The sequence below is a fragment of the Pseudomonas xantholysinigenes genome, assembly GCF_014268885.2.
GTDB classification, from domain to species: domain Bacteria; phylum Pseudomonadota; class Gammaproteobacteria; order Pseudomonadales; family Pseudomonadaceae; genus Aquipseudomonas; species Aquipseudomonas xantholysinigenes.
Genome location: NZ_CP077095.1, coordinates 1,208,705 through 1,302,500 on the forward strand (window position 1 = coordinate 1,208,705; position 93,796 = coordinate 1,302,500).

Annotated in this window: 88 protein-coding genes (2 of these 88 cut by a window edge); 38 read left to right on the forward strand and 50 right to left on the reverse strand. The window is 63.8% G+C overall.

The features are described 5' to 3' along the window. Nucleotides 1–665, forward strand: the 3' portion of a protein-coding gene (locus HU772_RS05545) for an amino acid permease (RefSeq protein ID WP_186659112.1). Its footprint begins 751 nt before the window's first position; the window shows 665 of its 1,416 coding nt (coding positions 752–1,416); the start codon falls outside the window, past its left edge; its stop codon occupies nt 663–665. 124 nt (nt 666–789) lie between these two features. Here the strand turns inward: HU772_RS05545 and HU772_RS05550 are convergent, their stop codons facing one another. Beyond that, on the reverse strand, nt 790–2,409 hold the full coding sequence (locus tag HU772_RS05550) for an FMN-binding glutamate synthase family protein (protein ID WP_186659109.1): 1,620 nt from the start codon (nt 2,407–2,409) through the stop codon (nt 790–792). Nucleotides 2,410–2,590: 181 nt separating this feature from the next. Between HU772_RS05550 and HU772_RS05555 the strand changes: the two genes are divergently transcribed. Together HU772_RS05555 and HU772_RS05560 are read left to right on the forward strand one after the other, a co-directional pair. Then, entirely contained in the window at nt 2,591–2,848 is a 258-nt protein-coding gene (locus HU772_RS05555) for a type B 50S ribosomal protein L31 (protein ID WP_186659106.1), read from the forward strand. Nucleotides 2,849–2,973: 125 nt separating this feature from the next. After that, a complete protein-coding gene (locus HU772_RS05560; protein ID WP_186659102.1) occupies nt 2,974–3,387 on the forward strand; it encodes an NUDIX hydrolase in 414 nt (137 codons plus the stop codon). Here the strand turns inward: HU772_RS05560 and metR are convergent. After that, nucleotides 3,371–4,288 carry a transcriptional regulator MetR gene (gene metR, locus HU772_RS05565; protein WP_003258025.1) on the reverse strand — a complete coding sequence of 306 codons (918 nt, stop codon included), beginning with the start codon at nt 4,286–4,288 and terminating at the stop codon, nt 3,371–3,373. The genes HU772_RS05560 and metR overlap by 17 nt on opposite strands. A gap of 197 nt (nt 4,289–4,485) precedes the next feature. Here metR and HU772_RS05570 point away from each other — a divergent pair, with 197 nt between their 5' ends. Continuing rightward, nucleotides 4,486–5,481, forward strand: coding sequence for an alpha/beta fold hydrolase (locus tag HU772_RS05570; RefSeq protein WP_186659100.1), 996 nt, complete (start codon nt 4,486–4,488; stop codon nt 5,479–5,481). Nucleotides 5,482–5,560: 79 nt separating this feature from the next. Here HU772_RS05570 and aauR read toward each other — a convergent pair whose 3' ends face one another. The 6 genes from aauR to HU772_RS05600 all read right to left on the reverse strand — a co-directional run bounded on the left by aauR (nt 5,561) and on the right by HU772_RS05600 (nt 12,062). Further along, a complete protein-coding gene (gene aauR, locus HU772_RS05575; protein WP_437182426.1) occupies nt 5,561–6,838 on the reverse strand; it encodes a two-component response regulator AauR in 1,278 nt (425 codons plus the stop codon). A 47-nt stretch (nt 6,839–6,885) separates the two neighbouring features. Next, nucleotides 6,886–8,790 (reverse strand): two-component sensor histidine kinase AauS, encoded by a 1,905-nt coding sequence (gene aauS / locus HU772_RS05580; RefSeq protein ID WP_186659095.1) that lies wholly within the window; start codon nt 8,788–8,790, stop codon nt 6,886–6,888. A 60-nt stretch (nt 8,791–8,850) separates the two neighbouring features. Further along, nucleotides 8,851–9,585 carry an amino acid ABC transporter ATP-binding protein gene (locus HU772_RS05585; protein WP_038706667.1) on the reverse strand — a complete coding sequence of 245 codons (735 nt, stop codon included), beginning with the start codon at nt 9,583–9,585 and terminating at the stop codon, nt 8,851–8,853. Continuing rightward, nucleotides 9,582–10,253, reverse strand: coding sequence for an amino acid ABC transporter permease (locus HU772_RS05590; protein ID WP_186659093.1), 672 nt, complete (start codon nt 10,251–10,253; stop codon nt 9,582–9,584). The genes HU772_RS05585 and HU772_RS05590 overlap by 4 nt, the downstream gene beginning before the upstream one ends. After that, on the reverse strand, nt 10,254–11,000 hold the full coding sequence (locus HU772_RS05595) for an amino acid ABC transporter permease (RefSeq protein WP_186659090.1): 747 nt from the start codon (nt 10,998–11,000) through the stop codon (nt 10,254–10,256). Nucleotides 11,001–11,144: 144 nt separating this feature from the next. Next, the gene (locus tag HU772_RS05600) at nt 11,145–12,062 is read right to left on the reverse strand and encodes a glutamate/aspartate ABC transporter substrate-binding protein (RefSeq protein WP_186659087.1); all 918 of its coding nucleotides are present in this window, start codon (nt 12,060–12,062) and stop codon (nt 11,145–11,147) included. Nucleotides 12,063–12,552: 490 nt separating this feature from the next. Between HU772_RS05600 and HU772_RS05605 the strand changes: the two genes are divergently transcribed. Beyond that, nucleotides 12,553–16,692, forward strand: coding sequence for an NEL-type E3 ubiquitin ligase domain-containing protein (locus tag HU772_RS05605; protein ID WP_186659085.1), 4,140 nt, complete (start codon nt 12,553–12,555; stop codon nt 16,690–16,692). 44 nt (nt 16,693–16,736) lie between these two features. On the opposite strand, the gene glpD is transcribed toward HU772_RS05605, so the two are convergent. From glpD to HU772_RS05625, 4 genes are all read right to left on the reverse strand, one after another. Next, on the reverse strand, nt 16,737–18,275 hold the full coding sequence (gene glpD, locus HU772_RS05610; RefSeq protein ID WP_186659082.1) for a glycerol-3-phosphate dehydrogenase: 1,539 nt from the start codon (nt 18,273–18,275) through the stop codon (nt 16,737–16,739). A gap of 246 nt (nt 18,276–18,521) precedes the next feature. Further along, nucleotides 18,522–19,277 (reverse strand): DNA-binding transcriptional repressor GlpR, encoded by a 756-nt coding sequence (glpR, locus tag HU772_RS05615; RefSeq protein ID WP_186659079.1) that lies wholly within the window; start codon nt 19,275–19,277, stop codon nt 18,522–18,524. 260 nt (nt 19,278–19,537) lie between these two features. Continuing rightward, nucleotides 19,538–21,037 carry a glycerol kinase GlpK gene (gene glpK, locus HU772_RS05620; protein WP_186659076.1) on the reverse strand — a complete coding sequence of 500 codons (1,500 nt, stop codon included), beginning with the start codon at nt 21,035–21,037 and terminating at the stop codon, nt 19,538–19,540. Between the two features lie 78 nt (nt 21,038–21,115). Further along, nucleotides 21,116–21,967, reverse strand: a complete 852-nt coding sequence (locus HU772_RS05625) for an MIP/aquaporin family protein (RefSeq protein WP_186659072.1) — start codon at nt 21,965–21,967, stop codon at nt 21,116–21,118. Between the two features lie 304 nt (nt 21,968–22,271). On the opposite strand from HU772_RS05625, the gene ybaK reads away from it, so the two are divergent. Together ybaK and HU772_RS05635 are read left to right on the forward strand one after the other, a co-directional pair. Beyond that, on the forward strand, nt 22,272–22,742 hold the full coding sequence (gene ybaK / locus HU772_RS05630) for a Cys-tRNA(Pro) deacylase (protein WP_186659069.1): 471 nt from the start codon (nt 22,272–22,274) through the stop codon (nt 22,740–22,742). Between the two features lie 99 nt (nt 22,743–22,841). After that, a complete protein-coding gene (locus tag HU772_RS05635) occupies nt 22,842–23,621 on the forward strand; it encodes a PhzF family phenazine biosynthesis protein (protein ID WP_186659066.1) in 780 nt (259 codons plus the stop codon). Between the two features lie 101 nt (nt 23,622–23,722). On the opposite strand, the gene HU772_RS05640 is transcribed toward HU772_RS05635, so the two are convergent. Both HU772_RS05640 and argF read right to left on the reverse strand, forming a co-directional pair. Then, complete coding sequence (locus HU772_RS05640) at nt 23,723–24,832, reverse strand: ABC transporter ATP-binding protein (protein WP_186659063.1); 1,110 nt, start codon at nt 24,830–24,832, stop codon at nt 23,723–23,725. Next, nucleotides 24,829–25,749: an ornithine carbamoyltransferase gene (gene argF, locus HU772_RS05645; RefSeq protein WP_186659060.1), complete on the reverse strand. Its 921-nt coding sequence runs from the start codon at nt 25,747–25,749 to the stop codon at nt 24,829–24,831. Before argF ends, HU772_RS05640 begins: the two co-directional genes overlap by 4 nt. 364 nt (nt 25,750–26,113) lie before the next feature. Between argF and HU772_RS05650 the strand changes: the two genes are divergently transcribed. Both HU772_RS05650 and grxD read left to right on the forward strand, forming a co-directional pair. Continuing rightward, complete coding sequence (locus HU772_RS05650) at nt 26,114–28,222, forward strand: molybdopterin oxidoreductase family protein (RefSeq protein ID WP_186659055.1); 2,109 nt, start codon at nt 26,114–26,116, stop codon at nt 28,220–28,222. 91 nt (nt 28,223–28,313) lie between these two features. Continuing rightward, nucleotides 28,314–28,649 carry a Grx4 family monothiol glutaredoxin gene (grxD, locus tag HU772_RS05655; protein ID WP_136913238.1) on the forward strand — a complete coding sequence of 112 codons (336 nt, stop codon included), beginning with the start codon at nt 28,314–28,316 and terminating at the stop codon, nt 28,647–28,649. Between the two features lie 86 nt (nt 28,650–28,735). Here the strand turns inward: grxD and bfr are convergent, their stop codons facing one another. Together bfr and HU772_RS05665 are read right to left on the reverse strand one after the other, a co-directional pair. Continuing rightward, complete coding sequence (bfr, locus tag HU772_RS05660) at nt 28,736–29,209, reverse strand: bacterioferritin (RefSeq protein ID WP_186659051.1); 474 nt, start codon at nt 29,207–29,209, stop codon at nt 28,736–28,738. Nucleotides 29,210–29,411: 202 nt separating this feature from the next. Next, nucleotides 29,412–29,633 (reverse strand): bacterioferritin-associated ferredoxin, encoded by a 222-nt coding sequence (locus HU772_RS05665; protein WP_011532520.1) that lies wholly within the window; start codon nt 29,631–29,633, stop codon nt 29,412–29,414. Between the two features lie 213 nt (nt 29,634–29,846). Between HU772_RS05665 and HU772_RS05670 the strand changes: the two genes are divergently transcribed. Further along, nucleotides 29,847–30,449, forward strand: a complete 603-nt coding sequence (locus HU772_RS05670; protein WP_003254945.1) for a peroxiredoxin — start codon at nt 29,847–29,849, stop codon at nt 30,447–30,449. A 261-nt stretch (nt 30,450–30,710) separates the two neighbouring features. Here the strand turns inward: HU772_RS05670 and rnt are convergent, their stop codons facing one another. Next, the gene (gene rnt / locus HU772_RS05675; RefSeq protein WP_372239547.1) at nt 30,711–31,322 is read right to left on the reverse strand and encodes a ribonuclease T; all 612 of its coding nucleotides are present in this window, start codon (nt 31,320–31,322) and stop codon (nt 30,711–30,713) included. Between the two features lie 59 nt (nt 31,323–31,381). Continuing rightward, complete coding sequence (gene pyrC, locus HU772_RS05680; protein WP_186662584.1) at nt 31,382–32,428, reverse strand: dihydroorotase; 1,047 nt, start codon at nt 32,426–32,428, stop codon at nt 31,382–31,384. A gap of 130 nt (nt 32,429–32,558) precedes the next feature. Here pyrC and HU772_RS05685 point away from each other — a divergent pair, with 130 nt between their 5' ends. Both HU772_RS05685 and HU772_RS05690 read left to right on the forward strand, forming a co-directional pair. Then, nucleotides 32,559–33,530: a flagellar protein MotY gene (locus tag HU772_RS05685; protein WP_186662583.1), complete on the forward strand. Its 972-nt coding sequence runs from the start codon at nt 32,559–32,561 to the stop codon at nt 33,528–33,530. Between the two features lie 128 nt (nt 33,531–33,658). Continuing rightward, complete coding sequence (locus HU772_RS05690; RefSeq protein WP_003254941.1) at nt 33,659–34,876, forward strand: argininosuccinate synthase; 1,218 nt, start codon at nt 33,659–33,661, stop codon at nt 34,874–34,876. A gap of 51 nt (nt 34,877–34,927) precedes the next feature. Here the strand turns inward: HU772_RS05690 and HU772_RS05695 are convergent, their stop codons facing one another. Then, complete coding sequence (locus HU772_RS05695) at nt 34,928–35,455, reverse strand: hypothetical protein (RefSeq protein ID WP_186662582.1); 528 nt, start codon at nt 35,453–35,455, stop codon at nt 34,928–34,930. Between the two features lie 365 nt (nt 35,456–35,820). Between HU772_RS05695 and HU772_RS05700 the strand changes: the two genes are divergently transcribed. Then, nucleotides 35,821–36,447, forward strand: coding sequence for a response regulator transcription factor (locus HU772_RS05700; RefSeq protein WP_186662581.1), 627 nt, complete (start codon nt 35,821–35,823; stop codon nt 36,445–36,447). 46 nt (nt 36,448–36,493) lie between these two features. Here HU772_RS05700 and HU772_RS05705 read toward each other — a convergent pair whose 3' ends face one another. From HU772_RS05705 to metG, 8 genes are all read right to left on the reverse strand, one after another. Next, nucleotides 36,494–36,670: a PA3496 family putative envelope integrity protein gene (locus HU772_RS05705; protein WP_186662580.1), complete on the reverse strand. Its 177-nt coding sequence runs from the start codon at nt 36,668–36,670 to the stop codon at nt 36,494–36,496. A 104-nt stretch (nt 36,671–36,774) separates the two neighbouring features. Next, nucleotides 36,775–37,413 carry an endonuclease III gene (nth, locus tag HU772_RS05710; protein WP_186662579.1) on the reverse strand — a complete coding sequence of 213 codons (639 nt, stop codon included), beginning with the start codon at nt 37,411–37,413 and terminating at the stop codon, nt 36,775–36,777. 4 nt (nt 37,414–37,417) lie between these two features. After that, nucleotides 37,418–37,942, reverse strand: a complete 525-nt coding sequence (locus tag HU772_RS05715; RefSeq protein WP_186662578.1) for an Rnf-Nqr domain containing protein — start codon at nt 37,940–37,942, stop codon at nt 37,418–37,420. After that, on the reverse strand, nt 37,939–38,538 hold the full coding sequence (locus tag HU772_RS05720) for an RnfABCDGE type electron transport complex subunit G (RefSeq protein WP_186662577.1): 600 nt from the start codon (nt 38,536–38,538) through the stop codon (nt 37,939–37,941). Before HU772_RS05720 ends, HU772_RS05715 begins: the two co-directional genes overlap by 4 nt. Continuing rightward, a complete protein-coding gene (locus HU772_RS05725; RefSeq protein WP_186662576.1) occupies nt 38,535–39,506 on the reverse strand; it encodes an RnfABCDGE type electron transport complex subunit D in 972 nt (323 codons plus the stop codon). The genes HU772_RS05720 and HU772_RS05725 overlap by 4 nt, the downstream gene beginning before the upstream one ends. Next, nucleotides 39,493–40,245 (reverse strand): RnfABCDGE type electron transport complex subunit B, encoded by a 753-nt coding sequence (locus tag HU772_RS05730; protein WP_186662575.1) that lies wholly within the window; start codon nt 40,243–40,245, stop codon nt 39,493–39,495. Before HU772_RS05730 ends, HU772_RS05725 begins: the two co-directional genes overlap by 14 nt. Beyond that, nucleotides 40,245–40,772, reverse strand: a complete 528-nt coding sequence (locus tag HU772_RS05735) for an Rnf-Nqr domain containing protein (protein WP_186662574.1) — start codon at nt 40,770–40,772, stop codon at nt 40,245–40,247. The genes HU772_RS05730 and HU772_RS05735 overlap by 1 nt, the downstream gene beginning before the upstream one ends. A gap of 86 nt (nt 40,773–40,858) precedes the next feature. Then, the gene (metG, locus tag HU772_RS05740) at nt 40,859–42,901 is read right to left on the reverse strand and encodes a methionine--tRNA ligase (protein ID WP_186662573.1); all 2,043 of its coding nucleotides are present in this window, start codon (nt 42,899–42,901) and stop codon (nt 40,859–40,861) included. Nucleotides 42,902–43,057: 156 nt separating this feature from the next. On the opposite strand from metG, the gene apbC reads away from it, so the two are divergent. Next, nucleotides 43,058–44,152 (forward strand): iron-sulfur cluster carrier protein ApbC, encoded by a 1,095-nt coding sequence (gene apbC, locus HU772_RS05745; protein ID WP_186662572.1) that lies wholly within the window; start codon nt 43,058–43,060, stop codon nt 44,150–44,152. Nucleotides 44,153–44,359: 207 nt separating this feature from the next. Here apbC and HU772_RS05750 read toward each other — a convergent pair whose 3' ends face one another. Continuing rightward, nucleotides 44,360–44,569, reverse strand: a complete 210-nt coding sequence (locus HU772_RS05750) for a cold-shock protein (RefSeq protein ID WP_003254922.1) — start codon at nt 44,567–44,569, stop codon at nt 44,360–44,362. A 329-nt stretch (nt 44,570–44,898) separates the two neighbouring features. Here HU772_RS05750 and dcd point away from each other — a divergent pair, with 329 nt between their 5' ends. Further along, the gene (gene dcd, locus HU772_RS05755) at nt 44,899–45,465 is read left to right on the forward strand and encodes a dCTP deaminase (protein WP_003258001.1); all 567 of its coding nucleotides are present in this window, start codon (nt 44,899–44,901) and stop codon (nt 45,463–45,465) included. Nucleotides 45,466–45,563: 98 nt separating this feature from the next. Further along, nucleotides 45,564–45,806: a hypothetical protein gene (locus tag HU772_RS05760; protein WP_134693645.1), complete on the forward strand. Its 243-nt coding sequence runs from the start codon at nt 45,564–45,566 to the stop codon at nt 45,804–45,806. Between the two features lie 6 nt (nt 45,807–45,812). On the opposite strand, the gene HU772_RS05765 is transcribed toward HU772_RS05760, so the two are convergent. The 6 genes from HU772_RS05765 to HU772_RS05790 all read right to left on the reverse strand — a co-directional run bounded on the left by HU772_RS05765 (nt 45,813) and on the right by HU772_RS05790 (nt 51,580). After that, nucleotides 45,813–46,928, reverse strand: a complete 1,116-nt coding sequence (locus tag HU772_RS05765; RefSeq protein WP_186662571.1) for a succinylglutamate desuccinylase/aspartoacylase family protein — start codon at nt 46,926–46,928, stop codon at nt 45,813–45,815. 284 nt (nt 46,929–47,212) lie between these two features. Continuing rightward, nucleotides 47,213–49,648, reverse strand: a complete 2,436-nt coding sequence (locus HU772_RS05770; RefSeq protein ID WP_186662570.1) for a penicillin acylase family protein — start codon at nt 49,646–49,648, stop codon at nt 47,213–47,215. Between the two features lie 266 nt (nt 49,649–49,914). Continuing rightward, nucleotides 49,915–50,118 carry an SEC-C metal-binding domain-containing protein gene (locus HU772_RS05775; RefSeq protein WP_186662569.1) on the reverse strand — a complete coding sequence of 68 codons (204 nt, stop codon included), beginning with the start codon at nt 50,116–50,118 and terminating at the stop codon, nt 49,915–49,917. Nucleotides 50,119–50,125: 7 nt separating this feature from the next. Continuing rightward, nucleotides 50,126–50,602 carry an LEA/WHy family protein gene (locus tag HU772_RS05780; protein WP_186662568.1) on the reverse strand — a complete coding sequence of 159 codons (477 nt, stop codon included), beginning with the start codon at nt 50,600–50,602 and terminating at the stop codon, nt 50,126–50,128. Between the two features lie 2 nt (nt 50,603–50,604). Then, nucleotides 50,605–51,081 carry a YchJ family protein gene (locus HU772_RS05785; protein WP_186662567.1) on the reverse strand — a complete coding sequence of 159 codons (477 nt, stop codon included), beginning with the start codon at nt 51,079–51,081 and terminating at the stop codon, nt 50,605–50,607. A gap of 4 nt (nt 51,082–51,085) precedes the next feature. Beyond that, nucleotides 51,086–51,580: a DUF6231 family protein gene (locus HU772_RS05790; protein WP_186662566.1), complete on the reverse strand. Its 495-nt coding sequence runs from the start codon at nt 51,578–51,580 to the stop codon at nt 51,086–51,088. Nucleotides 51,581–51,740: 160 nt separating this feature from the next. Between HU772_RS05790 and HU772_RS05795 the strand changes: the two genes are divergently transcribed. The 4 genes from HU772_RS05795 to HU772_RS05810 all read left to right on the forward strand — a co-directional run bounded on the left by HU772_RS05795 (nt 51,741) and on the right by HU772_RS05810 (nt 54,368). Next, a complete protein-coding gene (locus HU772_RS05795) occupies nt 51,741–52,433 on the forward strand; it encodes a PA1041 family peptidoglycan-binding anchor lipoprotein (RefSeq protein WP_186662565.1) in 693 nt (230 codons plus the stop codon). Nucleotides 52,434–52,522: 89 nt separating this feature from the next. Next, nucleotides 52,523–53,242, forward strand: coding sequence for a PA1041 family peptidoglycan-binding anchor lipoprotein (locus HU772_RS05800; protein ID WP_186662564.1), 720 nt, complete (start codon nt 52,523–52,525; stop codon nt 53,240–53,242). Nucleotides 53,243–53,341: 99 nt separating this feature from the next. Further along, a complete protein-coding gene (locus HU772_RS05805; protein ID WP_186662563.1) occupies nt 53,342–53,617 on the forward strand; it encodes a DUF1145 domain-containing protein in 276 nt (91 codons plus the stop codon). Further along, nucleotides 53,610–54,368 carry a collagen-like protein gene (locus HU772_RS05810; RefSeq protein WP_217858759.1) on the forward strand — a complete coding sequence of 253 codons (759 nt, stop codon included), beginning with the start codon at nt 53,610–53,612 and terminating at the stop codon, nt 54,366–54,368. Before HU772_RS05805 ends, HU772_RS05810 begins: the two co-directional genes overlap by 8 nt. Before the next feature lie 882 nt (nt 54,369–55,250). Here the strand turns inward: HU772_RS05810 and HU772_RS05815 are convergent. Next, the gene (locus HU772_RS05815; RefSeq protein ID WP_186662267.1) at nt 55,251–55,715 is read right to left on the reverse strand and encodes a CopD family protein; all 465 of its coding nucleotides are present in this window, start codon (nt 55,713–55,715) and stop codon (nt 55,251–55,253) included. A 98-nt stretch (nt 55,716–55,813) separates the two neighbouring features. Here HU772_RS05815 and dinG point away from each other — a divergent pair, with 98 nt between their 5' ends. From dinG to pdxH, 5 genes are all read left to right on the forward strand, one after another. Continuing rightward, the gene (gene dinG, locus HU772_RS05820) at nt 55,814–57,958 is read left to right on the forward strand and encodes an ATP-dependent DNA helicase DinG (protein ID WP_186662266.1); all 2,145 of its coding nucleotides are present in this window, start codon (nt 55,814–55,816) and stop codon (nt 57,956–57,958) included. Between the two features lie 81 nt (nt 57,959–58,039). Beyond that, nucleotides 58,040–60,256 carry a beta-galactosidase gene (locus tag HU772_RS05825; RefSeq protein ID WP_186662265.1) on the forward strand — a complete coding sequence of 739 codons (2,217 nt, stop codon included), beginning with the start codon at nt 58,040–58,042 and terminating at the stop codon, nt 60,254–60,256. A gap of 112 nt (nt 60,257–60,368) precedes the next feature. Further along, on the forward strand, nt 60,369–61,514 hold the full coding sequence (locus tag HU772_RS05830; protein ID WP_186662264.1) for a serine hydrolase domain-containing protein: 1,146 nt from the start codon (nt 60,369–60,371) through the stop codon (nt 61,512–61,514). A 99-nt stretch (nt 61,515–61,613) separates the two neighbouring features. Further along, on the forward strand, nt 61,614–62,591 hold the full coding sequence (locus HU772_RS05835) for an OmpA family protein (protein ID WP_186662263.1): 978 nt from the start codon (nt 61,614–61,616) through the stop codon (nt 62,589–62,591). Nucleotides 62,592–62,610: 19 nt separating this feature from the next. Beyond that, entirely contained in the window at nt 62,611–63,258 is a 648-nt protein-coding gene (gene pdxH / locus HU772_RS05840) for a pyridoxamine 5'-phosphate oxidase (RefSeq protein ID WP_186662262.1), read from the forward strand. Between the two features lie 98 nt (nt 63,259–63,356). On the opposite strand, the gene HU772_RS05845 is transcribed toward pdxH, so the two are convergent. Beyond that, the gene (locus HU772_RS05845) at nt 63,357–63,587 is read right to left on the reverse strand and encodes a hypothetical protein (protein WP_186662261.1); all 231 of its coding nucleotides are present in this window, start codon (nt 63,585–63,587) and stop codon (nt 63,357–63,359) included. Between the two features lie 147 nt (nt 63,588–63,734). Between HU772_RS05845 and HU772_RS05850 the strand changes: the two genes are divergently transcribed. After that, nucleotides 63,735–64,199, forward strand: a complete 465-nt coding sequence (locus HU772_RS05850) for an outer membrane lipoprotein (RefSeq protein WP_023632818.1) — start codon at nt 63,735–63,737, stop codon at nt 64,197–64,199. A 125-nt stretch (nt 64,200–64,324) separates the two neighbouring features. Here the strand turns inward: HU772_RS05850 and HU772_RS05855 are convergent, their stop codons facing one another. The 7 genes from HU772_RS05855 to HU772_RS05885 form a co-directional block, all read right to left on the reverse strand. After that, nucleotides 64,325–65,932, reverse strand: a complete 1,608-nt coding sequence (locus HU772_RS05855; RefSeq protein ID WP_186662260.1) for an NAD(P)/FAD-dependent oxidoreductase — start codon at nt 65,930–65,932, stop codon at nt 64,325–64,327. Nucleotides 65,933–66,035: 103 nt separating this feature from the next. Next, nucleotides 66,036–66,713, reverse strand: coding sequence for a COG3650 family protein (locus HU772_RS05860; RefSeq protein WP_186662259.1), 678 nt, complete (start codon nt 66,711–66,713; stop codon nt 66,036–66,038). A gap of 225 nt (nt 66,714–66,938) precedes the next feature. Next, nucleotides 66,939–67,640: an ABC transporter ATP-binding protein gene (locus tag HU772_RS05865; RefSeq protein WP_028692122.1), complete on the reverse strand. Its 702-nt coding sequence runs from the start codon at nt 67,638–67,640 to the stop codon at nt 66,939–66,941. After that, on the reverse strand, nt 67,641–68,408 hold the full coding sequence (livG, locus tag HU772_RS05870) for a high-affinity branched-chain amino acid ABC transporter ATP-binding protein LivG (RefSeq protein WP_186662258.1): 768 nt from the start codon (nt 68,406–68,408) through the stop codon (nt 67,641–67,643). Beyond that, nucleotides 68,405–69,661: a high-affinity branched-chain amino acid ABC transporter permease LivM gene (locus HU772_RS05875; RefSeq protein ID WP_186662257.1), complete on the reverse strand. Its 1,257-nt coding sequence runs from the start codon at nt 69,659–69,661 to the stop codon at nt 68,405–68,407. The genes livG and HU772_RS05875 overlap by 4 nt, the downstream gene beginning before the upstream one ends. Next, nucleotides 69,658–70,581, reverse strand: a complete 924-nt coding sequence (gene livH / locus HU772_RS05880) for a high-affinity branched-chain amino acid ABC transporter permease LivH (RefSeq protein ID WP_138221160.1) — start codon at nt 70,579–70,581, stop codon at nt 69,658–69,660. The genes HU772_RS05875 and livH overlap by 4 nt, the downstream gene beginning before the upstream one ends. 235 nt (nt 70,582–70,816) lie before the next feature. Beyond that, nucleotides 70,817–71,932 carry a branched-chain amino acid ABC transporter substrate-binding protein gene (locus tag HU772_RS05885; protein WP_186662256.1) on the reverse strand — a complete coding sequence of 372 codons (1,116 nt, stop codon included), beginning with the start codon at nt 71,930–71,932 and terminating at the stop codon, nt 70,817–70,819. A gap of 358 nt (nt 71,933–72,290) precedes the next feature. On the opposite strand from HU772_RS05885, the gene HU772_RS05890 reads away from it, so the two are divergent. Further along, nucleotides 72,291–72,596 carry a DUF2288 domain-containing protein gene (locus HU772_RS05890; RefSeq protein WP_062363838.1) on the forward strand — a complete coding sequence of 102 codons (306 nt, stop codon included), beginning with the start codon at nt 72,291–72,293 and terminating at the stop codon, nt 72,594–72,596. A gap of 283 nt (nt 72,597–72,879) precedes the next feature. On the opposite strand, the gene HU772_RS05895 is transcribed toward HU772_RS05890, so the two are convergent. Next, on the reverse strand, nt 72,880–75,063 hold the full coding sequence (locus tag HU772_RS05895) for a hypothetical protein (RefSeq protein ID WP_186662255.1): 2,184 nt from the start codon (nt 75,061–75,063) through the stop codon (nt 72,880–72,882). Nucleotides 75,064–75,255: 192 nt separating this feature from the next. On the opposite strand from HU772_RS05895, the gene HU772_RS05900 reads away from it, so the two are divergent. Further along, on the forward strand, nt 75,256–76,143 hold the full coding sequence (locus tag HU772_RS05900; RefSeq protein ID WP_186662254.1) for an NAD(P)-dependent oxidoreductase: 888 nt from the start codon (nt 75,256–75,258) through the stop codon (nt 76,141–76,143). On the opposite strand, the gene HU772_RS05905 is transcribed toward HU772_RS05900, so the two are convergent. Then, the gene (locus HU772_RS05905; protein WP_186662253.1) at nt 76,043–78,307 is read right to left on the reverse strand and encodes a putative bifunctional diguanylate cyclase/phosphodiesterase; all 2,265 of its coding nucleotides are present in this window, start codon (nt 78,305–78,307) and stop codon (nt 76,043–76,045) included. The two genes, HU772_RS05900 and HU772_RS05905, sit on opposite strands and share 101 nt — an antisense overlap. Before the next feature lie 255 nt (nt 78,308–78,562). After that, the gene (rapA, locus tag HU772_RS05910) at nt 78,563–81,409 is read right to left on the reverse strand and encodes an RNA polymerase-associated protein RapA (protein WP_186662252.1); all 2,847 of its coding nucleotides are present in this window, start codon (nt 81,407–81,409) and stop codon (nt 78,563–78,565) included. 136 nt (nt 81,410–81,545) lie between these two features. Between rapA and HU772_RS05915 the strand changes: the two genes are divergently transcribed. From HU772_RS05915 to HU772_RS05940, 7 genes are all read left to right on the forward strand, one after another. Continuing rightward, nucleotides 81,546–82,241 (forward strand): M949_RS01915 family surface polysaccharide biosynthesis protein, encoded by a 696-nt coding sequence (locus tag HU772_RS05915; RefSeq protein ID WP_186662251.1) that lies wholly within the window; start codon nt 81,546–81,548, stop codon nt 82,239–82,241. A 102-nt stretch (nt 82,242–82,343) separates the two neighbouring features. Then, nucleotides 82,344–82,670 (forward strand): aspartate-semialdehyde dehydrogenase, encoded by a 327-nt coding sequence (locus HU772_RS05920; RefSeq protein WP_186662250.1) that lies wholly within the window; start codon nt 82,344–82,346, stop codon nt 82,668–82,670. Nucleotides 82,671–82,730: 60 nt separating this feature from the next. Beyond that, on the forward strand, nt 82,731–82,892 hold the full coding sequence (locus HU772_RS05925) for a hypothetical protein (RefSeq protein ID WP_186662249.1): 162 nt from the start codon (nt 82,731–82,733) through the stop codon (nt 82,890–82,892). A 135-nt stretch (nt 82,893–83,027) separates the two neighbouring features. Continuing rightward, a complete protein-coding gene (ccoM, locus tag HU772_RS25100) occupies nt 83,028–83,144 on the forward strand; it encodes a cytochrome c oxidase subunit CcoM (protein ID WP_023629476.1) in 117 nt (38 codons plus the stop codon). A 207-nt stretch (nt 83,145–83,351) separates the two neighbouring features. Beyond that, nucleotides 83,352–85,340 carry an FUSC family protein gene (locus HU772_RS05930; protein ID WP_186662248.1) on the forward strand — a complete coding sequence of 663 codons (1,989 nt, stop codon included), beginning with the start codon at nt 83,352–83,354 and terminating at the stop codon, nt 85,338–85,340. Next, complete coding sequence (locus HU772_RS05935) at nt 85,327–85,533, forward strand: DUF1656 domain-containing protein (RefSeq protein WP_186662247.1); 207 nt, start codon at nt 85,327–85,329, stop codon at nt 85,531–85,533. Before HU772_RS05930 ends, HU772_RS05935 begins: the two co-directional genes overlap by 14 nt. 11 nt (nt 85,534–85,544) lie before the next feature. Beyond that, nucleotides 85,545–86,405, forward strand: a complete 861-nt coding sequence (locus HU772_RS05940; RefSeq protein ID WP_186662246.1) for an efflux RND transporter periplasmic adaptor subunit — start codon at nt 85,545–85,547, stop codon at nt 86,403–86,405. 76 nt (nt 86,406–86,481) lie between these two features. On the opposite strand, the gene HU772_RS05945 is transcribed toward HU772_RS05940, so the two are convergent. Further along, nucleotides 86,482–87,210 carry an SDR family oxidoreductase gene (locus HU772_RS05945; RefSeq protein ID WP_186662245.1) on the reverse strand — a complete coding sequence of 243 codons (729 nt, stop codon included), beginning with the start codon at nt 87,208–87,210 and terminating at the stop codon, nt 86,482–86,484. Nucleotides 87,211–87,311: 101 nt separating this feature from the next. Between HU772_RS05945 and HU772_RS05950 the strand changes: the two genes are divergently transcribed. Next, nucleotides 87,312–88,091 (forward strand): LysR family transcriptional regulator, encoded by a 780-nt coding sequence (locus HU772_RS05950; protein ID WP_186662244.1) that lies wholly within the window; start codon nt 87,312–87,314, stop codon nt 88,089–88,091. Between the two features lie 49 nt (nt 88,092–88,140). Here HU772_RS05950 and HU772_RS05955 read toward each other — a convergent pair whose 3' ends face one another. Then, nucleotides 88,141–88,899 carry an SDR family NAD(P)-dependent oxidoreductase gene (locus tag HU772_RS05955; protein ID WP_186662243.1) on the reverse strand — a complete coding sequence of 253 codons (759 nt, stop codon included), beginning with the start codon at nt 88,897–88,899 and terminating at the stop codon, nt 88,141–88,143. Nucleotides 88,900–89,015: 116 nt separating this feature from the next. Here HU772_RS05955 and HU772_RS05960 point away from each other — a divergent pair, with 116 nt between their 5' ends. Further along, complete coding sequence (locus HU772_RS05960; RefSeq protein ID WP_186662242.1) at nt 89,016–89,933, forward strand: LysR family transcriptional regulator; 918 nt, start codon at nt 89,016–89,018, stop codon at nt 89,931–89,933. Nucleotides 89,934–90,111: 178 nt separating this feature from the next. Then, entirely contained in the window at nt 90,112–90,444 is a 333-nt protein-coding gene (locus HU772_RS05965; protein WP_186662241.1) for a DUF2025 family protein, read from the forward strand. Here the strand turns inward: HU772_RS05965 and HU772_RS05970 are convergent. Together HU772_RS05970 and HU772_RS05975 are read right to left on the reverse strand one after the other, a co-directional pair. Further along, nucleotides 90,429–93,011: a bifunctional diguanylate cyclase/phosphodiesterase gene (locus HU772_RS05970; RefSeq protein ID WP_186662240.1), complete on the reverse strand. Its 2,583-nt coding sequence runs from the start codon at nt 93,009–93,011 to the stop codon at nt 90,429–90,431. The genes HU772_RS05965 and HU772_RS05970 overlap by 16 nt on opposite strands. Before the next feature lie 52 nt (nt 93,012–93,063). Then, nucleotides 93,064–93,796 carry the 3' portion of a diguanylate cyclase gene (locus HU772_RS05975; protein ID WP_186662239.1) on the reverse strand. The gene runs 344 nt beyond the window's last position, so 733 of the gene's 1,077 nt are visible here — the last part of the coding sequence; the start codon falls outside the window, past its right edge; its stop codon occupies nt 93,064–93,066.

A 93,796-nucleotide genomic window follows, 5' to 3' on the forward strand; every position in this document is an offset into this window, starting at 1 on the left:
TCTGGCGCATCCTGCTGTTCTATGTGGGCGCGCTGTTCGTGATCCTGTCGATCTACCCGTGGAACGAGATCGGTAGCCAGGGCAGCCCGTTCGTCATGACCTTCGAGCGCCTTGGAATCAAGACTGCCGCCGGCATCATCAACTTCGTGGTGATCACCGCCGCGCTGTCGTCGTGCAACGGCGGCATCTTCAGCACCGGGCGCATGCTCTACAGCCTGGCGCAGAACGGCCAGGCCCCGGCCACCTTCGCCCGCACCTCGAAGAGCGGCGTGCCGCGCAATGCGCTGCTGCTGTCGATCGGCGCGCTGCTGCTGGGCGTGCTGGCCAACTACCTGGTGCCGGAGAAGGTGTTCGTCTGGGTGACCTCGATCGCCACCTTCGGTGCGATCTGGACCTGGGTGATGATCCTGCTGGCGCAGCTGAAGTTCCGCGCCGGGCTGAGCACTGCCGAGCGCAATGCGCTGAAGTACCGCATGTGGCTGTGGCCGCTGAGTTCGTACCTGGCGCTGGCGTTCCTGGTGCTGGTGGTGGGCCTGATGGCGTACTTCCCGGATACCCGCGTGGCGCTGTATATCGGCCCGGCGTTCCTGGTGCTGCTGACGGTGCTGTACTACGCGTTCCGCCTGGCACCTAAAGAGGCGCAAGCGCTGACAAGCAGTGTCTGATGTGAAATAGAGGGGCTGCTGCGCAGCCCTTTCGCGGCACAAGGCCGCTCCTACAGGGAGTACGTAGCGCCTGCAGGAGCGGCCTTGTGCCGCGAAAGGGCCGCAAAGCAGCCCCCGCGATCGATCAGGCCGCCACCTCGCTGTGCGGCTCGAAACTGTCGGCACGAGCCAGTTGCCACATCCGCGAATAGAACTGCCCATTGACCTCGCCGGTAAGCAACTCGCCCGGCTTGAGGAACACATGCATCTGCGAGAACAGCTTGATCTCGGTGGCCGAGATTCGTCGTACCAGGTGCTTGGCCTCCAGTTGGGCTGGGTGTTCCAGCCCCGCCGCGGCGAGCATCTCGGCCAGCGCACGCAAAGTGTTGTGGTGGAAATTGAGCACCCGTTGGGCCTTGTCCGGCACCACCAGCGCCCGCTGGCGCAGGGCGTCCTGGGTGGCCACGCCGGTCGGGCACTTGTTGGTATGGCAGCTCTGCGACTGGATGCAGCCAATGGCGAACATGAAGCCACGCGCCGAGTTGGCCCAGTCGGCGCCGATGGCCAGCACGCTGGCGATGTCGAAGGCGCTGACGATCTTGCCGCTGGCGCCAAGCTTGACCTTGTCGCGCAGGTTCAGCCCCACCAGGGTGTTGTGCACGAACAGCAGCCCTTCGCGCAGCGGCACGCCGATATGGTCGGTGAACTCCACGGGGGCCGCGCCGGTGCCGCCTTCCTTGCCGTCGACGACGATGAAGTCGGGGAGGATGCCGGTTTCCAGCATGGCCTTGGCGATGCCCATGAATTCCCAAGGATGGCCCAGGCAGAACTTGAAGCCCACCGGCTTGCCGCCGGACAGTTCACGCAGCTGGGCGATGAACTGCATCATTTCGATGGGGGTGGAGAAGGCACTGTGGCGTGACGGCGAAATGCAGTCCTCGCCCATCATCACGCCGCGGGTCTCGGCGATTTCCTCGGTCACCTTGTGCTTGGGCAGGATACCGCCATGGCCGGGTTTGGCGCCTTGGCTCATCTTGATCTCGATCATCCGCACCTGTGGGTTCTGCGCTTGGCTGGCGAAACGTTCGGGGTCGAAGCGGCCGTCCGGGGTGCGGCAACCGAAGTAGCCGCTGCCCAGTTCCCACACCAGGTCGCCGCCATGCTCGCGGTGGTACGGGCTGATGCTGCCCTCGCCGGTGTCGTGGTGGAAGTTGCCCAGCTTGGCGCCCTGGTTGAGGGCGCGGATGGCGTTGGCGCTGAGCGAGCCGAAGCTCATGGCCGAGATGTTGAAGATCGACGCCGAATACGGCTGGCTGCACTGCGGGCCGCCGACCACCACGCGGAAGCTGGCCGGATCGGCCAGCGGCGCCGGGCGCATGGAGTGGCCGATGAATTCGAAGCCCGACTCGTAGACGTCGATCAGGGTGCCGAAGGGCTTGTCCGAGGCCTCGTTCTTGGCCCGGGCGTAGACCAGCGAACGCTGGGCGCGGGAGAAGGGCAGGGCATCGCTATCGGACTCCAGCAGGTACTGGCGGATTTCCGGGCGGATGCCTTCGACCAGGTAGCGGATGTTACCGAGGATCGGGTAGTTGCGGCGCACCGCGTGGCGTTGCTGCAGCAGGTCGAACACGCCGATCAGGCTGAGCACCCCGGTGGTCAGGGTGAAGGGCCACAGCCAGTCATGCGCGAGGAACGGTAGGCTGGCGAGGGTAAACAGCACGCAGGCGGCGAAAAAGGCGTAACGACTGAGAAGTGACAGGCTCATACGGGGTCCTTGCGAATGGCGCGGTCAGGCTCAGGGGCCTGGGGCAAAGCCCGACCATAGCCCGGTTGGACGACGCTTTGCCAGCGTGGGGGCGGATGAAAAAATGAAAATTCGAGTATCGAAAATCATTCGCAATATATTATGTTATAAAGTATCACTTTTATCTTGAGGAGTTTGCGTCATGAAAGCAGGTATTCACCCCGACTACCGTCCCGTGCTGTTCCACGACACCGCTGCCGATGTGTACTTCCTGATCGGTTCAACGGTGGACACCGAGCGTACCCATCTGCACAGCGACGGCCAGACCTACCCTTATGTGGCGCTGGATGTATCCAGCGCCTCGCACCCGGTGTACACCGGGCAGCAGCGCAAGACCACGGTGGAAGGGCGGGTGGCCGGGTTCAACAAGCGGTTTGCCGGGTTCCAGGCCAAGCGCTGAGCCTGCCTCGGCTCAAGGGGGAGCATCCTTCGCGTCGCCGGGTTCGTCAGCAAGGCTGGCTCCTGCAGTGTGTGAAGGGACGCGGCGAGGTATCCTGCGTCCCCCCAACCCACCACGAGCCAGCCATGCCCAAGATCATCCACATCGCCGCCGCCCTGCTCATCGATGCCCAGGGCCGCACCCTGCTGGTGCGCAAGCGCGGCACCCAGGCGTTCATGCAGCCCGGCGGCAAGATCGATGCCGGCGAGTCGCCGGCCCAGGCGCTGGTGCGCGAGCTGCATGAGGAACTGGGCCTGCGCGTCGATCCGGTCCAGGCTGTGCACCTGGGGCAGTTCAGCGCCCCGGCGGCCAATGAACCGGGCTTTGAGGTTCACGCCGAGCTGTTCCGCGTTCATTGCAGCGAGACGGTATGCCCGGCGGCGGAAATCGAAGAGGTGACCTGGCTGAGCGTCGACCAGGCGACAAGCTTGAACCTGGCTCCTCTGACCCGCGATCTGATCCTGCCGCTGTGGCGCGAAGGCCTCAACGCACCGCGCTGACCCCATCGAGGGTGGCGAACGAGGTGTCCTTGGCGGTCAGCAGGAAGTCGCGCATGTACGGCGCATCGAGCATGTCGGTGCGCACTGCCGCGTACAGCGTGGCGAACAGGCCTTTTTCGCCCAGGCGCTTGCCCTTCACATAGCCCCGCGAGCTGTATTCGTGCAGCGCCCAGTGCGGCATGCCGCACACGCCGCGGCCGCTGGCCACCAGTTGCATCATCATCACCGTCAGCTCCGAGGTGCGCACCGCGGCCGGTTCGATATCGGCCGGCTCCAGGAAGCGGGTGAAGATGTCCAGGCGATCGCGTTCCACCGGGTAGGTGATCAGGGTCTGGTCGAGCAGGTCCTGGGGCACGATGTACGGTTTGCTGGCCAATGGGTGCTGGTTGGCCACGGCGAGCATGGCCTCGTAGGTGAACAGCGGCACGTAGGTGATGCCGGCCAGGTCCAGCGGGTCGGAGGTCACCACCAGGTCGAGGTCGCCGCGGGCCAGCGCCGGCAGCGGGGCGAAGGCGAAGCCCGAGGCCAGGTCCAGCTCCACCTCCGGCCAGGCGTCGCGGAACTGGTCGATGGTCGGCATCAGCCATTGGAAGCAGCTGTGGCACTCGATGGCCATATGTAGGCGCCCGGCGGTGCCGCCGGCCAGGCGCGCGATATCGCGCTCGGCGCCGCGCAACAGTGGCAGGGTGGCGTCGGCCAGTTGCAGCAGGCGCAGACCGGCGCTGGTGAAGCGGATCGGCTTGGTCTTGCGCACGAACAGCGGCAGGCCCAGGCGCTCCTCGAGCTCCTTGAACTGGTGCGACAGCGCCGATTGCGTCAGATGCAGGCGCTCGGCGGCCTCCACCAGGCTGTCGGCTTCGCGCAAGGCATGAAGGGTTTTCAGGTGGCGGATCTCAAGCACGCGGGCTCCGGTAGCAATCTTTGCGGGAAATCACAGGGTTGTTGAGTTTCCCTCATGTTTGGCGCTGTTGTCGACTGCCTGGCGCGCGCGACCGCTCGGCAAGGTTCACGAAACTGTCACGGTTTTGTGGCAGCGCGACCGAACGGATTTCATCAGACTCGCGCTCTACTGGGGATCTGCATTCTGGTGTTTCTTTCATGCGGGCGTTTCTACTTTTCTTCTTTCTACTGGCCAGCGTGCCGGCAAGCTTCGCCGATGACCGCTGTGACGTTCACGTACCGTCGCAACGGGCCGAGTTGGGCAAGCTGAGCCTGGTCTACCAGAGCGTCGGCGCGCCACGCGATCCGGCCTTGCTGTTGGTGATGGGCCTGGGCGGGCAACTGATCCACTGGCCCGACGACGTGGTCGAGGCGCTGTGCCGTCAGGGCTTTCGGGTGATTCGCTATGACAATCGCGATGTTGGCTTGTCACGCTGGAACCAACTGCCGGCCTCGGCCAACCTGACCGTCGAGTTGCTGCGCTACAAGCTGGGGCTGCCGGTGTCGGCCCCCTACACCTTGATCGACATGGCCGATGACGGCGTGCGCCTGATGGACGCGTTGCAGATTCGCCAGTTTCACGTGCTGGGGGTGAGCATGGGCGGCATGATTGCCCAGCACATGGCCGCCATGGCGCCGCAACGGGTGCGCAGCCTGACCCTGGTGATGTCCAGTTCGGGGGCCGCCGGCCTGCCGGCGCCGAATCCGGCGTTGGTACGGCTGCTGGCGCGGCGCAGCGCGCCGAGCCGCGAAGTGGCGATCGAGCAACAGGCCGATCTGCTGGCGGCCCTCGGCAGCCCGCAGGTCAGCGACGATCGCGCGGTGTTGCGCCAGCAGGCGGCGGTGGCCTATGACCGGGCGTTCAATCCAGACGGGGTGAAGCGCCAGATCATGGCGATCCTGGCCGAACCGAGTCGGGTCGAGTTGCTCAACCAGCTAAGGGTGCCGACCCTGGTGGTGCATGGCACGGCCGATCCGCTGTTGCCGGTGATGCATGGGGTGCATCTGGCGGCGCATATCCAGGGTAGCCAGCTACGGTTGATTCCAGGGTTGGCGCATCGCTTCCAGGAGCCGTTCAAGGCCCCGTTGCTGGGGGCGGTACTGCCGTATCTGCAAGCGCACCGGCAGGATGTCACCCATCTCGCCGGGCTGTGAATCGGTGTGTGCTTGTTCGCGGGGATAAGGCAATGCCCGAGGCCTGCACGGTACCTGTGGAAGCGGGCGACTCCAAACCTTAGCCGAGCCCGTATTTCTTTACCTTGTCGAACAGCGTGGTCTTGGCCATGCCCAACTCCTGGCTGGCCTGGCTAAGGTTGCCGCCGGTACGTTGCAGGGCGTCGCTGAGCAGATTGCGTTCGAACGCCTCCACTGCTTCGGCGAAGCCCAACCCTTGGCTGGCGCCGCCGCTGGTACTTTTCTTGAACGCGGGCAGGCCCAGGGCATGGCGTTCGGCAACGTTGCGCAGCTCGCGGACGTTGCCCGGCCAGTCATGGGCCATCAGTTGCGACAGGGTCTGGCTGTCGAGGGTCGGTGCTTCGCGGTCGAAGCGCAAGGCCGACTGCTGCAGGAAGTGCTCGAACAGCTGCAGGATGTCTTCGCGGCGCTCGCGCAGCGGCGGTAGTTCGAGGGTGACGACGTTGAGGCGGTAGTACAGGTCGCTGCGGAACTGGCCGCTTTGGCCCAGGGCGCCGAGGTCGGCCTTGGTCGCGGCGATCACCCGGCAGTCCACCGGGATGCTCTGGTTCGAACCCAAGCGTTCCAGGGTGCGTTCCTGCAGCACGCGCAACAGCTTGATCTGCAGGTTGACCGGCATGCTTTCCACTTCGTCGAGGAACAGCGTGCCGCCGTTGGCGTGTTCGATCTTGCCGATACGGCGCTTGCCGGCGCCGGTGAAGGCGTTGGCTTCATGGCCGAAGATCTCGCTTTCGAACAGGTTCTCCGGCAGGCCGCCGCAGTTGAGTGCCACGAACGGTTGGCCCTGGCGTCGGCTGAAGTCGTGCAGGCAGCGGGCGACCAGCTCCTTGCCGGTGCCGGTCTCGCCTTCGATCAGTACGTTGGCCGAGGTGTCGGCGACGTTGCTGATCAGTTCGCGCAACTGTTCCATGGCCGGCGAGCGACCGATGATGCGGCCTTCCAGGCTGCTTTGCTCGGCCAGCTGGCGACGCAGGGCGAACACCTCGCGGGATAGCCCGCGCTGTTCCAGGGCGCGGCGCACCACCTCGACCAGGCGCTCCGGCGAGAACGGTTTTTCCATGAAGTCGTAGGCACCGTTGCGCATGGCGCCGACTGCCATGTCGATGTCGCCGTGGCCGGTGATCAGCACCACCGGCAGGCTGCGGTCACGGGCCTTGAGGCGGTTGAGTAGCTCCAGGCCATCGATGCCCGGCAGGCGAATGTCGCTGACGACGATACCGGCGAAGTCGTCGCCGATACGCTCGAGGGCCTGCTCGGCGCTGCCGACGCCTTCGCAGGCGATGTCTTCCAGGGCCAGTGCCTGCTGGCAACCGAGCAGCACATGCGGGTCGTCTTCGACGATCAGAACGGTAAGGGGCGCTTGGTTCATAGGGGCTCAGCCAGTTCGCTAGGGGGCGTGGCCAGGGGCAGGGCCAGGACGAACGCGGTACCGCCGCTGGCGGGGTGCTCGACGTTCAGGGTGCCCTTGGCGGCGGCGGCGAGGCTCGCCGACAGGGTCAGGCCCAGGCCCAGGCCGTGCTCGCCCGGTTTGGTGGTGAAGAAGGGTTCGAACAGGTGCTTGCGGGTCTCGGCATCGATGCCGTGGCCATTGTCGCGTACCCGCAGGCGGTATTTGTCGCCCTGCGGCTCGCCTTCCAGCCACAGCTGCGGCAGGGGCTGGGTGGCCATGGCGTCGAGGGCGTTGCCGATCAGGTTGACCAGGATTTGTTCCAGGCGGGTCTGGTCGATGGCCAGCAGCTGGTCGTCGAATTGCTGGTGCAGTTGCAGGTGGCAGGCACTGATACGGTTGCCCAGCACCTGCAGGGACGCTTGCACCGCCTTGTCCAGCGAGGCCTGGCCGCTGTCGTCGCCACGTCGGGCGAACGAACGCAAGCTGGCGGTGATGCGGCCCATGCGGTCGATCAGGTCGTTCATGGTGCGCAAATTGGCGCTCGCGGTTTCCAGGGCGCCCCGTTCGAGGAAGCGCACGGTGTTGCCGGACAAGGTGCGCAGCGCCGCCAGTGGCTGGTTGAGCTCGTGGGCGATGCTGGTGGACATCTGCCCGATGGCCGCCAGCTTGCCGGCCTGGACCAGCTCGTCCTGGGCATGGCGCAGGGTCTGTTCGGCATGGCGGCGCTCGCGGATCTGGCCCTTGAGGCGTTCGTTGCTGGCGCGCAGGTCGGCGGTGCGCTCGGTGATCTTGCGTTCCAGCTGGCTGTTGGCCTCTTCCAACGCTTCGCGGGCCGCCAGACGGGTGGCGATCACCTTGCGCCGCTCGTTCCAGGCGATGGCCAGGATCGCCAGCAGGGCGAAGGCCACGCCGACCAGGATGCCCTGCACCATCGATTCGCGGCGCAGGTCCTGCAGCGGGGTGAGCAGGGTGAAGTGCCAGGGCGTGTCGGCCAGCCGTCGGGTCTGGGCCAGGTAGGCCACCTCGCGCTGCTTGCCGTGCTCGGTCTCGCTGTTGGCCGGGAAGGTGAGTTTTTCCACGCCATCGGCCAGGGTTTCCCGGGCCAGTGGTTGCAGTTCGTTGAGCGGCCACCAGTAGTACTGCAGGCTGCGGGCCAGGCGCTCCTTGATCTGCGGGTTCAGCGGACGTACCGACTTCAGGCGCCGGGATGGGTCGCTGGAGAGGATGATGATGCCGTTCTCGTCGCTGACGAAGGCCTCCAGGCGTGCGCGCTGCCAGCGCTCTTCGAGGGTGTCCAGGCGTACCTTGATCACCGCCACGCCAATGATCTTGCCGTGTTCTTCCAGGCCGTGGGCCAGGTAGTAGCCGGCTTCGCCGGTGGTGCTGCCGATGCCGTAGAAGCGCCCGGGTTCGCCGCGCACGGCGACCTGGAAGTAGGCGCGGAAGGCCAGGTCTTCGCCGAGGAAGGAGTCGGCATCGCGCCAGTTGCTGGTGGCCTGGACCCGCCCGGAGGTATCGAGGACGAAGATCGCCCGGCTGCGGCTGCGCCGGTTCAGGCCTTCGAGGTATTCGTTGACGGCCTGGCGATCACCGGCGTCGGGGTCGGTGAGCAGGCGCGAGACGCTGTCTTCCAGCTCCAGCAAGCTGGGCAGGTAGGTGTACTTGCTGATTTCGCTTTCGACGGTACGCGCGTGCAGCTCCAGCTGGCGCTCGCCGTTTTCGCTGAGGGTACGGATGCCGTTGCTTTCGCTGATCAGGAAGCCGGCGAAGCCCAGCCCGACCATCAGCAGGATGACCAGGGGCGGGACGAGCAATTGGCGGATCAGGCGGGATTTCACGGCAGGTTGGGCAGGGCGCAGGAGCGAAGGGTCGCATTTCATCACAGTGGCCTTGTCACCACCAGCATCGGCTGCCCGGCAGGGCCGGGCAGCGTCGCCTGCTTAGTGTTGCAGGATCTTGCTGAGGAAGTGCTGGGTGCGTTCGTGGCGGCCCTCGGGGTTGCCGAAGAAGTCTTCCTTCTGGCAGTCCTCGATGATGTTGCCCTTGTCCATGAAGATCACCCGGTTGGCGACCTTGCGGGCAAAGCCCATCTCGTGGGTCACGCACATCATGGTCATGCCTTCGTGGGCCAGCTCGACCATCACGTCCAGTACTTCGTTGACCATTTCCGGATCCAGCGCCGAGGTCGGTTCGTCGAACAGCATGACGATCGGGTCCATCGACAGCGCGCGGGCGATCGCCACGCGCTGCTGCTGGCCGCCGGAGAGCTGGCCGGGGTGCTTCTTGGCATGGGCGCCGAGGCCGACACGATCGAGCAGGGCCAGGCCCTTCTTGGTGGCTTCCGCCTCGCTGCGGCCGAGCACCTTGCGCTGGGCGATGGTCAGGTTCTCGGTGATGCTCAGGTGCGGGAACAGCTCGAAGTGCTGGAACACCATGCCGACCCGCGAACGCAGCTTGGGCAGGTTGGTCTTCGGGTCGGCGATGGAGGTGCCGTCGACCACGATGTCGCCTTTCTGGAACGGCTCCAGGGCGTTGACGCACTTGATCAGGGTCGACTTGCCCGAGCCGGACGGGCCACAGACCACCACCACTTCACCCTTCTTGACCTCGGTGCTGCAGTCGGTCAGTACCTGGAAGTCGCCGTACCACTTGTTGACGTTCTTGATGGAAATCATACGGTGATCCTTTTTTGCAGGCGCTTGACCAGCCACGAAGCGGAGAAGCTGATGATGAAGTAGACGACACCGGCGAAGATCAGGAACTCGTGGGAGCGTCCGATGATGTCGCCGTTGGCGCGAGCCGAGTTGAGGAAGTCGACCAGGCCCACGGTGTAGACCAGCGAGGTGTCCTGGAACAGGATGATGCTCTGCTGCAGCAGCAGCGGGGTCATCTTGCGGAACGCCTGGGGCAGGATGATCAGGCGCATGGTCTGGCCGTAGGTCATGCCCAGCGCCTGCGCCGCGCCCATCTGGCCTTTGGAGATCGACTGCACGCCGGCGCGGACGATTTCGCAGAAGTACGCGGCCTCGAACATCATGAAGGCCACCACGCAGGAGGTGAACGCACCGACCGGGGTGTCTTCGCCAGTGATCCAGCGCAGCACGAAGGGCACCGCCAGGTAGAACCAGGTGATCACCAACAGCAGCGGGATGGAGCGGAAGTAGTTGACGTAGGCCCCGGCCACGTTGGCCAGCAGCTTGCTCGAGGACAAGCGCATCAGTGCCAGGATGGTACCCAGGGCGATACCGCCGACCACGCCCATGACCATCAGTTGCAGGGTCAGCAGCATGCCGTCCCAGAGGGCAGGCAGGGCAGGGATGATTTCGCTGAAATCCATGTCCATTTACTTGCCCCCCACGGAAATCAGGCCGGGCACGGCGACTTTCTTCTCGACCATGCGCATCAGCAGCATCAGGCCCATGTTCAGGGTGAAGTAGATGAGCGTGGCCAGGGTGAACGCCTCGAACAGGTTGGCGGAGAACTCGGCGGTCTGCTTGGTCTGCGCCAGAAGTTCCATCAGGCCGATCAGCGAGGCCACCGAGGAGTTCTTGAACACGTTCAAGAATTCCGAGGTGAGTGGCGGAATGATGATCCGGTAGGCCTGGGGCAGCAGCACGTTCATGTAGATCTGCGGCAGGCTGAAACCCATGGCGCGGGCGGCGGCTTCCTGGCCGCGGGGCAGCGCCTGGATGCCGGTGCGCACCTGCTCGCAGACGCGCGCGGCGGTGAACAGGCCCAGGCAGATGACCACGCTGATCAGCGCCGAGGTGGTCGGATTGAGGTCTTGCTTGAACCATTCCTGCAGGCCTTCGGGCAGCAGGTCCGGTACCAGGAAGTACCAGATGAACAGCTGCACCAGCAGCGGCACGTTGCGGAACAGCTCGACGTAGGCGGTGGCAATCCCTGACACCAGACGGTTGGGCACGGTACGCATCACGCCGAGGACAGACCCCAGCAGCAAGGCGATGATCCAGGCGGTGATGGCGATGGCGATGGTCCAGCCCAGACCGGTGATGTACCAGTCCAGGTAGGTTTCGCTGCCCACGCCGGTGGACTTGAAGAACACGCCCCAGTCCCAGTTGTAATTCATCGGGATTTCCCCTCAGACGGTTGTTTCACGGGCACCTAGAGACATCCGGGGGCCTGCGAGGCCCTCGGATGTAAAGGTTAGACACTAACTAGGTGGCCTGTTGGATGGATTCGCACGGATGTGCGCCAGGCCACTGGCTGAGGGTCAGGACTTCTTCTCGTCCGCCGCCTTGTCGGTCGGCTCGGCGATCAGCTTCTTCAGCTCGTCGCTCATCGGGAAGTTCAGGTTCAGGCCTTTTGGCGGGATTGGCTGCTGGAACCACTTGTCGTAGCTCTTGTTGACATCACCCGACTTGAAGTAGGCAACGATGGCCTCGTCGACTGCCTTCTTGAACGCCGCATCATCCTTGCGCACCATGCAGCCGTAGATCTCGTACGACTGCGGGGTACCGGTGATGACCCAGTCGGCTGGCTTGCGTGCCTTGGCCATTTCCCCGGCCAGCAGGGCGTCGTCCATCATGAAGGCCACGGCGCGGCCGCTTTCGAGCATGTTGAAGGCTTCGCCGTGGTCTTTGGCCGAGATCACGTTCATCTTCATCTGCTTGTCAGCGTTCATCGCCTTGAGGATGCGCTCGGAAGTGGTGCCAGCGGTGGTCACCACGTTCTTGCCAGCCAGGTCCGGGAAGTCCTTGTAGGAAGGCTGGCCATCCTTGACCTTGGTCAGCAGGCGGGTACCCACTTCGAAAATGCCCACCGAGAAGCCGACCTGCTGCTGGCGCTCGACGTTGTTGGTGGTGGAGCCGCACTCCAGGTCGACGGTGCCGTTCTGCACCAGCGGGATGCGGGTCTGCGAGGTGACCAGGTTGTACTTGACCTTGATGTCGGTGCCCAGTTGCTTCTTCAGGGCTTCGACGACGGCCAACTGGATGTCGTGGGAATAGCCTACCGGCGCGGTGCTGCCGGCCAGGTAGGAGAACGGAATGGAGGAGTCGCGGTGGCCCAGGGTGATGGTGCCCGAATCCTTGATCTTCTTCAGAGTACCGGTCAGCTCTTCGGCCATGACCGGCGATGCGATGACAGCGGCCGCGATGGCGGCGCCCAGCAATTGACGAACGATGCGCATCAAATTTTCCTCGACGTGTTTGTTTTTTTTATGGAGCCGTTGGCGGACTCTTTCGTTCAACGAATACAGCATGAAGCGTGGTGCATTCGGCTACCAAGTGTAGAGCATGACTCGTGCCAAGCCCTGATACCGATCATAACGCCGTGAAAATCCTGGGCATTAAGCTATTTTGAAATTTATTGCCATTCGTTCGTGGACGGTTTTCCGAATGAGTGACGCCTTCGCGTTCGTAAATCCGAACGCGTGTTCGGGGGCGAGGCAGGCGCTACATAGGTAACGCAGGCTCTCCACGATCCACTGGTGAACTGATGCGCTTTCTCCAGGAGAGCGCCTCATGCCAACCCCCCCTCAGTTACCCTCCGACTCGATCGATGCCCTGATCGCCCAGCGTCTGCCCGATTGGCTGGTCGCCACGCACCCTGATCGCGTACGTGCGCTGCACAAGGCGCTGGAGCAGCAGGAACGAGTCAGTCGGCGCCTGCAGCCAATATTGGCGGCGATCCCGGCGCTGGATGCCTTTGCGCAACCGTTGCTGCAGGCCGAACTGCGTGGCGCCGGTGTGCAGGTCGACGACCTGCGCCGTAGCACGGTGACCGTCAAATACAAGGGCGACAGCCACCCGGCCGCGCCCCAGAGCCTGCTGGCTGCGGCGTTGCACAACTATCACCTGGGTGAGACCAGGCCCGCGTCGGATCGGCAAGCCTGGCTGCAGGACCCGCAAGGCAATCGCCTGCCTCTGGGGTTCGAGGCCTTCGCCGGTCGTTGCCGGGCGTTGGATATTGGCCAGCGCTACCAGGCGGAGCTTGAGCGCCATCTGGGCGTCGGCGATGCATCGGGCAAGGCCAGTGCCGAGGTTCGCACGCTGTTCGAGGAGCGTGCGCGGGTGCAACTGGAATGCGCGGTGCGCATGGCGCTGGCCAAGGCAGAGCTGGATGAGCCTAGCTATTTGCACCTGCTCCCGGTCATGAGTGCGGCGCCCGTCGTGCCTGCTCTGCCCGACACAGTGACTGCACGACAGCTTTATGTGTTGGGCAAGTGTGTGCAGGGTGCCATGACCTTCGAAGTCTGCTCACCCGAAAGCGCTGCGGTGCAGGGAGTGATCGCATTTTTCCCTGGGCTTGCCGTGCGACCGGTGCAGCGCCATGACTCCTGGCAGGCACTCTACGACTGGCTGTCTGGTTATTTGAGCGAGCGTGAGCATCGGGATTTCTTTGCCCGGTTCATCCTGGAGCGGGATCGGCCGGTGTTCTACACCACGCTGCACGAGCGCTTACAGAGGTTGGCGAGCGGTGAACTGGTTGATCTGGACGGCCGCAACCTAGCAATCAGTGGTGACGTGTTTGCACACGTGCGCGGGCTGCAGGTCGCCAAGCTGTTCGACGATGCCCGAGTCTTGGCCAAACCGACCGGCGATAAGGACCAGGAAGACCGCCTTGCGCGTATACGGGCCTATGAATCGCTTGCCCTGAATGTGCTTGGCCTGGCCGGCATGTTCGTGCCGGTGCTGGGTGAAGTGATGATGACGGTGTTCGCGGTGCAGATGGCCGATGAGGTCTACGAAGGCTATGAAGACTGGCGGGTCGGTGATCGCCAGCGCGCGCTGGGCCATCTGTTCGGCGTTGCGGAGAATGTCGCTGCGGGCCTGCTCATCGGTAAGGGGGGCTCGGTTGGCATGCGCATGCTTGACCGCTTGTGGTTCGTCGACAACCTGGTGCCGGTGGTCATGGAGGGCGGGAAGATCAAATTGTGCGCATCGGAGTTGCCGGGTTACGGCATGACCGAGGCACAGGTGCAGGCCTATGAGGGTGATGTGCCCGACGATCAGTGGTTGGTGCATGTCAACGATAAGCTCTATCGTATTCGCCAGGATCCGGCCAGCGGTAGTGCCAGCGTGCGCCATCCGCTGCGAGCCCAGGCTGGCGCGCCTCTGGTCGAGCGCAATGCCAGCGGCGGCTGGCGTCATGCCCTGGAAAGTCCACAGGACTGGCAGGGCATCGGCTACCTGATGCGACGCTTGAGCAGCCGGTTCGCCGGGCTGACGGATGACGGCGCGGTACAGTTGGCCCAGGCTACTGGTTTCGATGAGCCGCGTTTGCGCGCCCTGCACCTGGAAAACGCCCCCGCGCCGGCGCGGCTGCTCGATGCCTACGATCGCCAGCAACTGCACGAGCAGCTCGTCGATCAGGATGGCGCGCAACTGGCCACACGGTTTGTTGAGCGCCAGCCTCCTGCGACGGCGGGCGAGCAGGTGCTGTTGCGGGACTTTCCAGGCCTGTCGGTGCGCGCTGCCCGGGAAATCGTCAGCCAGGCCAGTGGCACAGAGATCGAAGCGCTGGTCGAGCAGCGACGCGTGCCCTTGGCGCTGGCGGAGCGAGCTCGTTGGCAGATACGTGGAGGCCGCCTCGATCGGGCCTGCGCCAGCTTGCGCCTGCCGTCGTGGGCAGACGAGGACAGCGAGCGTTTGGCGTTGGGGCTGGTTAGTGAACTGGCGCCTTGGCCGGACACGGTGCGCCTGGAAGTGCGCGATGGCACCGAGGACGGCACTTTGCTGGCGAGCCAGGGCAACCAGGATGCCGGGCAGACGTGGGTGATGATTCGCTTGGCTGAGGGCTACCGCCTGAAGGGCAGCGCTACCATCACGCAGGACGTACTAGAGCCATTGGCGCAATGCCTGGACGAGCATCAGAAAACCTCACTGCAGCCTGGCGCTGGGTTCTCCGCGCAAGCCTTGCGTGAGCGCCTTGCCGAGGCTGCCGGCAGCGATCGGCCGCGTGTGGCGCGCCTGCTGGGATTGGCCTCGACCGATGTCGGCCTGCGGCCTCCCCGAAGGTTCGGTGATGGACGAGTGGGATACCTGCTCAACGGGCGGGGTGAAGGCAGCCGGCAGGCGATCAAGCGCGGTATCCATCAGATTTTCCCGACGCTTACTGACGCGCAAATGCAGGACTACCTGCTTGGCGTAATGACGCGTGGCGACGGTCTGTGGACGCATTTCTCCAGCCTGCAGGATCAACTCGTGGCCCTGCGACGCAGCCTGGAGGCCTGGCGCGGCGAAACCGACAACCTGCTTGAAGGGTTGCGCCGCCGGCGTGTGGCAACGCAGTTTCGCCGCAGTTGGCGGCGCAAGGTCACCAACTCCGCCGAGGAGTATGTGCTCGAAATCGATGGTGAGCGTGTCACTCACCTGCCGACGTTGCCTGAGGGCGTGGATTTTTCCCATGTGCGACGTTTGACCCTGCGCAACATGGCACTGGAGCAAGTCGAAGAAAACCTGCTGACGCGCTTCCCCAACCTGGTCGAACTGGACCTGCGGGGTAATCGGCTCACCCAGGTGCCCAGGGGCCTTGAGCGCATGCCTCAGCTAGGCAGATTGTACTTGTCGCGCAACAGGCTGGTGATGGATAGCGAAAGCGAGCGCCGTCTGGCGGCCTTGAGTCATTTGCAACTGCTCGACCTGAACTTCAACCCGCTGGGACGGGCGCCCGACCTTACGGCCTTGCGCGACTTGCGCGAGCTGCGCTTGCGCGGCACGGACATCGCAACCTTGCCGGATCGTGTTAGCTGGCGTGCTCAGGTGGACTTTCGCGAGAACCAGATTCGCAGTATTCGCCAGGATCTGGTTCACCTGCGTCAACGTGTGGAGCGACTGTTCCTGCATGACAACCCGCTGGACCAACAAAGCAGTGCCCTGGTGGACCTGGCAGCCGGCATGAGCGACGCCGGGGCAAGGGGCAGCGTGTCCCATGAGCACGGCAGGCTGAATGACGCAGTACGCGAGCAGTGGGTGGGTGGGGCATCGGCAGAGCAGCGCACCCGTCGCAATCAGACGCTGAATGCGTTGAGTCAGGACCCCGACGCTGCGGGCTTGCTGCGCTTTCTCACCGACTTTGTACGCTCCCCTGACTTCATCGAGCGCCCTGGTGCCTTCAGGGCGCGAATTTGGGACATCCTTGACGCGTGCGAACAGCATGAACAGGTACGCCAGGGCGTGTTTCAGGAGGCTTCGCAGCCGCGCACCTGCGAGGATCGTGAATTGTTGATCCTGGAACAACTGGAGTTGAGTGTCCTGGTGACGCGTGCCACTGCCGATGTTCCGGCCGCCCAGGTGGAAAGCAGGTTGTTACGCTTGGCGCGCTCGCTGTTTCGTCTGGATGAGGTCGACGGCATCGCTACCCGGCACGCTGCACGGATGCGCGAAAAGGGCACGTCGCTGGTCGATGATGTCGAGGTGCGCTTGTACTATCGCTTGAAGCTCAGGCAAAGCCTCGAGCTTCCCCTCAGGGCCGACGAGATGCATTACGCGCATTACGCGAATGTCAACACCAGCGATTTGATCAGAGCACGCAGCGATGTACTTGCCGCGCATGATCGTGAGCGCGAAATCGCCGCGCTGGCGCAACGCCCGTTCTGGGAAGCCCACGTACGCACGCGCTATGCCGACAGGCTGCAGGAACAGACGCGGGCAATTGCCCAACGTCAGGAGCAGAACGAGGCAGACCTGGAGAAGAACCTCATCGATGAATGGACCTATGTCAATCGCAGCAAAGGTTTCATGTATGAGTTCGAGGCCGCCGAGCGCCAACTGATCAGGCGTATTGCCAGGGAGGTATACGAGCGCCTGACCCCCTGACAACCGAAGGCCCCGGCATGCGTATGGCATGCCAGGGTCATTACTCAGGCCGCGTGAATCTGCCCGCGCGGCAGTTCGCATTGCGCCAGGTAGTCACGCAGCCCTTGTTGCTCGGCCGCGCTAGTGAACAGGCCCAGCTTGGTACGGCGCCAGAGAATGTCGTCCGCGCCGGTGGCCCACTCTTCACGGCAGAGGTAGTCCACTTCGCGGGTGAACAGGCCTGCGCCGAGCGCCTGGCCCAGGTCCTGTGGGCCCTGCACGCCTTCCAGCAAACGCCAGGCCCGGCTGCCATAAGTCACAGCCCAGCGCTTGGCGATATCCACTGCCAGCCAGTCATGCTTGGCCAGCAGCGCCTCGACCAGGGCTTGCACGGTGGTCATGCTTTCGCCGCCGGGCAGGGGCGCGCCGGCTGTCCAGCTGCCGCGCATCTGGCTGAAGAACGGATTGAGTTCGCCCATCGCCGACTCGGCCAACTTGCGGTAGGTGGTCAGCTTGCCGCCGAACACCGACAACAGCGGCGCCTGGCCTTCACTGGCAGACAGTGCCAAGGTGTAGTCGCGGGTCACCGCCGAGGGATTGTCCGATTCGTCATTGCACAGAGGGCGTACGCCCGAGTAAGTGTGCAGGATGTCGTCGCGGCTCAGCTGGTGGTTGAAGTGGCCGTTCACCACCTTGAGCAGGTAGTCGGTTTCCTGGTCGGTAATTGCCACCTTGGCCGGGTCGCCGCTGTATTCGCGGTCGGTGGTGCCGATCAGGGTGAAGCGGTCCAGGTAGGGAATGCAGAAGACGATACGTTGGTCTTCGTTCTGCAGGATGTAGGCGTGTTCACCTTCATACAGGCGCGGCACGATCAGGTGGCTGCCCTGGATCAGGCGGATGCCGTAGGGGGCCTCGAGCTTGAGGTCATCCTTGATGAAGCTGGCGACCCATGGGCCAGCGGCATTGACCAGTGCCTTGGCGCGGATGCTGTGCACGCTGCCATCGGCCTGTTGCAGTTCCACTTGCCAGACGCCGTCGATGCGTTCGGCGCGCAGGCAGCGGGTGCGGGTGTGAATGTGCGCGCCTTTTTCCCGGGCGGCCATGGCGTTGAGCACCACCAGGCGCGCGTCGTCCACGGCGCAGTCGGCGTATTCGAAACCACGAGTGATGGCCGGTTTGAGTGGGTAGCCCGGGCCGAAGCGCAGGCTGCGCGAGGCGCCCAGGCGCTTGCGCTTGCCCAGGTGGTCGTAGAGGAACAGGCCGGCGCGGATCATCCAGGCCGGGCGCAGGTGAGGGCGGTGCGGCAGGACGAAGCGCATCGGCTTGACGATATGCGGCGCCTTGGCCAGTAGCACTTCGCGCTCGGCCAGGGCTTCACGCACCAGGCGGAACTCGTAGTGCTCCAGGTAGCGCAGGCCGCCGTGGATCAGCTTGCTGCTGGCCGAGGAGGTGTGCTGGGCCAGGTCGTCCTTTTCGCAAAGGAACACCTTCAGGCCGCGCCCGGCGGCATCGGCAGCGATACCCACGCCATTGATGCCACCGCCGATCACGGCGAGGTCGTAGCAGTCGTGGAGGGGGGGCTGGGACGAAACAGGCTGGGACACGGGCAAGGCCTCCTGGGGCGTTCGCATCGAATGCGAACATGTATGTTCGTTTTCGAAAATACTAGCGCAATGAACAGGCGGCTGCCAGTCAGTCTTTATAGAAAAAACTGATCGGATGACAGGGAAATGAACATTTGTGAAAAAGGCTTGAGCGTCAGCAGCAGGTTACTGCCTGCGTCGGCGTGTAAGGCGAGCGTATCTCAGCGGCACCCTAGGGTGCCGCTATGGTCGGTAGAAGCGCTGTACTCAAACCACGTCGAGGCGGATCTTGTGCTGGTTGAGCAGCTGGGTGAGGGCGGCCGAAGGGGCCTGGTCGGTCACCAGGCAGTCGACCAGGTTGATCGAGCCCAGGCGCACCATGGCGTTGCGGCCGAACTTGCTGGAATCCGCGGCGAGGATGACCTGGCGGGCATTGGCGATGATCGCCTGGGATACGCGCACTTCCTGGTAGTCGAAGTCCAGCAGGCTGCCGTCTTCGTCGATGCCACTGATGCCGACCACGGCGAAGTCGACCTTGAACTGGTTGATGAAGTCGACGCTGGCCTGGCCGACCACGCCGCCATCGCGACGGACCGTGCCACCCGCCACCAGCACCTCGAAATCATCCTTGGCGGCGAGGATCGCGGCCACGTGCAGGTTGTTGGTGATGACCTTGAGGTGGTTGTGGTTGAGCAGGGCGCGGGCGATGGATTCGGTGGTGGTGCCGATGTTGATGAACAGTGAGGCGTGATCGGGGATTTGCTGGGCCACGGCTTCGGCGATGCGCTGTTTCTCATCGCGCATCTGGTCGGCGCGCATGGCGTAGGCGGTATTCTCGATGCTCGAGTCGTAGGCCGCGCCACCATGGTAGCGGCGTAGCAGGTTGACTTCGGCGAGCTGGTTGATATCGCGGCGGATGGTCTGCGGGGTGACGACGAACAGCTGCGCCATCTCCTCGATGCTGACATAGCCGCGTTCGCGGACCAGCTCGAGGATTTGTTGTTGGCGAGGAGGCAGATTCATGGGCGGTCCTTAGGGGCAGCCGGATAAATTCTGCAATGATGCCGTAGGAAGGGGATGACGACCAGTAGGCCTTTGGTCAATGGGGGTTGCTTGGCGGTCCGTCGCCGGTAGCCAGCTCACACTTCAGACACCGCGTCGCCTGGTTCGCCAGCAAGGCTGGCTGCCACAGGTGACGCGCATGGCTTGAGGTCTGTGGGAGCGGGTTTATCGGACCGGCGCACCGCCGCGAACACCGGCGTAGCCGGTGCGAGGCACGGGGATCAGGCGTCGTGGTCTTCCCAGTCGCGGGTGCGGTCCACGGCCTTGCGCCAGCCCTTGTACAGCTTCTCCTTGGCGGCTTCGTCCAACTGTGGGCTGAACTCGCGCTCGATGATCGCCTTGTCGCGCAGCTCGTCCAGGCCACTCCAGAAACCACAGGCCAGGCCCGCCAGGTAGGCCGCGCCCAGGGCCGTGGTCTCGCGCATTTTCGGACGTTCGACACAGGTGCCGAGGATGTCGGCCTGGAACTGCATGAGGAAGTTGTTGGCCACCGCGCCGCCGTCCACGCGCAGTTCCGACAGGCGCTGGCCGCAATCCTGCTGCATGGCGTCGAGCACGTCGCGGGTCTGGTAGGCGATCGACTCCAGCGCCGCGCGGATGATGTGGTCGACCTTCACGCCACGGGTCAGGCCGAACAGCGCGCCACGGGCGTACGGGTCCCAGTACGGGGCGCCCAGGCCGGTGAAGGCTGGCACCAGGTACACGCCGTTGCTGTCCTTGACCTTGCTGGCGAAGTACTCGGTGTCGTAGGCGTCGTTGACGATCTTCAGTTCATCGCGCAGCCACTGTACGGTGGAGCCGCCGTTGAACACCGCGCCTTCCAGGGCATAGGCCACTTCGCCGCGTGGGCCGCAGGCGATGGTGGTGAGCAGGCCGTGGGACGATTTGACCGCCTTGTCACCGGTGTTCATCAGCAGGAAGCAGCCGGTGCCGTAGGTGTTCTTGGCCTGGCCAGGCTCGACGCACATCTGGCCAAACAGTGCCGACTGCTGGTCGCCGGCAATGCCCGCGATGTCGATGCCGCTCTTGGTCTTGCCATAGATTTCCGACGATGGGCGCACTTCAGGCAGCATCTGCCGTGGGATGCCGAGGATATCGAGCAGCTTTTCGTCCCACTGCAGCGTATTGATGTTGAACATCAGGGTGCGCGAGGCGTTGGTGTAGTCGGTAACGTGCACCTTGCCACCGGAGAACTTCCAGATCAGCCAGGTATCGATGGTGCCGAACAGCAGCTCGCCGCGTTCGGCACGCTCGCGGGCGCCTTCGACGTTGTCGAGGATCCACTTGAGCTTGGTGCCGGAGAAGTACGGGTCGGTGACCAGGCCGGTGGCCTCGCGGATGTACTGCTCATGGCCATCGCGCTTGAGCTGGGCGCAGATCTCGGTGCTGCGCCGGCACTGCCAGACGATGGCGTTGTACACCGGGCGGCCGGTTTCCTTGTCCCAGACCACCGTGGTTTCACGCTGGTTGGTGATCCCGATGGCGGCGACCTGGGCGTGGCTGATGCCGGCCTGGGCCAGGGCCTCGACCATGGTCGCGCTCTGGGTGGCGAAGATTTCCATCGGGTCATGCTCGACCCAGCCGGCCTGCGGGTAGTGCTGGGCGAATTCGCGCTGGGAGGTACCGACCACGTTGGCGTCGCGGTCGAAGATGATCGCGCGGGAACTGGTGGTGCCCTGGTCCAGGGCGATGATGTAGTTCTTGTCCAGGGTGTCTGTCATGTCGATGGCCTTGCAAGAAATTGGAATAGGTCAGGGCGTGGCGGGCCAGGGCTGTTCAGCCCCGGGCTCGGCGCGGCATCAGGAAACCTGGGTATCACCCTGAGGATTATCGTCTGTCTGTGGCGTCTCGGCGTGCGCGACCGGCAGGTTGCGGGCGATCAGGCCGCGGTACAGGGCCGCGCCCAGGCTGGCGCCGAGGATAGGCGCGAAGATCGGCACGAGGAAATAGGGAATGTCACGGCCACCGGTGAAGGCGATTTCGCCCCAGCCTGCGAGGAAGGTCATCAGCTTGGGGCCGAAATCACGCGCCGGGTTCATCGCGAAGCCGGTCAGCGGGCCCATGGCGCTACCGATCACGGCGATCAGCAGGCCGATCAGCAAGGGCGCGGTGGCGCCCCGTGGCAGGCCGTTGTTGTCGTCGGTCAGGGCCATGATCACCGCCATCAGGATGGCGGTGATGATCACTTCGACCAGGAATGCCTGGCCGGTGGACAACGCCGGATGCGGGTAGGTGGAGAACGTCGAGGCCAGTTCGAGGCTGGCCTGGCTACCGCGGACCATGGCGTGGCTTTGTTCGAAATCGAAGAACAGGTTGCTGTACAGGAAGTACACCAGCGCGGCGCCACAGAATGCGCCACAGACCTGGGCCAGCATGTAGAAGGGCAGTTTGCGCTTGTCGAAGCCGGCGAACAGCGCAAGCGCGATGCTCACCGCCGGATTAAGGTGCGCGCCGGAAACACCGGCAGTGAGGTAGATCGCCATGCTCACGCCCACCCCCCAGATGATGCTGATCTCCCACAGGCCGAAGCTGGCGCCGGTGACCTTGAGCGCGGCGACACAGCCGGTACCGAAGAAGATGAGCAGGGCCGTGCCGAGGAACTCGGCCAGGCATTGGGCGGATAACGTCGGTTGTCGCAGTGCAGTCGTCATGTATGACCTCGGTTCTTGTTGTTGTGAGGCGCTGGGCGCTCGACAGCAAAAAGCCCGGCATCGATCCCCATTGATGCCGGGCGGGTACAGGAAGTGCACCTTATAGGTGCACCATTTATTCATAAACGAAAAAATATAGACAAGAAACGCTGATGTCAAAGGTCGAAAATGAACCTATGGCCACAATCTGACCGGCAGGGCGGCAGATGAACTCATGGCCGCTGCTCTAGCCTGGGGCTTGCACTGGCCGGTGGGGGGGATTTGTCCTAAAGTAGCCGCCGACCTGTGTGCCACTGGAGCCACCATGACCCCCGCCCTGGACCTGCTGAAGAAAGCCCGCGCCGAGCATCGCGTGCACAGCTACGAACACGATCCGAAAACTGCGTCCTACGGCTTGGAAGCGGCGGAAAAGCTCGGCCTTGACCCACTACGGGTGTTCAAGACGCTGTTGGCCAGCAGCGAGAAGGGAGAATTGCTGGTCGCGGTGGTGCCGGTGGTCGGTACCCTCGACTTGAAGGCCCTGGCCCACGCCGCAGGGGTGAAGAAATGCGAGATGGCCGATCCGCAGGCCGCCCAGCGTGCCACCGGCTACCTGGTGGGGGGGATCAGCCCGCTGGGGCAGAAGAAGCGCTTGCGCACCTTTATCGATGAATCGGCGCAACATCATGAAACCATTCATGTCAGTGCCGGCCGACGTGGTCTGGAAGTGGAACTGACGGCTGCGGTGCTGGCCGCCCATACCCAGGCGCAGTTTGCCGAGATTGGCCGTGGCTGATCATCTGTACTGATACAAATTCCACGACTCTGTCACTGTTCGGCCCCCGGGCATTCCCTCATGCTCGATGCCTTTCCCGCCGAACACTGGAGTCGTGGCATGCAACTGCATTTTCATCAGGTCGACGCATTCAGTGACCGACCCTTCGCCGGCAATCCGGCCATGGTCTACCACCTGGAGCAGTGGCTCGACGACGGCTTGATGCAGCAGATTGCCGCCGAGCACAACCTTGCCGAAACCGCGTTCGTGGTGGCCGAAGGAGAGGGCTACCGGATTCGCTGGTTCACCCCCAGCACCGAAGTGCCCCTGTGTGGCCATGCCACGCTGGCCACGGCTCATGTGCTGTTTGAGGTCTACGGCGAAAAGGTCCCGCGTCTGGATTTTCAGAGCCGCTCAGGCTTGTTGAGCGTGACCCGTGAAGATGGCTATCTATGGCTGGATTTTCCGCGTATCGATCCGCAGCCGCTGGCCGCACCGGTGGCGGTCGCCGAGGCGCTGGGTTGCGCGGTGGGTGAGGTCTACCAGACCAAGGAGCTGCTGGTGGTGCTGGCATCGGAGCAGGCAGTGCGTGACTGCGCGCCGGACATGGCCGCATTGGCCCGGTTGCCAGGGCTAGGGGTGATCGTCACCGCCCCAGGGGAACAGCATGATTTTGTGTCGCGCTATTTCGCGCCAGGTATCGGTATCCCCGAGGATCCGGTAACGGGGTCCACCCACTGCTCGCTGATCCCGTATTGGGCGACGCGCCTGGGCAAGACCGAGCTGACGGCCTTCCAGCGCTCGGCCAGGGGCGGGGAGCTGTTCTGTCGCCTGGAGGGGGAGCGGGTGAAGATCGGTGGCATGGCCAGGCGGGTGGCCAGTGGCACGCTGATGCTGTGATAGGTTCGCCAGTCAATCTGGCTTCTACCAGGCAGGTTGCAAGCCTCGCAGGAGCCAGCCTTGCTGGCGAACACCGGCGCAGCCGGTGCCAATCGCAAGAGTCAGTGCGCTGAGCTGACCCGGCGCACCCCATTCTCATGACGCGGCAATTGCGCGGCAACACTGCCAGGCACCGGGAACAGCACCAGGTGATCGGCCGCCACGGCAATGCCGACATCCTGGCCAAGCGGGTGGTCGTTATGGCTGGGGAAGATCGCTTCCAGCTGACTGCCGGTGGGCAGTTGCAAGCGATACAGGGTCGATGCACCGAGGAAACTCTTGCCGATGACCTGCGCGCGCAAGGTGCTGTCGGGCGCATGGATGATGTCATCGGGGCGCAGCAACACGTCCACCGAGCTGCCGGGGGCCATGGTATAGGCGCGGTTGCCACGCAGTTCGCCCAGCTCGGTGGTGACCGCCTCGTGGCTGCTCATCTGGCCACGGATGAAGTAACCCTGGCCGATGAAGCTGGCGACGAATGGTGTCTGCGGTTCGTGATAGAGGTTGTAGGGCGTGTCCCACTGCTCCAGGCGGCCTTCCTTGAACACGCCGACATGGTCGCTGACGGCGAAGGCTTCTTCCTGGTCGTGGGTGACCAGGATAGCGCTGGTGCCACGGCTCTTGAGGATGTCGCGCACCTCATGGCTCAGGCGCCGGCGCAGCTCCACGTCGAGGTTGGAGAACGGCTCGTCGAGCAACAGCAGTTGCGGCTCGGGCGCCAGTGCCCGGGCCAGGGCAACGCGCTGTTGCTGGCCGCCGGACAGCTCATGCGGGTAACGCCCGCCCAGTCCGCCGAGCTTGACCAGCTCGAGCATCTCCTCGACCACTGCGGCCTGCCTGGGGTGCTTGCCGATGCCGAAGGCGATGTTCTGCGCCACGGTGAGGTGGGGGAACAGTGCGTAGTCCTGGAACACCATGCCGATCCGGCGCTTTTCCGGGGCCAAGGTGAAGCCGGCACGGGAGATGACCTCGCCGGCCAGCTGGATCTCGCCCGCGTGCACCGGCTCGAAACCGGCGATGGCGCGCAGGGTGGTGGTCTTGCCGCACCCGGAGGAACCCAGCAGGCAACCGATGTCGCCTGCGTTCAGGTGCAGGTTGAGGTTCTGGACGATGCGCTGGTCGCCATAGCCGCAGGCGAGGTCGCGCAGGTTGAGCAGCAGGGATTGACTCATGCGTGGTGGTAAGCCGGTTCTACAAGGAATTCCAGAAGGGCCTTCTGTGCATGCAGGCGGTTCTCAGCTTCGTCCCAGGCGACCGAACGAGGGTCGTCGAGCAGGTCCTGGCTGATTTCCTCGCCACGGTGGGCGGGCAGGCAATGCATGAACAGGGCGTCGGGTGCCGCCAGGTCGAGCAGTTCGCGGGTGACCTGGTAAGGCGCGAAATGCGCCAGGCGTCGTGCAGTTTCCTCTTCCTGGCCCATGGAAGTCCAGACATCCGTGGTTACCAGGTGGGCGCCACGCACGGCTTCCCGTGGATCGCGGATGATCTGCACGCGGTCACCGCCCAGCGCCAGGAAGCGTTGATCGGGCTCGTAGCCTTCGGGGCAGGTGATGCGCAGTTGGAAGTCGAACTGCACGGCCGCTTCGATGTAGGAGTTGCACATGTTGAAGCCATCGCCGACCCAGGTGACTGTCTTGCCCTGGATCGAGCCACGGTGCTCGAAGAAGGTCTGCATGTCGGCCAGCAACTGGCAGGGGTGCGACTCGTCGGACAGGCCGTTGATGACCGGCACCTTCGAGTGGGCGGCGAACTCGGTGAGCGTGCTGTGGGCGTGGGTGCGGATCATCACCGCGTCGACCATGCTCGACAGCACGATGGCACTGTCGGCGATCGGTTCGCCACGGCCCAGCTGGGTGTCGCGCGGCGAGAGGAAGATCGCCTGGCCTCCGAGCTGGATCATGCCGGCTTCGAACGACACTCGGGTACGGGTCGAGGATTTCTCGAAGATCATCCCCAGCACGCGGTTTTTCAACGGCTCGAACAGCACGCCGCGCTTGCGCAGGTCCTTCAGCTCGATGCCTCGGCGGATCACACCGAGCAATTCGTCGGTGGTGAAATCCAGCAGGGAGAGAAAGTGCCTAGCGCTCATGATTGACTACCTTATCTGCAACGTTCTGCAGGTCGACCGTATGGTTTTTGTTGACAACGGGGGTGACCTGCGGCGTAAGCCGCACGGGGCGGACGGAATAGGGAAAGGCGCAATACTATAATTAAATGTCGCCTGAAACCAAGAGGGGAAACACCGCCTCTGTGTCAAAGGGTGTCGTAACCCGTTGGCAGGCAGCCGTTTTTTATTTGCTACAGCGGTTGTACACGGCGCGGCGCGGCTTTGGCAAACCCGTTGTCGCGAATCGCCGGCCTGATGTCGCCCGATTCACGCGGCGAAGCGCGCTGGCACGCTGCGGTGGCGCAGCGCATAGTCGAGCGTCCAGAACAACAAGGCAGAGGCGGCCATGACCAAGACCCTGCATCACCGAGCCTGTCACCTGTGCGAGGCTATCTGTGGCCTGAACATCGAAATTACCCATGAGGCTGACGGCCGCTCGCGCATCAGCTCGATCAAGGGCGACCCGCAGGATTCATTCAGTCGTGGGCATATTTGCCCCAAGGCCGTGGCGTTGCAGGATATCCAGGAGGATCCCGACCGCCTGCGCCAGCCGCATCGCCGCATCGGCGCGCACTGGCAGCCGATCGGCTGGGACGAGGCTTTCGAACTGGCCGCCGAGCGGCTTTGGGCAGTGCAGCAAGCCCATGGACGCAATGCGGTCGCGGTGTACCAGGGCAATCCAAGCGTGCACAACTATGGGCTGATGACCCACAGCAACTATTTTCTCGGTCTGCTCAAAACGCGCAATCGCTTCTCGGCCACCTCCGTTGACCAACTGCCGCAGCACCTGACCAGCCACCTGATGTACGGACACGGCTTGCTGCTACCGATCCCAGACATCGACCACACCAGCTTCATGTTGATCCTGGGTGGCAACCCGTTGGCTTCGAACGGCAGCATCATGACCGTGCCAGACGTGGAAAAGCGGCTCAAAGCGCTGAAGGCCAGGGGCGGTCGCCTGGTGGTGGTGGATCCGCGACGCAGCGAAACGGCCGCCATCGCCGACCAGCATCTGTTCATCCGCCCCGGCGGTGATGCGGCACTGTTGTGTGGTTTGCTGCATACCCTGTTCGCCGAGGGCTTGGCCAAAGGCTCGCACCTGCCGGTCAATGGCTTGGAGCAAGTGCGTGAGGCCATCATGCCATTCAACGCTCAAGCCATGAGCGAGCTCTGTGGCATCGCGGCGCAGGACATCAGGCAGTTGGCCCGCGACTTTGCCGCGGCCGACAAGGCCGTGTGCTACGGCCGCATGGGGGTGTCGACCCAGTCATTCGGCTCGTTGTGTCACTGGCTTGTCCAGCTGATCAACCTGCTGACCGGCAACCTCGACCGCGAAGGTGGCACCCTGTGCACGGAGCCTGCGGTGGACCTGGTCGCCTCGACCTCCGGTGGGCATTTCAACCAGTGGCGGAGCCGGGTGTCGGGGTTGCCGGAATATGGCGGCGAGTTGCCGGTCTCGGCCCTGGCCGAGGAAATCCTGGAACCGGGCGAGGGGCAGGTGCGGGCGCTGGTCACGGTTGCCGGCAACCCGGTGCTGTCCACGCCCAATGGGCGCCGCCTGGACGAGGCGCTGGCTGGGCTCGACTTCATGCTCAGCATCGATCTGTACATCAACGAGACCACCCGGCATGCCGACCTGATCCTGCCTTCGACATCGGCATTGGAGAACGATCACTACGATTCGACCTTCAATCTGCTGGCGGTGCGTAATGTCACGCGCTTCAATCGGGCGATCCTGCCCAAGCCCGAGGGGGCGCTGCACGACTGGGAGATTTTCGTCGGATTGGCGCAGGCGTTCGCCAGGCGTGCGCAGGTCGAACTCAAGGTCACCCTGGCGCCGGCGCAGATGATCGACTTTGCCTTGCGCAAAGGGCGCTATGGCGACGAATCGGCATTCAAGCTGTCGTTGCAGACCCTGGCCCTGCATCCTCACGGCCTGGACCTTGGGCCGCTGCGTGAAAACCTGGCCGCACGCTTGCGCACCGAGAGCCGCAAGGTCGAGGCTGCACCGACGGTCTTGCTCGACGACTTGCAGCGCTTGGCCGCACAGGTGCCGCCAGCCCCAGGCCAACTGCTGCTAATCGGTCGTCGCCATGTGCGCAGCAACAACTCATGGATGCATAACTTTCATCGCCTGGTAAAGGGTAAGCCACGCCACCAGTTGCTGATGCACCCGGACGATTTGCACCAGCGGCAGCTCCAGGATGGCCAGACTGTGCGTGTTCATTCGCGTACCGGGGTGCTGGAGGTACAGGTGCAGGCCAGCGACGAGATGATGCCGGGTGTGGTCAGCCTGCCCCATGGCTACGGACATGGGCGTCAGGGGGCGCAGTTGCAGGTGGCCAGTGCGCAACCGGGAGTGAGTGCCAACGACCTGACCGATGAACACCTGCGCGACGCCGTGTCGGGTAACGCGGCACTCAATGGGGTGCCGGTGCAGGTAGAGGCGGCCTGACCTGCGGCAAGGCCGAGCATGCTGCTCGGCTTTCCGTTACAATGCGCCACCGTGCCGACGATCACGTCGGAAAGTTCAGCCGAGGTGCTTCATGGATATCATCGAAACAATCAAAGAGCAGATCGCCAACAACACCATTCTGCTTTACATGAAAGGCTCGCCGAATGCCCCGCAGTGCGGCTTCTCGGCCCGTGCTTCGCAGGCGGTGATGGGCTGTGGCGAGAAGTTCGCCTACGTCGACATCCTGCAGAACCCGGAAATCCGTGCCAACCTGCCCAAGTACGCCAACTGGCCGACCTTCCCGCAACTGTGGGTAGGTGGTGAGCTGGTCGGCGGCAGCGACATCATGCTGGAGATGTTCGAAAAGGGTGAGCTGCAGACCCTGATCAAGGAAGCAGCCGCCAAGGCCAAGGCTTCCGAAGCCTGATCCGGTCCTTGCATGACAAAAAGCCCCGCAATCGCGGGGCTTTTTGTTTTCTGATTTGCTGCGTGCCGCTGTAGGAGCGGCAGGGCTTATTCTTCGCCCATCTGCGATTGCAGGTAGTTCTCGATGGTGATTTTGTCGATCAGGCCCAGTTGGGTTTCCAGCCAGTCGATGTGTTCTTCCTCAGACTCGAGGATATCTTCGAGCAAGTCACGGGAGCCGAAGTCGCCGGCGGTTTCGCAGTGGGCGATGGCGGCTTTCAGGTCGGTGTGGGCTTTTTTCTCAAGCTTCAGGTCGCACTCGAGCATTTCCTTGGTGTGCTCGCCGATCAGCAGCTTGCCCAGGTCCTGGACGTTGGGAATGCCTTCGAGGAAGAGAATACGCTTGATCAGCTTGTCAGCGTCCTTCATCGCGGTGATGGACTCTTTGTACTCGAGCTTGCCCAGCTTGTTCAGGCCCCAATCTTCGTACATGCGTGCATGCAGGAAGTACTGGTTGATCGCGACCAGCTCGTTTCCGAGGATCTTGTTGAGATGCTGGATGACGCTTACGTCGCCTTTCATGATGGGGTCCTGCCCTGTAGAAGTTGAGCCAATGGATTCGAGTTTGAGCCCGACCTCTAACTATGTCAAACCTAAGTTATTGAATAATAAGTGAAAATTAATAGGAATAAGAATGTTTGTGAACCGCGTTCGAGCGCTAAGTTATTGAATTGAAGGCATAAAAAAACCGGACGCAAGGTCCGGTTCTTTGAATTCGCTGAAATCAGGCGGCGTTGAATTCCACGGGGTAGGGCAGCACGGCCTGTTGGCTCAATTGCAATTCGGTGAGCGTTTCACGCACCACCTGCTTGGCCAGGCAGGCACATTTGCCACACTGGCTGGCGACGTTGGTCGCGGCTCGAACTTCCTTGTAGCTGCAGCATCCTTCGTAGATCGCATCGCGGATCTGTCCGTCGGTGACACCGACACAAAGACACACATACATAAAGGCTGACCATCGCGGGGTTGAGTCGTTGGGGGGAGATTAATGGTAATGAGAATGCTTGTCAAAGCACTTTCTGGAAGGGCCGTGCTTGAGCGACCGATGGCAGGGATTCGGCCTGTCACGCAAAGCTGTGTATGATGGTCGACCTTTGCTGGATCCGGGGGAGCAGGTTCCACCCGGCAAGCTTCTTCACCCCTCATCAGGAGATATCGAATGAGCGTACTCGTTGGCAAGAAAGCCCCTGACTTCACCGTACCGGCCGTGCTGGGCAACGGCGAAATCGTCGACAGCTTCAACCTGGCCTCGGCCATCAAAGGCAAGTACGGCCTGGTGTTCTTCTACCCGCTGGACTTCACCTTCGTCTGCCCGTCCGAGCTGATCGCCCTGGACAACCGCATCCCTGATTTCCAGGCCCGCAACGTGGAAGTGATCGGCGTGTCGATCGACTCGCACTTCACCCACAACGCCTGGCGTAACACCCCGGTCAACAATGGCGGCATCGGCCAGGTCAAGTACACCCTGGCTGCCGACATGACCCACGAAATCTGCAAGGCCTACGACGTCGAGTCCGAAGGCGGCGTGGCTTTCCGTGGTGCCTTCCTGATCGACACCAACGGTGTCGTGCGTTCGCAGATCGTCAACGACCTGCCGCTGGGCCGTAACATGGACGAGCTGCTGCGTCTGGTTGACGCCCTGCAATTCCACGAAGAGCACGGTGAAGTCTGCCCGGCCAACTGGAAGAAAGGCGACAAGGGCATGAACGCTTCGCCGGAAGGTGTTGCTGCCTACCTGAGCGAGAACGCTGGCAAGCTGTAATTTGCCAAGCGCAAAAAACCGGCCCCGGTGGCCGGTTTTTTTTTGCTTCAAGCTACAAGCTACAAGCTACAAGCTACAAGCTACAAGCTACAAGCTACAAGCTACAAGCTACAAGCTACAAGCTACAAGCTACAAGCTACAAGCTACAAGCTACAAGCTACAAGCTACAAGCTACAAGCTACAAGCTTCAAGCGAAAAGCACGGGGCGCATGCAGGCAGCTCTTACTTGTAGCTTGTAGCTTGCAGCTTGCAGCTTGCAGCTTAGTCGTTGAAATCGCGCCAGCCGCCCATCTCTTTCCAGCGGTTGACGATGCCGCAGAACAACTCGGCGGTCTTCTCGGTGTCGTAGCGCGCCGAATGCGCTTCCTTGCCGTCGAAGTCGATGTCCGCGCTCTGGCAAGCCCGGGCCAGCACGGTCTGGCCATAGGCGAGGCCGGCGAGGGTGGCAGTGTCGAAGCTGGAGAATGGGTGGAAAGGATTGCGCTTGATATCGTTGCGCGCCACCGCGGCATTGAGGAAGCCCAGGTCGAAGCTGCTGTTGTGGCCGACCAGGATCGCCCGCTTGCAGCCATTGGCCTTCAGTGCCTTGCGCACGCCACGGAAGATGTCGGTCAGCGCGCTGTCCTCGCTTACGGCCATGCGCAGCGGATGGTCCAGCTTGATGCCGGTGAACTCCAGGGCGGCCTGCTCGATGTTCGCACCTTCGAAGGGTTCGACCCGATAGAAGTAGGTGTGTTCGGGGAACAGGAAACCCTTCTCATCCATGCCGATGGTCACCGCGGCAATTTCCAGCAGGGCGTCGGTGGCGCTGTTGAATCCACCGGTCTCGACGTCCACCACCACCGGCAGGTAGCCGCGGAAACGCTCGGCCATCGGGTGGCGCGAGCCGCTGCTGACCGAGTTGTCCTGATCGTCTTCGTAGAGGTCTTCGCTCACGCGTTGTCCTCCAGCAGGCGCCAGCGCAAGGTTTCACCAGCGCGCAGGGGAACCACGGTGGTGTCGCCGAACGGCAGGCTTTCAGGCGCCTTCCACTCCTCGCGCACCAGGGTGATGGTGTCGGTGTTGCGTGGCAGGCCGTAGAAGTCCGGGCCGTGCTTGCTGGCGAACCCTTCGAGCTTGTCCAGGGCATTGCGTTGCTCGAACGCCTCGGCGTACAGCTCGATCGCGGCGTAGGCGGTGTAGCAGCCGGCGCAACCACAGGCGGCTTCTTTTGCGTGCTTGGCGTGTGGCGCCGAGTCGGTGCCGAGGAAGAACTTCGGATTGCCACTGGTGGCCGCATCCAGCAGCGCCACCTGGTGGGTGTTGCGCTTGAGGATCGGCAGGCAATAGAAGTGCGGACGAATGCCGCCGACCAGCATGTGGTTGCGGTTGTACAGCAAGTGCTGGGCGGTGATGGTCGCGCCGACGTTGGCCGGGGCCTCGCTGACGAACTGCGCGGCGTCGCCTGTGGTGATGTGTTCGAACACCACCTTGAGCGTCGGGAAGCGTTCGACCAGGCGGCGCATGTGCTCGTCGATGAAGCGCTTCTCGCGGTCGAACACGTCGATCTCGCTACGGGTGACTTCACCGTGCACCAGCAATGGCATGCCGGTCTCGGCCAGGGCCTCGATCGCCGGGAAGATGTTGTCGATGCTGGTCACGCCCGAGTCGGAGTTGGTGGTGGCGCCGGCCGGGTAGAGCTTGGCGGCGTACACGATCCCGCTGGCCTTGGCGGCACGGACATCGTCGGCGCTGGTGCGGTCGGTGAGGTACAGCACCATCAGCGGCTCGAAGCGGCTGCCGGCGGGGCGTGCGGCAAGGATGCGCTCGCGGTAGGCAGCGGCCTCGACGGCATTGCGCACCGGCGGCACGAGGTTGGGCATGATGATGGCACGGGCAAAGGTGCGCGCCACGTCACCGACGGTATGTGGCAGGACGGCACCATCGCGCAGATGGATGTGCCAGTCGTCGGGGCGCAGGAGGGTCAGGCGATCGGACATTGGGAATTCCAGGCGGGTCGAACTCAGACCTCAATGCTACCGGAAAACCCCTTGTCGAGCACGGCTATCAAGTTTTCCCGCAGGCGTCCGATAGCCTTGAGGTAAGCCGTCAGAATCTGTGGAGCCGCCCGTGCGCCAGCGTTACCTAGCCCTGTTCACCCTTGTCGCCAGCCTGCCGGCCGGCGCGTTGACCTTCCAGACCCGCGTGGAGAACGTTGCCTGGAAAGTCGAGGGGGACCAGTTCGAATGTCGCCTGATCCAGCCGATCGACGGTTTCGGCAGTGGCGAGTTCGTGCGCCGCGCCGGTGAGCAGCCGACCTTCCAGCTGCGCTCGGACAGCAATGTGCTGGGGGCCGGTTCCGCCACCTTGCTGGCCGCGGCGGCGCCTTGGCAGCCGGGGCGCGGCGACATAAACCTCGGCGCGGTGCAGATGGCCCGCACGGGCGTGCTGTTCACTTCCAGCCAAGGCCAGGCCAGCCGTCTGATCAATGGCCTGCTCGATGGCCGCAGCACCGTGGTGCGCAACTATCGGGGCGAAGGTGGTAGGCCGATGGAAGTGCATGTGATGCCGGTCAGCTTCGCCAAGGCCTACGGCGACTACCAGCTGTGCGCTGCCAAGCTACTGCCAATGAACTATGACCAGATCCGCCAGACCCAGGTCGGTTTCCCTGGGGGGGGGATCGAGCTGGACGGCTCGGCGCGTGCGCGCCTGGATGTGCTGCTCGACTACCTGAAGGCCGATCCGACGGTCAACCACATCGAACTCAATGGTCACTCCGACAACAGCGGCAATCGCCTGACCAACCGCGATACCTCGCGTCGGCGGGCGCTGGCGGTGGCCGAGTACCTCAAGGCCCACGGCGTGCCGGAAGAGCAGATCACCGTGCGTTTCCACGGTGAGCGCTATCCGCTGGCCAAGAACAACAGCGCCGCCAACCGCGCGCGCAATCGCCGGGTGAACATCCAGCTCGAGCGCGTGACGCCCGTCGAGAAACCGGTGGAGAAACCGGCAGCACCAGCACCGGCCTCTATTCCGGCACCTGCAGCTTCCCCGTCAGCACCTGCTGCCACCGCCGCGCAGCCCGCCCCGGCGAAATCCTGAGTGCGACCACGGGTCGCGCTCTCGACAATTCCTGTCGCTTTGTCGTCACAAGCTGTCGCCCCATTGTAAATATTTCGGCAAGGCCGGTAGAATCATCGGCTTTCCGTACAACCCCGTGGAGTGATGGCATGGCGGACGTAAAAAAGGTCGTATTGGCGTATTCCGGCGGCCTTGATACTTCGGTGATTCTCAAGTGGCTGCAGGACACCTACAACTGTGAAGTGGTGACCTTCACCGCCGACCTCGGCCAGGGCGAAGAGGTCGAACCGGCCCGCGCCAAGGCCCAGGCGATGGGCGTGAAAGAAATCTACATCGACGACTTGCGCGAAGAATTCGTGCGTGACTTCGTCTTCCCGATGTTCCGCGCCAACACCGTCTATGAAGGCGAGTACCTGCTGGGTACCTCCATCGCCCGTCCGCTGATCGCCAAGCGCCTGATCGAGATCGCCAACGAAACCGGCGCCGATGCTATTTCCCATGGTGCTACCGGCAAGGGCAACGACCAGGTGCGTTTCGAGCTGGGTGCCTATGCGCTCAAGCCCGGCGTCAAGGTCATCGCCCCATGGCGTGAGTGGGACCTGTTGTCCCGCGAGAAGCTGATGGACTACGCCGAGAAGCACGGGATTCCGATCGAGCGCCACGGCAAGAAGAAGTCGCCGTACTCGATGGACGCCAACCTGCTGCATATCTCCTACGAAGGTGGTGTCCTGGAAGATACCTGGACCGAGCACGAGGAAGACATGTGGCGCTGGAGCGTCTCCCCGGAGAACGCGCCAGACCAGGCTACCTACATCGAGCTGACCTACCGCAACGGTGACATCGTCGCCATCGACGGCGTCGAGAAGAGCCCAGCCACCGTGCTGGCCGACCTCAATCGCATCGGCGGCGCCAACGGCATCGGCCGTCTGGACATCGTCGAGAACCGCTACGTCGGCATGAAGTCGCGCGGCTGCTACGAGACCCCGGGCGGCACCATCATGCTCAAGGCGCACCGTGCCATCGAGTCGATCACCCTGGATCGCGAAGTCGCTCACCTGAAGGATGAGCTGATGCCGAAGTACGCCAGCCTGATCTACACCGGTTACTGGTGGAGCCCGGAGCGTCTGATGCTGCAGCAGATGATCGACGCCTCTCAGGTCAATGTGAACGGCGTTGTGCGCCTGAAGCTGTACAAGGGCAATGTGACCGTTGTCGGTCGCAAGTCGGACGACTCGCTGTTCGATGCCAACATCGCGACTTTCGAGGAAGATGGCGGCGCCTACAACCAGGCTGACGCGGCGGGCTTTATCAAGCTCAATGCCCTGCGCATGCGCATCGCGGCCAACAAGGGGCGCTCGCTGCTCTAAGCGCGCTCTGACAAAAAACCGGCCATTGGCCGGTTTTTTTTTGCCCGCGTTTCAGCCGCTCCGTTTGCCATCCAGCGCTGGCGCTGCATGTTCGGGCATGGGTTTCACCGAGAGCTGTATGCACACGCGTGCATCCAGGTTGTAGAGGATCCAGCGGCGGGTGGTGGGTGATGGGTGCTCGATCATGCGCAGGACATGCTTCTCGATCATCTTGCGGCTTTCCTGGCCAGAGATGGCGATGACCATTGGGCTTTGCTTGCGCCGCGCCGACTTCATTGCAGCTTTGGGGGGGGGGCGGTGTTTTTGCGGCGGCTTCGCTTCGTGTAGTGGCATCGGGCTGGAAGGAGGCGTGCAGCCGGCGCCTGGCTCGTGCTTGTCGGGGGCGAACAATGAGTCGTTGTTGAAGTTGAGCGTGAGAAAGAACAGCACCGTAAGGAAGAACGGAAAACCCACGAGGAACCAAGTATAGATACTCTGGCTTTCTTCACTCAAGAATGGCAGTGAAGCCAAAGCCGAGGCTTCGATGACGCCGGCAAAGACGGCGATAAGGGTCAGGGGGCTGATGGATTCTTTATTCATGATGGGTATCCGTTCGGGCGTCACTCATCTGTACGTCGTTTCATTTCAAGTGAGCAGTGTGAGGAAGTTCCCGTGTTGGAAATGAATCTCCTTCAACCTTTATCCCCTGGCCATAAATGAAATTTCCTGCAAGTTGTGTAATGCACTTGCACTTGGATCCCATTGATAGGGCTGTTAATTTTTGTGACGGTTAATTCCGGCGTGGATCTATTACATTTTGTGAAATTGATATCTGTAGGATTAATCCGTAATTGGTGTAGTCCCATTCTTTTGATGTATCTGCCACGGGAACTTCAGAACCCAATGGCCGCAAGGTCGGTTATTGTGGTCTGGCGAAATGAAAATAACGAATCAATGGATATCGCATGAATAAAGTGCTGATCGTGGATGATCACCCGGTCATTCGCCTGGCCGTACGCATGCTGATGGAGCGGCATGGCTACGAGGTGGTTGCGGAGAGTGACAACGGTGTGGATGCCCTGCAACTTTCGCGGGAGTATCTTCCAGACATCGTCGTTCTGGATATCGGAATTCCCAAGCTGGATGGGCTCGAAGTGATAGCCCGGTTGACCTTGCTAAGCCCCGCCAGCAAAGTGCTGGTGCTGACATCGCAGGCACCCGGACATTTTTCCATGCGTTGCATGCAGGCAGGCGCCGCAGGTTATGTGTGCAAGCAGCAGGAGTTGACAGAGTTGCTCAGCGCGATCAAGGCCGTGCTATCCGGTTACAGCTATTTCCCCAATCAGGCGCTGCACAAGGGGCGTTCAGGGGTCGGGGGCGGTACGGAGAGCGAGATGGTCGAGCGTCTCTCTGGGCGGGAGATGATGGTGTTGCAGCAGTTGGCGCGCGGTAAAAGCAACAAGGAAATCGCCGATAGCATGTTTCTGAGCAACAAGACGGTCAGTACCTACAAGACTCGCTTGCTGCTCAAGCTCAATGCCCGCTCTTTGGTCGATCTCATCGAGTTGGCCCAACGCAACGGGTTGGCCTGAGGGTAATGGCACAAGCCTTCGTGGCGAAGGCTTGTGCCTGGCTGGGCTACAGGTCGTAGTCGAAGTCAGCCAGTTGTTTCTGCAGCCGCCGTTCTTCGAGCATGTTGTCGATGGTGCGGCGTTTGCTCAGGTTGGTCTTGGCCGGTTCGGCCTGAGGCTCTTCGTCCTCGTCTGTGTTCGAGAACTCTTCGTCGATAGCCAGATCTTCTTTATCGGTGCTCATTCGTCACTCCAAGCCAAAGGGCCATTGGCCGTCCTTATAACGGGATTCGCAGAGCGGGTAAAAAAGATTTTTTCAATCGGCTATCACCATAACCCGCTATTACCTCAATCGTCCGACGTCTTGTGCTTGTAGTCGCACAGGTCCTCGATTCGGCAACTGCCGCAGCGAGGCTTGCGCGCCTGGCAAACATAGCGGCCGTGCAGGATCAGCCAGTGATGGGCATCGAGCAGGTAATCCTTGGGAACGAACTTCAACAGCTGCTTTTCCACCTCGAGCACGGTCTTGCCAGGGGCGATGCCGGTGCGGTTGCTCACGCGGAAGATATGCGTGTCGACCGCCATGGCCAACTGGCGGAATGCTGTGTTCAGTACCACATTCGCGGTCTTGCGGCCGACTCCGGGTAGGGCTTCGAGCGCTTCACGGGTCTGCGGCACCTCGCCGTCATGTTGTTCGACGAGCAGACGGCAGGTTTCGATGACGTTCTTGGCCTTGCTGTTATACAAGCCAATGGTCTTGATGTATTCACTCAGCCCTTCCACCCCCAGGGCGTGGATCGCCTGTGGTGTGTTGGCGACCGGGTACAGGCGGGCGGTGGCCTTGTTGACCCCGACATCGGTGGCCTGGGCCGAGAGAATCACGGCAATCAGCAGTTCGAAGGGCGTGGTATAGGCCAGTTCTGTCTTCGGCTCGGGATTGTCTTCATGCAGCCTGCGAAAGATCTCCAGGCGTTTGGCGGCATTCATGGGGTCAACGGGTTCCTTGACGGCGTGAGGAAGGGGGCCGTGGGCGCAGGTGATTGTACAGGCCCAGCAACAGGCCGAGGATAATCAGGGCGCCTGGGGCGAACTCGGCGAGATGCATGCCGAGGGGATTGCTCAGCAGTTGGCGACAGAGGCCCAGGCTGACGCTGCCCACCAGCAGGCCGGCGAGACCGAGGCCGAGCGCCCGCCAGCGTTTGCGCTGCGGCAGCAGGGGGTCGATGGCGAGGCAGGTCAGGGCGAGCAGTGCAGGGTAGTGTCCCAGTTGCTCGGCCAGCGGCAAGGCCCAGGCGCGCAAGGCCAGCAGCAGGCAGGTGGTGAGGGCGGCAATCAGCACGATGTTTGCCCAAGGTATCGTGTTGGCATCGAGGTGGCGGCGTAGAGGCGTCATGAGCACTTGATGCAGGCCGGCGAGCAACAGTGCGCAGAGGCCAATGGCGATGCCGTTTGTCAGGCTGGTGCTGGCACCCAGGACAGGTGCAAGGCCTGCCAGTAATAACCGCAGAGCGCTCATGGTGCCACCTCGCCAAGCAGTGCCGGGCGGTGTTCGTCGAAATAGCGCAACGCATCCTGAAGTGCGTCGATCACCGCGCGAGAGGTGACCGTGGCTCCCGCCAACTGATCGAAGGCGCCATGGTCGCGCTTGAGTGCCCAGTCTTGCGTTCGTGTCTGGCCGATGAACTGCTCCAGCCAATGCACTGCCGGATTCACCAGTTGATCACCCAGCCCCGGGCTTTCCTGTTGCGCGAGTACCTGTACGCCGATCAGGCGTCCTTGTCGGTCGATGGCGATCGCCAAGTCGATCGGGCCGCCATAACCTTGGCAGCGACTGTGCAACAGGATGGCCACCGGGTTGCCCGCCAGGCTGGCGCGATAGCCGGCGAGCAGGCGGCTGTGCGCCAGTGTCGGATGCTCCAAGGACAGGGCAGCGGCCAGCGGGCGGTTGTCGTAGCTGCCCGGTGGCAGCACGGCCAGCCATTGCCGCTCTTGCCATTGTTGCCTAGCCTCGGCGATCGGGGCGGCAGTCCAGCGCTGCCAGGCCAGGGTGGCGAGCACGGCCAGGGTGGTGACCAGCAACAGCAGCAGGTGGTTGCGCCAGCGCGTACTCATGGTTGCACCTGCTCACGCCTTTGCGCCCATCTGTCCAGAGCCGGAGCGGCGAGGTTCATCAGCAGGATGGCGAATGCGGTGCCATCGGCAAAGCTGCCCCAGGTGCGGATGAGATAGATCAGCAAGCCGGCACCGAAACCGAACAGCAAGCGAGCAAGCGGGCGTTTGCAACCGGATACCGGTTCGGTCGCGATGAAGAAGGCAGCTAGCATGGTCGAGCCAGACAGCAGGTGCAGCAGCGGTGAACCGTTGGAGTCGGAGCCGGAACCGTTCCAGGCCAACAGGCTGAACAGGAACAACCCGCCCAGCAGGCCTACTGGCGCGTGCCAGCTGAAGACCTTGCGTTGCAACAGCACCAGGCCGCCCAGCAGGAAGGCAAGATTGACCCATTCACTGCCCCAGCCGCCCCAATGGCCGAAGGCCGGATGATTGCCGAACAACTCGTCGATGGTCAGGCTGCGGTTGTGGCGCAGGACATCCAGCAGCGTCGGGCTGGCCCAGGCGTCGATCTGATCGCTGCTGGCAACGCTCAGGGACAGGCTGTGCGAAAAGCCCGCTGTCTGGCCAGGCCAATGGCTCATCTGCAATGGAAAACTGAGCAAAACCACGGCGTAGCCAACCATGGCCGGGTTGAATGGGTTGCGTCCGACGCCACCATAGGCCTGCTTGCCCAGGCCGATGGCGGCACTCGCGGCAATCACGGGCAACCACCAGGGGGCGTTGGCCGGCAGTGCGGCGCTCAGCAGGATGGCTGTGACCCAGGCGCTGCCATCGGCCAGTGCCACGGCCACGGGTCGCTGGCGCCACCTGAGTAACAGGGCTTCGCTTGCTAGTGCGCTCGCGCCGCACAACAGCAGGTTGATCAGCACACCCCAGCCATGCAGCCAGAACAACACCAGTAAACCTGGAGCGCAGGCGAGTAGCACCAGGTGCATGGTGGCGCGCAGGCGGGGGTCAGGTGCCGGCATGGGGCTGCAGCGCCTCCAGGTGTAGACGGGCTTGCTCGGCGGCTGTCTCCAGTGCCGTGAGCTGCGCGAGTTGCTGCGCATCGGGCGTGCTGCCCAGGGCGCCGCGGGCCTTGCTCAATTGGGCACGGCTCATGGCGGCGGCGATCTTGGCTTGCTTGAGTGCGGCCTCGTTGTCGAGCGGCTGTTGCCGCGCCTGGCGTTGGCTTTGGCGCTGGGCCTCCTCACGACGCAGGCGCGCTTCGCGCTGTAGATGGCGATGACGGGCCTTGTCGCGGCGCCGGGTACGGGCCAGGTGCTGCTCGGCGGTATGGGCCAGGCCACCAACGATGGGGATCACATTGGTGGGCAGCGGCAGCAGATCGATGCAGTCGACTGGGCAGGGTGCCACGCATAGATCGCATCCGGTGCACTCGTGAGCTATCACGGTATGCATCAGTTTGGCTGCACCGACGATGGCATCCACCGGGCAGGCCTGGATGCACTTGGTGCAGCCAATGCATTCAGCCTCCCGGATGAACGCCACCTGCGAAGGGCCTGGGGGACGCTGCGGGTCGAGCGCGATCACTGGCACCTGCAGCAGTGTTGCCAGGGCGGCGATGGTCTCGTTGCCGCCAGGCGGGCATTTGTTGATCGCCTCGCCCATGGCCAAGCCTTCGGCGTAAGGCCGGCAGCCGTCATGGCCACATTTGCCGCACTGGGTCTGCGGCAGCAGGGCGTCGATGCGTTGTATCAGACTCATTATGTGAATAATCCGTTGAGCCCGGAAAACGCCATGGCCATCACTCCGGCACCGATCAGTTCGATCGGCAGCCCGTGTAACGCTCTTGGCAGGTCCGGATGACGACTGCGTGCGCGCAGGTCGGCGAACAGTGCCAGGGCAAGCCAGAAACCGAGCCCCGCGACCAGGCCGTAGAGCAACGTCTGGCCAATGTCACTGGGCTCACTGGCTTGCTGCAACAGCAAGCCTAGCACCACGGCATTGCCCATCAGCAACGGTTGCAGGCCTTGCAGGGGCCAGGTGGGTAGCCAGCGGCCGAGCAGCTTGGGCAGTGCCCAGGCCAGGGCGGCCAGCAGTGGCAGGAACAGCAGCAGTTGCAGATCGCTATTGGCCGCCGGCAGCAGCAGGCCTATGGGCAGCGCCAGCAGTATCAGCAGCGCGCCGCACAACCCTGATGCGTGCACACGGGCGCGGTCGACGGGGTCGGTCTGCAGGGCCAGGTGGTTGACCAGCGCGGCGCTGACCAGGACCAGGATGTAGTCGCTCATGGAAATGCCGAAAGCTGCGCAAAGCTTGATTATCTGGCAGCCGGAGGCAGATGGAAATGCCCCGGCCAATGGCCGGGGCAAGGGGCTTACTTGATGCGCTGGCCAGGCTTGGCACCGCTGTCGGGGCTGAGCAGGTAGATTTCTTCACCGCCAGGGCCCGCGGCCATGACCATGCCCTCGGAGATGCCAAAACGCATCTTCCGTGGCTTGAGGTTGGCCACCATCATGGTCAGGCGGCCTTCCAGCTGGGACGGGTCCGGGTAGGCCGACTTGATGCCCGAGAACACGTTGCGGCGCTCATCGCCGATATCCAGGGTCAGCTGCAGCAGCTTGTCGGCACCCGGCACGGCCTCGGCCTTGACGATCAGGGCCACGCGCAGGTCGACGGCGGCGAAGGTGTCGAACTCGATCTCGTCCGCCAGCGGGTCCTTGGCCAGTTCGCCATTGCCGGCCGGGGCGACCTTGGCTTCGGCGGCCAGCAGGTCTTCCTTGCTGGCGGCGACCATGGCTTCGACCTTGGCCGGTTCGATACGGCTCATCAGGGCCTTGAACGGGTTGAGGGTGTGGTGTTCCAGGCGCGAGGCGTGGTCGTTCCAGGTCAGCGGCGCGACATTGAGGAACGCCTCGGCGTCGGCGGCGAGCACCGGCAGCACCGGCTTGAGGAAGATCACCAGTTGGCGGAACAGGTTGATGCCCTGGGCGCAGATGGCCTGGACTTCATCCTGCTTGCCTTCCTGCTTGGCCAGCGACCACGGCGCCTTGTCGGCGATCCAGGCGTTGGCGCGGTCGGCCAGGGCCATGATTTCGCGCATTGCGCGACCGAAGTCGCGGCCTTCATAGGCCTCGGCAATCGACGGGGCGGCGGCGCGGAAGGCTTCGCTGAGTTCCGGCGCGGCGTCGCCGGCGACCATCACCCCAGCATTGCCTTTGTGGATGAAACCGGCGCAACGGCTGGCGATGTTGACCACCTTGCCGACCAGGTCGGAGTTGACCTTCTGCACGAAGTCCTCGAGGTTCAGGTCGAGGTCGTCGACGCCACGGCCGAGCTTGGCGGCGTAGTAGTAGCGCAGGTATTCCGGCTGCAGGTGGTCGAGGTAGGTGCGCGCCTTGATGAAGGTGCCGCGCGACTTGGACATCTTCGCGCCATTGACGGTCAGGTAGCCGTGCACGTTGACCGCGGTCGGCTTGCGCAGGCCCGCGCCTTCAAGCATGGCCGGCCAGAACAGGGCGTGGAAGTTGACGATGTCCTTGCCGATGAAGTGGTACAGCTCGGCCTGCGAGCCTTGGTTCCAGAAGGCGTCGAAGTCCAGCTCCGGACGGCGTGCGCAGAGGTTCTTGAAGCTGGCCATGTAGCCGATCGGCGCGTCCAGCCAGACATAGAAATACTTGCCCGGCTCGCCTGGAATTTCGAAGCCGAAGTACGGCGCGTCACGGGAGATGTCCCATTCCTGCAGGCCCGAGTCCAGCCATTCGGCGAGCTTGTTGGCCACGGCGTCCTGCAGGGTGCCACTGCGGGTCCACTGCTGCAGCATGGCCTGGAAGTCCGGCAGCTTGAAGAAGAAGTGCTGGGAGTCGCGCAGCACCGGCGTGGCGCCGGAGATCGCCGACTTGGGGTTCTTCAGCTCGGTCGGGGCGTAGGTGGCGCCGCACTTTTCGCAGTTGTCGCCGTATTGGTCCTCGGCCGCGCACTTGGGGCAGGTGCCCTTGATGAAGCGGTCTGCGAGGAACATGCCCTTCTCAGGGTCGAAGTACTGGGTCACGGAGCGGGTGGCAATGTGCCCGGCGTCGCGCAGGCGGCCGTAGATCATTGCCGAGAGTTCGCGGTTCTCTTCGCTGTGGGTGGAATGGAAATTGTCGAAATCCACCAGGAAGTCGGCGAAGTCGCTGCTGTGCTCGGCCTGGACCTGGGCGATCAGTTGCTCCGGGGTGATGCCTTCCTTTTCGGCGCGCAGCATGATGGCCGAGCCGTGGGCGTCGTCGGCGCAGACATAGATGCACTGGTTGCCACGCATTTTCTGGAAGCGTACCCACATGTCCGTCTGGATGTACTCGAGCATATGGCCAAGGTGGATGGATCCATTGGCATAGGGCAGGGCGCTGGTGACGAGAATCTGACGTGGCTCGGACATGGTGGCTCGGCTACTTATCTGGCTCAGGTAAAAAATGAGGGTGATCGACCACTATAAAGGGCTGGCGAATTTATTTCACCCCGCGTGCGCATCTGCTGACGATTGACGGGTTAGCATAGGCGCCTGTTCGTATTCCGTTTGCCAATGGGAGCCTCCATGAGTGCCGTCACCCGTGCCGCCGTCGAAGGCGTGCTTCGCCAGTACACCGATCCCTACCTGAACCAGGACCCGGTCAGCGCCGGTTGCGTGCGCGCCATCGATATCCAGGGCGGGCAGGTCAAGGTGCAGTTGCAACTGGGTTATGCCGCCGGGTTGTTCAAGGGCGGCTGGGCTCAGGTGCTGCAGACCGCCCTGGAGAACCTGGAGGGCGTGACCTCGGCCCAGGTGAGCATCGACTGCGTGATCGCCACCCACAAGGCCCAGGCCCAGGTGCCTGCCCTGGCCAATGTGAAGAATGTCATCGCCGTGGCCTCGGGCAAGGGCGGGGTCGGCAAGTCGACCACCGCGGCCAACCTGGCCCTGGCCCTGGCCCGCGAAGGCGCCCGGGTCGGCATCCTCGACGCCGATATCTATGGCCCGAGCCAGGGCGTGATGTTCGGCATCGCCGAAGGCACCCGCCCGCAGATCCGTGAGCAGAAGTGGTTCGTGCCGATCAAGGCCCATGGTGTCGAGGTGATGTCCATGGCCTTTCTCACCGACGACAACACGCCGATGGTCTGGCGCGGCCCGATGGTCTCCGGCGCGCTGCTGCAACTGGTGACCCAGACTGCCTGGGACGACCTCGACTACCTGGTGATCGACATGCCGCCGGGCACTGGCGATATCCAGCTGACCCTGGCGCAGAAGGTGCCGGTGGCCGGTTCGGTGATCGTCACCACGCCGCAGGACCTGGCGCTGCTGGATGCGAAAAAAGGCGTGGAGATGTTCCGCAAGGTCAATATCCCGGTGCTGGGCGTGGTGGAGAACATGGCCGTGCATATCTGCTCGAACTGTGGCCATGCCGAGCACCTGTTCGGTGAGGGCGGCGGCGAGAAGCTGGCGGCACAGTACGGCGTCGAGCTGCTGGCGTCGTTGCCGCTGTCGATGTTGATCCGTGAGCAGGCCGACAGCGGCAAGCCGACCGCCATCGCCGAGCCGGAAAGCCAGATCGCGATGGTCTACCAGGAGCTGGCGCGGCAGGTGGGCGCTCGCATCGTATTGCAGGAGGCCGCGGCCCCGGCAATGCCAAGCATTACCATCAGCGAGGACTGACGCGTTACCTGTAGGAGCGGCCTTGTGCCGCGAAAGGGGTGCGAAGCGCCCCAGAATCTGTGTATCAAGCAGGTATTGCCGGGGCCGCTCTGCGGCCCTTTCGCGACACAAGGCCGCTCCTACAGGGGCCGGCGGATAGCTTTCGAGCAGGCACAAAAAAACCCGCCAATGGCGGGTTTTTTTTGAAAGCGAGGAAGCGAGATCGACTTAGGCGATCTGAACTTCTTCAGCCTGCATGCCTTTCTGGCCGCGGGTAGCGACGAAAGTAACAGCCTGGCCTTCTTTCAGGGTTTTGAAGCCGTCAGCTTGGATGGCTTTGAAGTGCACGAACAGGTCGTCGCCCGACTGAGGGGTGATGAAGCCGTAGCCCTTCTCATCGTTGAACCACTTAACAACACCGGATTGACGGTTGGACATTTTTCTGTCTCCTTGGACAAAGTTGATAACGGTCAGGAAACACCCTGACCGGGACTGAGCGCAAAGAGAGCAGAAAATTCAGCGATGGGCCGATCAGGATCGTGCATCAAACTAGAGATTCTCGGTGTCACGTGCAGCACAGTGGCGCCACCTTAACCCACTTTCCACAACCTGCCAATGGCCAAGAAGCGCTTTGATGAAATTCGGATCGGCGGCCTGTGCAGCCCCCGTCCGGCGCGGGATCAGGTCAGGAAACTTTAACCCGGGCGTCGGGACCGGTAAGATGCGCATCTTGTTTTTCACCCCGCACTCTTTCAGGACACCCCGCCATGAGCATCAAATCGGACAAGTGGATTCGCCGCATGGCGCAGGAACACGGCATGATCGAACCGTTCGTCGAGCGCCAGGTGCGTGGCGAGCAGGACAGCCGGGTCATTTCCTTCGGCGTTTCCAGCTACGGCTACGACGTGCGCTGCGCCGATGAATTCAAGGTGTTCACCAACATCAACTCGGCCACCGTCGATCCGAAGAATTTCGACGCCGGCAGCTTCGTCGACATCAAGAGCGATGTCTGCATCATCCCGCCGAACTCCTTCGCCCTGGCCCGCACCGTCGAGTACTTCCGCATTCCGCGCGATGTGCTGACCATCTGCCTGGGTAAGAGCACCTACGCCCGTTGTGGCATCATCGTCAACGTCACCCCGCTGGAACCCGAGTGGGAAGGCCACGTGACCCTGGAGTTCTCCAACACCACCACGTTGCCGGCGAAGATCTACGCCAACGAAGGCGTGGCGCAGATGCTGTTCCTGCAATCCGACGAAGAATGCGAAGTCTCGTACAAGGATCGTGGCGGCAAGTACCAAGGCCAGCGCGGCGTCACCCTGCCACGCACCTGAGCCGACCAAACGCGGGGAATTGTTTCTCCGCCTGGCACTCCAACAGGTGAATAGCCCTGGTGCGCACGACGCGCGCCGGGCCTCGCCAGGAGCCGCCGATGAAACTCGACCCCGCCATCAGTGCCAAGCTGGCCGTCCTGCAGCCGAACCAGATCGGCTTGCCGGTATGGTCGCTGTTGGCCCACCCGCCGATCGCCACGCCGATTCCCATGCAGGCCGGTGGTGTACCGCACCAGCCTGATCCCGACACGCCTCAACCGCCGGAACCCGGTGAGCATCCGCCCATGGAGCCTGGCGAGCCGACCCTGCCTGATGAGCCGCCACCGGCCCCGGTGGCCTGAGCGGCCTCAGTTGCCCAGTAGGTAACCGCTGCGGCAGATCTGCTCACCGGCTACATGGGCGACGACCATGCCCGCCGTGGCCATGCGCCGCACACTGCGCGCATACATCAGCCCGGCCTGGCTGTTGCGCAGCGGGGTAACCCGGTCGCTGAGCGGGTCGATGACTTCAGCGACCAGTTGACCTGCCTCCAGGTACTGCCCTGGCTTGGCATGAAACACCAGCAGGCCGCCGAGTGGCGCGGTCACCGGCTCCACCGCCGCCAGGGGCGTGGCGGGTTGGCGCAGGGCGGGCAGCGGGGCAGGTTGGCCCTCGATGACGCCGCTGTGGGTGAGGAAATCGAGGATCGCCTGGCAGTCCTGGGTCGCCAGGGCATGGCTGACGTCGGCCTGGCCGCGTAGCTCAATGGTCACCGAGAAGCTGCCCTGAGGAATCGGGAAGCGCTTGCCGAAGCGCTGCTGCAGTTGCCACCAGACCAGGCTGAAACATTCGTCGAACGATTGCCCGCCGGAATCGGTGGCCAGCAGGCTGGCTTGCACGCCGAGGTAACGGGCCAGCGGCTCGACCTGCGGCCAGGCCTCGGGCGTGGTGTACAGGTGTTCGACCGCTTCGAAGTCGCAGTGCAGGTCGAGCACCATGTCGGCGTCGCAGGCCAGGCGTTGCAGGGTCAGGCGCTGCGACTGCAGTGGTGTGCGCGGCGCGTGTGCATCCAGGCCGCGGCGCAGGTATTCGCGGATCAAGGCCAGGTTGTGCGCGGGGTCCTGGGTGAGGTGGGCCTCGACCTGGTCGCCAATGCTGTCCGACAGGTCGACGAAATGGCGGTTGAAGTTCTCTCCGCTCTGTAGCTCGAAGCGGCCCAGCGGCGCATCCAGCAGTACCTGTTCCAGGCCAACGGGGTTGGCGACCGGCACCAGGATTACTTCGCGTTGCAGGCGCCCTTGTTGTTCCAGTTCGCCCAGGCGTTGCTTGAGATGCCAGGCCACCAGCATGCCCGGCAGTTCGTCGGCGTGCAGCGAGGCCTGGATGTACACCTTGGCGCCACCGCGTGGGCCGAAGTGAAAACTGTGCAGCTGGCGGGCGATGCCCGGGACGGGGGACAGCAGGTCATGGGTCGAATGGTGCATGGTGGTCCTGGTCGGAGCGTCTGCGGTAGGGGCTGGGATCAAGGATAGAAGCACAACTTGCGCTGGGGTGCATCATTTGCCGTGTGCGCCAAGGCGAAGCCAAGCATCGCGTCGCCTGGTTCGCCAGCAAGGCTGGCTCCTACAGGTGACGCGCATGGCTTGAGGCCCGTGGGAGCGGGTTCACCCGCGAACACCGGCGCAGCCGGTGCCAGCCACTGCGGGCGCTTGCTTCACGGGGGCGCCCTGCCAGCGAAAGGCCGGCCGCTATGTCCTGTCCGTTTTACCTACCTACCCGGCACCAGCGTCAGGCGCTGGCTGCCATATGCCCGGGCGAAGTTCTGCGGTTGCAGCGGCAAGCTCATGAAGCGCCCCTTGAACCAGGCATCCAGCCCGTCGCTGTAGTGGCGGCTGGCCGGGTTGCCGGATTGACCACTGCTGGTCAGCAGCTGCAGGGGTTCGGCCTGGCCGAAGTCCACGACCATGCGCGCCGAGGCTGGTAGTTGGCTGTCGAAGCGGCTGCCCCAGGCGTACGGGGTCAGGGCCAGGGTACTGAAGTCGCCACCGGCGGCCAGCGGCGCACGGCCCAGGTTGTCGCCCAGGCCTTGGTAGTTCGGCGTCGGCCAACGATATTGGTGCAACTTGCCCCATTGCCAGGCGCGGCGATCGGCCCCCAGTTGCGCGGTGCCGGTGTCGATCGCGGCGGCCAGGCTGCGGGCGAGGATCGTCGGTTTGTCTTCTTTCTGCGCGGTGCCACGGTCGTCCCAGAAGGGGCTGTCCTCGCGCCCTAGCAGGTGGTCGGCTTGGGCCGAGTAGGACAGTTGCGCGTTGCCGACAAACGCCTGCCAGGCCGGGCTGGACTCCGGGCCCAGTTCGTCGAGGAAGGTCTGCCGGGTGACTTCCTGAAGGAACAACTCATACAGTGCGGCATCCGCCGAGACCGGGCTCAAGCGGCCATCGAAGGCCTTGAGCCGGGCCAGCGCGTCGCGGGCCTTGTCGCGCTGGCCGGCGGGCAGGGCGTCGATGGCCTGCTTGAGCGGCTGGGCCATGCCGGGAGCGTCGAACATCTGCTTGAGCTTGTCGGCCAGCAGCGTCACCTGGTCGTTCTGCAGTGCCATCAGGCTGCGGCTGTCGTGGCGTCCATTGCTGGCCAGCTGGGCCAGGCGCTCGGCGCGCTCGGGGTAGTACCAACTGCTCGACAGCTGCATGCCGTAGCCCTTGGGCAGGCTGCGCTGGTTGGCGTGGCCGATGAAACCGTTCGAAGGGTCCTGGTCGTAGGGATGCAGCATGGCGTCGGCGAAGCCATCCCAGTCGTAGCGCCCGTCCCAGCCCGGCGAGGGCAACAGGCCCTGGCCTTCGCGGCGATTGGGGTAGCGGCCACTGACCTGCCAGCCAATATGCTGCGGCTCGGCGAAGACGAAATTGAGGGCCGCGGCGCCGACCTCGCGGGTGCTGTCAAAGGCCTTCTCGATGTTGGTCGCACGGGTCAGGTCGAACAGTGCGTCGAGGCTGCGGTCATCCTTGAGTTGCGGCAGGTGCAGGGCCAGCGCCAGGCTGCCATGACCCGGCAGCAGGGTGCCGTGGCGGGTGTCGTACATCACCTCGCGCTGAGGGCGCTGCCCCCGGACGAAGAAGGTTTCGTTGCGGGCGCGGGCCGTTTGCCACTTGCCATCGGCCAGGTAGCTCAGCTGACTGCCCTGGCGGCGTACTTGTTCGAGGAACAGGTCCTGGTTGTCGGCCATCACTGCGCTGGCGCTCCAGGCCAGCTTGCCGTTGTAGCCGGCCAGCACGATTGGCAGGCCAGGCAGCGCCAGGCCGGCGACCTGGTACTTGCTGGTGTGGATCTGTACCGGGCTCAGTGCCCAGGTGGCGCGGCTGTCGCTGGCCAGCAGGCTCTTGCCGCTGCGCGAGCGTTGCGGGCCCAGGGCCAGGTTGGACGAGCCAGGGGCGCCAAGCAGGCCGAGGTCGGCCAGGCGCTGGCCGGCTGCCGTCAGCGAGGCCAGGCCCGGTAGTTGGCTGGCCAGGTTCAGGCCTTTGAACTTGTCCACCTCGGCTTCGGCCAGCGGTTCGTCGGGGGCGCCGGGCAGCAGCCAGGCCAGTTTGTCGCTGCCAACCTTCTGCGCCAGGGTCAGGGCCGACAGTTCCTCCTGCAGGTTCACCGACTGGCTGAAGGCATACAGGCTGAAGATCAGCGCCGAATCCTCGGGCTTCCAGTACTCCGGGCGATAGCCGCTGCTGGCCAGCTCAGCCGGCAGCTTGTCGCGGTAGCGGAACAGGTAGGCATTGACCCCGCGGGCATACACCTCGAAGAAACGTTTCAAACGCGGCGAGGCATCGGCATAGAGCTGGCCGGCGCTCTGCTTGAGATTGGCCGCGCGCATCAGGCGGTCGATATCCAGTGCCTCGCTGCCGGCCAGTTCCGCCAGGCGGCCCTGGGCCAGCAGACGCATGGCGACCATCTGCCCGATCCGGTCGCCGGCATGTACATAGCCCAGGCTGAACAGCGCGTCATGGAAGTTGCTGCTTTCGATCAACGGCGCGCCCATGGCGTTGCGCCGTACCGAGACGTTCTGCGCCAGGCCCTTGAGCGGTTGCACACCAGTGGTTGGTGGCACGCTGTCCTGGTAGCCACCCAGTTGGCAGCCGGCGAGCGCGAGCATGCCGAGCAACACGGCGGCGCTGCCCAAGCGTGGGCGGAAGGGTGGTAGGACGGGGGCGGCCATGACTAGGCTCCTGCAGGGCGTGGCGGGGTTGTGAAAGGCGCTAAGGTAGTGAGCGCGCAGTCGCCGTGCAAGGTGCCGGGGAGCTTTATTTACAAATGGTCAGCAGCGGCAAGCCGCAAGCTTCAAGCCACGAGAGAAAAGCGCGTACTGCGCCAAACTGTTCTTGCTTGCAGCTTGCAGCTTGCAGCTTGCAGCTTGCAGCTTGCAGCTTACTTGCAGCTTGCAGCTTGCAGCTTACTTGCAGCTTGCAGCTTACTTGCTGCTTTTCAAGCGCCGTGGCACTTCTTGAATTTCTTCTGGCTGCCGCATGGGCAAGGGTCGTTGCGGCCGACGTCCTTCAGGGCGTTGCGCACCGGCTCCTGGTGGCCGTGGTTGCAGTGCGGGCCGTGCACATGGCCGTGGTCATGCTCATGGTGGTGGTCGTGATCGTGGTTGCAGTCGGGGCCATGGACATGGGGTTGCTGGGTCATTGCGCTGTTACTCCGGTTGAAGATCGCCGGGGATTATCTCACCACTGCGTGTCAAGTGCAGGTCCCGATGGACGATCAGCCCGGTGGCCAGCTCGCCGCGCAGCTGATATTGCAGTGGTTGCCCGCCCTTGAGCAGCTTCGCCAAGGGCTTGAGGTGCTGCCAGAGGTTGGTCCGTGCGGTGATCTTGAAGGTTCGCCGGGCATGGCCGCCGACGCTGCGCCAGAGGCTCGCCTCGTCCTCGGCCAGCAGCAGGTCGCCCAGCCTGAGCGAATAGGCCAGGGTTCGAATGAACAGGCGACCGTCGTTGGGGTTGTCGACCTGCAGATGCAGCACGAACTCTTGTTGATGCAGGCGCAGCTTGACTGGCTCGACTTTCACCAGGCGCACCTGCGGTTCGTGCCAGTCGCTGCCGCCCCAGCTGGCGCAGCCGGTCAGCCAGCCCAGCAGCAGGCTCAGGATGAACAGGCGGGCCAGAGGGCGCATGCTCAGCTACCGAGGTAACTGGCGCAGCATTTCTTGAATTTCTGCCCGCTGGCGCAGGGGCAGGGGTCGTTGCGCCCGGCCTTGAGCGGCGCGGTCGGGTCGATGAAGTACCAGCGCCCGGCGTGCTGGACGAACGCCGAGCGTTCGCGGTGCTGGTGGTCGCCCTGCTGGTCATGCCAGCGCGCGGTGAAGGTGACGAAGGCATGCTCGGGCTGGCCGCCCAGCACCTCGGCGCTTTCCACCTCCAACCCCAGCCAGGTGCTCTGCGCGCTCCAGGCGGCGATGCCGGCGCGGTCGAGGTCGGCCTGTTGGGCCGGCAGGGTGGTGGCCACCAGGTAGTCCACCAGGCCCAGGACATAGGCGCTGTAGCGCGAACGCATCAGGGCCTGGGCGTCCGGCGCCGGGGTGCCGGCGTGATAGTGCCCGCAGCAGGCGTCGAGCAGGTTGCCACTGCCGCAAGGGCAGACCGAGACACTCATTGAATCACCACCAGTACTTGCCAAAATTTTCAGGGTTGGCCCAGAACCTGGCGTTGAGCCAGTCAGGGACCTGTTTGTAGTCATGCAGATCATAGGTGAACAGGCTCAGCACTTGCTCGTCGCGCTGGAATTTCTCGCTGGCCGAGAGCGCCAGCGAATAGAAATCGGTGTCCTGCCAGCCGCAGGCGCTCAGGTCCGCCAGTACCGCGACGCGGCTTGCATTGAGGTTGCGGATGCCGCCCAGCAGCTCGAGGCCGGTACGCTTGGGCAGGTGCTCCAGGCAGTCGACCAGTACCGCCAGGTCGAAGCGTTGGGCCGCGTGTTCGCTGGGCAGCGGGCCGGGCGCGGCAACCTCGATCTGGCTGTCGGGGTGAGCAGCGGCGAAGGCCTCGAGGGCCGGGAAGCGGCTGCCCACCAGCAGCAGATGGCGCGGGGTGAAGCGTTCGAGCAGGGCGGCCAGGGCCTGCTGGGGCGTGCGTTGTGAGAAAACGTCGGTCATTGCCATTCCTCGTTCAGATCGCTCAAGACTAGCGGTCCCCGGCGATCGGGCAAAGTGCCGCGTCGCCGCGTCGTGGCTTATTGCTGGCAGAGCGGGGATCGCCGGTCTTTACTCCCAGAGCATCGGTATTGCACCGATTCCCCCTAGGAGAAGCAACAAGATGAGCATAGTACGCACAGCGATACCCCTGGTTCTGCTCACCAGTGTGTTGACTGGTTGTGCAGGTTTGCAGAAAACCGACTGGCCGAAGTGTGCTGCCGTCGGGGGCGTGGGTGGCGCGGCCCTGGGCGCGATCGAGAGTTCCAGCTGGGCCGGCTGGGGCGCCTTGCTCGGTGGCGGCCTGGCGGCCGGCTACTGCTGGGCCCATGGCGATGGCGACGAAGACGGCGATGGCGTGCCGGACAGCCGCGACAAGTGCCCGGGCACCCCGCGCGGGGTGCAAGTCGACGCCAATGGCTGCCCGCCGGAGCCGGCGCCGGTGGTGGAGGAAGTCGTGGTGCAGAAGGAAGAGGTCATCGTCATTCGCGATGTGCATTTCGAGTTCGACTCGGCGCGCCTGACCGCCACCGACAAAGAGCGCCTCAATACCGTCGCGACGCGCCTTAAGCAGGAAGCCCCAAGTGCTCGGCTGAGCGTTTCCGGTCACACCGACAGTGTCGGTTCCGACCGCTACAACCAGAAGCTTTCCGAGCGCCGTGCCCAGTCGGTGACCAGCTACCTGATCGAAAGCGGTGTGCCGCGTGCTAGCTTCGTTTCGGTGGTGGGTGCCGGCGAGACCCAGCCGGTGGCTGATAACGCCACGGCCGATGGCCGCGCGATGAACCGCCGTACCGAGATCAAGATCCAGCGTTGATGGCGTAGCGCCTGTACCTTGAGAAGTGGCGCGGGCGCGTCTTTACTCCTGTGTGACCGGTAGCGGCCGGTGACACAGGAGCATTCACCATGCGTGTTTTGTCGAAGGCGGCACTGCCGCTGGTGGTGGCCACGAGCCTGCTGGCAGGTTGCGCCACCCACAGCGACGGCAGTGCGCCCCTCAATCAAAGGACCTGGCCCATCTGCAGCCTGCTTGGCGGGCTGGTCGGCGGTGGCCTGGGGGCCATCGAGAGTTCCAGTTGGGCGGCTGGCGCCGGTGCTGCCGGGGTGATCGCCGGTGGCTTGATCTGCTATGCCCAGGACGGCGACGAGGATGGCGATGGCGTCTTCGACCGTCGCGACCGATGCCCGGACACCCCGGCGGGGACGTCGGTCGATCACATGGGCTGCCCGTTGCCGCAGTATCCCGCGTCGGCTCCGGCGCCTGCGCCTGTAGCGACCCCTGAAGTCATCACCCTGGACGATCAGGGCCAGGTGCTGTTCGCCTTTGACTCCGCCGAACTCACCGCCGGTGCCCAGCAGCGTCTGCACAGCCTGCTGCCCAAGCTCAACGACCCCAGCGTGACCAGCGTCAAGGTGGTTGGCCACACCGACAGCGTAGGCTCGGACAGTTACAACCAGAAACTATCCGAGCGCCGTGCCAGCAGTGTGGCCGAGTACCTGATCAGCCAGGGACTGGCACCGACCAAGGTGACCAGCCAAGGGCGTGGCGAGGCGGAGCCGGTGGCCGACAACGACACTGACGAAGGCCGCGCGCACAATCGACGGGTGGAATTGCACTTGAACTGACCCCTCTGGCGCGCGCCCCGGCCCTAGGGTTACTGTTGTCGGCACGGTCCGTTTGCACGGACCGCGCCGACATAACAACAAATCATTGGGGGCGGCTGTATGACGTTCATCCTGGGCCTGGGCAAGGCCCTGACGGTGGTGTTCTGGTGGGTGGTGCTGGTCAATCTGTTCATGCCGCAGCCCTTGCCTTTCAACCTGTTGATCAATGCCGCGGGGATCTTCCTGCTCTCTTTGCATGTGCTCGAGGTGCTGTTTTTCAATGGCAGCTTGCGCGGGCGCAGCCATCGCTGGTTCGACCGGTTGCAGATCCTGCTGACCGGCATTTTCCATGTCATGTCCATCCCACGGTCGCAGGAGGCGCCGAGCCATGCGTAAATTGATGTTGCTGGCCGCATTGATCACCCCCATGGCCCAGGCCGAGAGCCTTGAAGTCGCCGCCCATTCGATGCTGCGCCTGCCCAACAAGTCGGCCAGCGTGCACCTGGAGCAGCTACGGGTGGCCGACTCGGCAACCTTGCTGTTGCCGGCCAGCCTGACCGAACTGAAGATCGACCGGCTCGAGTTAGGGCGTGATGCGCGCATTGCCATTGCTCCGGCGGAGCATGAGCTGAATATCGTGGCGGGCCATGCCGTGTTGGCCGAAGGCAGCGAGTTCAGTGCGCCGGGTGCGCCCGGTACCTACGAGCGTGCGGCGAGGCCGGGGCGCAACCTGGATCTGCGGCTGGAGGCGCTGGAGGCCGAGCGGTTGGCCATCGATGCCCGGGGTGGGGCGGGGGCGCCTGGGTACTTCGGGCTCGATGGTGCCAATGGCACGCCGGGTGGTTGCACCTGGGGCCAGGCCAGTCGTGGGGCCAATGGCGATGATGGGGGTAATGGCCATGATGGCGCGGCGGGTGGGCGGATTCGCCTGAGTGTGCCTGAGGGGTTCGCCCAGGAGCGGATCGTGGTTCGGCTTGATGGCGGGGCGCCGGGGAAGCCGGGGGCTGCGGGCAAGGCGGGGCGGGGTGGGGTCAGTAAGGGGTGTTTGGTCTATAGCACCGATGCTGGGGCCAATGGGCGGCCTGGGCAGGCCGGGCAGCCTGGGTTGGCTGGGGCTTCTGGGGAGTTGATTCTGCAGCGGCTTTGAGTGGGTCGAAATATTGTTGTTTGGTTGTTTGGTTGTTTGGTTGTTTTGAGTTTTTTATGCGCATTCATTTGCTATGTCGACGCTTATTCACCTTTCCGCCCTTACGGCGGGTTACTTTGGTCGTAACTCGCCGTCCGCGGCCAAAGTAACCAAAGCCGTTGCGCTCCATTCATCCGTCCCGCTCGTGGCGGGATTCCCTCACTCCGGCCTTGCTCCCGGGAGGACCGCGCTGTAGGGCCCATCCTGGGTCCCAGCGCTTGACGGGCATCCATGCCCGTCACCTCCCTCCGCAAGGCCTGCGTTCGGCCTCCTGAAGTCGCGAAGTTAGGGGCGGCGCCTGGACTGGCGCAGCTGTCGCTAGTTGCATATCTGTGATCTTCAAGGCCCTTTCGCGGGCCAGCCCGCTCCCACAGGAGAGTAGTGGAAGTTGAAAATATGCATAACCCTGTGGGAGCGGGTTTACCCGCGAAAGGGCCGGAGCAGTCAATATTTAAATAACTGCCAGAAATCAATTTAAAACTTCCGCTCTTGCTCTTGCTTCTAAGCGCGCGATAGTTCAGGCGCCGCCAATTGCGACTTCAGGAGGCCGAGCGGAGTTCTTGCGGAGGGAGGTGACGGGCATGGATGCCCGTCAAGCGCTGCGCCCCAGGATGGGGCGTTCAGCGCGGTCCTCCCGGGAGCAAGAACGTAGCGAGGGGACCCCGGAGCGCAGCGTAGGGGCCGGATGAACGGAGCGGAACGGTTTTGCCTACTTTTGCCAAGACAAAAGTAGGCCGCCGCAAGGGCGGAAAGGTGACTAAAAGTCGCTATCGTCTACGAATGTGTTTGCAAAAATCAAAACAATCATCTTTGAAGCCGAAGCCGAAGCCGAATCCAACACCCTCAAACCAAAACCCGCGAACTCGCCACCCCCACCACCAAAACCCCAATCAACAAATTAACCCCCACCAACCGCCGGATCCTCCCCAACACCCCAGCACCGGCAGCCCAATCCTCGGCCTGCACCGCCGCCCGCAGCTCGGGCAACAACAACCCCTGAACCCGCATGAACAACGCAAACATGACAATCCCCCCGCCAATCATCACCTGGACATAGCGAGGCGCGGTCTCGAACCCGGCAAACCGCAGGTGGATCATGCCGACTCCACTGACCGCCAACACCGCCACCGCCAGCCAGACCCATCTGAAGAACCGCTGGAAAACTTCCACCCACAACCGCAGCCGCGCCGGCCCTTCGAGGGCGGCGACCGTGGCCGGGCGCAGTACCAGCCAGGCGAAGAACATCCCGCCGACCCAGACAAGGGCGGCCAGGACATGCAAGGTGTAGGGCAGGGCAAAGGCGAGCATCCGGATCTCCATGCGGCACAAAGGGCAATAGCGGGGTATGATAGCCGGCCCATGCGAAACACTGAAAATATATCCAGCCCTCCGGGCGCCCGCAGACCATGATCAGCAACGAACTCAAAGCCACCATCCAGGGCGCTTATTCGCGTTTCCTCGAAGCCAAAAGCCTCAAGCCACGCTATGGCCAGCGCCTGATGATCGCCGAAGTGGCCAAGGTGCTCGGCGACATCGCCTGCGACGACGAAGGCCGCCGTGCCGGCGAGCCCGCCGTGGTGGCGGTGGAGGCCGGTACCGGTACCGGCAAGACCGTCGCCTACAGCCTGGCCGCGATTCCCGCCGCCAAGGCCGCAGGCAAGCGCCTGGTGATCGCCACCGCGACCGTGGCGCTGCAGGAGCAGATCGTCTTCAAGGACCTGCCCGACCTGATGCGCAACAGCGGGCTGAACTTCAGCTTCGCCCTGGCCAAGGGCCGTGGCCGCTACCTGTGCCTGTCCAAGCTCGACATCCTGTTGCAGGAAGGCCACGCCCAGTCGGCCACCGCCCAGTTGTTCGAGGAAGAAGGCTTCCATATCGAGGTCGACGAGCGCAGCCAGAAACTGTTCAACAGCATGATCGAGAAGCTCGCCGGCAACCGCTGGGACGGTGACCGCGACAGCTGGTCGGAGGCCATCGAGGACCAGGACTGGGCACGCCTGACCACCGACCACAGCCAGTGCACCGGTCGCCATTGCCCGAACTTCCAGCAGTGCGTGTTCTACAAGGCCCGCGAAGGCATGGGCAAGGTCGACGTGATCGTCACCAACCACGACATGGTCCTGGCCGACCTGGCGCTTGGCGGCGGCGCCGTGCTGCCCGACCCGCGCGAAACCATGTACGTGTTCGACGAAGGTCATCACCTGCCTGACAAAGCCATCGGCCACTTCGCCCATTACTCGCGCCTGCGCTCTACCGCCGACTGGCTGGAACAGACCGCCAAGAACCTGACCAAGCTGCTGGCCCAGCACCCGCTGCCGGGCGACCTGGGCAAGTACATCGAACAGGTGCCGGAACTGGCCCGCGAAGTGCGAACCCAGCAGCAGTTCATGTTCACCCTGTGCGAGCAGGTTGCCGACTTCCGCGCCGGCGAGGACATGGAAGGTCGCGACCGCCCGCGCTACCGTTTCGAAGGCGGCGTGGTACCCGAGCAGATCCGCGAAGTCGGTATCGAGCTCAAGAAAGGCTTCGCCCGCCTCAACGACCTGTTCACCCGCCTGGCCGACCTGCTCAAGGAAGGCATGGACGGCGAGAACAACATCGGCATCGCCAGCCACCAGGCCGAAGAGTGGTATCCGCTGTTCGGCAGCCTGGTGACCCGCGCCCAGGGTAACTGGGAGCTGTGGACCGCCTTTACTGCCGAAGACCCCGAGGACAGCCCGCCCATGGCGCGCTGGCTGACCCTGGCCGAGAGCGGCGCGCTGTTCGACATCGAAGTCAACGCCAGCCCGATCCTGGCTGCCGAGATGTTGCGCAAGAGCCTTTGGAACGTCGCCCATGGCGCCTTGGTGACCTCGGCGACACTCACCGCGCTGGGCAAGTTCGACCGCTTCCGCATGCGTTCGGGCCTGCCCCGCGATGCCGTGCAGTGCGTGGTGCCCAGCCCGTTCGTGCACGGTGACGCCGGGCTGTTGCGAGTGCCCGACCTGGGCGCCGACCCACGCGATGCCACCGCCCATACCGCAGCGATCATCCGCGAACTGCCGGCCATCGTCGAGGATGCCCGTGGCGCGCTGGTGTTGTTCTCCTCACGCAAGCAGATGCAGGACGTGTTCGATGGCCTGGACCGCGACTGGCGCAAGCTGGTGCTGATCCAGGGCAACCTGTCCAAACAGGAGACCCTCAACAAGCACAAGGCGCGGGTCGACGATGGCCAGCACAGCGTGCTGTTCGGCCTGGCCAGCTTTGCCGAGGGCGTCGACCTGCCGGGTGCCTACTGCGAGCACGTGGTGATCGCCAAGATCCCCTTCGCCGTGCCGGATGACCCGGTCGAAGCAGCGCTGGCCGAATGGATCGAAGCCCGGGGCGGCAACCCGTTCATGGAAATCGCCGTGCCCGACGCCTCGCTGCGCCTGATCCAGGCCTGTGGTCGGCTGCTGCGCACCGAGCAGGACCGTGGCGTCATCACCTTGCTCGATCGACGTCTGGTCACCCAACGCTACGGCAAGGCTATTCTCAACGCACTGCCACCCTTCCGACGGGAAATCGGCTGACCGCCGGAGCAACACGCGCCCCTCGTTGTCCATTACTCGATCTGGAGCCCGTGACGGGCTCTGAAGGAGAGCCACCGCCCTATGATCCGCCGTACCCTGCCTGTGATGTTCTCCCTGTTGTTCAGCGCGCCCTTGCTGGCCGGGCAACAGACGTTGTTCAGTTTCGTGCGCCCGGCCTCGGTGGTGCAGGTGATCACCCAGGACGCCACGTTGCCGCAGTACAACGCGGAGCAGACAGCCGAAGGCGAGGTGTTGCGGCGGGTGGTGTTCAATCCGGTGGCACAACCGACCTTGCGCCTGGCCCCTCAGGCCGGGGCCTGGGACTGGTCGGCGGGGCAAGCGTTGACCTTGCGCCTGCAAAGCGGCATGGATTGGGCGTTGACCGTCGATGTGACGATCCAGAGCAGCGACGGGCGCACCCTCACCAGCCGGATCGACCTGCCGGCCGGTCCGGCGCAGACGGTGATGATCCCGCTCAAGGCCCATTCGCCGCTGAGCCAGGGCATGCGTGCCGGGCCGCCGATGCCATGGACCTTCGAAGGGCAGCGCCTGCTGCTGGCCAGCAGCACGGGCGCGGCGGACCTGGCGCAGATCACTTCGGTCAGCCTGAGCATCCCGGGGCCCAATGTGGCCCAGAGCCTGCTGATCGAGAGGGTGGGGCTGCAGGATGACGACAAAGCCTTCAAGGCCGCCTATGCCGGCCTGATCGATGGCTATGGGCAGTCCACCCGTGGCCGTTGGCCGGAAAAGATCGCCAGCGACGATCAGCTCAAGGCTGCCGACAACCGCGAGCAGGCCCAGCTCAAGGCTTGGCTGGCCGAACGCGCCAAGCAGAAACTGGACCTCTACGGCGGCTTGCTGACGGGGCCGGTATTCGAGGCCAAAGGCTTCTTCCGCACCGAGAAGCGTGACGGTCGCTGGTATCTGGTCACGCCGGACGGGCATCCGTTCTACTCGCTGGGGGTCAACGCCGTGGCCGCCGATGGCGGGCGCACCTATGTCGCTGGGCGCGAGGAAATGTTCGCGACATTGCCGGCTGAAGGCGATGCGCTGCAGGCGTTCTATGGTGAGGGCAACAACGACGACGGCAACGCCTCATCCCAGGGCCGCGGCTTTAAACAGGGCCGCTGGTTCGACTTCTATGCCGCCAACCTCCAGCGTACCTATGGTGCACCGTGCCCGCAGGGTGACCAGGCAGCGGCCTGCCCGCCGCTGGCAGTGGAGGCTTCGCGCTGGCAGGCGCATACCCTTGACCGCTTGCAGGCCTGGGGTTTCAACACCCTGGGCAACTGGAGCGATCCGGCGCTGGGCCAGGCCAAGCGCATGCCCTATACCTTGCCGCTGTCGATCGTCGGCGATTACGCCAGCATCAGCACCGGCATGGACTGGTGGGGGCGCATGCCCGACCCGTTCGACCCGCGTTTCGCCATGGCCACCGAACGGGCCGTGGCCATTGCCGCGCGCGATCACCGTGACGACCCTTGGCTGATCGGCTATTTCGCCGACAACGAATTGGCCTGGGCCGCGCCGGGCGATGCTCCCAAGGCTCGCTATGGCCTGGCCTACGGCACCTTGCGCCTGACCACCGATGTGCCGGCCAAGCGTGCCTTCCTCAAGCAACTGCGCGACAAGTATCGCAACCAGGAGGGCCTGTCGAAGGCCTGGGGTATCGAGCTGACGGCGTGGGAGCTGATGGAGGACCCAGGCTTCGAGGCGCCCCTGCCCAACCCGGAGCATCCGGAAATCGAACGTGATTACCAGTATTTCCAGCAAGTCTTTGCCGAAACCTACTTCAAGACCATCTCCGATGCGCTGAAGTGGCATGCGCCCAATCACCTGCTGCTGGGGGGGCGCTACGCGGTGAGCACGCCCGAGGCGGTCAAGGCCTGCGCGGCGTTCTGCGATGTGCTGAGCTTCAACTTCTATACCCTCAAGCCCGAGGACGGCTACGATTTCGCCCGCCTGGCCGAGCTGGACAAGCCGGTGCTGGTGTCCGAGTTCCAGTTCGGCTCCCGTGATCGCGGCCCGTTCTGGCCTGGGCCACTGGAAGTGGCCCGCGAGGAAGACCGTGGCCCGGCGTATGCCAATTTCCTCAAGGCCGCGCTGGCCCAGCCGATGATCGTCGGCGCGCACTGGTTCCAGTACCTGGACCAACCTGCCAGCGGGCGCCTGCTCGATGGCGAGAATGGGCACCTGGGGCTGGTGGCGATCACCGACGTGCCCTATGCGGGCTTCATCGAAGCGGTACGCCGCAGCAATCGCCAAGCGATTTCTACGTTGACCAAACCGGCACCCTAACGACGGCTGGGCCTGTTCGGCCACAACCACCCAGCCATCTTCAGTAGGCAAATTGCCCAACTACTGAAACAATGCACGCTTTTGCAAGCAGGCTGTGCAGAGAGGTAGTCGGGTGCAGATCCAGGGTCACTATGAGCTGAAGTTCGAGGCGGTGCGCGAGGCCTTCGCCGCGTTGTTCGAGGATCCCCAGGAGCGGGGTGCCGCGCTGTGCATCCAGGTCGGCGGGGAGACCGTGGTCGACCTGTGGGCTGGCAGCGCCGACAAGGACGGCCGCCAGGCCTGGCACAGCGACACCATCGCCAACCTGTTCTCCTGCACCAAGACCTTCACCGCCGTCACTGCCCTGCAACTGGTGGGCGAGGGCAAGTTGGCCCTTGATGCCCCGGTGGCGCGCTACTGGCCGGAGTTCGCCCAGGCCGGCAAGGAGCAGGTCACCCTGCGCCAACTGCTCAGCCACCGCGCCGGCCTGCCGGCCATCCGCGAGCTACTGCCGGCCGAGGCCCTGTACGACTGGCAGACGATGGTCGACACCCTGGCTGCCGAAGCCCCCTGGTGGACCCCGGGCACCGAGCATGGCTACGCCGCCATTACCTACGGCTGGTTGCTTGGCGAGCTGATTCGTCGCGCCGATGGGCGTAGCCCAGGCGATTCCATTGTTGCCCGTACCGCCAGGCCATTGGGCCTGGACTTCCATGTTGGCCTGGCAGATGAAGAGTTTGACCGCGTGGCGCACATCGCCCGCGGCAAGGGCAACCCTGGCGACGCCGCAGCCCAGCGCCTGCTGCAGGTGACCATGCGCGATCCCGAGGCCTTGTCGACCCGGGCTTTCACCAATCCGCCGGCGATCCTCACCAGCACCAACAAGCCCGAGTGGCGACGCATGCAGCAACCGGCGGCCAACGGCCACGGCAACGCCCGCAGCCTGGCAGGCTTCTACGCCGGCCTGCTCGATGGCAGCCTGCTCGAATCCGAACTGCTTGACGAGCTGACCCGCGAGCACAGCCTCGGCCAGGACCGCACCCTGCTGACCCAGACTCGTTTCGGCCTGGGCTGCATGCTCGATCAGCCGGATGTGGCCAACGCCACCTTCGGCCTCGGCGCCCGAGCCTTCGGCCACCCGGGCGCGGGTGGCTCGGTTGGCTTCGCCGACCCTGAATACGACGTCGCCTTCGGCTTCGTCACCAATACCCTGGGCCCCTATGTGCTGATGGATCCGCGCGCGCAGCAACTGGTGCGGATCCTTGGCAGTTGCCTTTGATCGGGTAACGCGGGTATTGCCCGAACCCTTTGACTATCCTCAATGCCAACGCCTGACGCGTATGGGCAAAATTTCTTTCTATTTCATGGTGTATCGCTGATGTCTTCACATAAAACCTTAGCACTCGCCCTGTGCCTGGCCATGACCGGCTGCGCCAGCCACTCGCAGGACTCGTCCAAGGACAGCGCCCTCAACTGGTGGCCTTTCGGCTCGGACAAGGTCGCTGACCAGGAGGTGAAAGAGGCCGTGGTCGAGAAGGTCGCCAAGGCCGATGCCAAGTCCGAGAGCAGCAGCCGCTGGTGGTGGCCGTTCGGTGGCGACGACAAGCCAGGCAAGGTCGCGGCCGTGCCGAAGATCGACCAGAAAGCCACCCAGGCCTGGCTCGACCAGTACGAACCCAAGGTCCGCGAGGCTATCAAAGGCAGCAAGTTCGAGCTGGAGCGCCGCGAGGATGTGCTGGCCGTGACCATTCCGGTGGACAGCTCGTACAACCCGGACCGCCCGAACATGCTGCTGCCAGTCACCCTCGGGCCGATCACCCAGGTGGCCAAGGCCATCGAGACCGACAGCAAGACCGCCGTGCTGGTCCTTGGCCATGCCGACAGCAGCGGCGCCACCGCCGCCAACCAGAAGCTCAGCCTCGAGCGCGCCGCCTCGGTATCGGCGATCTTCCGCCTCAGTGGCCTGCAGCGTGACCGCCTGATGCTCAAGGGCATGGGCTCGGTCATGCCGCGCGCCGCCAACGACAGCGCCGAAGGCCGCGCCTTGAACCGCCGCGTCGAACTGCTGCTGACCCCACAGAACACCATGGTCGCGTTGCTGGCCAAGTACCAGCAGGCCGCTCCGGCACCGGCTCCGGCGGCGATGGTCGCCACCCAGGATGCCAAGGCCCCTGCGGCCAAGCCAGCTGCCAAGGCTGCAGCCAAGCCGGCGGCGAAGAAGCCCGTCGCCAAGGCCAAGGCGCCGGCCAAGGCCAGCACCGCCGCGAAGAAGAAAGCCGCTCCGGCCAAACCGGCTGCGAAGAAGGCCACCACCGACAAGAAAGTCGCCGCCAACAGCCCTGCGAAGACCAACTGATCGTCAAGGAAACGCAGTCATGACCCAATCCCTGGCCGATATGCGCCGCGACTATACCCGTGATGGCCTGGCCGAAGCCCAGGCTCCGGGGGAGCCGTTCGCGCTGTTCCATCAATGGTTCGCTGACGCGGTGAAGACCGAGCAGTTGCCGGTGGAAGCCAACGCCATGACCCTGGCGACCGTCGATGCCGACGGTCGTCCGCATTGCCGGGTGCTGTTGCTCAAGGCCCTCGATGCGCGCGGGTTCACCTTCTTCACCAACTACCAAAGCGCCAAGGGTCAGCACATCGCGGCCAATCCCTTCGCGGCGATGACTTTCTTCTGGCCGGCGCTGGAGCGTCAGGTGCGGATCGAAGGGCGGGTGGAGAAGGTCACGGCCAAGGAATCGGACGATTACTATCAGGTACGCCCATTGGGCAGCCGCCTGGGCGCTTGGGCGTCGCCGCAGAGCCGGGTGATTGCCGATCGCGAGGAGCTTGAAGGGCTGGTCAAGGCCACCGAGGCACGCTTCTCCGATACCCAGCCGCATTGCCCGGAGCACTGGGGCGGTTATCGCCTGCTACCTGAGCGCATCGAGTTCTGGCAGGGGCGGGCCAGCCGCTTGCATGATCGCCTGAACTACCGGTCGGTCGATGGCCAGTGGCTGCGCGAGCGCCTGGCGCCCTGATAAGCGCGGCCCATCGCGGCACAAGGCCTCCTACAGGAACCGTGTAACCCCTGTAGGAGCGGCCTTGTGCCGCGATGAGCTGCAAAGCAGCCCCAACATTACCGATCCCCCGCCGCCTCCCGCTCCAGCCATGCCGCCAACTCCTTGCGCCGCACCTTCTCCACCCGCGCCCGCGCCAGCAGCTTGAGCATCAAATCGCGCTTCGCCGGATCCTCTCCCGCCAGTGACAACGCCAGGTCGCGGTCCATCCAGCGACGCATGCGCACATACAGCCAGCCGTGGAAATACAGGCCGGCGATAGTCACCACGACGACGATGAAGTAATCCATGGCTATCCTTGGTCTCACGTAAGTGCCCGCTTCACGGTCGGCGCAGGCTGTACCTGGGCTGAATGAAAACAATTTTATAACGTTTGCGCCGTGACACTTGTCAAGGCGCGGAGTCTAATGGACACCTGTCTTATGGAGATTGACCCCATGCGTAAATCCGCTTTGCTGCTGGCCAGCTTCACCACCGTCTCGCTGCTGCTGGGCGGCTGCCAGTCGTCGCTGACCGGCGACAGCTATTCCCGTGATGAGGCCCGCCGCGTGCAGACCGTGCGCATGGGCACCATCGAGTCCCTGCGTCCGGTGAAGATCGAAGGCACCAAGACCCCGATCGGCGGTGGCGCTGGCGCCATCGTCGGTGGTGTCGCCGGCAGTGCGGTAGGGGGTGGCCGTGGCAGCATCGTCGCCGCTGTGATCGGTGCCGTGGCCGGTGGCCTGGCCGGTTCCGCCGCTGAAGAGGGCCTGACCCGCACTCAGGGCGTCGAGATCACCGTGCGTGAAGACGACGGCAGCATGCGTGCCTATGTGCAGCAAGTGCAGCAGAACGAAATCTTCCGTGTTGGCGAGCGCGTGCGCATCATGACGGTCGATGGCACCAGCCGCGTCACCCACTGATCGCCGTACAAAAGAAACCCCGAACGGGCCTGGCCTGTTCGGGGTTTTCTTTTGCCTGTACCGCCATCTTCGCGGGCAAGCCCGCTCCCACAGGTTCAGTGAAAACCTGTGGGCCCGCGATGGGACTACAGGCCGAGCATATCCCGTGCGACGGCTTCGGCAATGCGAATGCCATCGACACCGGCCGATAGTATACCGCCGGCATAGCCCGCGCCTTCGCCCGCCGGGAACAGGCCCTTGAGGTTCAGGCTTTGGTAGCTGGCATCACGGGTGATGCGCAGCGGCGATGAAGTACGGGTCTCGATCCCGGTCAGCACTGCGTCGTGCAGGTTGTAGCCCTTGATCTGGCGGTCGAACGCCGGCAGTGCTTCACGGATCGCTTCGATGGCGAAGTCCGGCAGGCTCGGCGCCAGGTCGCCCAGGGTCACGCCCGGTTTGTACGAAGGCTCGACGCTGCCCAGCGCCGTGGACGCACGCCCGGCGACGAAGTCGCCGACCAGCTGCGCCGGGGCCTGGTAGTTGCTGCCGCCCATCACATAGGCGTGGGCTTCCAGGCGCTCCTGCAGTTCGATACCGGCCAGCGGGCCGCCTGGGTAGTCGCGCTCGGGGTCGATGCCGACGACGATGCCCGAGTTGGCGTTGCGCTCGTTGCGCGAGTACTGGCTCATGCCGTTGGTCACTACGCGGCCCGGCTCGCTGGTGGCGGCGACCACGGTGCCGCCCGGGCACATGCAGAAGCTGTAGACCGAACGACCGTTCTTGGCGTGGTGCACCAGTTTATAGTCGGCGGCGCCAAGCTTCGGGTGGCCGGCGTACTTGCCCAGGCGCGCCTTGTCGATCAGCGATTGTGGGTGCTCGATACGGAAGCCGACCGAGAACGGCTTGGCCTCCATGAACACACCCTTGGCATGCAGCATGCGGAAGGTATCGCGGGCGCTGTGGCCCAGGGCCAGGACCACATGGCGCGAATGCAGTTGCTCACCACTTTGCAGCACCACGCCGGTGAGCTGTTCGCCGTCCACCAGCAAGTCGGTGACCTTCTGCTCGAAGCGCACCTCACCACCCAGGGTGATGATTTCCTCACGCATTTTCTCGACCATGCTGGTCAGGCGGAAGGTACCAATGTGTGGCTTGTTGATGTAGAGGATTTCGTCCGGCGCGCCGGCCTTGACGAACTCTTCCAGCACCTTGCGGCCATGGTGGTTCGGGTCCTTGATCTGGCTGTACAGCTTGCCGTCGGAGAAGGTCCCGGCGCCGCCTTCGCCGAACTGCACGTTGGACTCGGGATTGAGCACGCTCTTGCGCCACAGGCCCCAGGTGTCCTTGGTGCGTTGGCGCACTTCCTTGCCGCGCTCGAGCACGATCGGCTTGAAGCCCATCTGCGCCAGCAACAGGCCGGCGAAGATGCCACAAGGGCCGAAACCGACCACGATCGGGCGCTCCTGAAGCTCGCTCGGGGCCTGGCCGACGAACTTGTAGCTGACATCCGGGGCGACGCCGATCTTGCTGTCGTCCTCGAAGCGGCGCAGCAGTTCGGCTTCGTTGCTGGTCTCAAGATCGATGGTGTAGATGAACAGCATTTCGCTGTTCTTCTTGCGTGCGTCGTAGCTGCGCTTGAACAGGGTGAAACCGAGCAGTTGCGCGTCGTCGATGCCCAGGCGCTGAACGATGGCCGCGCGCAGCTCATCGTCGGAATGGTCCAGGGGCAGCTTCAGTTCGGTGATTCGTAGCATGGCAGGGTCCAGTATCCCGGCCATGGGCGGCCGGCGGCTTTACACAAACCGCCAAGTATAAGCTGTTCGCCGCCCTGACTGGCAGGATTAAAGTACCCGGCGATCAGAGGTCGCGGGCACCGCCGTAGTAGGCACAGCCTTGCAGGGTCTTGCCGTCCATGCGCAGCTCGGCCTTGAGGTGACGGATCGCGCCAGTGGCACCGTCGACGCAGCGTTGCGGCGCGACCCACAGCTCGACGCGCTGGCCGTTGGCCTCGCTGGACAGGCTCAAGCCACCGCCGGGCAGCGCTTCTTCGAGGTACGGCAGCGGCAGCGGTGCCTCGCCTATACGGTTGAGGACCATACCCTTGCCGCTGGCCTTGATGTCCCAGTCCGGTTCGTGGCCGCCAGCATGCAGGGTCAGCTGCTTGAAGTTGGGGTCTTCGCAGCCACGGTATTCGGAGGATTCGAGACGGTACAGGCGTGTCACCTCGAGCTTGCCGTCGCTGCCTGCCTGCTGGGTGCCGGTCATGCGCCCGCGTACATCGGCGAACAGCTTGTCACCGGCATCTTCGGCCAGGTTGGCAGCTTCCTGGAGGATGCCGGTGCCGGCTGTGTCGTTGATGATGAAACGGCGGCTCTCGCTGCATGGCTTGAACAGGAGCTGGCCGCCGGCCGCGCTCAGTTCGCCCTGCAGGCGGGTGGTGCCGAGGTTCGGGTCGACTGGCTTTTCGGCCAGCATCTGGCAGCCGGCGAACAGCGGCAGCAGGGCGGTGAGCAGCAGGGAAGGGGTGAGGCGCATGGGGCGGGCTCCGGGAAACTTTGCGAAATAACGGGCCACGGTACCGAGGCTGGGCGGTGATCACAAGTGAACCCTGTGTCGGCCCTTTTGCGGGCAAACCCACTTCCATAGGTACATCGGGTAGTGGCGAACCTGTGGGAGCGGGGTTTACCCGCGAAGAGGCCAGGGCAGGCGAGGCATTTCCACCAGGCAGAAAAAAGGGCCTTGCGAAGGCCCTTTGTTCTTTTATCCCCCGAGATACGCGTCGCGCACTTTCGGGTCGGTCAGCAACGCTTCACCGGTGCCCTGCATCACCACCTTGCCGTTCTCCAGCACATACGCCCGGTCGGCGATCTTCAGTGCCTGGTTGGCGTTCTGCTCCACCAGGAACACGGTCACGCCATCGCGGCGCAGCTGTTCGATGATGTCGAAGATCTGCTGGATGATGATCGGCGCCAGGCCCAGAGACGGTTCGTCGAGTAGCAGCAGCTTGGGCTTGCTCATCAGCGCCCGGCCGATGGCGAGCATCTGCTGCTCGCCGCCGGACATGGTGCCGCCGCGCTGGATATAGCGCTCCTTCAGGCGCGGGAACAGCTGCAGGACCTTGTCCAATTGCTCCTGGTAGTCGCCCTTGTCGGTGAAGAACCCGCCCATGGCCAGGTTCTCCTCGACCGTCAGGCGCGAGAACACACGGCGGCCTTCCGGCACCACCGCGATGCTCTTGCGCATGATGTGCGAGGATGGCTGGCCGACCAGTTCCTCGCCCAGGTACTTGATGCTGCCGCTGCTCGCCTGGGGCGAACCGCACAGGGTCATCAGCAAGGTCGACTTGCCGGCGCCGTTGGCGCCGATCAGGGTGACGATCTCGCCCTGGTTGATCTCGACGTTGACGCTGTGCAGCGCCTGGATCTTGCCGTAGAAGGTGGAAACGTTCTCGAACTTCAGCATTTACGCCTCCCCCAGGTAGGCCTTGATCACATCAGGGTTGCCGCGGATCTCTTCCGGCGTGCCGTCGGCCAGGGGCGTGCCCTGGTTGATCACCACGATGTGGTCGGAAATGCTCATCACCAGTTTCATGTCGTGCTCGATCAGCAGCACGGTCACGTTGTGGGATTCGCGCAGGTAGGCGATGAGGGCCTTGAGGTCCTCGGTCTCCTTGGGGTTCAGGCCGGCGGCCGGTTCGTCGAGCATGATGATCCGCGGTTGGGTCATCATGCAGCGGGCGATTTCCAGGCGTCGTTGCTGGCCGTAGGCGAGGGTGCCGGCGGTGCGGTTGGCGAATTCGGTCAGGTTGACCTTGTTCAGCCAGTACTGCGCGCGCTCCATGGCTTCCTTTTCGCTGCGGCGGAAGCTCGGCGTCTTGAACAGGCCGGCGAAGAAGTTGGTGTTCAGGTGGCGGTGCTGGGCGATCAGCAGGTTTTCCAGCGCGGTCATTTCCTTGAACAGGCGCACGTTCTGGAAGGTCCGTACCACGCCCTTGCGAGCGATCTGATGGCCGGCCAGGCCCTGGATCGGCTGGCCGTCGAGCAGGATGGTACCGCCGCTGGGCTTGTAGAAGCCGGTGAGGCAGTTGAACACGGTGGTCTTGCCGGCGCCGTTCGGGCCGATCAATGCCACCACCTGTTTTTCCTTGACGGTCAGGCCTACGCCGTTGACCGCCAACAAGCCGCCGAAGCGCATGCTCAGGCCGCTGACTTGCAGAATTTCGCGGCTCATCGAGGCAGCTCCATGTGCGGACGTTGCATAGGCAGCAGGCCCTGCGGACGCCAGATCATCATCAACACCATCAGCGCACCGAACATCAACATCCGGTATTCGCTGAACTCACGCATCATCTCCGGCAGCAGGATCATCACGATGGCCGCGAGAATCACGCCCAGCTGCGAACCCATGCCACCCAGCACGACGATGGCGAGGATGATCGCCGACTCGATGAAAGTGAACGACTCCGGTGTCACCAGCCCTTGGCGGGCGGCGAAGAAGCTGCCGGCGAAACCGGCGAAGCAGGCACCCAGGGTGAACGCCGAGAGCTTGATCACGGTGGGGTTCAGGCCCAGCGCTCGACAAGCGATCTCGTCTTCACGCAGGGCTTCCCAGGCACGACCGATTGGCATGCGCAGCAGGCGGTTGATGACGAACAGCGCCAGCAGCGCCAGCAGCAGGGCGACCAGGTACAGGAAGATGACCTTGTTGATCGAGTTGTATTGCAGCCCGAAGAACTCGTGGAAGGTCTGCATCCCTTCGGCGGCCTTGCGTTCGAAGGTCAGGCCGAAGAACTCCGGCTTGGGGATGTTGCTGATGCCGTTGGGGCCGCCGGTCCAGTCTGTGAGGTTACGCAGGAACAGACGGATGATCTCGCCGAAGCCCAGGGTCACGATCGCCAGGTAGTCGCCGCGCAGGCGCAGCACCGGGAATCCGAGCAGAAAGCCGAAGGTGGCGGCCATCAGGCCGGCAATCGGCAGGCACACCCAGAAGCTCCAGCCCAGATAATGGGAGAGCATCGCGTAGCTGTAGGCGCCGACCGCGTAGAAACCGACGTAGCCCAGGTCGAGCAGGCCCGCCAGGCCGACCACGATGTTCAGGCCCAGGCCCAGCAGCACGTAGATCAGGATCAGCGTGGCGATGTCGACCGCGCCGCGGGAGCCGAAGAACGGCCAGATCAGCGCGGCCACGATCAGCCCCATGATCACCCAGCGCTGGGTTTTCGGCAGGGTCAGGAAGTTGCTGACCGATGGCGGTACCAGTTTGCGCTCCGAGCGGCGACCCATCACCGCGCTCCACTGCTTGTCGAACAGCACGCGCAGGAACATCAGTACCGAGCACGCGGCGATGATGCCGATGGTGAACGAACCCTGGCTGTGCACCACCAGGCTGATGCCGTCGATGCTGAGTTTCAGGCCCAGTACCGGGAAGGCCACGGCCCAGACCAGCAAGGCGCTGAAGAACGCCTGTTTGAGATGTCTGTTCATACTTTTTCAACCTCCGGACGGCCCAGGATGCCGGTCGGCCGGAACAGCAGGACAAGAACCAAAAGACCGAATGCCACCACGTCCTTGTACTGGTCGCCGAAGATATCGGCGCCGAACGCTTCGGCCACGCCCAGCACCAGCCCACCGAGCATGGCGCCCGGAATGCTGCCGATGCCGCCCAGTACCGCCGCGGTGAAGGCCTTCAGGCCCACCAGGAAACCGGCGTTGGGGTTGATCACCCCGTACTGCATGCTCAGCAGCACGGCCGCCACCGCCGCCAGGGCGGCGCCGATGACGAAGGTCAGGGCGATGATGTTGTTGGTGTTGATGCCCAGCAGGTTGGCCATCTTGATGTCCTCGGCGCAGGCACGACAGGCGCGGCCCAGGCGAGAACGGGAGATGAACAGGGTCAGGCAGGTCATGGCGATGAGGGTCACCACGAACACCAGGATCTGCATGTAGGAAACCAGCACTTCCTCGGCGCCGCCCGGGCCAAACGAGAAGCTGCCGGGGATCAGGTTGGGGATGGACTTGTCCTTCGAGTCCTGCGACAGCAGGACGGTGTTCTGCAGGAAAATCGACATGCCGATGGCAGAGATCAGCGGGATCAGCCGGTTGCTGTTGCGCAGCGGCCGGTAGGCGACCCGTTCGATGCTGTAGCCGTAGGCGCTGGTGACGCAGATCGTGGCGACGAAGGCCACGGTCATCAGGATCGGCAAGGAGTGGATGCCCATCATGGCCAGCCCGGCAAGGGCGATGAAGGCCACGTAGGAGCCGATCATGTACACCTCGCCGTGGGCGAAGTTGATCATGCCGATGATGCCGTACACCATCGTGTAACCGATGGCGATCAGCGCGTAGGTACTGCCGATGGTCAATCCGTTAACCAGTTGTTGTAGGAAATGGTAGATCTCAGGCATTACAGCGCTCCTAAAAACCTGATTTGCATTTCGCTGGCGGGGGTGACCCGGGCCCTTGTTCTCGCGGTCTTCGCCACGTGATCTTGTGCGGGCACTGCCAGGAAACCGCGGGTGACGGTTTTAAGATTTTCAGGTGAGCCGGCCCCCGGATCGCGGGGATCGGGCCCATAGAACCTCGTAAAACAAAGCCCACTGCTCGCACAGTGGGCTTCTCGGTCAGCTATTAGTCACGCAGTTACTGAGGGGAAACTTCGGTCTTCGGCTTGCCGAAGTGCCATTCGTAGACCACGAACTTGAAGTCCTTCAGGTCGCCTTTCGCGTCGTAGGACAGGTCGCCGGTCGGGGTCTTGAAGGTGCCGGCGTGGATGGCTTCTGCCACCTTGTCGGCGTCTTCGGATTTGGCGGCCTTGATGCCTTCGGCGATAAGCTGGACAGCCGAGTAGGCCGGGAACACGAATGGACCGCTCGGGTCCTTACCGTCGGCCTTGATGGCGTCGACGATGGCCTTGTTCGCAGGGTCGGCGTCGAACGACTTCGGCAGGGTGACCAGCAAGCCTTCGGAGGCGCCCTGGGCGATCTGCGAGATGGAGTCGTTACCCACGCCTTCCGGGCCCATGAACTTGGCTTTCAGGCCCTTCTCTTGCGCTTGGCGCAGGATCAGGCCCAGCTCTGGGTGGTAGCCGCCGTAGTAGACGAAGTCGACGTTGTTCTGCTTGAGCTTCTGGATGATCGAGGAGAAGTCCTTGTCACCGGCGTTCAGGCCTTCGAAGACGGCGACCTTGGTGCCTTTCTTCTCAAGGGTGGTCTTGACCGCGGTGGCGATGCCTTCGCCGTACTGCTGCTTGTCGTGCAGGACCGCAACGACCTTCGGCTTGACGTGATCGGCGATGTAGTTGCCAGCGGCCGGGCCCTGGGCGCTGTCCAGGCCGATGGTGCGGAAGATCAGCTTGTAGCCACGGGCGGTGATGTCCGGGGAGGTGGCGGCGGGGGTGATCATGATCACGCCTTCGTCTTCGTAGATGTCGGACGCAGGCTGGGTGGAACTGGAGCACAGGTGGCCGATCACGTACTTGACGCCATCGTTGACCACTTTGTTGGCGACGGCCACGGCCTGTTTAGGGTCGCACGCGTCGTCGTATTCCTTGGCTTCGAGCATCTTGCCATCGACGCCGCCCTTGGCGTTGATGTCCTTGATGGCCTGTTTGGCGCCGATGAACTGCATGTCGCCGTATTGCGTGACCGGGCCGGTCTTGGGACCGGCGATGCCGATCTTGATGGTGTCGGCGGCAAACGAATGGCTGGCAACCCCGGCCAGAACCATTGCGGCGAACAGCTTGGAAATCTTGATCATAGTGCTCCACTCATTCTGTTGTAATTCTTATAGTCCTGAGGCCAGGGCTACAGACCGGGCGGGATTCGCGGACTGGCTACGCCATGCCGTAACCCCACCTTCCCCCGGAACATGTCCCGGAACTGTACCGGTACAGTGTAGAGCGCTGTCCGAGCGCTTGAAAAGCGGGCGAAAAGCGTCTGTCTCGAGGGGTGTCGCCTGATCGACATAAAGATACAGAAAAGCGCCATCAATTTGCCTGCATCTTCGGCCCGTCCCCACAAACTCGGGCCGGATCGACCAAATTACGTATTTGAAACCGGGTTTTTCTGCAAAAATGCCGGCCTTTTTTGTTGGACGATCTTTGTGCAGGTAACCCATGACTGATCAAGTAAGCACCCTCTATGCCAAATTGCTCGGCGAGACGGCCGTCATCGAGTGGAAAGCCCTGGAGCGTTTCTGGGCCAAGGGTGACCTGATTTGGGTCGACCCCAGCCTTGACCTGATCACCGTTGCCGAGGCGATGGCCGAGAATCGCAGCGAGATCTTCGCCAAGTGGCGTAATGATGGCACTGTCGGAGCAGTCTCTGCCGAGCAGGCACTCGACCTGCAAACCCGCGATCCAGAGATCTGGGCGGTAGTGGTTTCGCCGTTCATCGTGATTCAAGCGAAGAAAGCGGAATAAGTACGCGCTTTTTTAGTGCGTGAAAACGCGCAGGCGCCTCGAGAGAGTGCGCATTGACGCTCACGTAAGGTGGAAGTTGGTAACAGTGGCGGGGTAATTCGGCGGGGCGGTAACAGTTTACGGAATGCGTAACTGGGGAGCTGTGTAGCTCACTCGCATTCGCCGTTTCGCGCCAAGCTCGCCCCTGTGGGAGCGGGCTTGCCCGCGAAGCTGGCGCCGCGGTGTATGGCACCGGCTTTGCCGGTGTTCGCGGGCAAGCCCGCTCCCACAGGGTTCGGCTGTATCAGTAATCCACGCGCCCGGTATGGCTGTTCAGCGAAATCACCCGGGTCTTGCCGATGCGATGACGGAAGATCTCGCGCAGGTACTTCACCGCCTTCTTCACGCACTCACGCGACAGGCGGATGTCGTTGATCGAGACGAAACGGCTCTTGTCGTTGATCAGCTCGCGGTATTTCTTCTCGTACATCGGCTTGATCGCGTACCAGTTGGTGTCGAGGATCTTCGCCGGGTTCTCGAACTCGTTGAGCAGGTCGTCGATACGCTCCTCTTCGAAGTGCTCGCTGGTGATGAACTCGAGGATCGCATTGTCCATGGTGTCGTCGAAGCGGTACGGATTACGCGCGAAGCAACGCTTGATGAACGCCACGATCAGGGTCAGGAAGTCGTCCGACAGGCATGGGCTCTTGGCGATCAGGGTGGTCAGCGACAGGTTGGCCGAGGCGCCGATCACCAGGGCGTAACGCTTGAGCGTGGTGTTGGGGAACAGGCTGTTGAGGTGGGTCTTGAGCCGGTTCAGGTCCATGTACGACAGCTTGTAGTCCTTGGGCAGGGAAACGATCGACACCACCGACGAGCAGTTCTTGAAGAAGTGCAGGTCGTGCAGGGCCGCGGCGTCGTAGCCCGAGGCCTGGTACTGCTCCAGCGCGGCGCGGTAGCGACGCGACTCGATCGGCAGCAGGCTGATGCCTTCGATGGCCTGGGTCTGCTTGTTGAAGTGCGGCAAGTCGATGGAGCGGAAGAACAGGTCGTCGATGTCCAGCCGTGGCTGCTCGCGCTCGAACACCTTGAACTTGTCCGACCCCGCCGGCGGCACTTCCGGTACCACCGACTCGGCGTAGGCGATGGCCACCGGGCCGGCCAGGCTCATGAACAGGTCGTTGGCATCCAGGCGGATGGTCTCGCCGATGTCGATGCCGGCGCGGCGGAAGTAGTTCTGGTCGTAGTCGGTGGTCACCGCCTGGGCGGTGAGGATGTTGAAGATCTGCTGGGAGATGTACTGGTTGGCGTGCTTCTCCATGGCGTTGACGTCGATGTTCTGGATCGTGCCGTCATCGCTCTCCTCGGCATAGCGCATGATGTCGTTGGAGATCAGCATCATCGCGTTCCACGGGCGGATGCGGCCCATGACGCTGGCTTCGCTGCTGTCTTCATTGTCGAAGTTGTACGAGAAGTCCCATTCCTCCGACAGGTACTTGCACAGCAGGCGCCCGGCGTTGATGTGCAGTGCCTCGGACATTTCGCTGCGGTGGTCGGAGGCATTGGGCAGCACGCAGATGCCGCTGGTGAAAATCGGCTCGAAGACGAACGAATGCCCGCTCTTGCCGTCGTTCTCGTCGGCCGGCTTGGTGTCGAAGGTCTTGTTCATGTACGAGTACTGCTGGGCCAGGCCGAACTCCGAGGCCATGCCCGAGCCGGTACCGCCGCCGGCGCTGAAGATGTAGAAGTACAGGCGCGACTGGTTGGCCTTGATGCCGCAGGAGTCGATCAGGTAGGAGTGGATCAGCTTCCAGTCGGCGCTGGAGAAACGCTGGGTGTCCTTGTTGAGGATGATCTTGGCCAGGTACTGGCCGAGGATCGGCGCGTTGCCGGCGCCACCGGCATGCACCTCGGACAGGTCCATGATCTTCATCTTGCTGTAGTCGCGCAAAAAGCCGCCGCGCTCGCCCTTGCGCGAAAAGCGGATACGCCCGGCGATGTCCTTGTCGAGGTCGCCAAGCATCACCAGAGGCTCGACCAGGAACACTGGCTTGGCCGCCTTGCTCTGCACCAGGCGCAGGTTCTGGCGGATCCAGCGCGCCGGGCTGTAGCCCGCTTCACCTTTGAAGCGGTCCTCGTTGTTGAACTCGTTGAGGAAAAAGGTACGGGCGTTGTACACCAGCTCCGCCACGTCCAGGGCGATGTTCGAGCCACAACGGCCTAGGCCGATCAGGCACACCGACGGGAACTGCTGCTCCAGGCGCAACTGGTCCTCGTCCTCGACGTGCAGGTTCTGCGGGAACACCAGCTCGCGCAGGCCGTCGAGGTTGTCGAGGATGCGCTGGATGTCCTGCTCGGTGAAGTACAGGTACTGCTGCGCGGGCAGGCTACGGGCGACGGGCAGGTCGCGGGCGCTGCCGGCAGCCGGTGAGGTGGGGCTGAGCGACGACTCGGGGAGCGCATTGGCAGAAGTGTTCGTAGAGGTCATAGTGCGCCATTTGCCTGAAGTGATTGGCTTCCCGGTGATGCATGTCATCTGGCCATCACGGAGAAATTTCGCGACTTTATCAGTGCGTCTTTTTTTTATGCGATAGGGGTTTTCCTTAGCGCTTCTAAGGTTTTTGCCTCGCACCCGCATTGCATCGTCCGTTTGTCACGCTTCTTTAATCTGGAGTTGCTCATGAGTACTGCCTTGCCTTCGTTGGGGTTCGCCGGGATCGGCTTGATGGGGCTGCCGATGTGCCGTCGCCTGCTGTCTGCCGGCTACCCGCTGACCGTGTGGAATCGCAGCCCGGAGAAGTGCGCCGAGCTGGTCGCCGCTGGGGCGCGCCTGGCGGCGAGCCCACAGGACCTGTGCGAGGGGACCGACATGGTGCTGCTGTGCCTGGCCGACACGGCAGTGGTGCGCGAGGTGGTGTTCGGTGAGTGTGGTGTTGCCCAGGGCGGACGCGAGGGCCAGTTGCTGGTGGATTTCTCCAGCCTGGAACCGACCGCCACCCGGGAGATGGCTGCCGAACTGGCGGCGCTGTGTGGCATGGCCTGGCTCGATGCGCCGGTGTCCGGTGGCACGCCGGGCGCCGAGGCGGGTACCTTGGCGATCATGGTCGGTGGCGAGGCGGATGACCTGGCGCGGGCGCGTCCGGTGCTGCTTGCCCTTGGCCAGCGGGTGACGCACATGGGCGGTGTCGGCACGGGGCAGGTGACCAAGGCGTGCAACCAGATGATCGTCGCCTGCAATGCGCTGGTGATTGCCGAGGTGGTGGCCCTGGCCGAACAGTCAGGGGTGGACGCGAGCTTGATCGCCGAGGCATTGGCCGGTGGTTTCGCCGACTCCAAGCCTTTGCAGATACTGGCCCCGCAAATGGCCGAGAGCCGTTTCGAGCCGGTCAAGTGGCATGTGCGCACCTTGCTCAAGGACCTCGACACCGCGGTGAAATTCTCTCGCGAGCAAGGTTCGGCGACGCCGCTCAGTGGCCTCGCCGCGCAGTTGATGCGCCTGCATGGTAGCCAGGGGTATCTGCAAAAAGATCCGGCGACCCTGGTAACGCTGTATCGCAACAAGGGCTGAGGTCGCTGTCCCGGCTGTCGAGGCGTTCGAGGGTTGGCCTTAGTTCGGCCAGCGGCAGCGGGCGGCTGAGCAGGTAGCCTTGCAGGTAGTCGCAGCCATGGCTGGCGAGGAACTCATGCTGCTCGACGGTCTCGACGCCTTCGGTGACCACTTTCAGGTGCAGGGTGTGAGCCATGACGATGATCGCCTGGACGATCTCGCGGTCCTTCTGATTGCCCGGCACATCGTGGATGAACGAGCGGTCGATCTTCAGCACGTCCAGCGGCAGGCGCTTGAGGTAGGCCAGCGAGGAGTAGCCGGTGCCGAAGTCGTCGATTGACAATGCCACGCCCATGGCGCGGATGCGCTTGAGCAGGCTGACGGTGTGCTGGATATCACCCATCAGGGCGTTCTCGGTGACTTCCAGCTCTAATTGGCGTGCGCCCAGCCCAGCCTGGAACAGCGCCATTTCCACTTCGGTGGCCAGTTCCTCGCGGCCCAGGGTCAGCGCTGAACAGTTCACCGTCACCTTGAGTTCGCCATAGCCATGCCGATTGAGCTGGGCCAGGTCATGGCAGGCGCGGCGCAGCACCCACAGGTCGAGCTCGGCGATCAGACCGTTGGCCTCGGCGATGCCGATGAAGCGTTCCGGGCTGAGCAGGCCATGCTGTGGATGCTGCCAGCGTACCAGGGCCTCGAGTTTGGCTACTTGGCTGTTGCGCAGGTCGAAGATCGGCTGGTAGTGCAGGCATAGGCCTCGTTCCTCGAGCAGTGCCATGCGCAGTTCTTCCTCGAGCTGCAGCTCTAGGGTGGCGCGGGTCTTGAGCCCGTCGTTGAAGAAATTCAGGTTGTTGCGCCCACAGCCCTTGGATTGGTAAAGCGCCAGGTCGGCGTTCTTCAGCAGTTCCTCGGTGCTCAGGCCATCGTCGGGGTAGATGCTGATGCCGATGCTGGTGGTCATCACCATGCGCCGCCCGGCCAGGTCGATCGGTTCCTTCATCCGCTGCATGATGCGCTGGGCCAGGTGCCGGGCCTCTTCGCGGCTGTTGAGGTTGGTGACGATGCAGAATTCGTCGCCACCGAAACGGGCCACCAGGTCCTGGCTGCGGGTGGCGGCCTTGATATGCCCGGCGATCACCTTGAGCAGTTCATCGCCGGCGGCGTGGCCGAGGCTGTCGTTGATGCGCTTGAAATGGTCGATGTCGAGGAACATCACCGCCAGCATGCTGCCATGGCTGGCCTGCTCGGCCAGGCGCTCGGCGAACACCTGGTTGAAGCCGCGGCGGTTGACCAGGTTGGTCAGGGCGTCGTAGTGGGCCGCTTGCTGCAACGACATACGCGCCTGGTCGAGTTGGCTGAGCAGCACATTGACCCGGCGCAGGTCGTGTTCCTTGCTTTGCAGCTTCTTGTCGGCCAGGGCCGCGCTGATGCTGCTGCCGCTGATCAGCAGGGTGATGAAGGCGATGGTCAGCGCCAGTTGCAGGCTGTTGTCCACCGTGGGCAGGCGCAGGGCGGTTTCGCTGGGAATTACCAGGGTCATCGCGGCCATGCCGGTGAAGTGGGTCAGCATGATGCCCCCGGCCATCAGCAGGCTGGCGCCGTACTTGAGCAGCAGGTGCACGGTGCCGCTGCCCTCGTGGAAGTAACGGGCTATCAGCAGTGCCAGCAGGCTGGTGGCGATGGCGATGCCGATCGAGGCCAGCAGCAGGCTGGTCTGGTAGTACTGGTGGGCGCTGGTCTGCAGCGCGGCCATGCCGATGTAGTGCATGGCGCTGATGCCCAGGCCAATGAACAGCGCCGTTTGCAGGTAATGGCGCAGGCGCATCTGGCTGCGGTTGAGGCTGTTCATCGCCAGCCAGGCGGCGAGCAGGGCGATCAGCAGTGACAGGCCGGTGAGCGGGGCGTCGTAATGGATTTCCAGTGGCGCCTGGAAGGCCAGCATGCTGATGAAGTGCATGGCCCAGATGCCGCCGGCCAGGCAGCAGGCACCCAGCACTCGCCATTGACGGCGGGCGAAGCGGTCCTCGCAGTGACTTTGCCGTTCGGCCATGTCGAGGGTGGCGAAGCAGGCGGCGCAAGCCACGGCGTAGGCGAGCAGCACCAGGAAGGGGTTGTGTCGGCAGTCGAGGATGATTTGTCCGGTCGCCGGCAGCTCGGCGAACAATCGCAGTCCCAGCCACTCCATTGCAGGCCTCTTCGTCGAGTCTTCACTCGTCCCCAAAAAGCACGGATGGAGACTGTTCCTGCTGGAGTATAGGAATGGAGGCTTAAGCCTTCCTGATTAATGGCACTTTGGTTTCTACCATTTGGATATGAGGGTAATAGCTGGAAGGTCTAAATGAATGTTGACAGGCTGAAGCGAGCGCGGGGCAAGCCCGCTCCCACGAATCCCTAACGGGCTCGTGGGAGCGGGCTTGCCCCGCGATGACCTCTATAGAGATCAACCCGCGACAAGCACCCGGATCGCCTCAAGGCGCAGGGCGGCTTTTTCCAGGGCCGCCAGGCTGGCTTCACGCTGCTGGCGCAGGGCGTCGATCTCGCTGTCCCGCACGCTCGGGTTGACGGCCTTGAGTGCGGTCAGGCGTGCCAGTTCTTCGTCGGTTTCGGCGGTAAGGCGCTGCTGGGCCTGGGCCACGCGTTCTTCGTGGGTGGGCAGGACCTTGGCCTCGCCGGCGGCGATGCGCTTGGCCAGCACATCGCGCTGGGCTTGGACGAACTTGTTGGCGCTGGCCTTGGGCACGCTTTCGAGCTGGTCGTTGAGGGTTTCGAAGGCCACCCGCGGACCCAGGTCGTTGCCGTTGGCATCGAGCAGGCAGCGCAGCGCCGCTGGCGGCAGGTAGCGGCCCAGCTGCAGGCTGCGCGGAGCCACCACTTCGCTGACGTAGAGCAGTTCGAGCAGCACGGTGCCGGGCTTGAGCGCCTTGTTCTTGATCAGCGCCACGGCGGTATTGCCCATCGAGCCGGACAGCACCAAGTCCATGCCGCCCTGGACCATCGGGTGCTCCCAGGTGAGGAACTGCATGTCCTCGCGCGACAGCGCCTGGCCGCGGTCGTAGGTGATGGTCACGCCTTCGTCGTCGCCCAGCGGGAAGCTGGCGTCGAGCATCTTCTCGCTCGGCTTGAGCACCAGGGCGTTTTCCGAGTGGTCCTCGCTGTCGATGCCGAAGGCGTCGAACAGGGTTTCCATGTAGATCGGCAGGGCGAACTGATCGTCCTGCTCGAGGATTGCCTCGACCAGTGCCTGACCTTCGCCGGCACCGCCGGAGTTGAGTTCCAGCAAGCGGTCGCGACCGGTGTGCAGCTCGGCCTCCAGGCGTTCGCGCTCGGCGCGGGCCTCGGCCACCAGTTTGTCCCAGCCTTTGTCGTCGCCACCAGGCAATTGCGCCAGCAGGCGCGGGCCGAACTGGTGCTGCAGGGCGTTGCCGGTCGGGCAGGTATTGAGGAAGGCGTTGAGGCCTTCGTGGTACCACTGGAACAGGCGCTGCTGCGGGCTGTCCTGCAGGTACGGGATGTGCAGCTCGATAGTGTGCTTCTGGCCGATCCGGTCGAGGCGGCCGATGCGCTGCTCGAGCAGGTCCGGGTGGGCCGGCAGGTCGAACATCACCAGGTGATGGGCGAACTGGAAGTTGCGGCCCTCGCTGCCGATCTCGGAGCAGATCAGCACCTGGGCGCCAAACTCTTCATCGGCGAAATAGGCGGCGGCGCGGTCACGCTCGAGGATGCTCATGCCCTCGTGGAACACCGTGGCCGGGATGCCGGAGCGCACGCGCAGGGCGTCTTCCAGGTCCATGGCGGTTTCGGCGTGGGCGCAGATCACCAGGACCTTGGTGCGCTTGAGCATCTTCAAGGTGTCGATCAGCCAGTCGACCCGTGGATCGAAGCGCCACCAGCGCTCGTCGTCGGCCACCTCGCCCTGGGCCTGGAAGGCCACTTCCGGGTATAGCTCGGCGCGCTCGCCTGACGGCAGCTCGGCGTATTGCACGGGGTTGGCCAGCGGGTAGGGGTGCAGTTGGCGCTCGGGGAAGCCCTGGATCGCCGCGCGGGTGTTGCGGAACAGCACGCGACCGGTGCCATGGCGGTCGAGCAGTTCGCGGATCAGGCGCGCACTGGCCTGGCTGTCGCCATCGGTGACCGCGGCCAGCAAGGCTTCGCCTTCGGCGCCAAGGAAGCCCTGGATGGTGGCGTGGGCCTTGGGCGACAGGCGGCCCTCGTCGAGCAGTTCCTGTACCGCTTCGGCCACCGGGCGATAGTTGTCGCTCTCGGCGCGGAACGCGGCCAGGTCATGGAAACGGTTGGGGTCGAGCAGGCGCAGGCGGGCGAAGTGGCTGTCCTGGCCAAGTTGCTCGGGGGTGGCGGTGAGCAGCAGCACGCCAGGGATGACCTGGGCCAGTTGCTCGACCAGGGCGTACTCGGGGCTGGCCTGTTCCTCGTGCCAGACCAGGTGGTGGGCTTCGTCGACCACCATCAGGTCCCAGCCGGCGGCGAACAGCGCGTCCTGGGCCTTTTCGTCGTCCACCAGCCACTCCAGGGCGACCAGCGCCAACTGGGCATCCTCGAACGGGTTGCTGGCGTCGCTTTCGATGAAGCGCTCGGCGTCGAACAGCGCCACTTGCAGGTTGAAGCGTCGACGCATTTCCACCAGCCATTGGTGCTGCAGGTTCTCCGGCACCAGGATCAGCACGCGGCTGGCGCGACCGGACAACAGCTGGCGGTGGATCACCAGGCCGGCCTCGATGGTCTTGCCCAGGCCCACTTCGTCGGCCAGCAATACGCGCGGGGCGATACGGTCGGCCACTTCACGGGCGATGTGCAACTGGTGGGCGATCGGTTGCGCACGCACGCCGCCCAGGCCCCACAGGTTGGAGAGCATCTGCTTGCTGGTGTGCTGCAGGGTGTTGTAACGCAGCGAGAACCACGACAACGGGTCGATCTGCCCGGCGAACAGGCGGTCGCTGGCCAGGCGGAACTGGATGAAGTTGGACAGCTGGGTCTCTGGCAGCGTGCGTGGCTGGTTCTGCGGGTCGATGCCGTGATAGACCAGCAGGCCATCGACGTCGTCGACTTCGCGCACGGTCAGCTTCCAGCCCTCGAAGTGGGTGATCTGGTCGCCCGGCGAGAAGCGCACGCGGGTCAGCGGCGCATTGCGTAGCGAGTACTGGCGGGTGTCGCCCGTGGCCGGGTAGAGCACGGTCAACAGGCGGCCATCCTGCGCCAGGATGGTCCCAAGACCGAGCTCGGCTTCGCTGTCGCTGATCCAGCGTTGCCCCGGTTGATACTGCTGCGCCATACTGCCAAAACTCCCGCGATGAAAAAGCCGGTCATGTTACCGGATCGGCTGCGTCAGACCAAAGATTACTCAAGCGAGTAAAGAGTCTAGCGTGTTCATCGACGCACACCGTCCCGTCACGAGGGCCACGCGCCACATGTTTGCCACGCACCGTTGGTTGAACCTCTCCTTGGGCCTGGGCAGCCTGGCGCTGCTGGCCGCCTGCGAACAGAAAAGCTTCGAGATCCTGCCGCCGATCCCGGTGGAGCAGCTGGAAGTGCTCGGCGTGCAGACGCCGATCAAGAGCGTGCACTTCCATGATCGCGAGGGCGAGGGCCTGTTGGTGCTAAGCCGGGCCGACGGCCAGGCCACCGACCCGGACACCGAAGAGGAGGTCGACAAGGTGGTGCTCAAGGCCACCTTGTATGGCCGCGCCGCCAGTGGCGATGCGTTCAAGTCGCGCTGGCAGATCGAACAGGAAACCACCTGCGCCGGCCTCGACCTGGATGTGGACTTCTATGCCGACGTCAGTGATGTCAGCGACCTGAACAAGGATGGCGTTGCCGAAGTGACCGTTGCCAGTCACTCCTTTTGTGGCGGTGGGATCGACCCGCACGACATCGCCATCGAAATGCGCGAAGGCCAGGCGGTGTACAGCATCACCGGGCAGTCGTTGATCACCCCACCCGGCGAGGACCCGTTCGGCGGCGAGCGCGAGGACAGTGCCTCGTTGAAGACCGCGCCACAAGTACTGCGCGAACATATGGACGCGGTATGGCAGCAGGTCTACAAGCGGCCTTGGAGCGACGCGGTCACACCGTCCGATGACGGCCCCGACGACGATGGCGAATAGCCCCAGTCTATACTGGCGGTTGTGACGCACCGCACACCGTTGCCCGCGGCTATTCAAGGCGGCGTTGCGGCGGCCGACACAGTGGCCACAGGAGACCATTGCATGCTGCCGCCGATCATCCCGCTCAGTGCCGCCCCCGTGACCTCGCAACAGGATCCGGTCAAGCCGCCGCCGACCATTCCCCCGGTGGTGCCAGCGCAGGCTGCCTCCAGTGACGCCAGCGTCGATCTCAAGCGCCATCGCGATCCCGAGGAGCAGGTACTGTTGCTGCGCGACGAGCAGCGCCGCCAGCAACAGCGGCGCGAGCAGGCCGAAGGGGAACGCTACGAGGCCATGCCGGGCGATGAAGTCAACGCCGACAACACCGTGCCGGTGGCGCCGTTGGGCGAGCGTACGCGCCAGGGCTTGCTGGTGGATATCGAAGTCTGACTAGTCAGCTTCCACGCTTGCCTGCATCATGAAGGCCTCTGCTGTCCGTCGAGCCCGCCCATGAGCCAAGACAACCTGATCGACTTCGGTGCCGAGCGCGCCAAACGTATCCACGACCTCAACGACAAGCGCCTGAACGACATGCGTCAGGCCTTCGAGCAGGCCATGCCACTGGGCCAGGCCAAGAAGAAAAAGCCCAAGGGCAAGCCCAAGAAGCGTTAAAAACTGATTCAGGTCAAACCTGCACCCGCCTTGCGTGCCCGGCCCCGGGCACCTTTGACTCCGGTCAATTTTCCCCCTCCCACCATTGGTTACCTTGCACCCATCGGATGACGGCACACCAAGGGAGGGGCCGACATGTTCTTCGACAACGTGGTTATCGCAGGTGTGGTAACGGTCGGATTGATGTTGGCGTTCTTCGCCGGTCTGGGCATTTTCATCTGGAAGGATTCGAAAAAGCGCAATCAGCGCTGAATCGTTCCGGGTTCACGAGCACGCAAGGCATTTAGGGCGACTTCGGTCGCCCATTTTTTTTGCCTGGATTTTCTCATGGCGGTACCGCTCGGTTGGGATTCTGCAAAAAACAAGATGAGTAGCTAGCTAATTATATGGCTGCGCTTTATCCTGCCTGCCATTGTCTATCTTTCTTCCTACCAGCCCAGCGTCCCCAAGGTCCGTTTCGTGCCCATCACCTTCCAGGTCCTGTTCGCACCCAGTCGCCTTGCCGTCACGTTTGCCATCAAGACTTTGCTTGGTGGCGGCCTGGCGTTGTGGTTGGCCATGCGCTGGGGTCTGGAGCAGCCTTCCTGGGCATTGATGACCGCCTTCATCGTCGCCCAGCCATTGTCGGGCATGGTGGTGCAGAAGGGCCTGGCGCGGCTGGCCGGCACACTGGTCGGTACCTGCATGTCGGTGCTGTTCATCGGCCTGTTCGCCCAGACGCCCTGGCTGTTCCTGCTGACCCTGGCCCTGTGGCTGGCGCTGTGTACCGCCGCCTCGACCCAACTGCGCAGCGCCTGGGCCTATGCCTTCGTGCTGGCCGGTTACACGGTGGCAATCATTGCCTTGCCGGCGATCGACCATCCCTTGCAGGTGTTCGACCAGGCGGTGGCGCGTTGTACCGAGATCTGCCTGGGCATCTGTTGCGCCACGGCCAGTAGCGCGCTGATCTGGCCGATGCGGGTCGAGCAGCAGCTCGCCGTGCAGGCGCGCCAGGCCTGGCAGAATGGCCTGCAGGCGGCCAGCGCCATGCTCGGTGGCGAAGACCAGGCCCGCCAGGGTTTGCTCGACAGTCTCGGGCGTATCGTCGCCATCGACGCCCAGCGCGAGCATGCCTGGTTCGAGGGTAATCGCGGTCGCCAACGGGCCCGGGCGATTCGTGGCCTGAGCCAAGCACTGATGGTGTTGTTGCGGATTTCCCGATCAGTGCGCCGACAGTGGCGGCAATTGGACGACGCCGAGGCCGTGCACCTGGCACCCTGGCTGGACGAGGCCCGTGCCGGGTTGGCCAGCGCTGATCAAGCCAGCCTGCTGCTGCTGCGCCAGCGAGTGTGGGATGCGGCCCATGATGAACGGATCAGCGCTGCCGAGCATTATGGGCTGGCGCGTCTGACCCTGCTGCTGGACTACGCCATGGCCGCCACCCAGGCGCTTGAGGATGTGGAGCAGGGCAGGGCGCCCAAGAACGTGTCGCAACGCTTGGCTGCCCATCGCGACTTGCCCCTGGCCTTGTTGTTCGGAGCGCGCAGCGCCTTGGCATTCCTGGCCATGAGCAGCTTCTGGCTGGCCACCGCCTGGCCCTCGGCGCCGGGCGGGCTGGTGTTGACCTGCGTGGTCTGCAGCTTGTTCGCCAGTCGCGAGAACGGCGCGCAGATCGGCCTCAGTTTCTTGCGCGGGATTGTCCTGGCGATCCCGCTGGCGTTCCTGGTGGGGCAGATCCTGCTGCCACAGTGGAGCAGCTTCGCCATGCTCTGTCTGGGCATGGGCGTGCCGCTGTTCTTCGGTGCACTGGGCATGGCCCATCCCCGTACCGGAGCCACTGCCACATCCTATTGCCTGCATTTCGTCGTGTTGGTGGCACCGCTCAACGCCATGCATTTCGATGTGGCCAGCATGCTCAACAGCGCCCAGGCCATGTTGCTGGGCGTGGGGGCGGCGGTCCTGGCGTTTCGCCTGTTGGTGCTGCGCCACCCGGCCTGGCTTGGCCGGCGCCTGCGCGCCGCCACGCAGAGCGACCTGGTGCGCCTCACGCGGCGCGACCTGCGGGGCGCCGACAGTTGGTTCGGCGGGCGCATGGCTGACCGTTTGATGCAACTGGCACGGCATGCCAGCGAGCTGCCCGAGGCCGAGCGCCGGCGTTGGGACGACGGCCTGCATGGCCTCGACATCGGCGATGAACTGGTGCACCTGCGTATGTGCCTGGCCATGGCCCAGGCGCCTCTGGGCCATGCCGAGCGCCAGTACCTGCAACAGCTCGAGGCGGTGCTCGCCAATGGCCCGGCGCCGGGCCGTGGTCAGCGCCTGGACGCTGCCAGCGAGCAGTTCATCGAGGCTTTGCGCCAGCAGCCGCCCAGCGACCCGCTGCGCCTGGCGATCGGCGCGGTGCTGCAATTGCGCAAGAGCTGGGGCAAGTGGTGCCGCTGGCAGGAGGATGTCCATGGGCATGCGTGAGTGGGCGCTGGGCGGGGTGCTGCTCAGCCCGTTCCTGATCTATGTCGTGATGGCCCTGGTGCTGACCGGGCTGTTGCGCTTCGTCGTGCAGGCCACGCCCCTGGGGCGCTGGATCTGGCATGAAGCGCTGTTCGACACAGCATTGTTCGTGTGTGTGCTGTACCTGGTGGTGCGGCTGTTTGGCCCTTTGTGAGGAGTAAGTCGATGCGTGCAGCCGTACGTACCCTGGTCACCCTGTGCTTGGTGGCGGTCGCTGTATTTGCCGGTTATCAGCTCTGGCAGTACTACATGCTCACGCCCTGGACCCGGGATGCCCGGGTGCGGGCCGACGTGGTGGTGATTGCTCCGGATGTGTCGGGTTGGGTCAGCGCGCTCAAGGTGCATGACAACCAGCAGGTCAAGGCCGGCGACTTGCTGATGAGCATCGACCGTGAGCGTTTCCAGGCGGCGTTCGACCAGGCCAGCGCGGTGGTCGAGACCCGTACCCAGCAATTGCGCCTGCGTGATCGCGAAGCCGCCCGGCGCACTGCGCTGGGGCCGGAGGCGATCAGCGCCGAGCTGCGTGAGAACGCCCAGATCAACGCCGCCGTCGCCCGTGGCGAACTGCATGAGGCCGAGGCGCAGTTGCAGGTGGCGAAGATCAACCTGGCCCGCAGCGAAGTGCGCGCTCCGCGGGGCGGGCATATCACCAACCTGCGCCTGGCCGAGGGTAACTTCGTCAACACCGGACAATCGGTAATGGCCCTGGTGGACGATGCCACCTTTTATATCCAGGCGTATTTCGAGGAGACCAAGTTGCCGCGGATTCGCGTTGGCGATCCGGTCAAGGTCTGGCTGATGGGCGCGGGCGAAGCGATGCAGGGGCATGTCGAGAGCATCAGCCGCGGCATCACTGACCGCAACTCGACCCCGGACGGACAACTGCTGCCCGAGGTGGAACCGACTTTCAACTGGGTGCGGCTGGCGCAGCGGATCCCGGTGCGCATCCGCTTGGACCAGGTTCCCGAAGAGGTGACCTTGAGCGCCGGGATGACCGCCAGCGTGCAGGTGCACGAGGTGCGATAAGGCAAGCGTATGGTATCGGGGCAACACTACCTCGAGCGGCGATGACCGCTGGGGAATTGCCCCTGATACACCGAGCTCAAGGCTGCTGAGCGGTGGCCGCCAGCACGATCTCGCGGATGCACACCTGCTGCGGCTGCTGGTAGGCCCAGACGATCGCCCCGGCCACATCCTCCGCCGCCAGCACCACGCCGCCCATGTCGTTGGCCTTCCACGCCTCGTAGTCGCGCTTGATGCCTTCATCGGTGGTATGCCCGAGCAACTCGGTTTCCACTGCGCCAGGGGCGATGGTCACCACCCGCACATTGTGCGGTGCCAGTTCTTCGCGCAGGTTTTCCGACAACCCATGCACGGCGAACTTGCTGCCCACATAGGCGACATGGTTAGGGAAGGTCTTGCGCCCGGCCACCGAACTGACGTTGATCAGCGTGCCCCGACGGCGTTCGATCATGCCGCCGACCAGCGCATGCACGCCGTTGAGCAAGCCCTTGACGTTGATGTCGAACATACGCTCCCACTGTTCTGGATCTTGCTCGTGCATCTGCCCCAGCAGCATCACGCCGGCGTTGTTCACCAACGCGTCGGCTGGGCCGTGCAGCGCCTCGGCTTCATGCACTGCGGCGAGCAGCGCCGCGCGATCGCGGATGTCCACGGCGCGGCACAGGCAGTTTGGCAGCGCCAGGGCCTCGAGGCGTTCCAGGCGCCGGGCGAGGAGCAGCAACGGATGGCCAGCGGCGCTGAACAGGCGGGCGGTGGCGGCGCCGATGCCGGAGCTGGCGCCGGTGATGATGATCAGAGGTTTGTTCATGGTTGCCTCCCAGGCATAATCGCTTTCGATGGCCAGGATTCTAAGTAGCGCTCGCTACCATGAAAAACGGCTTATTTCTCTGGCTGGCATCGGTTTTATCTATGGATATCCGTCATCTCAAGGCATTCATCGCGGTTTTCGAAGCGCGCAACATCACTGTAGCCGCCCAGCGCCTGTGCGTGGCCCAGCCGACCTTGTCGGTGACCATTCGCCAACTGGAGGAGGATCTGGGTGCCGAACTGTTCCTGCGCCAGGCCCGTGGGGTCGACGTCAGCGAACAGGCGCGCGAGTTGTATCCCCAGGCCTGTCGCATGGTCGCCGAGGCCGAGGCGTTGCGCCGGCGGTTTCGCCTGGGGCAGGAGCGGGTGTCGTTGGCGCTGGGCGTCGAGGCCGATATCGCACCGACCCAGGTCGAGGCCTGTGTGCGCCTGGCCAGCCAGGCGGTGGCCGGGTTGCAATTGACCTTGCTGGAGGGTTGTGACGGCGATGTGCGGCTGGCCGACGAGGCCCAGCGCTGCGAGGACGAACTGTTCCTGTCGCTGTGGGACGAAGCGTTCGTGTTGGTGACGGCCAGCGGCAGCCAGCCGGACGGGCGCTGGATCAGTTGTCCGCAGCACCCTTCGCACCAGCGCTTGATGGGCTTGTATGGCGAGGGCGAACAGGTCGGCCAGGCCGGTTCGTTGCACTTGGCTCTGGCCATGGTCGCCGCCGGGCAGGGCGCGGCCTGGTTGCCGCAATCCCTGGCCGAGCGCTGCCCGGGTGTCTACTGGCAATCAGGCAGCGGCCTGGCGCTGCGGCGTCGGGTCGGGCTGTGCATCTCCCATGAAGCCTTGGCCCTGCCCGCCGTGGCGGCGTTGCATCAGGCCCTCGGTCGCCTGTAGGCGCGGCCTTGTGCCACGAATCAGGAACTGTGCATTGACTGAACAACGCCTAGAGGAACATCCCCCCAGACACCTCCAGCCGCTGCCCCGTGATCCAGCCATTCCCGTCCTCAAGCAACAGGGCGATGGCCGCGCCGATATCATCGGGCAGGCCGACGCGTCTCAGCGCCGTGTTGTCGGCGATATAGTCGTTGACCTGCTGGTTGTCGCGCACCACGCCGCCGCCGAAATCGGTCTCGATGGCCCCCGGGGCCAGGATGTTCACGCGGATGCCGCGTGCACCCAGCTCCTTGGCCTGGTAGCGGGTCAGCACTTCCATCGCCCCCTTCATGGCCGCGTAGGCGGCATAGCCGGGCAAGGCGAAGCGGGTCAAGCCGGTGGAGATGTTGACGATGCGCCCGCCATCGGCGAGCAGCGGCAGCAGGCGTTGGGTCAGGAAGAACGGGCCTTTGAGCTGGATGTTCAGCAGTTGGTCGAACTGCGCTTCGCTGGTTTCGCTGAAGGGCACGTTCAGGCCGATGCCGGCGTTGTTCACCAGATAGTCCAGTTGGCGCCGGCCGAACTGCTGCTCGAGGGTGTCGCCAAGGCGCGTGACGAAGGCGGCGAAGCTGGCGCTGTCGCTGACATCCAGCTGCAGCATCGTGGCGCGCACGCCGGTTTGTTGCAGCGCGGCGGCCACGGCACGGGCCTCGTCGGCTTTGCTGTGGTAGGTGCCGATGATGTCGATGCCGCGGGCGGCCAGGTGTTCGGCGGTGTGCTTGCCCAAGCCGCGGCTGGCGCCGGTGATCAGTGCGATCTTGCGAGTCATGTCGGTTACCTCGGTATGTGGGGTGGCTGACGACAAGGTTATTGATCGGGAAGTGGCTGTTAAATCCACGGAATCCGGAAATACTGTTCGGTAAATCCAGATAATAGAGCCCCGTGATGAACAAGCTTGACCTGCTGCGCACTTTTGTCAGAGTCAGCGAACTCAGCAGTTTCACCCTCGCCGGCGAGAGCCTGGGCCTGCCACGCTCGACTGTGTCCGAACAGGTTCGGGCGTTGGAGAACCTGCTGGGCACGCGCTTGTTCAACCGCACCACCCGTCGGGTACAGACAACCCAGGATGGCGCCTTGTTGTACGAGCGCAGCAAGGACCTGCTGTCGGGCATGGACGAGATCGAAAGCCTGTTCAGCGCCGATGACGCCGAGCTTGCCGGGCGCCTGCGCATCGACCTGCCAACCATGATGGCGCGGCGCTTGATCGTGCCGGCCTTGCCGCAGTTTCTCGAACGTTTTCCGCGGCTGGATGTGGAAATCAGCTGCACCGACCGTCAGGTCGATCTGCTGCGCGAAGGTTTCGACTGCGTGATGCGCATTGGCGCCTTGAGCGACCTGGATGTGGTGGCGCGACCGGTAGGGCAGTTGAGCATGCGCAACTGCGCCAGCCCCGGGTACCTCGAGCGCTTTGGCGTACCGCGCCATCTTGAGGACCTGGCCAGCCATCGCCTGGTCCACTATGTGCGCAACCTCGGCGCGCGCAGCCAGGGCTTCGAGTACCAGGTAGGGGGCCAACTGCGTTTCCAGGCCATGGCCGGGGTGGTCACGGTGAATAACGCCGAAGCCTATTCCGCTGCCTGCCTGGCCGGCCTCGGGTTGATCCAGGTGCCGGCGGTCGGCGTCGATGAGCATCTACGCCGGGGCGACCTGGTGTCGCTGCTCGAGCCCTGGCAGGCGCGGGCCATGCCGGTATCGCTTTTGTATGCTCGCCAGCGCCATGTGCCGCGCCGGGTCCAGGCGTTCATGGGCTGGTTGGCGGGATTGCTGGCGGCGCAGGTCGATCCTGTGGCAAGTGAACACTGAACCGGATGCCTGGGCGCCGAAGAGGATTCGACACTTCAGCCCGGCGGAGCGGGCCGCATGTGTGAAAAACCTTGGCGAACGCTCTGGCACATGGGGTAGGCTGGCACCTGCGCGTTGCCCGCCAGAGGCGACCGCTTGCCAGGCGTGCGTCACTTCCGAATCTTTGCGAGGTAACGTCATGGCTATCACTTCCCAGGACATCTGCAACGCCGCCGACCAGCTCAAGGGCTTTGTCGGTTTCCACGGCAAGCGCGGTACCCATATCGTGCGGTTTTCCGAAGATGCGTTCGGCATGGATGTGGCCGATGACAGCATCACCCCCAGCTGTGAATTCGTCTGGCGGCCCGAGGCCGGCACCCGCATGGCGTTGTGCCGGGCGCGCCTGGCGCTGCTGCTTGAGCAACACGTGGACGACCGCTTGAACATCGGCGAGCCCTTGCGGCTTTACCTACGCCGTGCCGATCTGCCGGAGATCGTGGCCGAGCGCAACGTGCGTCAGCTCACGTCCTGACGCGCTTCGCGCCCTGCCAGCAGTGCCTCGAAGCCTGCGCGGTCCACCGGCTTGCTCAGGTAATACCCCTGCACTTCGTGGCACTGCTCGTTGCCCAGCGCCTTCAATTGCTGCTCGGTCTCCACCCCTTCGGCGGTCACCGTCAGGCCCATGGCCTTGCCCAGGTTGATGATGGCCTGGACCACCGCCCGGTCGTTGCCGGTCTGGTTGCTCAGCCCGGCGATGAAGCGCTTGTCGATCTTGATGCTGTCGAATGGATAGGTGCGCAGGTAGCCCAGCGACGAATAGCCGGTGCCGAAGTCATCCATGTTCAGGCGCACCCCGAGCTCCTTGAGGGCCAGCATGGTACCCAGGGCGCCTTCGATATCGTTGAGCATCACGTTCTCGGTGATTTCCAGCTCCAGGCGCTGGGCCGGGAAGCCGGTCTGCAGCAGGGTCTGGCGTACATCGGCGACCACGTCGCTGCGGGAGAACTGCGCCGGTGACAGGTTGACCGACACCACCAGCTCCTCGGGCCAGTCGCGGGCCGTGCGGCAAGCCTCGGCCAGCACCCAGCGGCCGAGGGGCACGATCAAGTCGCTCTGCTCGGCCAGCGGGATGAAGGTGTCCGGCCCGAGCAGGCCTTCCTGCGGGTGCTGCCAGCGCAGCAGCGCCTCGACCGAGACGATCTGCAGGTCATTCAGGCGGTAGCGCGGCTGGTAGTGCAGGACGAACTCATGCTGCTTGATGGCGCGGCGCAGGTCGTTTTCCAGTTGCCGGCGGTACTGGATCTGCTGGTTCATCTCCGGGGAGAAGTAGCGCCAGGTATTTTTGCCATCGGCCTTGGCCTGGTACAGGGCGATATCGGCGCAGCGGATCAGCTCGCCGGCATCGAAGCCCTGGGCCCGCGCCTGGGCGATACCGACGCTGGCGCCGATGTGCAGTTGGTGTTCCTCGAAGGTGATGGGTTGTTGCAACAGGTCGATCAGGCGGGCGCAGAAACGGTCGATCTCGCTGCGGTTGTCCAGCCCGTGCAGCACCAGGACGAACTCGTCGCCGCCCAGGCGCGCCACTAGGTCGCCGTCACGGGTGCTCTCGCGCAGGCGCGTGGCCACTTCCTGCAGTACCGCGTCGCCGGCCGGATGACCGAGGGAGTCGTTGATCGGCTTGAAACTGTCCAGGTCGAGCAGCAGCAGGGCCAGGGGTGGTGCCTCGCTGCCACGCAGCAGGGCCTGTTCCAGATGGCGCGAGAGTTTGTTGCGGTTGGGCAGGCCGGTCAGCGCATCGTGCATCGACAGATGCTGGATGCGCGCATGGGCGGCGACCTCGTCGGTGATGTCGCTGGCGGTACCGCGATAGCCGGCGAGATGGCCTTCGAGCAGGATCGAGCGCGCGGAAATCCGGCAGTAACGGTTCTGCCCTGTGGGATCGCGGTAGTTGCAGCGCAGGTTGGCCAGTTGCTGCGGATCGCTGTCGGCCTGGGTGTCGAGCCAGGGCAGCAGGGGGGTGGTGTCGCAGGACAATAGTTGGTTCAGCGGTTGGCCGAGCCAATCCTCGACACGGTAGCCGGTGACGCTGACGAAGCGCTGTGACAGGTAGGTCAGGCGGTGATGACGGTCGGTTTCCCAGATCCAGTCGGAGGCAGCCTCGGCCACGGCACGAAAGCGCTGCTCGCTGGCCTCCAGGGCGCGGTTGCTTTGCTGCAGGCGCAGCAGGCTCTGGTCGATGGCCTGGGAACTGCGCAGGGCATGGCGGAACAGGTACAGCAGCACCAGGCCCAGTACCAGCAGCACGCCCAGCAGCGGCGGCAGGACCGCCCAGAGCAACTGGTTGCCCGGGCGCGGGCTGTCCCACGCCAGGTGGTAGCCGGTCTCGCCCAGGGCTATATGCGGCTGCCGCTGGCTGTCCGGGTTGTTCTTTTCCAGGCGCATGCGCATCAACCCCGCGCCTTGGCCCAGATGTTCCAGCTTGGCCTCGGTCAACTGGTCGACGAAGATCATTACCGGTGCCTGGCTGACTTCGCTTTCGAGCACGTCCTTGTCCGGGCGGATGGCGGCGGCACTGAGCACCGCCGGCCAACCGTTGAAACGCACGAAGTGGGTGACCTGCTCGCGGGCCGGGGCGGCCTTGCGGGCTTCGGCGATGATCGGGGCTAGGGGGCTATCTATATAGGCGCCGGCCGCCGAGTCGGTGGGTTTGCCCTTGAACAGCGCGTAGGTGGTGCGAGTGTCCTCTACCACGAACACGCCTTCATAGCCGCTGGCGCTGAACAGTGACTCACCGACGTTCTTTTCTTCGTAGGCCCACTGCCAGTCGACCTTGCCGACCAGGTGTTCCTGGGCGGCGTCCCAGACCGCGTAGCTCGAGAGGAACTGGCGCGAGGCGAGCAGCCGTTGCTCCAGCGCCTGGGTGGCGTGGAAGGTGCTCCGTTGTTGTTCCTGGCGATCAAGGGTCGCGGCGATGTTGAACAAAGCCCCCAGGGCGATCAGGCAGGCGAGGCCGAACAGCGCGCAGAAACCACCGACCAGGCGACGTACCTGCAGGCGGGAGGTGGGGCTTGAAGGTGAAAGGTCGGCGTTCCTGTCCATGTACGGGCGACTCCTTCAACAGCAGTCTTCCGCCCGGGGCCTGGGGGAAGGTTCACTCAGGATAGGCCAGCTTGAGCGGGGTGACCTCGCCGTGGGCGAAATTGACCTGGTCGCGGCCCTGGCGCTTGGCGGTGTACAAGGCCTTGTCGGCTTCCTCCAGCCATTGCTCCGGGGAGCCCAGGCTGGGCCGGAAGTCCGCCAGGCCAATGCTCAGGGTAATGCGCAGCGCCGGCAGTTGCGGGTTGCGGTAGGCGCCCACCCGCTCGCGCAGGCGCTCCATCGCCTGGCAAGCCTGGGCCTCATGGGTGCCCGGCAGGATCACGCAGAACTCGTCGCCGCCATAGCGTCCGGCCAGGTCGTCTTCACGCAGGTTGCGCCGTAGTTCCTGGCTGAGCTGGCGCAGCACGCAATCGCCGACCACATGGCCGTAGGTATCGTTGATGGTCTTGAAGTGGTCGATATCGATCAGCGCCACCACGGCGGGCAACTGTTGTTGCCGGCAGATCTGGAACTTGAGCAGCAGCGTGTCTTTCCAGGAGCCATGATTGAGTAGGCCGGTGAGGCTGTCGGTACGGCTCAGCGCGCTGAGGCGGCGCTTGTGCTCGGCCAGCTTGATCGCCAGTTGGTAGCACACCCAGCCCAGGGCCAGGGGGTAGAGAGTGAGCATCGGCAGGCAGGCGAGGATCTGCAGCGACGAGGCTTGCAGTTGCAGACCGCTGCCGAGCAAGGCAGTAGCTAGCAGCATGCCGCACACCTGGGCCAGCAGGCCCCGCAGCAGCACGCGC

What these genes read in the sequence shown, in the direction of transcription:
- HU772_RS05920 (WP_186662250.1), top strand. Translation starts at nt 82,344, where the DNA reads ATGCTGCCGCCGATCATCCCGCTCAGTGCCGCCCCCGTGACCTCGCAA.
- bfr (WP_186659051.1), bottom strand. Translation starts at nt 29,209, where the DNA reads ATGAAAGGCGACGTAAGCGTCATCCAGCATCTCAACAAGATCCTCGGA.
- HU772_RS05915 (WP_186662251.1), top strand. Translation starts at nt 81,546, where the DNA reads ATGTTTGCCACGCACCGTTGGTTGAACCTCTCCTTGGGCCTGGGCAGC.
- HU772_RS05590 (WP_186659093.1), bottom strand. Translation starts at nt 10,253, where the DNA reads ATGGACATGGATTTCAGCGAAATCATCCCTGCCCTGCCTGCCCTCTGG.
- argF (WP_186659060.1), bottom strand. Translation starts at nt 25,749, where the DNA reads ATGAGCGCTAGGCACTTTCTCTCCCTGCTGGATTTCACCACCGACGAA.
- grxD (WP_136913238.1), top strand. Translation starts at nt 28,314, where the DNA reads ATGGATATCATCGAAACAATCAAAGAGCAGATCGCCAACAACACCATT.
- HU772_RS05885 (WP_186662256.1), bottom strand. Translation starts at nt 71,932, where the DNA reads ATGATCAAGATTTCCAAGCTGTTCGCCGCAATGGTTCTGGCCGGGGTT.
- HU772_RS05955 (WP_186662243.1), bottom strand. Translation starts at nt 88,899, where the DNA reads ATGACTCGCAAGATCGCACTGATCACCGGCGCCAGCCGCGGCTTGGGC.
- HU772_RS05570 (WP_186659100.1), top strand. Translation starts at nt 4,486, where the DNA reads ATGCGGGCGTTTCTACTTTTCTTCTTTCTACTGGCCAGCGTGCCGGCA.
- HU772_RS05555 (WP_186659106.1), top strand. Translation starts at nt 2,591, where the DNA reads ATGAAAGCAGGTATTCACCCCGACTACCGTCCCGTGCTGTTCCACGAC.
- HU772_RS05635 (WP_186659066.1), top strand. Translation starts at nt 22,842, where the DNA reads ATGCAACTGCATTTTCATCAGGTCGACGCATTCAGTGACCGACCCTTC.
- HU772_RS05825 (WP_186662265.1), top strand. Translation starts at nt 58,040, where the DNA reads ATGATCCGCCGTACCCTGCCTGTGATGTTCTCCCTGTTGTTCAGCGCG.
- HU772_RS05695 (WP_186662582.1), bottom strand. Translation starts at nt 35,455, where the DNA reads ATGAATAAAGAATCCATCAGCCCCCTGACCCTTATCGCCGTCTTTGCC.
- HU772_RS05950 (WP_186662244.1), top strand. Translation starts at nt 87,312, where the DNA reads ATGGATATCCGTCATCTCAAGGCATTCATCGCGGTTTTCGAAGCGCGC.
- metG (WP_186662573.1), bottom strand. Translation starts at nt 42,901, where the DNA reads ATGTCCGAGCCACGTCAGATTCTCGTCACCAGCGCCCTGCCCTATGCC.
- HU772_RS05945 (WP_186662245.1), bottom strand. Translation starts at nt 87,210, where the DNA reads ATGAACAAACCTCTGATCATCATCACCGGCGCCAGCTCCGGCATCGGC.
- livG (WP_186662258.1), bottom strand. Translation starts at nt 68,408, where the DNA reads ATGAGCCGCGAAATTCTGCAAGTCAGCGGCCTGAGCATGCGCTTCGGC.
- HU772_RS05805 (WP_186662563.1), top strand. Translation starts at nt 53,342, where the DNA reads ATGACGTTCATCCTGGGCCTGGGCAAGGCCCTGACGGTGGTGTTCTGG.
- dinG (WP_186662266.1), top strand. Translation starts at nt 55,814, where the DNA reads ATGATCAGCAACGAACTCAAAGCCACCATCCAGGGCGCTTATTCGCGT.
- HU772_RS05600 (WP_186659087.1), bottom strand. Translation starts at nt 12,062, where the DNA reads ATGCGCATCGTTCGTCAATTGCTGGGCGCCGCCATCGCGGCCGCTGTC.
- HU772_RS05735 (WP_186662574.1), bottom strand. Translation starts at nt 40,772, where the DNA reads ATGAGCGACTACATCCTGGTCCTGGTCAGCGCCGCGCTGGTCAACCAC.
- HU772_RS05705 (WP_186662580.1), bottom strand. Translation starts at nt 36,670, where the DNA reads ATGAGCACCGATAAAGAAGATCTGGCTATCGACGAAGAGTTCTCGAAC.
- HU772_RS05815 (WP_186662267.1), bottom strand. Translation starts at nt 55,715, where the DNA reads ATGCTCGCCTTTGCCCTGCCCTACACCTTGCATGTCCTGGCCGCCCTT.
- HU772_RS05850 (WP_023632818.1), top strand. Translation starts at nt 63,735, where the DNA reads ATGCGTAAATCCGCTTTGCTGCTGGCCAGCTTCACCACCGTCTCGCTG.
- HU772_RS05595 (WP_186659090.1), bottom strand. Translation starts at nt 11,000, where the DNA reads ATGAATTACAACTGGGACTGGGGCGTGTTCTTCAAGTCCACCGGCGTG.
- rnt (WP_372239547.1), bottom strand. Translation starts at nt 31,322, where the DNA reads ATGGCCGAGCGTTTCCGCGGCTACCTGCCGGTGGTGGTGGACGTCGAG.
- HU772_RS05935 (WP_186662247.1), top strand. Translation starts at nt 85,327, where the DNA reads ATGGGCATGCGTGAGTGGGCGCTGGGCGGGGTGCTGCTCAGCCCGTTC.
- HU772_RS05905 (WP_186662253.1), bottom strand. Translation starts at nt 78,307, where the DNA reads ATGGAGTGGCTGGGACTGCGATTGTTCGCCGAGCTGCCGGCGACCGGA.
- HU772_RS05965 (WP_186662241.1), top strand. Translation starts at nt 90,112, where the DNA reads ATGGCTATCACTTCCCAGGACATCTGCAACGCCGCCGACCAGCTCAAG.
- rapA (WP_186662252.1), bottom strand. Translation starts at nt 81,409, where the DNA reads ATGGCGCAGCAGTATCAACCGGGGCAACGCTGGATCAGCGACAGCGAA.
- HU772_RS05900 (WP_186662254.1), top strand. Translation starts at nt 75,256, where the DNA reads ATGAGTACTGCCTTGCCTTCGTTGGGGTTCGCCGGGATCGGCTTGATG.
- HU772_RS05940 (WP_186662246.1), top strand. Translation starts at nt 85,545, where the DNA reads ATGCGTGCAGCCGTACGTACCCTGGTCACCCTGTGCTTGGTGGCGGTC.
- HU772_RS05970 (WP_186662240.1), bottom strand. Translation starts at nt 93,011, where the DNA reads ATGGACAGGAACGCCGACCTTTCACCTTCAAGCCCCACCTCCCGCCTG.
- HU772_RS05730 (WP_186662575.1), bottom strand. Translation starts at nt 40,245, where the DNA reads ATGAGTCTGATACAACGCATCGACGCCCTGCTGCCGCAGACCCAGTGC.
- nth (WP_186662579.1), bottom strand. Translation starts at nt 37,413, where the DNA reads ATGAATGCCGCCAAACGCCTGGAGATCTTTCGCAGGCTGCATGAAGAC.
- HU772_RS05665 (WP_011532520.1), bottom strand. Translation starts at nt 29,633, where the DNA reads ATGTATGTGTGTCTTTGTGTCGGTGTCACCGACGGACAGATCCGCGAT.
- HU772_RS05960 (WP_186662242.1), top strand. Translation starts at nt 89,016, where the DNA reads ATGAACAAGCTTGACCTGCTGCGCACTTTTGTCAGAGTCAGCGAACTC.
- HU772_RS05855 (WP_186662260.1), bottom strand. Translation starts at nt 65,932, where the DNA reads ATGCTACGAATCACCGAACTGAAGCTGCCCCTGGACCATTCCGACGAT.
- HU772_RS05560 (WP_186659102.1), top strand. Translation starts at nt 2,974, where the DNA reads ATGCCCAAGATCATCCACATCGCCGCCGCCCTGCTCATCGATGCCCAG.
- HU772_RS05625 (WP_186659072.1), bottom strand. Translation starts at nt 21,967, where the DNA reads ATGACGACTGCACTGCGACAACCGACGTTATCCGCCCAATGCCTGGCC.
- glpR (WP_186659079.1), bottom strand. Translation starts at nt 19,277, where the DNA reads ATGAATCTGCCTCCTCGCCAACAACAAATCCTCGAGCTGGTCCGCGAA.
- dcd (WP_003258001.1), top strand. Translation starts at nt 44,899, where the DNA reads ATGAGCATCAAATCGGACAAGTGGATTCGCCGCATGGCGCAGGAACAC.
- HU772_RS05670 (WP_003254945.1), top strand. Translation starts at nt 29,847, where the DNA reads ATGAGCGTACTCGTTGGCAAGAAAGCCCCTGACTTCACCGTACCGGCC.
- HU772_RS05775 (WP_186662569.1), bottom strand. Translation starts at nt 50,118, where the DNA reads ATGACCCAGCAACCCCATGTCCATGGCCCCGACTGCAACCACGATCAC.
- HU772_RS05725 (WP_186662576.1), bottom strand. Translation starts at nt 39,506, where the DNA reads ATGCCGGCACCTGACCCCCGCCTGCGCGCCACCATGCACCTGGTGCTA.
- HU772_RS05640 (WP_186659063.1), bottom strand. Translation starts at nt 24,832, where the DNA reads ATGAGTCAATCCCTGCTGCTCAACCTGCGCGACCTCGCCTGCGGCTAT.
- ybaK (WP_186659069.1), top strand. Translation starts at nt 22,272, where the DNA reads ATGACCCCCGCCCTGGACCTGCTGAAGAAAGCCCGCGCCGAGCATCGC.
- HU772_RS05750 (WP_003254922.1), bottom strand. Translation starts at nt 44,569, where the DNA reads ATGTCCAACCGTCAATCCGGTGTTGTTAAGTGGTTCAACGATGAGAAG.
- HU772_RS05690 (WP_003254941.1), top strand. Translation starts at nt 33,659, where the DNA reads ATGGCGGACGTAAAAAAGGTCGTATTGGCGTATTCCGGCGGCCTTGAT.
- glpK (WP_186659076.1), bottom strand. Translation starts at nt 21,037, where the DNA reads ATGACAGACACCCTGGACAAGAACTACATCATCGCCCTGGACCAGGGC.
- livH (WP_138221160.1), bottom strand. Translation starts at nt 70,581, where the DNA reads ATGCCTGAGATCTACCATTTCCTACAACAACTGGTTAACGGATTGACC.
- HU772_RS05875 (WP_186662257.1), bottom strand. Translation starts at nt 69,661, where the DNA reads ATGAACAGACATCTCAAACAGGCGTTCTTCAGCGCCTTGCTGGTCTGG.
- HU772_RS05795 (WP_186662565.1), top strand. Translation starts at nt 51,741, where the DNA reads ATGAGCATAGTACGCACAGCGATACCCCTGGTTCTGCTCACCAGTGTG.
- HU772_RS05895 (WP_186662255.1), bottom strand. Translation starts at nt 75,063, where the DNA reads ATGACCTCTACGAACACTTCTGCCAATGCGCTCCCCGAGTCGTCGCTC.
- aauS (WP_186659095.1), bottom strand. Translation starts at nt 8,790, where the DNA reads ATGAAATGCGACCCTTCGCTCCTGCGCCCTGCCCAACCTGCCGTGAAA.
- HU772_RS05925 (WP_186662249.1), top strand. Translation starts at nt 82,731, where the DNA reads ATGAGCCAAGACAACCTGATCGACTTCGGTGCCGAGCGCGCCAAACGT.
- HU772_RS05720 (WP_186662577.1), bottom strand. Translation starts at nt 38,538, where the DNA reads ATGAGTACGCGCTGGCGCAACCACCTGCTGCTGTTGCTGGTCACCACC.
- HU772_RS05800 (WP_186662564.1), top strand. Translation starts at nt 52,523, where the DNA reads ATGCGTGTTTTGTCGAAGGCGGCACTGCCGCTGGTGGTGGCCACGAGC.
- HU772_RS05865 (WP_028692122.1), bottom strand. Translation starts at nt 67,640, where the DNA reads ATGCTGAAGTTCGAGAACGTTTCCACCTTCTACGGCAAGATCCAGGCG.
- HU772_RS05700 (WP_186662581.1), top strand. Translation starts at nt 35,821, where the DNA reads ATGAATAAAGTGCTGATCGTGGATGATCACCCGGTCATTCGCCTGGCC.
- HU772_RS05765 (WP_186662571.1), bottom strand. Translation starts at nt 46,928, where the DNA reads ATGCACCATTCGACCCATGACCTGCTGTCCCCCGTCCCGGGCATCGCC.
- HU772_RS05790 (WP_186662566.1), bottom strand. Translation starts at nt 51,580, where the DNA reads ATGACCGACGTTTTCTCACAACGCACGCCCCAGCAGGCCCTGGCCGCC.
- HU772_RS05780 (WP_186662568.1), bottom strand. Translation starts at nt 50,602, where the DNA reads ATGCGCCCTCTGGCCCGCCTGTTCATCCTGAGCCTGCTGCTGGGCTGG.
- HU772_RS05715 (WP_186662578.1), bottom strand. Translation starts at nt 37,942, where the DNA reads ATGAGCGCTCTGCGGTTATTACTGGCAGGCCTTGCACCTGTCCTGGGT.
- HU772_RS05835 (WP_186662263.1), top strand. Translation starts at nt 61,614, where the DNA reads ATGTCTTCACATAAAACCTTAGCACTCGCCCTGTGCCTGGCCATGACC.
- pyrC (WP_186662584.1), bottom strand. Translation starts at nt 32,428, where the DNA reads ATGTCCGATCGCCTGACCCTCCTGCGCCCCGACGACTGGCACATCCAT.
- HU772_RS05845 (WP_186662261.1), bottom strand. Translation starts at nt 63,587, where the DNA reads ATGGATTACTTCATCGTCGTCGTGGTGACTATCGCCGGCCTGTATTTC.
- HU772_RS05770 (WP_186662570.1), bottom strand. Translation starts at nt 49,648, where the DNA reads ATGGCCGCCCCCGTCCTACCACCCTTCCGCCCACGCTTGGGCAGCGCC.
- HU772_RS05650 (WP_186659055.1), top strand. Translation starts at nt 26,114, where the DNA reads ATGACCAAGACCCTGCATCACCGAGCCTGTCACCTGTGCGAGGCTATC.
- apbC (WP_186662572.1), top strand. Translation starts at nt 43,058, where the DNA reads ATGAGTGCCGTCACCCGTGCCGCCGTCGAAGGCGTGCTTCGCCAGTAC.
- ccoM (WP_023629476.1), top strand. Translation starts at nt 83,028, where the DNA reads ATGTTCTTCGACAACGTGGTTATCGCAGGTGTGGTAACGGTCGGATTG.
- HU772_RS05810 (WP_217858759.1), top strand. Translation starts at nt 53,610, where the DNA reads ATGCGTAAATTGATGTTGCTGGCCGCATTGATCACCCCCATGGCCCAG.
- HU772_RS05785 (WP_186662567.1), bottom strand. Translation starts at nt 51,081, where the DNA reads ATGAGTGTCTCGGTCTGCCCTTGCGGCAGTGGCAACCTGCTCGACGCC.
- HU772_RS05890 (WP_062363838.1), top strand. Translation starts at nt 72,291, where the DNA reads ATGACTGATCAAGTAAGCACCCTCTATGCCAAATTGCTCGGCGAGACG.
- HU772_RS05760 (WP_134693645.1), top strand. Translation starts at nt 45,564, where the DNA reads ATGAAACTCGACCCCGCCATCAGTGCCAAGCTGGCCGTCCTGCAGCCG.
- pdxH (WP_186662262.1), top strand. Translation starts at nt 62,611, where the DNA reads ATGACCCAATCCCTGGCCGATATGCGCCGCGACTATACCCGTGATGGC.
- HU772_RS05860 (WP_186662259.1), bottom strand. Translation starts at nt 66,713, where the DNA reads ATGCGCCTCACCCCTTCCCTGCTGCTCACCGCCCTGCTGCCGCTGTTC.
- HU772_RS05550 (WP_186659109.1), bottom strand. Translation starts at nt 2,409, where the DNA reads ATGAGCCTGTCACTTCTCAGTCGTTACGCCTTTTTCGCCGCCTGCGTG.
- HU772_RS05585 (WP_038706667.1), bottom strand. Translation starts at nt 9,585, where the DNA reads ATGATTTCCATCAAGAACGTCAACAAGTGGTACGGCGACTTCCAGGTA.